Raw genomic sequence first — 115343 nt, forward strand, 5'->3', positions numbered from 1 at the left:
TGCTTTGTTACAGAATTCAGGATCTGCCAATTGAGCGCGGCCAATAGCTACGAAATCAGCCAGTCCTTCGGCAATAATTCGATTAGCAATAGCTGGATCATTAATACGACCTACAGCTATAACTGGAATGTTAACCACGGATTTAATTTGTGCTGCATTATCTACATTGAAGCCCACAGGTAGATCGATAGGTGGTACTTCATATTTGATAGCTGCGCCTGCTGGAACTCCGCGCGATACATTAATCGCATCAATACCAGCATCCTCAGCGAGCTTCGAGAAGAGCTTCATATCTTCCAGTGTAAGTCCGCCGGGAAGATCCTCGATAGCAGAGATTCTCATCAAGATAGGGAACCTAGGTCCAACGGCTTCTCGAATGGCACGGATACAAGCGAGCGGAAAGCGACAACGATTCTCCCAGGAACCGCCGTACTCATCCTGACGGAAGTTCATCGCTGGGCTTAGAAATTGTTGTGGCAAATAACCATGACCAGCATGGAATTCTACACTGTCAAATCCAGCTTTTTTCGCACGTGAAGCAGCATCTGCGTAAGCTTGAACCATCTCACTAACTTCGTGATTCTCCAGCTCTCGGGGGATATGTGTTACACCCTCGAAAGGGACAGGGGAGGAGGAGACTTGAATCAGGTTGGGAGTTACTTTCCCTCCATGCCATAACTGAAGACAGCTTTTGCCGCCTGCATCACGAATAGCATGAGCCAATTGGGTCATACCAGGAATGAATTTATCATCATAAATGGCTGGAGCATCCTCAGAAGCAGCCGTTGGGTGAACGGTTGTTACTTCAACTGTATTTAAGCCGTTACCTCCTTTTGCGCGTGCTACATGGTAATCAATCAAGCGCTCGCTGACATACCCACCCGGAGCATTCATTTTTGTTCCCATGGCAGGCAAAATGACCCGGTTCTTAAGCTCCATATTTCCTATCGTACCTTTGCTGAACAAATGTGCGAATTCCATGCTATAACTTCCTCTCTATATATAGGTTAAAAATAACTAGGTTATTTTAACCTATACTATCGAACGGAACGATAAAAGTATGTGCATAAAATCACGAAGTATTTGGCACAAATGCAGTCCTTGAGGTAAGATAAGAAAATGACCGGAAATGAAGTCCGGTAGTTCGGAGGATGAATATGGATATTGAAGTCTTGATTCTGGCTCAATTAATGAAAGGGTCAAAACATGGTTATGAGATTAAAAAAAATATCATTTTCGTAATGAGTAACGATAAAATCGTTAATAATAATTCGCTGTATCCGAAGCTGAAATTGTTTGAAAAGCGAGGTTGGGTGATTAAAAAAACGGAAATGCAGGAAAACCGGCCTAAACGGTATGTGTATTCCATCACAGCCGAGGGTGAGGAGCGGTTTCATATCTGCTTGAACGAATTTTCACTGGAGACTATTCGTATTGATAATGAATGGTCTATTCGTCTTGCTTATTATGAGCTACTGGATCAGGAGGCCCGCCGAAGATTACTTGATTACAGAGAGACTTACATGAAAGAGAAGCTGGAACATTTACAACAGTTATCCCTAGTGGTTGGGAACGGTGAAGATTTGGATTACTCTGAAGAGCTATATTTTTATACCCGAAGTATGGTATTACATGAGCTAGAGTTAATCCATGAGCTTTCCCATAAACTGGACGCCTTGGATATGCATTGATCCGTATCTCGCTGTCGATCATCATTGTAACTGAAATTAATCAAGAAGGGGGTTTTCCTTGAGAAAAGTATACTTATTAACCCTTGGTCTTGTACTCCTGTTTATTTTTTCAGCCTGCGATCAAGAACAGGCAAGTGATTCTGTAATTAAGGAAGTAACGGTTACATCCAAGGGGAGAGTCATTCAATCTGTCTTAAAGCCACTTGAAAGGAACACTAATTCAGAAGAAGTTAATGTATCTTTCCAAAGCCTTATGGCTGAACCGGATGTTTCAATTCCCTATGTGAAGCTTGGAGAAATCATAGAAATCGAATTTAGCAATACAGCCCCAAACAGCTACAAATTGACAGATTATATTTTGAAAGATAATGGTACTTTAAAGTATAAAAAAGAAACAGCAGAGCCGGTAAATGTTGAATGGGCGGATAAGACAGCTACTTTTAAGCTCGATTCGAATATGGCGGCTTTTCTTAGTTCAGATAGTAAGGATTATGAATCAGGGGCAACTATACGGGGATTTCGACTGACAGGCGAGTGGCTAGACCAGACTAAGGAAATCACATTTGTTATTCGAACAGATGCTAAGTAGGTATGGAGATCATCATAGTGTATAAGGGAGAACCCGGGATTGCGATTCATCAATCAAAAAGACTAACCAGAAAGTCTGGCTAGTCTTTTATGTTGTTCGATCTTTTTATTTCACTTTAATACCCATGGCTTGCGCAACCTTAGTGAATACTTCGGTATTTTCGTATACTCCTGTAAACAACTGAGCGTTTTTGCCCATGGCCGTAATTGGAATATCCACTGCTGTATGACCTGAAGTTGTCCAGTCTACAACGAAATTCTGTTTGGAGTTAGCGATGGCAAACGGACCATCTTCTTTGGAAATGCCGTCACCTGATTCATCTTCAGCGTCTACGGCTTCAATAGAGAATCCACCTGTTTCATGGTCGGCGAGAACTAGGACAAGGGTATCCGGATTCTTTTTAGCGAAATCTTTGGCAATCTGTACGGACTTATCTAACTCTTGCCCCGCTTTAATCGTCATCTTGGCATTGTTTTGGTGTGCAAATTCGTCAGTACCCTCTTCTTCAACCATCAGGAAAAATCCTTTTTTATTTGCTGCAAGCGTGTCTATCGCTTTTTTCGTCATTTCAGGCAGGGATACAACCGGATTGTAGATATCTCCTTCACCCTCTGGCTTTTGCTGGAACATTTCCTCATTTGCAAATAACCCGAGAAGCTTGCCGCTTTTCGCCTTTTGCATATCGGTTTTGTTCGTTACGTAGGAGTATCCAAGCTGTTTAGCTTTGTCTACAAGGTTCCCTTGCGTTCCTTTGCTCTTCTCTGAAGGATCTTCAGCTGGCTCATCTGCGAACTTACCTGGATTCCCAGCAGGATACCAGAAGTCTTCGCCTCCACCGAGAAGAACGTCAACTTTGCTCTTGGTCAGAAGCTGCAGAGCGATATCACTTTGTTTGGAGCGATCTTCAACATGAGCACCGAAGGCAGCGCCTGTAGCATCAGTAATTTGGCTGGTAGTTACAACGCCTGTAGATTTCCCTGCTGATTTTGCATATTCCATAATGGTTTGTACGGACTTTTTATCTGCATTCATCCCAATGGCACCGTTATAAGTCTTGACTCCGCTGGCATAGGCTGTGGCTGAAGCAGCTGAATCTGTAACAGGGACAGTGGAGCTTGTATGAATTAATCCAGCATATGGCATAGAATCCATCGCTAGATTTCCTTTTTCACCTACTGTAGCTAGGCGGATGGCATTGCGCTGGGCAGTACCCATTCCGTCACCGACAAACAGAATCACATTTCTTGTGTTTGATGAAGCTGCATTGGCCTGATTTGGTGCTTGTGTAGTGACTACGTTGGAAACGAAGAGAGCAGTTGCTGCAGTCGCTACAATTGCCGTCTTAACGCCGTACTTTTTCGGTGATTTCATAATTTCCCTCCTAATGTATGTTTACAACCTCATACTATAGTAATTACATTAAGAGAATGTTTTCGGATATTGTAAAAAATGTAAATTGTAGCGTGCTTGAAAGGATAGGATTTACAGTAGGTAAGATTTCAAAATAAAATATATCTAGGTGTATTATTACAATATTGAATATATTCATCTCCGAATACAGATTTTAAATGCTGCTCTTCCTGAAGAATAAGTAAATGAATGGCTACCATGTTAAGAAAGAATATAATTAGTGTTAATGAATTTGGATACATAAGATACAATCCAAGAAACATGAGATCAAAACCGACAAATGCGGCATTTCTACTAAATTTATATATACCGTGCGTGATGAGTTTTGTTACAGTAGACTTATCAATCCCAACTCTCCACGAAGTACGCATGGCAATCATTGCTTGTATGAAAATGGAACATCCGAGGGCTACTACACCAACACCGATAAAGTGAATCGCCGGATGATTAAAATGTTCTCCTACTAGTGTAACTATGTATGACTCCGCTAAGGAAAACGTAAACCACGCTGCTCCCCACACAAAAGTAGTAGTCTTAACGAACAGCTCGGTATAATGGATCATAGATCGTTTATTTCCTTTAGCTAATACGTTTCCTTTAATGTGGTTCTTTTTGTAAAGTATTAGGAGCTTCAAAAGGTAAGAAATAAGGAATATGGAGAAAAGAATTAGGGATAGGATATTTTTTAGATTACTCATTGTAATTTCCTCCTCACTAATATATGAATGATTGCTCATATGTTTACTTATATCTTATTTCCTGATGCTGTGCATGTCAACTAAATATTGATTTAGGGGGATAATGTGAAAACGTCAACGTATAAAAGATGGTGGTTAGGGGTCCTGATTATTGCGGCTATTGCATTAGTAAGTACTGGAATCGGGATGCTGGTTAAGCCATCGGGGTTGTCAACATATACTTCAAAAGAGTATAAGGTCACTTTGAAGTATCCCTCCGAGTGGGAAGTGAATCCAGAATATGCTGAGAGGTATCAGGGGAACGACGGATTTTTTCAATTATCCGCCATTTCTGGAGAGGGGTTATCCATAGATGAAGTAGCAAACAAGGATGCATTTCATCAACTGAAGCCTTATGGCTCTGATCCACAAATCATTGAACTGACACTAGAGGGGTCAAAAGCGGAAGAGAAAGCACGATTGATTGTGCCTTCTGCTGATCAGGAAGAGGAATGGAATCATCAGGCTGCTATTATTTTGAAATATCCAGAAGTTTTGAAAATAGGAGATTCTTTGTTCAATTATTTTATTTTATGGGCGGATATAAAACATGTGGAGGACATAGGTCAGACTGTTCGATTTACTGGAAAACCGTAAAGTGTTTGCACACGAAGAAAGTCTGCTGGCTTAATTACCGGTATCTCTAAGAAATATTCCAACTGCCATTTTTGTGTTTTTTGAGCTTGACGACTCGTGGGATTATCCCATGGCGGGTACACTCGTAGTGCTCTTTTGCCACCGTCACCTTTATTGGATAATATATCTTGTTTACCTAGCACAGCTTTTGGAAATACAAATTGACCAAAGTGATTCTCGTTGCGCATACTTATAACGAAGAGATCGGCAGTATCTGATATATCATAGGGTTGGATGGGGCCATTTCCAATTCTCTCCCATAACGTGACAAACTGCCCGATCTTTGTAGGTGTGATTTTTGCAACACGAAATCTAATGGATAGCGCGTTTAAATTAAATATATACGCCCCATAATCAGCATTGTGTGGTTCATGAATGAGGTCAGAGCAATCAAGATTGCACGGGTTATATACAAGCTCTTGGGTAGCAAGCAGATCACTATGAATGATACCTGAAAAGCTGTGATTCTTAAATTTCATCTGTTCAAATCTCCCGGTTGAGTTCCTTAGAAACTCCTAATGTTCTCTATCTTAATGCAAGAATAGGGAGTTCACAACCGTGAACAGAGCACCTTTCCCTTGAGACTGGAGGTAGTCGTATGAAATCCATACATAAATTAATTGAAATTTTTAAGCTGAGTGTTTTGAATATAGAGTCTGTTCCAGAGTCGTTTAGTTCTGAAGTGTATAAACTTACTCTTAATAATCTAGACAACGTATACGTGAAAATTCCATACAACAGGGATAAACTGGTTCGCGAATTTGAGATGCTTGAAAGACTAAAGGGTGTTATACCTGTTCCAAAAGTATTGGATTTCTGGGACGGAGATAATAGAAGTGTCGGTGCATTGCTTCTCTCCGCTATAGATGGGATGCCGTGTACGAGTAACATTGATCAGAGTCTGGCGTTTCAAATCGGTAATTATCATGCCATGCTTCATGAAGTTACCATGCCAGCGTATGGATGTTATGGATCCGATGGTTTTCAGATGGTAGAGAACAATAGCTGGAGATTATACCTGAAAAATAATTTTGAAAAGTGGAAAGAACCTTGTAAGGAACTCCTTCATCCTGATTTATTTGAGAAATGTATTACTCACTTTGATAGCGTATATTCGGCGTTACCTGAACCTGATGGGCCTTGTGTTGTTCATATGGATTTTCGACCAGGCAATATATTAATAAAAGATAATGAAGTCGTTGGTATAATTGATTACGAGAGCGCTCGTGGTGGTTCCTCTGAAATTGATTTTACAAAAATAAACCGATACGTCTGGGAAGTGAACCCGCTAACACGGCTCCCTTATGTGCAAGGCTACGAATCGGTTCGTCCTTTACTTGATCTGGAAGCTATAATACCGTTTTATAGTTTTTATGATGCTTTTAGTGCGGTAGTTTGGTGTAAAACCAGAGGGATTGAGAACAATAAGGCATTTCTTCAGGAAAGTATAGAGGTATTGCAAAGATCTATAGAAGGAATGAATTGATGGAAAAAAATGCGAAATTACTTTATTGCATGCTGGGAAGTGCTATGCTTGCTTTATTGAATAATCCTATGCTTGGTAACGCTAGGCTTAGAATGTTCAGATGCGGTTATGAAGGAAGTATTTGAATTTCAAGGAAAAGAAAAGTAAATAAATAGAAGTGAAATGTTTAATCGTATGGGGGAGTAGAAGCTTTGGAAATAAAAAATAAACAAATTGAACAACGGTATTGTCCTTTATGTAAAGAATTAAATCATTGTGGTGCTAATAGTGGTGATTGTTGGTGTTTTCATACGGAAATTCCTGCAGAACTACTAGAAAGGGTGCCTTTGGAACTGAGAGGTAAAGCCTGTATCTGTCAAAGATGCGTAGAGGCGTTTAAAAAACATTAAATTGAAATTTAACTAACTCAAGACGAAAACAGTAATTATATTGTGTATACTTAAATAGTAATATAAAAAAACATATGGGGGACACAGATGAGAAAGCCTATAATTGCAGTTGATATGGATGACACGATATGCCATCTAGTCAAACGAGCTATATACCATAACAACAATGATTTCCCCACTCATGTACTGAAGTACGAGGAAATGCTTGATTGGAATACGGATCATTTACGTCATCCAGATTGTACACAAGATGTATTCTATGGGCGGCCTGGTTTATATGAGGAGCTTGAATTATTCGACGAGCATGTTGTAGGTGAAATGGAGAAGATGCACAATGCTTATGATGTTATTATTGTTACGGCGGCCCAGCCCAATGCAGTTGTTGAAAAATGGAACTGGCTGCAGAAGCATATGCCGTTTATTCCCATCGAAAATTTCTTCCCATGCAAACGAAAGAATCTTATTAATTATGATCTTCTGATCGATGACGGGGTTCACAACTTGGTTCCTGCATTGCAGGACGGAAGGAAAGTACTCTGTATTCCGCATCCATGGAATTTGAGAGCCCGTGAACAATATGGATTTCCATTATTGACCTCCTGGGAAGGTGCGAAAGAGAAGATTGATCAGATTTTTGAAAATTCAAGAGACTAGCTGATTTGAGGAGAGTTGCTCACAAAGAGCAATTCTCTTTTTTATGCTTTTTAGATTTTTTTGCCTATTTTTTTCGCAACTACTTCATCTGTCGTAGTAATTATGGTATACTGCAACTACTACGACAGATGAAGTAATCATAGGGGGTACCATTTTTGATCAGCAGTGATGTTATACGTGGTTACAATGATACGATGATCCTCTACATGCTGCTCGATGGGGAATCCTACGGGTACGAGATTTCTAAGAATATCAGGCAGCTGACTCAGGAGAAGTATGTCATGAAGGAAACAACGCTGTATTCCGCCTTTACCCGGCTGGAGAAGAACGGGTACATTGAATCCTTTTATCTGGATGAGAGTCTTGGCAAGCGGCGCACATATTACCGGATTACCCCGCTGGGTCTCGCCTATTACCGAGAAAAATGTGAGGAATGGAAGGTTACGCAGGAAGTTGTAAACCAATTTATCAAGGAGTGGTGATAGTGCATGGAGACGATCATAGTATATCTGGATAATATGTTTGCGGGTCTACCGAAGACTCCGGAACTGGAGCATTTGAAGCAGGAGCTGCTGTCCGGGATGGAAGATAAGTACCTGGAGCTGAAGCGGGATGGCAAGTCTGAGAATGAGGCGATCGGTATCGTTATTTCGGAATTCGGCAATATTGAGGAGCTGACTGCTGAGCTAGGCATCCGTCCAGCCGGACAGGAGAAGACTGTGCCCATGCTTAGTGAAGAAGAGGTTTATGCTTATGCGGCTGCCAAACGTAGCTCTGGATTATGGACCGGTCTCGGTGTTTTTCTCTGCGCATGCGGGGTGGCGCTGTTGATTACTCTTAGTACATTGTTTGAAAATAATGCTGATATGGCTGATAAAGGTTCGATGCTGGGGATGGTCGGAATGTTCGTGCTGGTCGCTATGGCCGTTGGGATGTTCATTCATAGCGGCATGAAACTCGAGCGCTTCGAAAGTCTAGAGCAAGGCTTTCAGCTACCTTATGCGCTCAAAACGGCGCTTCAGCGCAGTCAAGCCCTTTATGCTCCGACTTATCGCCTTGCTTTGATTGTGGGCGTCTGTCTTTGTGTGCTGTCGCCGACCTTTATCTTCGCAACTTCTTATGTCAACGATGATTTCGCTGCTTATGGAGTTTCTGCCTTTCTAGTGATTGCAGCAACTGCGGTGTTCTTGTTCGTCTATTATGGAAATATCCAAGAAACTTATACGAAGCTACTGAATGAGCCACATATCGATGCAAAGTAGAAGGGAAAAGAACAATTTGTGAGAGGGCTGTGTTGTGGCCGTTGGCGACGGCGATTTTTCTGTTTACGGGCTTTGTCTATGGGCGATGGGACGTTAACTGGGCTGTATTCCCAATTGCTGGCATCCTGTCCGGTATGTTCAGCAATGTGTATCATATTCTAAAGCGCAAAAAAGTCTCCTGATTATGCTGACTGCACATTAAGGTAACCTCATCCTTTGGAGGTTACCTTTTTTCTTTTGTCCAATTTGCTGGAACATCATTGACATGATGTATTAAATGTATTTAAATGGAATAGACCGACGGTCGGTCTATAAAAAGGAGGACTCAGAATAAATGAAAATTTCCAAAGAAGCGGAAGAACGCAGAAATGAAATATTAGATAAGGCAGAAATGCTTTTTTTTACGAAAGGTTATGCGAGAACTACAGTGAACGACATCTTGCAGGAGATCGGGATTGCCAAGGGCACGTTCTACTATTATTTCAAGTCGAAGGAGGAGGTTATGGAAGCAGTGGTCACACGATTCATCGATGCTGGAGTAGACGTTGCGAAGATCATTGCTGCTGATTCAAAGCTCTCCGTACATGAAAAGCTACTACAAATCATAATGGCACAGAAACCTGATTCGGAGAGAAAAGGTCACATGATTGAACAGTTTCATCAAGCTGAGAATGCACTAATCCATCAGAAAAGCTTGGCTGAAACTATTTTGAAGCTAACACCTGTGTTGACAGAGGTGATTGAGCAGGGAATCGAGGAGAGCTTGTTCCACTGTCCTTATCCTAAAGAAACGATGGAATTTCTGTTGGTTGCCTCACAATTTTTATTGGATGAAGGGATTTTCAAGTGGCAACCGGAAGAGATCATTCTCAAAATTCAGAGCTTTATTTATATTATGGAGACTACGTTGGGAGCTGAAAAAGGAAGCTTTTCCTACGTAACGCAAATGTTTGAGTAAGGTCCGTGCAGGGAGGATGAATGAGACGTAGGGGAGAGATCGTCAATGCTGCTACAAATTGTGAAAAAAGATTTTCAAAGAAATAAAATCATAACGATCGTCTTATTTATTTTTATGATGTTATCGGCGTTGCTTGCTGCTTGTGCTTCTCAAGTCATTATGGAATTGTCCGGTTCTTTAAGTCATTTGCTGGATAAATCAAAGGCTCCCCATTTTGTTCAAATGCATTCTGGTCCAATAGATAACGCAGGTATTCAAAAATTCGCCTCTACAAATCCACTTGTTAAGAATCAACAGACAGTAGAAATGCTAAGGATAGATGGCTCGCAGATTGTCTTAGGTAACAGCAATAAGTCGGAAGAGAACAGCGTAATGGATATAGGTTTTGTTAAGCAGAACCCATCATTTGATTTGCTGCTGAATTTAGAGAATCAAGTGATTAGGGTAGCTGAAGGAGAAATCGCAGTTCCTATTTATTATATGAAGCAGAATGATCTGAACATTGGTGATCAGGTTACCCTTTCCAATGGACAGTTAGATCAAAAATTTATTGTTACGGATTTTGTTCGAGACATCCAAATGAATCCCGCAATTGTTAGCTCAAAGCGCTTTGTCGTAAATGACACGGATTATAATGTACTTAAGAAGAACCATGGAGAAGTTGAGTACTTAATTGAATTTCAAATCACCGATCTAAGTAGACTTAGCGAGTTCCGGAATACCTATCAATCCTCAGATATGCCCGGTAAAGGACCAATGATAGACTATCCTTTGTTTAAGACGCTGAATGCGCTGACAGATGGGATTATTGCAGTTGTCATTATTTTGGTAAGTATCCTTCTTATGATTATTGCCGTCCTATGTTTAAGGTTTACGATGATCGCGACTTTAGAGGAGGATTATAGAGAGATTGGCGTCATGAAAGCAATTGGGATCTCACAGCGAGATATTAGAAGGATCTATTTGGCAAAATATATGGTGATGGCAGCATGCGCTTCACTGCTAGGATATTTATTATCTTTGGGTGTGGTGCGATTGTTTACAGCGAATATCACATTGTATTTGGGGACTGCTCCGAAAACGATCCTTCAGCCTATTGTTCCAGTCTTAGCGGTCGGTTTGATCTTCGGGATGATTGTATTCTTTTGCAGAGTTATTCTTAGAAGGTTTAATCGTATAACAGTAGTAGACGCTTTAAGGTCAGGGACTGTGGGAGAGTTGAAAGGCAATAAAAGTAGAATGGTGCTGAGTAAGCGCAGGCATATAAATGTGAATGTTTTTCTTGGCCTAAAGGATGTTTATGGACGCTTCACCATGTTCGGATTGCTATTCTTCGTATTTGTGATCTGTCTGTTTATCATTCTTGTGCCAGTGAATATATTAAATACCCTTCAGTCCCCTCGGTTTATTTCTTATATGGGTGTAGGTCAGAGTGACATGAGAATCGATTTACAGCCATCTGATCAAATAGAGAAGCGATTTAATGAACTGATAACGACGCTAAATAAGGACTCCGATATAGCTAAATTCTCACCATTAATTACTTCTCGATTTAAAGTGCTAGGCAGCGATGGCGTATGGGAGAATATTAATGTTGAAACAGGAGATTTCTCTATTTTTCCGCTCACCTATGTTAACGGAGGAACCCCTGAAAGTGGGGATGAGATTGCCCTTTCTGATCTGAATGCCAAGGAATGGAACAAAAGGGTTGGGGATAGCGTTCTTTTGGAGGTAGATGGCACTTCGAAAAAATTGACGGTTAGCGGGATCTACCAAGATATAACGAATGGAGGTCGAACTGCAAAAGCCCGATTACCTTATGACCCGAAGTCCGTGCTATGGTATATCGTAGCTTTAGATGTGAATCCGAATGTTTCCGTTCAGGAGAAAATGGATCAATATGCAAAGTTATTTTATCCAGCCAAAGTTACTCATCTAGAAAGCTATTTATCTCAGACGCTCGGGAATACGATTCGCCAATTAAAGCTGGTCACTGGCTTATCCATTGCCATCTCGATATCAATTTCAGTATTGATTACAGCTTTATTTCTAAAAATGCTTCTAGCGAAGGACGTCTCGCAAATTGCAATTTTGAGAAGCATTGGCTTTACGTTAGAAGATATTCGAAAGCAATATCAGGTAAGGCTACTACTGGTTTCTGGTCTTGGAATCATTCTCGGAACCTTTGCAGCTAATACCATCGGTCAAAAATTCACTCAATTACTCGGATCCTTTATGGGAGCATCCCAAATACAGTTTGTAGTTAATCCGGTAATAGCTTATCTTGTTCTCCCTCTTTTTTTCATGCTCATTGTAGCACTCACAACCGTAGTAAGCACGATATCGATGAAGAAATCCAATTTATCTAAACTGATTGTCGAATGAGGGTGAGGTGGTAGTATGTTCATATTAGAGACGAAGTGTTTAAATAAAACCTTTGTAACCGGGCAAGGAACCCCGCAGACGGTATTAAAAGATGTTCATCTACAGGTATCAAAGGGAGAATTCGTAGCTATAATGGGGCCTTCTGGCTCAGGGAAATCAACATTGCTCTATACGATCAGCGGTATGGACCGGATGACTTCAGGAAGTGTTGTTTTTAAAGGGCAGGACATCAGTGGTCTTTCTGAGAGTGAATTAGCTGAACTGCGTTTAAATCAAATGGGATTTATTTTTCAGCAGATGCATCTTTTAAAAAACCTGACTATTCGGGACAATATCATCTTATCCGCTTATCGAGCTAAAATCGTTAGTCGTAGAACCATCAATAACAGAGCCGCTGAGTTAATGAAAAAAACCGGAATCTCCGCACTCGCTGAGCGTGATATTACACAAGTGTCGGGTGGACAACTGCAAAGAGCAGCGATCTGCAGGTCAATCATCAATGAGCCTGATATTCTATTTGGTGATGAGCCAACAGGTGCACTGAACTCTAAAGCTGCTAGTGAAATTATGGAGATATTAATAGATATTAATCAGACGGGTACAACGATTCTACTGGCTACACATGATGCGAAAGTCGCTGCTCAGGCAGAACGTGTCCTGTATATGCTGGATGGCAGCATAGCTTCTGAGCAATGGCTTGGTAAATTCAATCGCATAAATGGGGACTTAAAAGAGCGGGAAGAGAAGTTGTCGGCTTGGTTATTGAAGTTGGGATTCTGATTGATAGGAAAGGGATACATAACATGGGAAATCTGAATTATAACTTAAATTTCGAAATGCTATGTGCAAAATACGGGTTAGGTCATTTAAAAAATGAACCAGAACAGGTAACAGGTGGTCTTCTACACAGAATGTATCGTCTACAAACGGACAAAGCGCTCTATGCAGTGAAAGCTCTAAATCCTCAAATTATGCATCGGGATACAGCCATGAACAACTATACTCTTTCTGAAAAGGTTGCAAATATGGCTTATCAAAATGGGATAAATGCAGTACCAGCTATCGTGTCCAAAGATAGTTTTATGCATGAATTCGAGGGTCAATTCTATTTATTATTTCCATGGGTCGAAGGTAAGGCATTGCCATCAGGAGGTATTAATATAGGGTGTTGTAAAAAGATTGGCGAAAACCTTGCTAAAATTCATAAGATCGATTTCGCTACACTTCTTGATCATCATCCTAATGAAAATCTTGAGGCAGTAAATACATCCACTGTTCGTTGGAATGAATATGCACTAAAAGCAAAACAGGATGGTTTGGAATGGTCTAGCTTGCTATTAGATAACCTGAACCAAATAAATCATTGGGAACAACTTGTAGATTCTTCAGCGGAACAATTATTAAATCATATGATTATCAGCCATCGGGATTTAGATCAAAAAAATGTACTATGGGATGAGCATCAGATACCCATTATTATTGACTGGGAAGCAGCAGGACCTATCCATCCAACCCAAGAGCTAATAGATGTAGCCCTTTATTGGTCAGGCTTTGAATCGGGAAGTGTAAGCAAAGATGCTTTCTGCACGCTCATTAGTACCTATCGGGAGCAAGGTGGCGAGATTTATGCTAACTGGTCCGACGTGCTAAACTATGGTTTTCATGGGAAGCTAGAATGGTTAGCTTATAATGTCAGACGATCACTCGGACTGGAGAGTACAGATGATGCGGAGCGAGAGCTTGGAACCCGTGAAGTAATAAATACAATCACTGCTTTAAATGACTATGATCACTTTATTCCTCAGTGTATCGAATGGTGTAACCAAGACTACTAAAGGAGAACTTATTTATGAATGTAGTAAACGCTACTATGGAGGATATAAGAGGATGGCTGGAGCTGGCGGCAGAGGTGGAGTCCCTTTTTGGGCCGATGGTAGATGATCCGAATTTTACTCTAGCGTTAGAAAAAAATATCAGGCGACAAAGCGCTTTTTGTGTACGAGAAAACAATGGTTCGCCAGGTTCAAGATTACTTGGAGCTGTGTTATTCTCTTCATCCAATGCCCCTAATTACAAGATTGGGTGGTTATCTGTTTCAGCAATAGAGAGAAATAAGGGTGTAGCGACAGTACTTCTTAACTATATTATCGAAAGTATCGAAACCCCAGCAGAGATATTCGTTACTACTTTTGGTGAGGATCATCCAGAGGGCCAACCTGCTAGAAGATTTTATCAGAAGTTTGGTTTCTTTCCTTTGCAGGATGGGGTTCCAAATGGCCTCGAAGGTGGCTCAAGACAAAATTTCAAGCTGACGATCGCTCACAAGGATTCATTATGAAAAAAAAAATTTATTTATCGGTGATTTCATTTTTCTTGCTAGCGATTTCTTTCAGCCCATTGTTCAACTATATCCGTGAGTATATGATTTCAGATCAAATCAATCAGCGTTATGAGATCAACCATGCTGAGAAAGGGTATAACACGTTAAACGTTCAAGAACTAACGGTTGATGATAAGCATATTAAGATCCAAGAAGAAAATACAGGCAGGAAAGCAGAGTTGACACTTTGGGATGAAGAGGAGAGTGTCCCGCCTGGAGATATTGTGAATGTTCAGTTTTTATTAAATGGTCAAAAAATCTCAACCCCTGATGAAATATGGTTGTCTAATCGGGAACGAGGAAGCAGATATTTCTCATGGATAGATATCCTTACTGTTACGGATCGAAAGACTGGCGAGAAAGAAATTAATATAGTCCAAAGACTTACAGATGATAGTCAGCCGATGGAAAAGAGAAAATGGAAAATAATCACGATCTCACATGACGGCAGTATAGAAGAAAAGATGCTGAGTTATGCTCAAAGAAGTGACAATCATCTAGGGGTGAAGCTTATCGAGTTCTCGGGTACATCACTTATGGGTATGGGCTACCATTCGGATATTACTAAAAGTTATCCAAGTGTATTTTTCCCTCTAATTTATCCATTTTTAACAGGTGTCGTGGGAATCTTCTTATTGATCATTATAGTTGTTCAATTACTGATCGAGCTTCATAATAGGCGCATTATTAGGAGAAACGGGCGATAACGGTCATAAGATATGTTCTAAAATTACTTATAATTACGAATCACCTTTAACTTGGACAAGGTTAATAAAGCAAACAGTAGTAGCAGGACTCCGATGGAACCCATGACAGGGGCTGGACTGAAGTGATCGGACAGGAATGAAACAGCTGTAAGACCAATTGAGGGTGCTACACTCATAATGGAGCCAAGTACACCGAAGACTCTACCTTGTATATCCTCCGAAACTTCCAGTCTGAGGATTGTATTTATCAGCAATGTACAGAATGAGAACATAAAGCCAATTAGAAGAATGATGGGAATGGCTAAGTTAGCAGTAGTGACGAACGATAACAGGAGGTACAGGGGACCCAGACACAGCAGTCCAGTCATGATAAAGAAGCCGCGATTCTTTAATTTGGAGCCGAGAAACAAGATCATGCTGGAACCAATCATATAACCTAGAGGAATGCAGGCTTCCATGAGTCCAAACTGAAAGGGACTAGAATTCCATACTTTGACGGCCATAACTTGCGTTAGCATCAGTGAAGGCATAAAGAACAAAGTGAGCGTAGGAAGCATGATGATTATTGCTCGGGCGAAGGGGTATCTCCAAATATAACGAACGCCATCCGCAAGATCCTGTGTGAATTTTCTTTCTTCTTTAGGTCCGGTATTCACTCGGTTTGGGAGTGGAAGGGAGCGGACAGCAAGAACTAGTAGAAAGGAAACGAAAAATGTAGCTCCATCAAATAATATGGCATCTGTCGCTCCAAAACTTGCTACAAAAATACCTCCAGCCGAATACCCAATCGTCCTACAGATGTTCTCCGACAGGTTCAGAATCCCGACTGCTTTTTGCACATGTTCTTTTCCAACTACAGTGGTAATTGAAGCTTGATACGCAGGGGATTGGAATAATGCTGAGACTGTCGTAAGTCCCGTTAATATGGCCACGATAATGAATGATGTAGAAGACATGGAAATGGTCAGAGCAAGCGTAACTGCTAGACCGCAGCTTATCAAATCAGTGATTAACATAATGGTTCTGCGATTGATCCTGTCTGCGAGTGTGCCTCCTATCGATCCGAGTAAAGAACTGAGCAATAGATTGATTATCGTAATAATGGCAATCATTTTAGCGCTTCCGGTCGTCTGAAGTACCCATAAACTTAAAGCAATGCTGTGAAAGGTATTTCCAAACAAAGAAATGGAATAGGAGCTGAGTAGCAGCATAAATCTCCGGTTTCCCCAAAGGGTTGGATAGGATTGAGCGGTGGTGGATGCATGTTTTGCTAATACAGGATCTGTCATGGGTAACTCTCCTCTCGACTTAAACGCTTAAGTGAATATCGAAAAAAAATTAATCAACAAAATAACGATTATTCTCTTGTTTGGAGTAGTCAGGACGATGTAACAACTCCTGCATTAGTTCAAAAGCAGTGGCTGATTTATCCCCAGTGAATATGAATTTCTGAACGTCTTCTCCAAGCATTTCTGGGCAATTACAGGTACATAGAACAGAAAGACGTGCGAATACCCCGGATTTTTCAACACAACTTCCGATAAACTCATTAATAACTATGGCCTCTTTGTAGATCCCCTCCGATAAGATTGTATTCAATTCTTCCATATTTTGAACTTTGAATATTGCTTTCTCAGGTAAAGGAAGACTATCTTGGATAAAGTTAGTGAGCAGGGAGTTATTGAAGCTCTCCATAATTAAACAAACCTGTGAAAGATCCTCCGGCATTACCTTCCGTAGAGCTGAACGATAATTGTAAAGAACTTGCTTAAACAGCTTATCTTCAATCATGCTGTCGATCAAAATCAAGGGGATACCTTCTACAAAATGTTTGGAAATCGAATAGAAGGATTCATCGTGCACATCGATCAGAAAGACGGCTTCGAGCTTTCTTTCAACGATGATATTCAGAGAAGGATGGTCAGTACCAAGAGAATATAGCAGCGTATGATATCCGGCATCCGTTAAACGCTGTTCCAAAGCACGAATAAATGTGAATTGGGCATAGAGTTTCCAAGGTGGCATATAAGCAGAATTATGGACAAGTACCCCTACTAATCCCGTTTTTTTATTGGCAAGCGAACGGGCTGCTAGATTAGGAATGTAATGAAGTTCTTCGGCAAGTGACAGAATTTGATTGCGGGTCTTCTCAGGAATGGTTTGGTTATCGACGCGGTTCAGAACATAGCTTACAGTCGCAACGGAGACATTAGCTTGTAGCGCGATGTCTTTCATTGTAGTCTTTTTCACCAGTAAACTTCTCCCTTGCTGAGATATTTATTTCCAAATATTATCATTAACACTTGAAAAGAGTCAACGATTGACTTTATACCAAGAAGCAAATGATGCTTGTGTTCATTTTTATAATTTGGGTAAATAGATATAAGAAGCTAAATCAGTCAGCGAGAAGAGGTGTGACTCATGGGAACGAATCTTAGTCGGGAAGAGAGCGCGCTGTGAAACCGCTTTAGATATTGACACAAATTTGTGAAATTATTCACTTAATTATTAAGAATTTTAATATATAATTAATTCATAATCAAAATTAGGGGGAATCGAAAATGAGACTATTTAAAATGATTTTAGTGGCTGGGGTTTCGGTAGCAGTATTGGCAGGTTGTGGAGCAAATGAGGATAAAGCAAACAATTCGGCGGCAACTTCAGCTCCGGCTGCTGAGCAGACAGATGCTGTCACTACAGCTTCGATCGTGAATCAAGCAGATGCGTTTACTAAGGCTGTTAGCAAAGATGGAAACTGGATTGTTGCGATTCTAAATGATGTAACGATTTCTGATGAGGTTGTTGTAGCTGGAGAATTCCGAAATAAAGGAGCCGCAGATGGCGACATCTACCGTAAGATTGCCCTTTATTCGCAAGATGCTGATCACAAGATCACTGCTACTTATACACTAACCGTACCAAAGTTTACAGTACAAAGTGAGAATTTGAAAGTTGAAGGCGGAACGATTAAAGGCGATGTTTATGTAGAAGCGAAAGGCTTTACTCTGCCTGAAACCGCCACTATTGATGGTAACCTCTATTTCGCAAGCGAAGATCTGAAAACATCAGCTGTTATTGATGGAAAAGTGACTGGAACAACAGAAGTTAAATAATTTCGTAATCAACTTATACAGTAGAAGCCAATCCATAGACTATGGGTTGGCTTTTTTCTTTTTGTGATTATGTGATCTTCAGTTGATTTTCTTAATATTGAACTTATAATATTACTACCACTACTAGGAGGAACACATATGTCTAAGGAGTATTCACGCACATATATCGAAAGTGTAAAGCTTGAAATGTTAAATAGATTGGGACTTAAGCAAGTGTTCTTTAAGGAGCAAATAGGTGACGGCCTGATTTTTGAAGCGGTTGGTTTTGATAAAGGGAGCAAGCATCGTTTTTGTGTTAGACCGAAGACGAAAACAATTGACGAATTTATTTCAGGAAAATGGATGAAGGTCCGCAGCTTTACAATCAAAAGTGTGGAAATTTAAAATTGAAGTCTAAAAAGGGAACCCCATTTAAATCGGAGTTTCCTTTTTTATTTTTGAGAAGGATTCATTGATAATGTGAAGTATCGCCGTACAGATTGATAGTTGTATTGTTGTCAGTTAGGGTTACTTTACACAATGCTGTAGAGAGAATATCCGGTAGTTCCCCTAATTCCTGCAATGATTTATTGAGAAAATGAGCCATAATGACTTTCAGGGTCATCCGATGCGTGACAATAAGTACCTCATGTCCTTCATTATCGTTAATGATACGCTCAATAGTCGGCGTTACTCTTTGTTCAAGCTGACTATAGGTCTCACCTGGGGCTAGAGGAATAAAAAGATCAGGTCTGGTGAAAAAATGGGTGTACTGTAATGGATATTCTTGTTCAATCTGATCTGTGTTCATTCCTTCCCAAATGCCCATGTTAATTTCCATTAATGAAGCTTGCTGTTGAATCGGTAAACTCCGATTTCCTCGTAAAATCTGCGCAGTATGCAATGCTCTTGGACTAGTACTAGAATAAATGGCTCCTAAATTCTCACCTTCCAAACGTTCTCTCAACCATTCCGCTTGCTGTTCACCCAAGGTTGTTAACGCTGAATTTTGATGTCCTTGCATTCTTTTCTGCAAATTCCATTCGGTCTGCCCGTGACGGGTTAGAAATAATACTGTCTCTTTCATTAACGAAACCTCCCTTTTGAATAGTTGTAAGTATAAGATAAATAATTATAAATAAACAATATATAATAGTTAATATTCATAATGTATAGTTATAATAAGAAAGCCGAAGGTCCGTTAAATATGATTATATTTTATATAGTTAGGAAGAAATCAGGATGAACTATCATGTATTAAAATTGTTTTATTATGTTGCGATAACAGAGAGTGTGACCAAAGCCTCCGAACGTTTGCACATTAGTCAACCCGCTATATCAGCGCAGATCCGCAAATTTGAACGGGAGAATAATATCGTATTATTAGAGGTCATAGGAAAGAGAATGGTGCTAACACCGATTGGGAGAAAACTGATCGAACCACTTGAAAAGTTATTTGCTATGGGTGAACAGGTACAGCAGATTATTGAGGATTATCATAAATTTCCTGCGGGCCATATTAGGATTGCAGGTAATTACCTGGCCACAAGCATACTCATCCCCCGGTGGGCATCATTATACAAACAATCTTTTCCGGAGGTTAAAATTCAGATCTCTACTGCTAATTCTCATGAAGTCATGGAACAATTAAATAACTTTGAAGCAGATGTGGCGATTTATAGTGATATGGCGTTTCCTTCTCATCATACAGGGGTGTTCGAACATCGTGAGTTGTACAAGGACGAGTATGTGTTCGTAGTTTCTTCAAATCATTCTTTAGCCAAGCAGGAGGTTAGCTTTGAGGAAGTGATGGCTGAGGCATTTATTATGAGGGAGGAAGGTAGTGCAGCCAGAGAGAGAATTGTACAATTATGTGAAGAAAGAAAGGTACAACAACCGAAGATCGAACTGCAATTTAATGGAGTAAATGAGGTTATTCAAGCCGTGATTGCCGGTTATGGGATTAGTTTTGTATCTTCGTTGTTAGCAAAGCCTTATCTTGATCAGGGTATGTTAGCCAAGGTCGAAGTGGAAAATGTAGTCTCTAAGCATTCGATATGGATGAGCCACAGAAAGAAAGAGCTTCAAGAAAGCTATATCCAGTCATTTATTAAGCTCGTCATGAAACGATTAAAAGAAGAGGATAACTTATACTCGGTTCCAACGCATACACCTTGATTAAAATAACTTATGAATTACGATGTATGCATTGAACTGAGATCAAAGATTGGAATGTAATTGAAGCAACTCAGGTGCACTAATGTCTTCTGCTTCAGAAGATTTAAATTGAATGTTATATAATTGTGAGTATAGCCCATTCATTTCTAATAAAGACTCATGTGTACCTTCCTCAACAATCGAACCCTGATTTAATACGATAATTCTAGATGCTTCACGTATGGTGGATAGTCTGTGTGCAATAACCAATGTGGTTCGATTCTTCATTAACAAATCAAGAGATTGCTGAATCATTCGCTCAGATTCGTTATCGAGTGCGGAAGTTGCTTCATCTAGAAGTAGGAGTGGAGCATCACGAAGAAAAGCTCTGGCAATGGCTATGCGTTGTCTTTGTCCACCAGATAAAGTCGATCCATGTTCACCTAGGATAGTGTCATAACCATGGGGCATCTTCGTAATAAACTCTTCTGCACCTGCGAGCCGAGCGGCATCTCGAATATCCTCTTCGCTAGCTGTACTAGAACTGAAGGCGATATTGTCTCGTATAGTTCCTGAGAACAAATAAGGGGTTTGGGGAACATAGGTAATCATTGCACGTGCTTCTTCAAGCTGATCATGTACATACTTTCCATAAACCGTGATGCTTCCTGCAGTAGGCTCATAAAGTCCATTACATAATCGAACGAGCGTCGTCTTCCCTGACCCGCTTGGCCCGACAACCGCGATAGTTTCTCCATGTTGTATATGAATATTAAGCCCTGTAAATAGGGAGGCTTCATTATCCGTTTTACCCGAATAGTTGTAGTGGACATCCTCTATTTGTAATGCAGCTACCTCTACGGAAGCAAATGTTGATGAGCTGGATTCTGGCAAAGGATGAGTAGCTCCTTCATCAGGTGCATCAAGTATAGCGAATACGCGGTCAGCTGCACCTAAAGCCTCCTGGACACCTCCCCATGTTTGAGACATATGGACAAAAGGCCATTGAACTCTACCCATCAAAATAATAAAAGCGAGTACTTCACCTGCTGAGGTTCCGCCACTTAGAGCTGATAACGCAATTAAAGCGGCGCATGTCACCATTACGAGATTGTTGATAAAGGCAGAAGATTGCCATAAGAGACCATTTAGAAGTGATTTTCGCAGCTGCATTCTTCTTAACTTCTCACGTTCTAACGCATATTTATTTAAGAGAGTTTCTTCAAGCGAAAAGGCTCTTACGACCTTCATTCCTTGAAGCGTTTCTTGTAAGATTCCTCGTAATTCCGCCTCTTTTGCATATATTTGAGTAGATAATTTTCGTAATCTGCGATCAAAGAAACGTCCGGAAAGAAAAACAAGGGGACCCGATCCAAGAGCTAACAGGGCGATCCAGACATCCATTTTAGCCAAATATAGAAAGGAAATGAAACAGAGAAGTAGATTATAGCCTAGATCGTATACGATGCTGTTTATCATCCCCATGGCCATCCCTGCATCCTTAGTGTTACGCGAAGTCAAATCACCTGAATGCATGGACTGAAGGTAACGGAATGGAAGTCGGTGACTTTTGTCAAACAGCTTCGCACGAATATCCCAAGCCATCCGACTTTGCATAACAAAGCGGAAGTAATGCTGCACCATAAGACAGCAGATAATGATGACACAAGCAATGGCACAGATTACAGTTATACGTGTTAATGCATCCATATTGGCGTTGTTGATCGTATCAATAAATACTTGCTGAATGGCTGCAAATCCTATGTCCATTACGAGTTTAGCAGAGAGCAGGAGTACAGCCACAATAAATCCAATTCGATAAGGGCTAGCGTAAGAGATTAATCTACGCAGAGCATACCCCAATTTTAGATTCTTGGATTCCATCTCATTCATATCTCTACCTCCCTGACCAGAGTAGAAATATCAGCCTTCTTCATTGAGGTTTCAACCATATTGTAATACTGTCCTTGTAAAGTCATTAACTCCAGATGAGTCCCAGCTTCAACAATAGAACCCGCCTCCATATAATAAATGTGATCTGCATCTCTGATGGTAGATAGTCTATGCGCGATAACAACCGTTGTACGATCATGCATGAGTTCTTGCAGGGCCTGGCCGACAATCTCCTCATTATGGCTATCAAGTGCAGCTGTGGGTTCATCAAGAAGGAGAAGCTTAGGCGCTCGGACAAACGCTCTGGCAATAGATAGTCGCTGCCTTTCACCGCCAGATAAGGTATGGCCCCGTTCCCCAATGGAAGTCTGATATTGAAGGGGGGTTCTCATAATAAATTCATGTATCCCCGCACTTTTTGCTGCTTTAATAATTTCTTCATAGGTTGCGTCAGGTCTTCCCCATGCAATATTTTCATATAGGGTTCCAGTGAACAGATAAGGCTCTTGAGAAACATAAGCCAAATGATTACGCCAAGACCGAGGGGGAATGCTGCTTAACGGCAACTTACCAGATTGGATGACCCCTTCATTAGGTTCATAGGTTGCGAGTATTAATTGAAGGAGGGTGCTTTTTCCACTGCCACTAGGACCGGCAAACGCAGTTACTTTACCTGGTTCTATGGTTAGATTAACGTTAGTTAATACTTGATGATTACCATAATGAAAACCTACATTCTCAAAGGTGATAGGGTACAAGCCACTAATTGCTTGGTTGTTATTCATCGGCATTTCTTTATGAGAATCTTCCTGATTACATTCACGGCTTGCGTCTTCTTCTGGTAAATCAATGACTTCAAACAATCGTTTACCTTGCGCCAGCGAGGCTTGTAATTCTGTCCATAGATTAGCCAGCTTTGATACAGGGTTTGTAATTTGCTCGAAACAAATCAGAAATGCCGCCACTGCTCCCACATCCAATCTCCCTTGGATAACTAGATATCCGCCGTAGGAGAGAACATATAGCAATCCACTAAGAATAACGGCAAAGGGCATATTATAGCCCACAGCTTCTAAGCGTGTGACAGGTAAATGAATGTTGAAATATTGCCTAACACGTTGTGTGAATTGATTATGCAGCTTAGGTGCAAGGGAGAAGGCACGCACAACCTCAGCACCCTGTACCGTATCTTGAATAAACATTTGTTGAGCGGTTTCAATTTGCTGTCTTTGCTCGTGCATGGAACGTAGGCGGGAAGTGAAGGGAATCATCACAAGTGGAACAAGCGAGCAAATCAATATAGTTCCGAGCGTTAAGACATATTGGAGTGAGAGCAGATAAGTTAGGAGAAATGTAATTTGCATCAGATTACTGAATAGCTCGATGGTCTTCTGATTGATACCTTGCTGAGCAGCTGGGGCAGAATCATTGATACGACTAATGAGATCAGCAGAATGATAACGATCCAAATCTTTCATCTGTACGTTTAATAATCTAGCTAGCAGTGATACCTGAAGCTTGGAGGTCGACTTGAATTCAAGCACACCTGATAAGTAAGTCAATAAGAAGCTGGCTAAAGCATCTACAATAACGATTATTAGAGCAAAGATAGCACCAGACAACAAAAAGGACATGTTCTGATTCGTAGCAGCGTTGATTATACGTCGTAAAGATTCGGCTATCCCAACTGTTGCAAGGGAAACGACGGCAGCTAAGAGACATAATATGAGGTACCAGCCTAAATAGGGTTTTCCAAGTTTCAGTAAACGCATAAAAGTGTTAGAAACTACTTTGGATTTTTTGATCGAGTCTGCTTCTATGTTTGTAGATCCATTCAATTTAGACCCTCCCCACTATGGTTTTAATTTGCTGTGGTTCACTTAAAAGATAGGAGGTTCCTCATCGAGCATGACTTTTGTGGTGACGGCAAGTAATTCTCTCAATTTATCCATTCGAAGATGGTAATATAATCGATGATCGGTTCTTTTTAGTTCGATAAGGTCTAAAAAGAATAGGAAGTTGGCATGATAAGTTACTGCCGCGGGCGTTATGCCAAGTGCTGATGCAATTTCTTGTCCATAGTGAGGGCGATTCCTTAAGAGCAGCAAGAAGTCTAAACGTCGTTTATCCGAGAATGCTTTTAAAAAAAGTTCAGTTTTCTCTCGATCAGCAGCAGGTCCGAATACATGGTCATTAAAAATGCCGAATATAACCCAAGCGATACGGGAACTTCCTGCGTAAAAGAAGAGAACATGATTCCCAACTTGTGAGAAAAAGCTGACATGAAAAGTAGTGGGAACATCATAAACTGCAGGTTCATTTTTGTTGATATCACGAATGAATCTTTCAGGATTCGCTAGGAACAAACCTTCATAACGCTGAGAGGCTTGTTCAGACTCCCTTTTTAACTCCTCTTTCCAAAGTGAAAAGACATCCTTGTAGAACTGGTTTAAGAGCTGCATATAACGTAGCTTAGTTTCTTCGGGATAAGCAAGACACTCTAGTAATGGCCCCTGCGCTTCAATCACATCCAGCTGCGGTTTTGTTCTTGCCACAAGCTCAGCCATTAAGCGGGTATCCTTCTTGACGATTTCCCAATCGTTTCCTTCTAGCAACTCATCTAATTTATCGTAATACACACCATATACCATTTCAGCGACTACCTTTTCTGCAGGACTCTTTTCCAGTCGATTTATCCATGCTTCAGCTGTTTGTGGTTCTGGACAAGTGCAAATGGATTCATAGAAAGCAAAATCGAGTGCTTTATGAAAAAAGTTGTACTGGAAAAAAAACTGAAGTTCTCGGTAGGAGTGAGGTGACAACCGTGCTCGTGCATCTTTATGATAAGACAACGCTTGTGGGTCCATTTCAAGTTTGTAATCCTCAGCTGCCTTAAGCAACTGCTCTTCACAAGCAATCATTCCCATAGAAACAATGAATTCCAAAGCTTCGTTGTACGCAAATTTTATGTTCGAAAGTAAGGTGTCTTTCATGTTATCTTCCATCATAACCTCCGATATTTCTCGTTATAGAATTTAAATGTTGGGATGATACGACTAATATTTAATGATGACTTAATGTTAAAATAAACCATTCATTTTCTTTTGTAAAGGAATATTTTACAATTCGTACTAACTGCTAGGATTCGGTTGTCGTGCATGGTAAACTATGGATAAAAAATAGGAGGGGCCATGATGGAGCCAATCGTGTTCAAACAAATTGAATTTGTACGTAGTGTTACTGTTCGTGCAGTTGAAGAACTTTCCGAGGAACTACTAGATATCATTCCACAGGGCTTTAATAACAACGTTAGATGGAACTTGGGACATATTTATTTGGTGCAAGAGAAGTTCGCTTTTCATTCCGCTAGGGAGCTTATGCAATTGCCGGAAAGCTTTGAACGATTATTTGCAAAAGGTACTAAACCTGCAGAGTGGAGCGAGAAACCACCAACACTTGAAGTGTTAATTGAGATGCTTTCGGAGCAACCCAAACGTATTCAGGAAGCTATGCACAATCGCTTAAGTGAGCAAGTAACCCCTCTTACAACGGGTAGTGGATTAACTTTAAATACAATCGGAGAATTCATAAATTTCACGCTTTACCATGAAGGGATGCATTTTAATACAATCAAACTATTAAATCGATTTGCTGATAAAAGACTTTAGAGATCTTTAGTAGACAAAAGTCTAAGGTCAAGGAGGTATTCGATGGAGGTTGGAAGAATTTTAGGTATTGCATATAATGTGATCCCAGTTAAAGACTTGGAGAAATCTGCAGCTTGGTTTGTGAAACATTTGTCGTATCACTTCATAACAATTTGAGTTCTGAAGATGTGAAAGTCGGAAACATTAGCGATGAAGGTGAGTATGGGAAGTTTTTTGTATTTGAAGATCTGGATGGTAATTTATTTGATGTCTGGGAACACCATGATTGTGAACTGGTTTATTAGCCTCACAAAGGATAGCGAGTTCAATCGATATCTTTTGTTATATATTGGAACGAAAAAAAATTTGTAATGAAAACGGTTTTATGATAATCTAGTTAATGTAATACATGTAACCGGTTACACATTGGGGGATGAAATGAATGATGATGACGATTAAAGATGTTGCTAAAATAGCTGGAGTATCGGTGGCAACCGTTTCTAGGGTGTTAAATGATTCTGGTTATGTGAATATCGATACTCGAAAAAAGGTTGAGGCAGCAATCAAAGAAATGAATTATACCCCTAATGAGGTTGCAAGGTCTTTGTATAAACGGAAATCCAAATTAATCGGACTTCTATTACCTGACATTACGAATCCATTCTTCCCGCAATTAGCACGTGGGATAGAAGATCAGATGCAGGAGCATGGTTATCGGATAATCTTTGGTAATAGTGATGAGAACGAGGAAAAGGAATTGGATTATATTCAAACCTTTATCCAAAATAATGTCATTGGCATGATCTCATCCACTAATTTTCCTGAGAAAGATATTTATTCTAATTTAAAAATTCCGGTTGTATTTCTTGACCGTACTTCTAATGACAGTCCCTCCGTATATGCAGATGGCAGAAAAGGCGGACGCCTTGCTGCTCAAGAAATCATTGCACGGGGAAGCACCAAGATTACAGTCATGCAAGGACCGGCGCATATTAAACCGGCGCAGGATCGATTTCAAGGTGCGATTGAAGTACTTGATGAAATGGGAATCACTTATCAAGTAATCCAGACTTCATCTTTCTCCCACACGGAAGCGGAACAATGGGCTGTAGAGTTATTTGATAAATATATAGACACAGACGGCGTAATTGCCAGTAATGATATCGTGGCGACAGCAGTTATTCATGAAGCACATCGCTTAGGTAAAAGAGTGCCACAGGATCTCCAAATCATTGGATTCGATGATATCCCACTTAGCAGCCTGTTGTCTCCTTCGTTATCCACTATCCGTCAGCCTGCTCATGACATGGGCCGTGAAGCGGCTGGTTTACTTATTAAGTTAATTGAGCAAGATAAAGTAGAAGATAAAATCATTCAATTACCCGTCAGCTTTGTGGAGCGGGAAACAACAAGAAGTAAAGAATAGATGACAACATAAGAAAGGTTGATGGACATGGCTAAGATTTGTGTAATTGGAAGTTGTTCAATGGATTTGGTGGTAACCTCATCTAAGCGACCTCACGCAGGAGAAACTGTTCTTGGAGAGAGCTTCGCTACCGTTCCAGGAGGCAAGGGAGCGAATCAGGCCGTAGCTGCTTCGCGTTTAGGGGCAGAAGTTATGATGGTTGGTTGTGTAGGTGAAGATTTCTATGGTACGGAGATCATGGAGAATCTTAAGAGAAATCGGGTTCTTACCACCAATGTGGAACCGGTTACACATACCAAAAGCGGTACTGCTCACATCATTTTAGCAGAAGGTGATAATAGTATTATCGTTGTAAAAGGAGCTAATGATTCAGTTACTCCTGCTTTGGTTGAGCGAGCACTTGATGCTATTAAAGGATCTGATATGGTGCTAATCCAACAAGAAATACCCGAAGAAACGGTGTCTTTTGTAAGCGAACTTTGTCATAAATTTAATATCCCTATGCTGCTTAATCCGGCACCTGCGCGTCCCATTAGTGACGCGATTATAGAAAATGCCGCCTATCTGACACCTAATGAACATGAATGTACGATTTTATTCCCTGGGATGAGTACTACAGATGCCTTACGGAAATATCCAAACAAGCTGTTTATCACTGAGGGAAGCAATGGCGTACGATTTTACGATGGAGAACAAGAAGTTCTGGTTCCTACTTACAAAGTTAACGCTATAGATACGACAGGTGCTGGAGATACTTTTAATGCGGCATTTGCAGTTGCTTTAGCTGAAGGCAGCTCCATTCTGGATAGTGTAAAGTTTGCCAATCGAGCGGCTTCCTTATCCGTTACTAAATTTGGTGCACAAGGTGGCATGCCGACAAGAGCAGAAGTGGAGGCGAATCTTTAGTTATGAAGAAACAAGGGATATTAAACAGTCATATTTCCAAAGTGCTTACTGACTTAGGCCACACTGATATAATTGTCATCGCAGATGTGGGGCTTCCAGTTCCACCAGGTGTTCCGAAGATTGATTTGGCGGTTAAACTAGGGGTTCCTAGCTTCCAAGATATCGTTGATATCATTTCGGAGGATATGGTCATCGAAAAGGTGATCGTTGCAGAGGAATTAGAGACTGATAATAAAGTCACCTCTCAATACTTGAATAATAAATTTAAGGAAATACCGATAGAAGCATATTCACATGAGCAATTTAAGCAGCTGACGATGCAGGCTAAGGTTATTATTCGCACGGGTGAAGCTAAGCCGTATGCAAACTGTATTCTACAAGCTGGGGTCTATTTTGGATAAAAAGGGGGTTCTAAGTGTATGCACATTACGATGAAAGATATTCATAAGTCTTTTGGCGCTAACCGTGTATTGACCGGTGTGGATTTTGAACTTAAGGATGGTGAAGTTCATGCCCTGATGGGTGAGAATGGCGCAGGTAAGTCTACGCTGATGAATATTCTGATCGGTCTGCACCAACGTGACCAAGGCACCATTCGTATAGATGATCAGGAGAAATACTTTACGAATCCCAAAGAGGCAGAACAATATGGAATCGCATTTATCCATCAGGAGCTGAATGTATGGCCAGATATGACGGTTCTGGATAATCTATTCATTGGCAAGGAACGAACATCCAAATTCGGCCTGTTAAATAGGAAAGAGATGAAAGCGTTAGCAAATGAACAGTTTGCTAAGCTCTCTGTGACCATTCCTTTGAACCAAGAGGCGGGGGAATGTTCAGTAGGTGAAAAACAGATGATTGAGATCGCTAAAGCGCTTATGACTCATGCGAAAGTTATTGTTATGGACGAACCTACCGCTGCATTAACCGAGAGAGAAATACAGAAACTATTTGAAGTCATTGCCTCGTTAAAGAAAGAAGGCGTCTCTATCGTCTATATTTCGCATCGGATGGAAGAGATTTTTACGATATGTGATCGAATCACCGTTATGCGAGACGGGAAAACCGTAGACACGAAGCCCATTCCTGAAACTAATTTTGACGATGTAGTTCGGAAGATGGTAGGTCGTGAATTAACGGACCGGTTCCCTGAGCGTACTTCTAAACCCGGAGAAGTGGTTCTTGAAGTTAAGAATGCTTCAAAGAAAGGGCAATTTAAAAATGCTAATTTCTCTGTGCGAGCTGGCGAAATCATAGGATTCTCTGGATTAATGGGATCTGGACGTACGGAGATGATGAGAACCTTATTCGGATTAGAATCATTAGACCAAGGTGAGATTTGGGTGAAGGGACAGAAGAATACCATTCGGAATCCCAATGACGCTATGCAAGCTGGAATCGGCTTTGTTACAGAAGACCGCAAAGATGAGGGGTTAATCCTAGATTTCTCTATTCGAGATAATATGGTACTGACGAATTTATACGACTTTGCCCCTAAAGGTGTAATCAATGCTAAGAAGGAACAAGAATTCGTGGACATGCTTATTAAACGGCTACACATTAAGACACAATCATCATCCACTTTGGTCCGGAATTTATCTGGGGGTAATCAACAGAAAGTAGTTATCGCCAAATGGATTGGTATTGGCCTCAGTGTTCTTATCCTTGATGAGCCTACACGCGGCGTCGATGTTGGGGCAAAACGGGAAATTTATCAGCTTATGAACGAATTAACTGAACGTGGTGTCGCCATTATTATGGTATCCTCAGAACTTCCTGAAGTCTTAGGGATGAGTGACCGCATCGTAGTTGTTCATGAAGGGGAAATCAGTGGAGAACTTTCACAACAGGAAGCTACGCAAGAAAAAATCATGACGTTAGCTACAGGGGGGCAATAGTAATGACTACTATCAAAGATGAGAGTGTAAAGAAAGGTTTCCAAATTGGGCAAATCACGCAGAAATTAGGGCCATTACTAGGGCTAATCATTCTAATTATTATCGTAACCGTGCTGAACCCAAGCTTTATGGAACCCCTTAATATACTGAACTTGCTTAGACAAGTCGCAATTAATGCGCTTATCGCTTTTGGGATGACTTTTGTTATTCTAACGGGTGGTATCGATTTATCAGTAGGGTCTATTCTAGCTTTATCCAGTGCCTTCACAGCCAACTTGATGTTGTCAGGCTGGGATCCAATCTTAGCTATTGTTGTGGGTTGTTTAGCGGGTGGACTGATGGGGATGGTCAACGGACTGATGATTACGAAAGGTAGAATGGCGCCGTTTATTGCTACACTGGCGACCATGACTATTTTCCGCGGATTAACGCTTGTATACACGGACGGTAATCCGATCACAGGTCTTGGTGACAGCATGACGTTCCAATTGTTTGGTCGTGGATATTTACTAGGAATACCTGTACCTGCTATCACGATGATTATCGTATTCGCTGTGTTGTGGATTGTACTGCATAAAACGCCATTTGGCCGTAAAACGTATGCTATTGGGGGTAATGAGAAAGCTTCCATTATTTCAGGGATCAAAGTAGACCGCATCAAAATAATGATCTATTCCTTAACGGGTATGTTATCAGCATTGGCTGGCGCCATCTTGACCTCTAGATTGAACTCAGCGCAACCAACAGCAGGTACATCCTATGAGTTAGATGCGATCGCGGCAGTAGTATTAGGGGGGACGAGCTTAACAGGTGGCCGTGGACGTATCGTAGGTACATTAATTGGTGCTCTTATTATCGGGATTCTGAACAATGGCTTGAACTTGCTCGGCGTATCATCATTTTACCAAATGGTAGTTAAAGGGATCGTTATTGCGATTGCTGTACTCATAGACCGTAAGAAAGCCGTATAAGGGGGATTCCACATGAAAAAGCTCACATTAATTTTTACTTCCTTACTCTTGATTCTTATGACGGGCTGTTCCTTAGAGCCTCCAGAGTGGGCAAAGCCGAACAGCGGCGGGGGCCCAGGGAATATGAAGATTGGATTATCCATATCTACCTTGAACAATCCGTTCTTTGTATCTGTTAAAGATGGAGTTTTGGCAGAAGCTAAGAAGCTTGGTATGGAGGTTCTCGTTATCGATGCGCAGAATGATTCAGCCAAGCAAAGTAATGACGTTGAAGATTTAATGCAAAAAGGTGTAAATGCGCTGTTAATCAATCCAGTAGACTCTTCAGCGATCTCGACGGTTGTTCAGACAGCTAACAGTCTAGATATTCCAGTCGTTACTTTGGACCGTTCTGCAGATAAGGGAGACATTAAAGCCCTTGTTGCCTCTGATAATGTAAAAGGTGGATCAATGGCAGCTGAATATATTGTAGAGCAACTTGGAAAAGGTGCAAAGGTTATAGAACTAGAAGGATCACCGGGAGCATCAGCTACCCGTGAACGCGGGAAAGGATTCCATGAAATTGCCGACACGCAGCTTGAGGTGATTGCGAAGCAAACTGCTGATTTTGACCGTACGAAAGGGTTGACCGTTATGGAGAACCTTCTCCAAGGAAATCCAGATGTACAAGCGGTTTTCGCTCATAATGATGAAATGGCTCTTGGTGCTATAGAAGCGATTCAGAGTTCAGGTAAGAATATTCCTGTCATCGGTTTTGATGGAAATGACGATGCACTTAAATCCATTGAGGCGGGTAAACTCACAGGAACCGTTGCTCAGCAGCCTGCATTAATTGGGCAGTTAGCGATTCAAGCAGCGAAAGACGTATTAGATGGCAAGACGGTTGAGAAACTGATTGCCGCACCTCTAAAACTGGTCGTAAAAGAATAAGTAAATGACCATAGAAAAACACTGCATTCGCCGATTTGGTGATGCAGTGTTTTTGATATATATATAAGCTTATTTTTCCTCAATTACTCTATCCGGTAACTGTGTTACATAACTATCTGATAGATGGAGAAGCTCTAAAGCACGATCGAACTCATCCTCGGTCGTTTGTTGCGTGTGGTTACCATCGCCAGATAAGGTATAATGCTGACCATCCTCGAAGCCACTGCCAGATAGGAAGAGCTCTTCATTATTTACGAACGATCCTGTTGGCAAATAATAGCGCTGAGGAAGTAGGTTATAAGTCGATTGATTCAATAAATCTTGTCCGAAATGAATATGATCCGCAAGAGAAACACCCAATAAATTAGATACAGTAGGCAAAATATCCACTTGACCGCCCAACTGTTCTTTTACACTTGGCGTTGTAATCCCCGTCGCTGATAGGATCAACGGAATATTAATTAATTCGCGTTCCGTATATTCATGACCAAGGATTTCCTGTAATAAGACGTGATCGCCCTCTTTTAGAGAGAAGATAGGAAGTCCGCGGTGATCTCCGTACAATGCAATCAAGCTGTTATCCCATACCCCATTTTGTTTGAGCTCATCAATAAAAAGTCCAAGTGCATAGTCAGCATAATTTTGAGCACGAATATAATCCCCGACTAATGTTCCTTCGAATCGTTCTGGAAGGGCCATTTTGTATTTATCCTCAGGGATCGAGAACGGATTATGCGCTGACATCGAAATAACATGGGAGTAGAATGGCTGATCCTTCTGATCCATCCTTGCTAGCTCTGCAGCTGTTTTCTCATACAACACCTCATCAGAAGCTCCATAAAATACCGTGTCCTCTTCACCATAATATTCCTTATCGTAATATCGATTAAATCCTAAGGCAGTATAAAGCTCGCCACGGTTCCAAAAGTCGACTTTATTGGTATGGAATGTTGCCGTATCATAACCTTGCGCTTGAAGCAGCTTAGGTAAGCTTGGAAGCTCTTTTGGCGCATACATTTGAGTGGCTGGACCATCAGGTGGAACATAGAAAGAAGTATTTACAATGAATTCGGCGTCAGAAGTATTTCCTTGTCCAACCTGCTGGTAGAAACGCGGAAAGTAATAACTGCTAGCCGTAAGCTTATTCATATTCGGCGTAATTTCTACTCCATCAATCTTTAGATTGATTAAGAAGTTCTGGAAAGACTCCATCTGAAGAATGACCAGGTTCTTTCCTTTGGCGGCTCCAAATTGAACCGGATTTGAGGTTGCTTGAATTCCTTTGGTCTCGTTAATCGCTGCTTGTGTAATCTTAGCGACGTCGATTTGTTCTTCTTCTTGATTGGCTAATAGAGAGTAAGCTTCATAATTGAGAATGCCCATTTGCTCGGCTTTAACGGTTTCGTTCATACTGGCTCGGTTAGGAAAAATATTCATTGCGCAAATGACGATGGAAACACAGAATAAGATCGCAACCGCTTTCCGGTTACTTTTACGCGACATGGCTTTTTTCCAATTAAGTGCCTTCTGTTTTCTCAACATGACCAAACCAATGACAATGATATCCACAAAAATAAGCATATATTGCGGACGCATGACCGAGAAAATACTTTTCTTAACGGCTCCAACTTGCTTGACCTGATCTAATACTTGTGAAGTAGCAATAATGCCAAAATGATTATGATATACAATGAGTGAGAAAAATAGTGTAGTGATCAACACATTGACCAGCATGTAGATGGCAATTTTTCGTTTCGTTGCGAACCATTCAATCAAGCAAAAGACTAGAAGCACAAAAGGGATTTCTTTAAGCCATGTGGTCCACGTAGGCCCGTCTTCAAAGAGAAAATACCAAGCAAAATAACTTTTAACTAGCATAATGAGAGAGAAAAATAATAGGGATCTTTTACTGAGTGTACGAGGTTCTTTAAACGGCATCTCTTATGCCCATCCTTTTCTTTTAGATTAGTTCATTCTATTACTTGAAGTGTTTAAAATCAACTAGATTGGGGTATAGAAGAGACTTATTTTCCTTAATATTACATTTAGGTGAATGAAACCATACATAGTATAAAAAAAATTATTTTTATGGGAAATGAACTTTTTAAGTTACTCCTAACTCTTATAGGGGAGAGAGGTGAAGGCATGGATGTTGCTCGTTGGGTGAAAAAAGCCAAAAAGGGGAATAAAGAAGCATTGCTCCACTTAATCATGTCTGAAAAAGACGTTTATTATAGGCTAGCGTTCAGCTATATGGGGAATGCGCATGATGCCATGGATGCCATGGAGGAAATGATCGTCACACTTTATGAAAAGATCGGTCAACTAAAGAAAGAGGAAGCATTTTATAGCTGGAGTAAGACGATTTTGGTGAATGGCTGTAAACGACTACTTCATAAGCGCGGCAAGCTGGTGCTGTTAGAGGATTGGAGTAAGGTTGACGATAGGGAAATAGGCCAAGTAGTGAGTAGTAATGATCCTTATCGCAGAAGTGAGCAGCAAATGGATATGGAGACCTTGTTGTTACAAGTAAATGAACATCAGAGAGAAGCGATTCAATTAAAGTATTTTCATGATCTCGATTATCAAACGATAGCTGACATTACGAAAGTTCCGATAGGAACGGTTAAATCAAGAATTTACCATGGATTACAAACGCTCAAAAATCAGTACAGAGGTGATGTTGATGAACAATAACGTCGAGCAACAATTAGCTGATGAAAAGACACGCATAGCGTCCATTACCGCACCTGAAGAATTAGAAATGAGATTAAGAAAGGCTTTGAATTCGGCTCCCGCAAAAAGAACGAAAAGAATAGCACCGATTTGGAAGGTTGCGGCGGTTGTTTTATTGGTGACAGTGATCTCTGGACAAAACTACAATGCTTTTGCTTATTTTGGCAAACAGCTTTTTGGCTTTGATGAATTGCTTAATGGCACAACTTTACAACAGCTAAATGAAAAAGGGTTGGGACAAAACATCAACAAGAAAACTACGTTACTAGACGGAACAACTCTTACCATTAACGGAATTATGGCGGACGCCAATCAATTCATTATGTATTACACCTTAACTAACCCAAATGGACTAGAGGATATGTCTGTAGACGCTTTTAGACCCTCAAAAATAAGTGGTTTTTTAACCGATTCAAACGTAGTAAGTGGGACTGCGTTAATCAATGAAGGTCATACGGAGATTAAAGGTCAGATGTCGTTTGACAGCGTAAATCCATTTTCAAAAAAACTAACGTTACACTTTTGGCAGCAGCTAGTAGAGAACGGCCAGATGAGCGAAGGAACAGTTACGTTCCCTTATAACCCTAATGAGGCCATGGAAACTCAGATTAAACAATCGATCAATAAAAAGATTAAAGTCGACAAAGGTACGATTACCTTCAAATCAATCACAGCTACACCAACGATGACTGTAGTAAAAGGGAAGCTGGATGTCGATAATTTTGATCGAGTGAAGCTTGGATTACATGGGATACAATTAATTGTCGATGGAACACCTGTTGAGATCCTGGGTAGTGGTAATCAAACCTCATTAGGTGGAAGAACATTTGATATTCGCTTCGACACATTGCCTAAGGAGCTACATTCCATGCAGCTAGTCGTTAAAGAATTTGCTGGGTATCAGACGATAGATGAAAAGTATCTCCTGACTGCGAGAAGTGACAAGCCATTAATGCTGGGTGATAAAGAACTATGGTTAAAGGATGTATCCAAAACCTCTAAAGGTATCGAAATAACGATTGCTACGGATGATGATGTAATGCTGGATGGTGTGTCTATTGAAACGAACAACGGGAGTACAACTTTAAAAACAACGATTAATCAAAAAGAGGTAAAACAAACGGATGGTAAACTAATGAAAGAACGAACTTTATTATTTGATACACAAAGTGAGCCTGAGTCATTACTAATAGAAGGATTGCATTATTTGAAAGCATATAATAAGGTGATTGAGATTCCAGTAAAGTGAAGAAATGTGCAATATCCATTTTTTATAACATATGGTAATCTATATGGACGTGAGAAAAGGAGGGGCACATGGATAATACAGAGGTTTATAGAGTGAGGCGTCCGTCGTTAATACCACTTCTGGTGTATATCAGTCTGCTAATGGGGATTCAATTATTTCAAATTTATAATCTAAACTATCGCTATACAAGTAGTGACAACTTAGTGCTTTCTTGTTTACTTTATGGTCAGGCTATTTTGTGTTTCATTGTTGCAATTGTTTTAGTCTACAGGATATTTACGATCAGAAGAGTTGTTGAAATTCAGATTCAACCGGAATCTATATTAATAGAAGATCTAGGAATAGAAGCAGAGCGGATTAATGACATATATATAAAAGGATATTTTAGTCCTGTAGTTGGGATTAGACCTAAAGTGAATAAATTTGTTCCTTATAAATTATGCTTTAATTTTCTGTCACAAAAAGATGAAGATGAAATAATGAAACAGTTAAAAGCTTGGGCCGAACGAAATCAGATCAAAGTAACTCATAAAAATTTTTCGAGATGGTTATAAGCTCTTCTAGACTAATATACGAAATGAAAGACACTGACTCCTTGTTGGTGTCTTTTTTTTGATTAAACCGTTATGTCATATGACATGTAACAAAGCTAATTGGTGACAGAACGTTTCTAGCTAGAATGACAATCTGTTTGTGATACTCAGAACAGGTTCACTAATCACAAATAACCAAATTGAGGAGAATGGATTATGAAGAAAAAGACACGCAGGCTCAGCGTCATCGCACTACTATTATCAACAACTGTATTTACAGCATGTTCAGCTCCAGTCTCCACTAACGCAACAAGTTCGAAAGGATCTTTTAATGGAAAAGAAATCGAGGCTTTCGCGGACCCTATATTTGCGCAGAAAATGAAGGAATACAATGTGAACGGATCCAATTTTGTAGTGGTTAAAGACGGAAAGGTGCTCGTGAATAAAGGGTACGGATATGCGGACAAAGAAAAGAAAACCCTTGTTGATAAGAATACCGTCTTTCAGATCGCATCCGTGTCGAAGACATTTACCGCTTTAGCAGCTTTGCAGCTAGTGGAACAAGGAAAGATGAATCTTGATCACGATATCAATGCGTATCTTGGCGGAATGAAAGTACCAAATGAAATGGAAACTCCGTTAACCTTAAGAAATATGTTATCTTACACAACGGGCTTTGATTACCCGGATAAAGCTAATTTTGTTGCACCGGAATATGTAGATCAGGACATCCCCATGAAAAAGTTTATGACGGAGCATATGCCGACTGTCGTTCGGACGCCGGGTGAAGCGTATACCTATGATAATTTTGCCTTTTTACTTGCGGGTTATGCGATTGAGAACGTAAGTGGTACCCCGTTTTATAAGTATATGGAGAACCATGTGTTCAAACCGTTAGGAATGAACTCTACTAGTGCTCGATTTACCCCAGAGCTTTTAGCTAGAATGGCCACGCATTATGGACCAGATGGTAAACCTCATCCAACCTTTGGGCATGCGCCTACCGATGGGCCCCAGGGCAGCATCCTTTCCACAGGAGAAGATATGGCTAAATATTTAACTCTTTTTCAACAACAAGGTAGTGTGAATGGGAAGCAAATCATTAGTAAAGAAACCACGAAGATGATGCAAACCTACTCTGTATTTGCGAATGAATCGCTTCCGATGACGACGGTTGGAGGATTTGAAGGGTATCGTAATGATCTGATGAATGGCTATCATGTGGTTCTCAAAGGTGGAAATATGCCTGGTCATCAATCACTGATCGTATTATTGCCTGAGGAGAATACGGCTTTCTACATGTCTTATAACAATGACACAATGATGAGCTTAGATATTTATGAAGCCTTGATGGATCACTATTTTCCTGAAAAGAAAGCACCAGAGACGCCAACGTATCTCCCATTACCTGCATCAGAAGCTGCTAAATATACTGGAACTTATTTGAACACCAGATTCTATTTCTTGAAATCGAACTTCACCTATGCAGATGGCAATCTGATTATGGAGACTGGAACAAGCGGTACACATACGTTACGAATGATTAATCCGCTATTGTTCGAAGATGAATTAGGTAACAAATTGGCCTTTAAAAAAGATCATAAAGATCAGATCGAATACTTTTATTATACGAATCCTAATAGCCCAGACTTTGTTTCAGATGCTCGTAAGGTTCACACGAAGCCAGCATTCGCTGATGTATCTGAGGAGAGCGCTTATAAATCCTACATCGACAACTTGTATTCGCTTGATGTGATAAGTGCTAAATCCGGCAACAATTTCGAACCACAGGGAACGATGACACAAGGTGAGTTTATGGATGCTCTAATTCTTGCCCATGGTTGGTACGGCTTTCCTCATTTAATTGAGGGGAATAAAGAATTAACGAAAAAAGGAATACCTGGTTTTGATCGTAATGCTGTCACCACAAGACAAGTAGCAGCCGTTATGATTCAAAATCTAAAACAAGCTAAGCAAGCTTCAGAAATTACGCTTAAAGGTGACACAGACTCATGGGCCACTGATTCGATCATAGCATTAGTGTCACAAGGCATTGTAGATCCTGATACAAAAGTGAATGATGACGGGTCTGTCGATTTTCGTTCTAAAAAGCCTTTGCTTCGCCAAGAAGCGAGTGCTTTACTTGATCTTGCTTTTGGATACTATACGTTGCCAATCAAACACTAAGAATTGGACACCTCAGAGAGACTCTTTGGTGTGTTTTTTTTAATGATAGGTTTAAGAGCTAAATGAAATTATCGGTAGTATAAGGTTGTTTTAAATGCTAAAATTACCCAAAAGAATTTTCTTACAGCAAGGAGGTATTCTGTTGGATTACAAAGGGTCATCGGTGTATGACAATGAAGATTTTTTCTATAACTATTTATTGAGAAGAAACAGAGCGGATAGCCCAAATAACATTATTGAAAAGCCGGTTATATATGATCTTATGGGCGATGTACTTGGGAAAAAGGTGCTCGATTTAGGATGCGGGGATGCTAAGTTCGGATATGAGTTGCTTGAGCAGGGATGTATCTTTTACGAAGGTGTGGAAGGTTCAAGTAATATGGTCAAAGCAGCAAAAGAACTGTTAAAAACATCTAAAAGTGAGATTCACCATGCTACTATGGAGAGTTGGAATTACCCAAAAGAGAAATATGATTTGGTAATCTCTCGATTGGCTATTCATTATTTACAAGACCTAGAACCAATCTTTGATAGTATCCGTAGTGCGCTTATCCCTAATGGTCAGTTTATTTTTAGTGTACAGCATCCGGTTCTAACATCATCCATGAAAAGTGCAACAACTTCAGAAAGAAAGTCGGACTGGATCGTCGATAACTATTTTGAAATGGGTAAGAGAATGGAGCCTTGGATTGGAGAAAGTGTAGTTAAGCACCACAGAACTTTTGAAGAGTATTTCCAGTCATTGAAACATGTTGGATTTAAAATAGAGGATATTAGAGAATGTAAGCCAAATCCTCAGTTTTTTAATAGTGAAGGAGAGTATAAGAGAAGGATGAGAATCCCACTTTTTCTCGTATTTAAATGTATAAAATAAATTATCGAAGTAACGCTAGTCTAATAAGCATATGAATGCAAAGAATTGCAATGAGGAGGACTAAGATGAAACGGATGCCATTTATACGCCCAACCGAGCAATACGATCAAAGAATTACGGATATCGATGAGCAGATTTGTGCATTGATAAAACAACGTAAGGAACGCTTGGATAATAATCCAGGATTCCCACCCTTTGAGTATATTTCAGATTGGGCGGCGAGGTTTGAACTCTACGAGGATTTCTTGAAAGCGGTATTTGGGACTTTATTTAATGAAGAACATTTTAAGCCGATGGTCGAGCCAACTGATTTTAGAAAACATATTGCTGTTCTACAATCTATTGAGGCAGATGAGTTCTTCTATACACTGACCTCAATACGACAATACAGTAATGCAAGTGTTGTCACGCTTAGTATAGATTGGGATATTACCTCTGAATTATATGCCAATAAACTTAACCATTTTGAGCTGTATATAGGAGAAGCGTATGACAGTAGAATGACGAATGGCGGAAGTTCATCAGGGCATGCAGCTTATAACTACGTAGTATCTCCGCCACTCCCCGACGATATCTCCGGTATTAAATTAGAGTTCAGGGAATTTAGTTCACCCTTAAAGAAGGACGGGACAGGTACTGAAATTGTGTTTAAGCTAGAATAACTATACAAAGTATTTTAACAATAGAATCTAGCAGGAAGAGGTACGTATCTATGAATCAAATGATCTGGCTAACTGGACTATCGGGTTCAGGTAAATCTACGCTTGCAGAGGAACTGAAAAATCACATTGAGAATTGCTACATTCTGGATGGTGATACATTGAGGAGAGGTATTAATCAGGATCTTCAATTTAGCGAAGAGGATCGATTGGAAGTTGGTAGAAGAATTGGTGAGATTGGTAAGATTCTGCTTGATGCGAACCTGAATGTGATCGTTGCCTCGATCTCTCCATACCGCTCTACACGCGATAAGGTCCGTTCTCTCATAGGGGATTCCTACAAGGAAGTTTATGTTCAATGTCCTTTGGAAGTATGTGAGGAGAGAGATCCGAAAGGTCTATATAAACAAGCAAGAGCCGGACAAATCAAGCATTTTACGGGTATTGATTCTCCATATGAGGAGCCCGTTAGCCCGGATGTGATCGTAGAGACAGACAAGTTTTCCTTAGATGAATGTGTGTCGAAAATCCTTCAACACACATCAGCTATGGGGAGCAAATAAAACATTTATTAAATTTGATAGAAAAGACGAGCAAACCATCAACGGTTGCTCGTCTTATTTACGTTCCATTGTCAGTAACACCGCTGGAAAATAGTTCTGCGAATATCATTGTAAATGATAATCATTATCATATATGATGGGGGTATAAATCTCTCAACATGGAGTGATAGAGAAGGGGGAGCGCAAGACGGTGACATTGAATGATCAAGCTTTGCTATGGAATCAGGCATTCATCAAGATCATAGATATACGACATAGAAGAATGGAACAAGACGAGGAGCTGCATGCGTACAGAATGCCCTCAAGCGTCTTCTTATATGTGACTAGAGGTAGCGCACATCTCCAACTGGACGGCATAGCACACCGCGTCAGCCGGTTTTCCTTGCTCCATGGGGGCAAGGGTCTCTACCTTGATATTACGGCAGATGAGCTGCTGGAATACTATATTATTTTGTATAAAGCGGTACTAGCACTACCATCCCGTCAAGAAACGATCAAGCTGATGGAGAAGCACAATCCGTTTCAAATGCAATATGTATTTAAGCCCCATTATCCGATTTCCGTTTTCCATCATGTCACCTCCATGAGCAAGGAGTGGCATCGTTCAGATCTACTCAATAAGCTTCAAGTTAAAGCGATATTTTATCAAATGGTTTATGAAATTCTAGAGCAGATGGAACGCCAGAATATCATAGCCGTTAAGCCTGACTTGGTGGCCCAAGCGGTTCGTTATATTCATGAACGCTATCGGGAGCCGATAACGCTTGAGACGCTGCTTGAACACCTTAGTTGCAGCTCCAGACAGCTACTGCACGCCTTTAAGAAGCAAGTGAGAACGAGCCCGATCGATTATTTGATTCAATTGCGGATGAGCAAAGCGAAGCAGTTGCTTCTATCCACAGATTTCACGCTGAAGGAAATTGCCGAGAGTGTAGGCTATACCGACAGCTATTATTTCAGCCGTATCTTCAAGAAATACGAGGGTGTTTCTCCCACCAGCTTTAAAGAAGCAGCGTTGCAACAGGAGCAGCGTCGAAATAATCCATCCTTCGTGTTCAGATCTCCCATTGTTGCTAGAAGGCAGCAACGTTATATTGGTAATGAGTTTGAGAATCATTATCAATATAAAAGAGAAGGGGAAATACCGATGTATCGTAAGTCAAGAACAACAATGGCAGCAACCTTATTATTTTGTTTCGTTCTCTTTTTGAGTGCATGCTCGACAGGGGGAACGAATGTCACACCGACAAGCAACAGCACTTCTACTAATAATGTTGCAACTTCCGCAAGTCCAGCTGCGAGTCCGTCGACGGATGTAAGTAATGACACAAGAGTGATTAAGCATGCGATGGGGGAAGAAACGCTTACCGGCGCCCCTGAACGTGTTGTCATATTGACCAATGAAGGAACAGAGGCACTTTTGGCACTGGGCATCAAACCGGTCGGAGCCGTTCAGTCTTGGATTGGTGACCCTTGGTACGACCATATCAAGAAAGACATGGAAGGCGTTACGGTTGTGGGAGACGAGCTTCAGCCGAATATTGAATTGATCGCGAGCCTCAAGCCGGATCTGATTATCGGTAATAAGGTCAGACAAGAGAAAATCTACGACCAATTAAAGCAGATAGCTCCGACGATATTCTCCGATGACCTGGCAGGAGATTGGAAGATTAATTTCAAACTCTACTCCGAAGCTTTAAACAAGCAGGAAGAAGGAGCGCAGGCGATGGCGGACTTCGATAAACGAGTTGCGGAAGTCAAGGCGAAGCTCGGTAGCAAAGCAGACACGAAAGTGTCGGTGGTGCGCTTCTCCGCGAAACAAGTGCGTATTTATCAGAAGCAAACGTTCTCCGGCGTGCTCTTGAGCCAATTAGGAATTGCACGGCCTGAATCGCAGGATAAAGACTCCTTTATCGAAGTTATGACCAAAGAGACGATTCCTAGCATGGATGGTGATGTTCTCTTCTATTTCGTGTCGGAGACTCCGGGCAAGGACGATGCATCGAAGGTCGTGGAGGAATGGAAAAAAGATCCGTTGTTCCAAAATTTGAGCGTTTCAAAGAACAAAAAGGTGATTCAAGTCGATGAAGCAATCTGGAACTCGGCAGGCGGATATGAAGCAGCCAATCTGTTGCTGGACGAACTCGTTAAATACTTTGATGTGAAATAATAAAGGCGGATCGAATCAACAAGCTGGCGCTGTATTCGCGTCAGCTTGTTGACGATTCCGGCAGTTTAGTTGTTAAGACTGCCAATGAATAGGAGGCTCGGTGCAGACGTGAATGGTTCTTTCCTAAGCAAGCGAAAGCTCGCCGGCCTAGTTGTCGGTGCAATTTTGCTTCTAATTAGTATGTTATGCAGTGTATTGTATGGTCTTCATCAATTCAGCTTGAAAGATCTATGGCTGGCTTACAGTCAATTCAACGGTTCGAACGAACATCTTATTCTGACGAAGGTTCGTGTTCCCCGAACCCTGATTGCGGCACTGGTGGGGGCAAGTTTAGCAGTAGCCGGGGCAATTATGCAGGTTCTGACAAGAAATCCGCTGGCTTCGCCCTCTGTCTTCGGTGTAAATGCGGGCGCTGTGCTATTTATTGTCATCGGGCTACTCGTATTCGGTTCCTCGTTAACGATGAGCGGCATGGTCTGGCTTGCTTTCGCAGGTGCGGTCGCAACATCGGCGGTTGTCTATACGCTTGGATTGCAAGGAGGCGGTTTCGAGCCTGTAAAGCTGACCTTGGCCGGCGCTTGTATGGCAGCTTTCGCTTCCTCTATTACATCCGGCATTATTCTAATTAATAAGCAGTCGTTGGAATCAGCCCTATTCTGGATGATCGGCTCTGTAGAAGGAAGAAATCTGGAGCATTTATTGATGGTTCTGCCTTATATGGCAATAGGAATGACGATCTCACTATTACTATCGGGCTCGTTAAATATTATGGCGATTGGAGACGATAGCGCGAAGAGCTTGGGACAGCGTCTAACGCTGGTCCGCGTGCTGTCGGCTACGGCAATTGTACTATTGGCGGGAAGCTCGGTAGCAGCAGCTGGTCCGATTGCTTTCATAGGACTTATTGTCCCTCACTTATGCAGATACATCGTTGGGCATGATTTTAGATGGCTGCTTCCTTATACCGCATTAGTTGGGGCGATTCTTTTGGTGACTGCGGATTTAGCATCGCGCTTTATTCTGGAATCCAGAGAAGTTCCGGTTGGTGTCGCAACGGCGATTATCGGCGTTCCCTTTCTGATCCATGTGGCTAGGAGGAAACAGCATGCTTAAAGCGCGTATAGCGAAGCATTCGTTCTTGTTGTTTTTAGGTTTAACTTGTATCGTTGCCGCCTTGTCGCTCCTTAGTTTATCCGTTGGGGGAGTTAGCGTACCATTAAAAGAGGTACTTGCTTCTCTTACGGGACGAAACGCAGAAGCCAGTAACCTGATCATTATGCAGTTCCGTTTGCCTCGAATAGTAGCCGCTATACTCATTGGCGCAGCATTGGCAGTAGCGGGTGCGCTATTACAGGGCGTCATCCGCAATCCTCTCGCTTCGCCCGATCTGCTGGGTGTAACCGGAGGGGCATCGGTAGCTGTGGTTGCCTTCATGACTTTCGTGACCGGGTACAGTATCCACTGGGTACCGTTCATTGCCATCGGCGGCGCGTTGGTTGCGACAACTATTAATTATGTATTTGCTTGGAAAAAAGGTGTTTCGCCGTTTCGGCTGGTGCTGATCGGTATTGGCATTTCTACCGCAATGGGCGCGCTCACTACGTTTCTGCTAATTAGCGGGCCGGCTTATTTGGCCGCACAAGTGCTGAATTGGATGACGGGAAGCATCTACGGCACCAATTGGAGTTATATTGAAGTGCTGTGGCCGTGGGTAGCGGTATTCATTCCTTTATCGCTACTGCTCGCGAAGGAATTAAATGTGCAATCCTTAGGTGAGGATGTCGCTCGCGGGCTTGGAAGCAGGCTTCAGTTAAGTCGGATGATTCTCTTATTTTATAGCGTTGCACTTGCCGGTGCTGCAGTTGGCGTAGCCGGGACGATATCGTTCATCGGATTGATGGCACCGCATATCTCCAGAATGCTTGTTGGAAATTCTTACAAGCTGATCATCCCGGTATCCGCGTTAATAGGTGCAATCATTCTACTGTTGGCGGATTTGGCAGGAAGAATGCTTTTTCAACCGCTAGATGTTCCGGCAGGCGTGTTCACAGCAGGCATTGGAGCTCCTTTTTTCATGTATCTGCTGTTTAAGCGCAAGAAGATTTAGATCTTCTTTCAAGAGGATGAGAACAGAGGGAGGCAAAGAATGGGTCAGAAATTGGAGCTTTTTGACGTAACTATAATCGGTGGAGGACCGGCAGGGTTGTATGCTGCCTTTTACAGTGGAATGCGCGACATGAAGACGAAACTGATTGAGGCGAGAGAGGAACTCGGAGGAAGGACATTAATGTATCCGGAGAAGATCGTCTGGGATGTCGGCGGCATGGCCCCCGTTCGCGCAGCACAGCTGACAAAGCTCATGATCCAGCAAGCTCAAACTTTTGATCCGACCATTGTACTGGGTCAACAAATTACCGGGTTAGAGAGATTGGTGGATGGCACGATGCGTATAACATCTGCGACCGGAGAGCAGCATTGGAGCCGGACGCTGATTTTGGCCATAGGCCATGGTGCGCTAAAGCTTGCTAAGCTTAACCTGCCCGGAGCGGAAAATTACGAAAAGGATAATCTCCATTATAACGTTACGGATGTGGCAAGCTTTCGCGGTAAAAGAGTGCTAATCTCTGGAGGCGGTGATTCAGCTGTAGATTGGGCTAATGAACTAGTAGGAATCGCTTCAGCGGTCACGCTCGTGCATAGGCGGGATCGATTCAGTGGTATGGAACGGAATGTGAGGCGGATGAAGGCATCGAACGTTCAAGTTCTTACGCCATATGCCATTAAGAATTTATACGGGAATGGCAATCGCCTTGATGCTGTTTCAATCGCCCCATTAAATGCGGACGGGGAATGGACGGATGAAACAGAACAGGAGCGTCTTGCGGTGGATGCCGTCCTAATTAATCATGGGCTACGCGGGGATTTAGGTCCTATTGTAGATTGGGGGTTAGTGAGAGAGAATTGGAATTTTAATGCGGACGAGAAGCTGGCAACCAATCTTCCGGGAGTGTTCGTGGCTGGAGATACGGCAAATTACGGCAGCAAGCTTTATCTTATTGCCGGAGCTTTTACGGATGCAGCGTTAGCCGTGAACAGCGCCAAGTTGTATATCGAGCCGGATGCGTCAATAAGAGCGCAGGTCTCCTCACATAACAGTAAGTTTGATGAGAAGAACAGGGCGTTAGAAATTGTAGAGGAACGAAGCCGAAGGGATGACTTACAAGAGGTTTAACTTCATTAATTATTTTGGAAATTTTATCTATGTTTGATGCAGAATTTCAGCTACTATTGTTAAAGGATAGAACAGTAACTGTTCCTGCATTAATGCACATAATTAATAAGACGGTACACTATCTCCCTTATAGTTTAGTGATGCTGAATCTGCTTATGTCTATGGATCTCTACCTATCTATCCTTCTAATTTATGATCGGAGATGGTATAGATGAACTCATTGAAAAATAAAATTGCAATCGTTACTGGAGCAAGCAGATCCACAGGAATCGGAACAGCCATATGCCGTTCACTTGCAAGCCAGGGGGCAGATATTTTCTTTACGCATTGGCATCCTTTTGATGAAACAGAAGGGAATGGTGGAGAAAAGGAATGGCCGGAGCAACTTTGTGCAGAACTGAAAAGCTTGGGAGTCAGGGCGAGTCACATGGAAGCAGATTTTTCCAATCCTGAAATCTCAATAAAGATTATGGATCAGGTAGAACAAACTTTAGGAAATGCTTCCATTTTGATTAACAATGCAGCTTATTGCGTGCCCACGAATTATCAGAACCTGAGCATCACTTCGTTAGATCAACACTATGTAGTGAACAATCGTGGCACGGTTTTACTCAGTACTGAATTTGCCAGAAGATTCGAAAAGAATCATTCAAAGGGGACTCCAGGTAGAATTATTTTTATGGTTTCTAAAGGGCCTGACCCTGATAACCTGGCTTATATATTGACAAAGGGTGCATTAATTGGATTAATTGAACCTCTTTCTGTTGGTTTAGCTCCGCTACATATCACAGTTAATGGTTTTGATCCGGGTCCTACGGATTCCGGGTGGATAACGAATGAGATGAAAACTCATTTTTTGCCTATGTTTCCAATGGGAAGAATCGGGTTGCCTGAAGATGCAGCTAGAGGCATTAGTTTCTTAGCGAGTGATGATTCGCAGTGGATTACGGGGCAAGTGATAAAGTCTGAAGGTGGATTTCTAGGAAAATAAAGACATGAGTATTTCATCCTGGCTACCGATTGAACGGTAGCCTTTTTTAGTTAGTGGGCAGACTATCGCTACAAAACATGGAAATTGATGATATAATATCCAAACTCAATAATTTAGATATGAAGGGAGAAGCCCATCATGATTACTCTCAGAAAGATCACACTAGAAAACCGACGTGCCATTTTCAATTTGGAGGTTTCAGACGATCAACGTCGCTTCGTAGCTTCCAATTTATCAAGCATGGCTTCGTGTTATGTCCTTGTAACCAATGGTGGTCATCCATTTCCGTTTGCGATTTACGCGGATGAAGAGCCGGTTGGTTTTGTGATGATGACTTATGGAATCACTGGATATGAAGTGCCATCCTTTGTAAATGATAGCTATTGTATCCTGCGACTAATGATTGATAAACGATACCAGAATCAGGGGTACGGCCGAGAAGCCATGACAAGAATTTTAGAATTTATCCGCACTTTACCGGCTGGCCCCGCACAATATTGTTGGATTTCTTATAAGGCTGATAACTTGCCCGCTAAAAGGCTCTATGAAAGCTTCGGTTTCCGTGACAGCGGCGAAATTATTGAAGAAGAGCTAACAACCATATTGCGACTTTGATTTGTTTTCCACTTTTCAAAGGTAGTTTCTTCAGCATTATGCTTAATTTAGAAAGCCCGAGGTGTGATATGGAAAGAGTAGCGAATATTAGAACGGAAGAGAAGAGATATCATGACATGTGTTACGATAGTTATAATTTATTCGAGCCAGGTTCCTGGCTACATAGACCCGTACAAACGGCAATCGATCTTTTAGAAGCCTACACCGATCAAGAATATTTAAGTGTACTAGATTTAGGATCTGGGATTGGTAGGAATAGTATACCTATAGCGGAATCCATGAAAAATAGAAATGGTAAGGTTGTTTGCGTGGATTTATTGGAGTCGGCCATAGAAAAATTAGAGAGTTATAGTCAGAAATTTGGGGTAGAACCCTTTATTGTGACAAAATTATCAGACATTGAACATTTCGTTATCGATAAGGAAAAGTATGACATTATTTTAGCAGTGTCTTCTTTGGAACATGTAAGTTCGGAAAAGGTACTTCACAGAAAACTTAATGAAATGATTTGTGGAACAAAAACAAATGGGACCAATTGCATTATTATCGGATCGAACATACAAGAGGTAAACCTTGAAAATGGACAAGAATTAGATCCAATGTTTGAAGTGAATTTATCTACAGAAAAAATGCTGGACTTATTAGTTCATCAGTACACTGAATGGGAAGTTCAACAACAATTTGTAAAACAATTAGAATATGAAATTGAAAGAAACGGACAAGCTGTAAAACTTACAATAGATTGTATTACCTTTGTTGCTAAGAAGTTATAAATAACACTAGGAGATGGTTATGCCTTTTACCTTTGCTCATCCTATATTTGCACTTCCGTTTAAATATGTGAAACCAAAATATTTTAGTACTACAGGCTTGATATTAGGAAGTATGTCGCCTGATTTTGAGTATTTTATTATGCTTGAGCCCTATCAAAGTATAGGCCATTCTATCACAGGACTATTTTTGCAGGCGATTCCCCTATGTGTGATCCTTGCAGTGATTTTCCATGTCATCGTAAAGGAAATATTAGTATTGCATCTTCCTTCAAATTATAATATTGATCAACGAGCATACAATACCTTAAGCAAGTGGAGATTGAATCCTAAGGGCTGGGTAGTGTTTATCCTATCTGTGATAATTGGTTTTTTAACTCATGTGTTCATCGATGGATTTACACATTTCAATGGTTACTTTGTTGAGCGATACTCCCCTCTAAGAGACCTAATGATTTATAATTTCCCTCTTTATAAAATACTGCAGCATTCTTTTTCGGCATTCGGATTACTCATGCTAACCTGGATAATAATTAGTTCTTTGTATCGACACCATGAAACGATAATGACAATACCAGTGGTATCTACGAAACAAAAGATTGTTTTCTGGACATCAGTAGTTGTTGTAGCAGTTGTTTTGACCAGTATAAAGTTATTTTTTAGTTCGAGCGGGAATATAATGGGTATTCTTGTGGTTTCACCTATAACGGGGATATGTTTAGGAATTGTACTTGCATCGCTCATTATAAGCGTGCTACAAACAACAAAACAATAAAAATCATCACTTCATCAAAGCATCCATAGGGTGCTTTTGTTTTTTATTATTTTAAAAATGGTTGAGAAATACATAGTTAATAAGGGGAACTTTACTTATAATATTATTTTAGCGTATTTTTCCAGTACGCTGTATTTTAAGCAACACTAGGCTGAAAGGAAGTTATCCCTTGTTTGAGACTTTGCTTTTGAATTTCTTGTTTTTATTGTTTCCAATCTTAATTTTTCTACTTTTCTTTGAGAATCGTGCTTTTGCTTATAATAGTAAGATTCTAGTTCTACTGTCGGCAGTGACCATGTGTCTCTGTATAGCCAAACCTTTTAAACTCGATATGGGCTTTATTTTTGATTTGAGATATATCCCGTTTATCATTGTGGCTCTTTTTGGTGGATACAAGAACGTTCTACCGCTATATATCCTTTTAAATATCTATCGATTCTATGTGGGGGGAGAGGGTACGTTACAATCCTTTCTTTTCGCCACTTCAATCCTAATCCTAGTTCCTCTATATAGTAAAAGGTTCTTAAAACTAGATTCGAAAAGTCGCATCATCGCGGCAACAATAATTTCTTTTCTGACAATGGGATTTTACCTAATTATATTAGGTTTTACACAGGGGAGTTTAAATAGGGAATATTGGTTTCTCACCTTAAATGCCTTTACGACGCATGTCGGGGTGATGTGTATCAATATGATCTTAATAGAAAAGATTATTACTAATATTAAGAATCGCGACCGAATTATGCAATCTGAAAGATTAAATGTCGTGAGCGAGCTAGCGGCAAGTGTATCACATGAAATCAGAAACCCGCTTACAGTGACCAGCGGTTTTTTGCAGCTGTTGAATAAATCTAAGACGATCACAAGGGAGGAGAAACAGTACGTAGAGTTATCTCTATTAGAATTACAGAGGGCTGAAAAAATCGTGAGTGACTATCTTTCATTTGCTAAGCCGCAATCCGATAATATGGTTTATTCCAACATGCAGGAGGAGGCAGAATATACTAAAAATATCATCATGCCTTATGCCACTATGCACAAAGTAGAGGTCAAATTTAATTTTAATAATTCGCTATTCAAAAATTATGATCGGAACCAAATACAGCAATGTCTTATTAATCTATATAAAAATGGAATCGAAGCCATGAAGGAAAAGGACGGTGGTACGCTGTTCATCGATATTTCGGAAAAAAAACAAAATATTATTATCAGTATTCGCGATACTGGCATTGGAATGACAAAGGAAGAAATATCGCGTCTCGGTAAACCGTATTATTCGACCAAAGCCGAAGGGACAGGACTGGGAATGCTTATGGTCTACAGTACCATTGATAAAGTGAAAGGCATTGCTGAAGTTGATAGTGAAAAAGGCAAAGGCACAACGTTCCTTATCACCATTCCAACATAAGGGCAAGTTGCAGAGCGTCTCGTTTGCTGTTTATCCCCCACTAGGAGTGTGTAATACCTTTCATGAATGGATTTCGTGTCATAAGGGCAACGACCTTGTGCGAGGTCCCAGCTGGAGGTGCAGCAATGGAGATATTTGTAACTATAGGTGTCAAACTGATCATTAGTTTCTTTGGTTTGTGGATCATTACCTTTATTACTGGCCGCAAGACGCTTAGTCAATTGACGCCACTTGATTTCCTGTCATCATTGATTTTAAGTGAGATTGTAGGGAATACGATATATGATAATGAGGTGAAGATCTGGCATCTGCTGTTTGCGCTTTTCATCTGGACCGCTTTGTCTTATTTGTTTGAAAAGGCAACGACCCATTTTGTGAAGTTCGGGAACATGGCGGAAGGCCGGACGGTGTTGCTTATTGACGATGGCAAAGTGAATCAGGATTTGATGGAGAAATACGATATTGAGTTTACCCAACTGCTGTTTATGCTGCGGCAGCAAAATATTTTTTCTCTAAGTGAAGTGAAGTATGCTCTGCTCGAAACGAATGGCTCTCTGTCGATTATGCGCAAGTCTGAAGAGGAGCAATCGGAGCAGTCTTCCTCTTTTTCCATTACAGTTATTGATAAAGGTAGGCTGCTGGAAGATTCGATGCGTGGCAGACCGATGAATAAGATACAGATCCAGGAATGGATCAGGGAGCATGGCTATCAATGCGTTGAGGACATTGCTTATGCTGAATACAAGGAAGACGGATCACTCTATATCATACCTAAAAACAAACCATAAACCTTGTTAATAGTAATATATTTTAATGGAGGTACATCTTTATGGGGATTTCTTTATGTAAAGCAGACGTAAGTGATGCGGAATTTATTCATCAAATGCAAGTCAAAGCCTTTATGCCATTACTGGAGAAATATAAGGATTATGAAACCAGCCCAGCCAATGAATCCGTAGAACAAATGATAAACCGAATTAATCAGTCTTTTACAGATTATTATATAATTAAGACTTCTGATATTGCTGTGGGCGGTGTCCGAATCGTTAAAAAGGAAAACAATACTTACCGTGTCAGCCCCATATTTATTATGCCAGAATACCAGGGGATGGGGATCGCTCAGCAGGTTTTTGCAATCATTGAACAGAGATATAATGACGCGAAAAAATGGGAGCTGGATAGTATTGAGCAAGAGCAGAGGAACTGTTATTTATATGAAAAGGTAGGATATAAACGAACAGAAGAAACAAAGCGAATAAACAATAAATTAACTTTAGTATTTTATGAAAAATATATGGATTAAAATTTAGACAGCGGACAGCTCGTGTCCACTGTCTTTTTTGATTAAAATTAATAAACTCTAATACGCTTCACAAATAACGATAAAATTAATCCGATAACTGCAATTGTTGCGATAAATAAGTATGCATGTGTAATTCCTGCGGTTAAAATTTCAGGCTGTGCAGCAGTTGGATGTGTATTAGCGAATCGTGTTTGTCCGCTAGACATTAGTGTAACAGCGAACGTTGTACCAAGAGCACCTGCGATTTGTTGAAGTGTGTTCATAACAGCAGCCCCATCCGGATAGTATTTCACGGGTAACTGATTTAAGCCATTGGTTTGAGCGGGCATAATGACCATAGCTAATCCGATAAACATAGCGCAGTGTATTAAAATAAAGGTCAGGTTACTGGTTTCAGTAGAATTGCTTGTAAATAGAAAACCTGCAATGGTTGCGATGGAGAATCCAAGCGGCAGCAATAATTTCGGACCGAATTTATCAAATATTCTACCCGTAACTGGAGCCATAGCTCCGTTAATCACACTGCCTGGAAGGAGTAGAATTCCTGCAGCTGTAGCTGATAACAATAAACCTCCTTTTAAATATAACGGTAATAAAATGGCAGAGGATAAGATGATCATCATTCCTAAAAAGACCATTATCAGACCTATTGTAAACATAGGATATTTAAACACTCGTAAATTTAGCATCGGCGTTTCCAACTTAAACTGTCTTAATACAAACAGGATTAAGCTGATGACACCAACGATAAGAGGCAGATAGACAATGATTTCACTTAAAGCATGATCAGCGATGTTGCTAAATCCAAATACGATGCCACCAAATCCGAAAGTAGAAAGTAGAATGGATAAAATATCTATTTTAGGTTTAGAGATTTTGGCTACATTTTTGATAAATGTTAATCCGAATCCAAATGTAAATAATAATAAAGGTAAACTTGTCCAAAAGATAAACTCCCAGCCAAAATGATCCACGATCAAACCAGACAAAGTTGGCCCGATGGCCGGTGCACACATAATAACAAGTCCCATCATCCCCATGACAGTTCCACGTTTATGTGCAGGGAAAATTATTAGAATAATGTTCGTCATTAGGGGCAGCAATAAACCAGTTCCCAAGGCTTGCACTAAACGCGCAATTAATAAGGAGGTGAAATTGGGGGAGAGGGCAGCAATTAATGTACCAATGATAGATAATAACAAGGATGCTGTGAATAATTGTCTAGTGGTAAACCATTGCATTAATAGGGCGGATATCGGAACGAGGATACCTAATACAAGTAAATATCCTGTGGTTAGCCATTGAACCGTTGAGGCGTTGATTGAAAATTCATCCATTAAGTTGGTAAAAGCCATATTTAAGGCGGTTTCACTAAATAGTCCGACGAATGCTCCTAGCATAAGGGAGAAGGCCATTAGGGCGGGACGTTTAACTTGAACAGCTGCTGTTGATTCCATGATAGGGATAAACCTCTTTTCAGAAATGGATTCGTATTATTTTTGAAGAATAGATGATATGTCAACTATAGAGCAGAGGATATGCATTTATGCCTCTCTTACATTATTCTGCACACGAGTTAACAAAGTTGTTAGCGCTGAGTACTCCGCAGGAGAGAATCCTGTCGCTATAATTTCGTTTAATTTGATTGTCACCTCATTAATTGTAGTCTCTAATTTCCTGCCTTCGTCTGTGACAAAAACATTTACCGAACGACGGTCTTGCGTACTTGGTACTTTATGAATGTACCCCTTGTTCTCTAAGCTAGCGATCATTCGGGCAACACTGGCTTTATCCTTCCCAAGCTTATTAGCAATCTCGTTCTGAGATAGACCTTCTTTCTCAAGCAACAAAGCCATAAGTAAATGTTGTTCAGGCGCAAGCCGAACGGGTGCAAGCAATTTTGTTAAATAATTGGCTATTTCTAAGTGTAAATCTCGAATAACTAACCCTAGTGGGTCTTTGAAATCCATGTGATCTCTCCTAATTAGAAAAATAGATGATATATCAACGTTCATGATTTGTTTATATTAACATAAAGTAACTAATACAAGTCAAGTTAAAGAAAAATCAAGTTAATAATTCCTCGGTACTAGCTCACGAATAGTAGATCTATTAAAAATTTATAGATTTTAGTACAAGCGTGAAGACCTCTTCCACAATATATTGTTATAAATACATTGCTGGAGGGGAATTTATGAGAAAAAGAATATCATCAATAAGAGGAGTCAAGAGTTCACTTTCTAAAGGATCAACGCTGAAACGCACTTCGAGTAAACCGACGAAAAGAGTAGGGCGGTCAAGAATTCATATTAGACAAGCTAATGCGTTTGAACTACAAGTATTTAGATTGGTCAACGAAGAACGGACGAGTAGAGGAATTGCTGCCTTAACTCTAAATACGCAGCTTACTGATCTTGCAGTTTTGAAATCAAGAGATATGAGGGATAATAATTATTTTAGCCATACCTCTCCAACTTATGGCACCCCATCTCAAATGTTAGATCGATTTGGAGTGGCTTGGCGTGCTTATGGAGAAAATATCGCGGCGGGCCAAGCAACACCTGAAGCAGTAATGAGAACGTGGATGAACAGTACTGGTCATAGAGCTAATATTTTGGATCCTCGCTTTACGGATATTGGGGTTGGTTATGTAGGGGGAACTGCTACAAGTCAATATCAACATTATTGGACACAACTGTTTATTCAGAAACCATAAGAGATTACAGAGAAGCCACTCTATAATGAAATACGCCTCTGATTGTGTGTCTAACCATTGAGGTGAAGTTCATTTATGGGGTGGTTTGTCTTGTGTTTTTGAACTGCTTTACAGAAACCTTTCTGGAAGAATGTCGTCTAACAAGATATGGAATTTTGAGGAGGGGAACTATGCGTAAAAAATGGATACTTATAGGCGTCTTGCTGCTTATGGCAATCACTCCATTGATTGATGTCACAAAGGTACAAGCCGCAAAAGTATTGTTTGACGGAACTAGTAGTGCGGAGCAACTAAAAGCACTAGCTTCGATTAATAAAATTCGGCAACAAATGGGGTTGGATGATGTGAAACTTGATCCTGCCCTCGTTAAGGCGGCGATTAATCATGCTCGCTACGCTAATGCTAATTTTACGATAAAGTCTGAAGGCGATTTATCTATAGAAGTGAAAGGTCGTGAGTTCTTTACCCAACAAACGCCTAAAGAGAGAGTGTTAACTTCGGGTTTTAGCGGAGAAGTACCGGAGATTGTGGAAACCGTATATATGAAAGAGCGGGCCTATGATGAATTTGATATGGCTTCAGAGATTAACGAGCTAGCAGTTATGCATGATCGCAGGGAAGTGATGCTGACCCCGGCAGTTGCTTCTATTGGCATTGCACGAGTGGGTAAGTCTACCGTGATTGTTGGTGCTGTGAAGTCAGAAGGCGTAATGATTACACCAGCGACTGCGAGCGTATTTCCTTATGATGGAATGACGCGAGTGTGGGCAGGCAACATTTACAAAATGAATGCACAGCAGTTAATTCAAGGAGAAGCTACAACACTTACGGTGTTTAGTAGTCTACGGGATGTAGCAGACCTAAAGGCTAAACTAAGCACACAGGCAGGCAACCGCCACATTAGTATCCCGCTTAGTGTGAAGAAACTCAATTCTGGTTACGGGTATGTACTAACAGCGCAGCGTCAGTTGAGGGGGGATCGGGAGTATACCGCGGAGGTTTCATTTCAATCTGGTGGCAAAACGCTAGTGAAAAAATGGACCTTTAAGACAAGCCCATTCCTGTATCAGTTGAACATTGATGATATGCCACTTCTATCAGCACCGCCGCTAAACATTGTGAATGGCATTTCAGAAGTGCCCATGCGTTATCTCTTTGAGTTATTTGGAGCCAGGGTAGAATGGAACAAGGCAACTCGCACGATTACCGCTGAAAAAAATGGACTTTCTCTGAAGATGACCATCGACGATCATACAGCCTACATTAATGGACAAGCTGTGCAGATGAATAGCCCACCTCATCTATACGGTTACGCGACCTATGTTCCTCTCCGATTTATATCCGAAACGTTCGGATATGATGTAGAATACGATCCGATCGAACGTTCGGTGGACATTTGGACAGGTCTTTTATGAATATAAATAATCTATTTTTCCACATACTATATTGTAATTATAGATACTTCAACGACCCCAAGAGAAATTGGAGCAAGCTCGTTAGAACCCTTCAGCATCATGAACTTCTCTTAGTGACTGGAGGGAAGGGCAGTTTTATGATGGAGCGAAAACGACATTCGTTTAAAGCTGGTATGTTATTCTATATTTCTCCAGATGTTAAGCATTCAATAGAGATAGATGCTGAAGATCCCTTATGCTTTCTGTCCGTTCATTTCAACTATGCGAAGGTGAGCGTGAACGAGGAGAACTGGGGAATTAGTGGTGATGTGGATTCACTCCATTTGCAAGCTGTATCCGAATTGAAGGATTATTATCAAGTGGAAGATATCTTCGGACAAATGATTCAGAGCTGGAATACTAAGCTGCCAGGGTATGAATTTGTAGCGAAGACTTTGTTACAGCAGCTTATCATTGCAATTGCTCAAAATACACAAAAACAAAGTCAAAATTACTCCACTTCATTAAAGGTGGAAAAAATTATTAATTATATGCATCAAAAGATCAATGAGAAAGTTAGCTTGAGCGAATTGTCAGATTTGGTACAGCTTTCACCTGCTTATTTATCGAGAGCATTCAAAGAGATTACAGGTTATTCGATCATTGAGTTTTTTAATAAAATGAAAATTGATAAAGCGAAAGAGCTGATTCTTGAAGGGGACATAAAAATCAAAGCGGTTGCGCAAACCCTTGGATTTACGGATGAATTTTATTTCAGCAGAATTTTTAAAAGAATGATAGGCATCAGCCCTTCGGAATTTCAGAGCAAAAATGTCCATGGAGTTTAGAATAATGCATGGTATAGAGCCAATCTGACTGTTAATATGAGGTTGTTATTGTTAGCAGAAAGAAGGCTTTTTTTATGTCCATGTGGAAAAGGAATTTGATCGTTTGCTGGTTTGGTATGTTTGTAACAGGTGTAGGTATGAGCCAGATTGCGCCAGTATTGCCACTTTACATTAAGCATCTTGGCGTGGATAATGCCGATTCCGTTGCTCAGTTTTCTGGCATTGCTTTTGGGATTACCTTTATCGTTTCAGCCATATTTTCACCCATTTGGGGACTGGCGGCAGACAGGTTCGGACGGAAACCAATGCTTTTGCGGGCAAGTCTTGGGATGGCGATTGTGATCAGCTGTATGGGTTTTGCGCCTAATGTGTATGTATTAATTGCATTAAGATTATTACAGGGCACAATAACGGGTTATAGTACAGCTTGTACTACATTAATCGCGACTCAGACGGATAAGGAACATGCAGGATATGCTTTAGGAACTCTTTCAACAGCCAGTATTGCTGGAGCTTTACTTGGCCCAACGATTGGTGGTTTCATTGCAGAGAGCATGGGTTTACAAAGTTCATTTTTTGTTACGGGTGGACTGATGCTGGTTGCCTTCATTACAACGGCTTTGTTCGTGAAGGAATCTTTTCATCGTGAAGATAAAAAGACGCTAAGTATCAAGGAGGTCTGGAGCAGTGTTCCAGAGAAAAGCCTAACACTAACCTTGTTTTTAACCTTCTTTATTCTAACTGTTGCTTTATACTCTGTAGAACCAATTATTACGGTATATGTTACTCAGCTCTCCAAGAGTGCTAGTCATGTGGCTCTGCTTGCAGGGATGACCTTCTCAGCTTCAGGGCTGGCTAACATTATTGCTGCACCAAGGCTTGGCAAGTTGTCTGACCGAATAGGTGCTCAAAAAGTTATACTAGTTGCGCTTATAGCGGCAGGACTTCTGTTTATCCCACAAGCGTTTGTTCAGAATCCTTGGCAGTTAATGGGTCTGCGTTTTCTACTAGGATTAGCGGCAGGTGGGTTAATACCTTCTGTGAATATCCTCGTTAAGAAAATAACACCAGATGCGCTTACAGGCAGAGTGTTTGGATTTAACATGTCGGCAGGTTATCTTGGCACATTTGCGGGTTCGGTTCTAGGTGGGCAAGTGGCAGCCTGGTTTGGGATCCGAGATGTATTCTTTATTACGAGTATTTTGCTATTGATAAATGCAGGCTGGGTTTATTTTAAAGTATATAAAAAACTAAGCTTAAATGGGAGAGAAGACAATGGAAGACTTAAAGAGATCAGAAACTGAATGTATTGATGCAAAGAAAACGGCGCTGGTTGTAATCGACTTGCAAAATGGAATTGTTAACATGCCGAATAAGGCTCCACATACAGGTGAGCAGGTGGTTCAGAAAGGTAGCAATTTAGTTCAAGCCTTCACGGAAAAGGGGGCATTTGTAGTACTTGTAAGAGTATCCTCGTTAGATGGTCATGATATGTTAAGACCTCAAACAGATCTGAAGATGAATGCAGGAGCCATTCCAGAAGGTTGGGATACCTTGGTACCTGAATTATCTGACTTCAAAAACGCACATGTGATATCTAAACGTCAATGGGGGGCATTCTTCGGAACGGATCTTGATTTACAGCTACGGCGTCGTGGTATAGATACAATTGTCTTGTGTGGTATTTCTACATCCATCGGTGTGGATACGACAGCTAGAGAAGCTTATCAGCTTGGTTACAACCAAGTTTTTGTGGAAGATGCAATGACTGCTTCTACGAAAGAAGAGCATGACTATGTGTGTAAAACCATTTTCCCTAGGATCGGCAAGATTAGGTCGAGTGGTGAAGTAATATCCCTGTTAAAATAGGATGAAAAGCCCTCATGCTCTCTGTAATCCCAGAGATTGTCATGAGGGCTTTTGTTTGAAATCATGTACTTACATGAAGATAAGGAGTAGTATCCCCGCCAAGAAGCAGTAATAAGAGAAGTACTTCAAATTACCTTTAGCCATAATCCCCATAAACCAGCGCATAGAAAAATACGTAACGATTAGTGTAGTGATAAATGCAATTAAGTATGGAATTGCTAGTTGCGCTCGGTTCGGGTCACTGGCAATATCAGATGCACCCATAACAAGTCCGCCCAGACTGATTGGAATATACAGCATAAAAGAAAAGCGTAAAGCAGTTTCTTGCTTCATTCCCACAGCAATGGAAGAGATGACCGTTGCGCCTGAACGACTTATGCCAGGAATAAGAGCTACAGCTTGGGCAAGTCCGACTATGACTGCATCCTTGGCTTTTAAATCCCCATCTTGTTTACGACCGCGAAGATTACGAATTAACCATAAAGCAACCCCGGTTACCAGCAAGGCGATGGACACGGTGTGTACTGACGAGAAGATCTCCTCAATTTGGTCCTTAAAGAACAAGGCTACGATAACCGCAGGCATGGTGCCAATGATAATGTACAAAGAGAACATAAAATCTGACTTATATTCCTCTTTGCGGGTCAGAATAAATTGAACGAATCCAGTGATCAATCTTCCGATATCTTTGCGGAAAATAAAGCAAATCGCAATTAGAGAAGCCGTATTTGTTAGGATTTCAAATGATAGCCCATTCTGTTTTAAGCCTAGCAATTTCTGCGCGATGATTAAATGGCCGCTCGAGGAAACGGGGATTGGCTCAGTTGCCCCTTGAACAAACCCTAGAAACAAGTATTTAAGCCACAGTATAATATCTTCCATTTTTCCTCCCAGTATTTTTGTAATCTTTTTAATCATATCTCATTCAATGAAGAAATGACAATAGAACCATCGTGCCATATCTAAGTTCATCCCCTTAAATGAGGACTTGACTGAACCAGTTATAATATTCTTGAATGGCTTGTACACTAACCGAGCCTATCGCGAAAGTAAACTAAATGAGGTGGAACTATTTGTAGTTCATTAATTAAAATTCATCGGCAGGGCATTCCGAAAGCCGCCAGCGTTCTGGCAGAAGCCTTCGCAAAGGATGATCCATTGTATCAGCATATTTTGCCTGATGAAACAACCAGACTCAGCGTTTTAAACATTTTTTTTCATCGTTATATTGAGATGTTGTATCCTTATTCGGATTTACTAACGACGTCAACAAATTATGAAGCTGTCGCCTTGGTGTTCCATTCGGAGCGTCAGAGCGGGACATTGATTTCGAACGTCAACTATATGAAACAAATTGGGCTTGCGATTCTCAAGTGTTTACCGATTTGCCGAATCATTGGTGTGCGAGGATTTATTCGAGGGCTAGCCACTTTGCGCAGTATGAGCTCCTTATGGTTATCGATGTTTGGAGATCAGAAGTATATGCATTTGGATATGCTTGTAGTGCAAGAACGTTACCGTGGGCAAGGATATGTATCAAAAATTATGATGCCGCTGCTCGCCGAGTGCCGTGAGAAGAATGCATTATGCACGTTAGAGACACAGACTCTAAGTAATCTTCCCATCTATGAGCATTATCAATTCCGCACGGTTAAGGTTATCCCTTTACCCAACAGTACATTAGAGCAGTATTGCATGGCATGTACTCCAGATTCTGCAGAGTAGAATGCGTGGATAGAATCTATTATTTTGTTTAACAATAAATAGCATAACCTTCGATGAATTGATATAATAGAAACATATATTCGCGTACTTCAGAACCCTATACGGATGTATACGGGTTTTATTTTTATTTGGTGAGGATGGCAGAAAGATGAATTGGTCGGATTTTGGCGAACGAAATAAACGATTGAATCCCCTATGGAATCTGGGGGCTGGGATGAACCTTGGCGAAATCCAACCGTACAAAGAAATGGTATCTTTAAGCATCTTGTTGCAAGTCTATTATTTGGAGCTAGAATCCAATGAGAGAAGATCCAAGGAAGATATCATAGCGTTGGCTTGGACTGCATTGGAACGGTTCAATATTGCGAATCTCGGGACTACCGAATCCGTAGAACGTTTAGTAGATGGCCTGCTCTGGAGCGGAAATGGTGGGGATTTCGAATCCTATTATTATGATGATGCGGCTCGGCAAATGTCTGTGCAGAAATATAAGTATTTCATGGTGGATGAGGATGCGACCCGCAGTAGCTGGGAAGAGAGCGGCAGAACAATCTATCGTCTCTCCGAATATGCCATGGAGCTTATTTTTATGAGTCATGAGATTATTGAAGAGTTCCAGATCAGCATCAAGCTGCTCGAGATTCAGATGCATATTAAGCATGGACGTGTAACTCGGGCGCTTCAGGATGTGAATGAGCTTATCTCCCGGGTTAGGAAGATGACTCATGAGCAGCAGGAATACCGGAATGCATTGCGCCGTAACCCGAAGCATATTTTTAGTGAATTCGGAGTGGCTCGGCATCAGCGACTCGAAGAAATTCATCAGCAGTTCGATGAGGAACGCAAGCATTTTGATAATATTCATCGTTCTCTGGCCCGGCTAGCCAATGATGAGAAGGATGTGATCGACTTTAATGAGATCCGTATTCTTTCTGAACGAGTCGAGCTCTCAAGGCGTGTACACGATGAGCTGGCTGAGATAGTCTTGAATATTTTCGAGGTGGAGACCAACTTAAGATTGAACTTCCCTGAACTATTCTGGGGAGCCGCCGGCTTTAATTTTCGTACGCATGTATGGGAGGAATGGGTTAAAGAAGAGGGTCTGCCAAGCGGTGACAGCTTTGAACTGCTGCTCGGCGGATTGTTTGCTCCGAATCAGGATTTTGTCTATCCACTTCCTTGGGCTTGGGAGGAACAAGAGGTTGGTTTTATCCCGGATATAGTAATAGATGAACTTGAAGATGAGCACTATGCTGAGAATGCTCAATATATTCCTAAAGGTATTCCATGGACGGAAGTCGTTGAACTGTGGAAGCCTGTGTTCAGTGCACTAGCCCAGCGAGGGAGCTTTACGTTTACTACAGAAGCTTTTACCGAGGAGGAATTAACAAGATGGGCACGCACACCAGATGCTGTCGATCTGTGGGTGCAGTTTTTTCATTCAGAGATTGTAGTACAGGAACAGGCTCCGGAGAACAGCAACGGATCTGATGAATGCCAGCTGCTAATCAGGTACGTACTAGCGGATGATCCTCAACTGGAGAGCTTGCACGGCAAGCTGTTGCGGACGAGCATTGCGCAAGAATCAGCCCTAAGGGTACGCTGGTCTGGTCTAGACATGAGCCCATATACTATTACGATCGTGGAGAGGTGAGAGGTTACTAGCATGAGTTATACATTAGAACAGGTACAGCAAGCTTCACGGCTATTTTTTGAATTACTTCGTAAAAAAGTAATCCCTCTCGATGATCCTGCGGCAGCGGAATGCCTGCAGGATGCAGGAACATATGATGCGCTTCAATATGTTGCCAAGGAGGCAGGCTGCCGAGTGATGAATTCGGGACACCGTCTCCATTTGTTGGTCAATCCACTCGGGTCAGTGTTCGCCACCAACTTTACCCAGTTGAAGAATAAATACTCACGAATTGAACGCAAAACTCATTTACATATCATTAATATCATCATCCTTGTGTTTCTGGCCGAGATGGATCAGGACGAGACTCACTTTAAGTCCGGGCAGGACAGTATGTCCTATATACAGATATCCGATCAGGTGTCTTCACTTTTCCAAGCATGGATGCAGATGGATGATGAAGGCCGGTTTAGTCAGCAGTGGCGCTTGGATATCCAAGCGATGTCGAAGGTGTGGACTAACCTCTATATGCAAACTAAGAGTCAGGAAGAGAGCGATCTTCTGACAAGAGGCGCAGGCTCACGAATTGGGCTGATTCATGAAGGCATGAAGCTCCTGGAAGAGGAGAAGCTCGTGTTCATCTCGGAGTCAGAGAAGCGGATATTCCCACGGGAAGAGCTTTATGAGAGAATGCGGTATTTATATCATGATGTTGACCGGTATCAGGAATTGAAGAAACTTATCGGACGAACTTTAGCTGAGAAAGACGGTGCTATTAATGCCGCGGATTGAACGCATACGGATTACAGGACTTAAATATGAGAAAATGCTCAAGAAATATGATGATATGATTCTGGACCTCTGTAACGAAGAGGGGCCAAGCAATACGCTTATTACGCTTATGAATGGAGGCGGGAAGGGCGTACTGCTGCAATCCATATTTCAGTTATTAATGCCTAAAACACCATGGGGAAAAGACAGTGAGAACCAGGTGGAAGCATTTTTTCATAATCATAAAAAACAACTTAAACCTTATACCTTTCATGTAGCTATCGAATGGCATCTGGACAACAATGAGCGTAATGAATATATGACGACTGGTATTGCTATGACGGCACATAACTCACTGGATCAGCAGGATATTAAAGTGGATTACCTTCTATACGCACTTACGGATTATGGCGATGCGTCTGAACTCACCCTTTCGACGTTGCCACTCTTCGATGAAGAGACTGCTGAACCTACGAGTTTTGAAACGATCCAGCAATTTATACGAGATCGGCGGGGAGAAATTGTACCTTTCGGTAGCCATAGCTCGGATTTAAAAAGATATTATGATTTCCTGGCTACCCGGGATATCCATATCGCCGAGTGGCGCAATATGCGGCGGATCAATGGGGAAGAGGGCGGTATTAAAGGTTATTTTAAGAAGAATGACGCCTTTACCAACCATAACTTATTCGAAAAGCTAATTATCCCTGAGATCGGCTCCAGTCTAAATGAGGGACCCAAAGAAGAAGACAATACGCTGCAGCGGATGTTTATTGACACGGCGACAGTAGCTCAACGCCTACCGATGCTTGAACAGCGGGAACAGGTCTACACAGAGTTTCTTGGCATGGCTGCACCTTTATACGAGCTGGTGAAGCTAGGAGTAGAGGCAGAGAGTGTTGTTCAAGAAACTGAACTTCGTGGGCGTCAGATCTATACGGTTATTCATGAAGAACAGAGAAATGCGGAAGAAGAGCGAAGTAAGGTTGGTAATGAACTGGCGGGTCGTTATCAGGATGCGAAGCAATTGCGATTTGAGACGGACAATCTAAAGTATTTGCGCAGTAAGGAAGAAATGGAACTGAAACAGGAAGAGTTCAAAAAGCTTAGTGATGATCAGAGACGTGCACGTGGACGGCTGGACGATTCCAAGACTCAGGAGAAAAAGCTTGAAGTGGCTCATTTCTTAGCTAAACGTATGCTCCACACACGACAAATTGAGCAATGGCAGAAAGAAATTCAAGCAATCGAAGGATCTCTGGAGATGAAAGAACGTCAAGAGGTCATTCAGACGGCTAAAGAAAAGCTTCGTAAACAATGGGATGTGGTGTCAAGCCTCTGGCAACAAACGATCAGAGGATTTGGAACAGCGGAGCGAGCACTTACGACTGAAGAAAAAGGTCTGCGCAAGGAGCGGGAGAGCTTTCTGTTGGAGTTAGCAGGCCTGGATATCCAGATTAATGAATTGACGCTATCTATCCGTCAATATACAGAAGAACTCGGAACATACGCAGCTCAGCATGGTCAGGACGCTGCACATGCTCCGGTGGCGGCGCTTCAACGTACGATTTCAGCTGCCAAAACGATAATTCTGGATATGGAAGTGCTAGACGAACAGCATAAAGAGGCAGAGAACCGAAAGCTGGCACTGCATAAGAATCATGCCGAGCTCAGCGAGAAGCATCGCTCTTATGAACGAGAGGTAGACGAGCTCGGGGCACTGCTTGATTCGCAGACCTATAAAGAATCACAATTATGGTCACAGATTGTTGTTCTACTGGAAATGTTTGATGAACATAATCGTTTGGGAGCTACTGGCCTTTTTGAAGAGCAGGATACGATTCAACTACGATTTATCCGAAAAATGGATGAAGTGGAGCAACAGACAAAACGTTCCAGACGAGAGTACTACAATCAGCTTATGGACGTGGAACTTCAGAATCAATCCTACTGGCTGCCGAATTCAGATATTCTCGCGGTCAAGGATACACTCGATTCGCTCAAGATTCAATCCACACCGGGCAGTTCCTATTTAAATGATCGTCCATACCTTGAACGTGAGGAAGAACTAGAGCGCCATCCACTCCTTCCTTATAGTCTGATTGTTACCCGGCGCGAAGCTGATAAAATCAAACCGGATTTGCTGAAGGACACGCTGCTGAAATCAGCGGTGCCAATCTTTATCCGTGAAGAGATGGTAGCTTCAGATCCAGTATCTTTTAAGCTTCTAGCTAACCAAGGCCCACAAATGGTACTGGAGCCAGATCGGTTCTTAAACTTTAAGAGCGGTATTCAGGCAAAGCTTAAGGAGCAAGAACAAGTGCTTCAGGACGCGGAGGCTTATTTATCGAAGTTGAAATCTGTGCGTCAGGAATATGAGCGGTTATATCAAACAGAGAACACTGTGACGATTACAGCCAAACGCAATACCCTTATGAAACTGCAGAGTGAACTTCAGCAGAGCATTATCAGTCTGAGCAACGAGATTAATGAGAACGATAGCACGCTTGCTCGGATCGGTCGGGAACTTATCGAGAATAAAGCGCTTAGTGCAGAGCATGAGCAGAGAGCAGCAGCGTTGCAAGGTTGGATTGAACGTTCGAAGAAACATGAGCAGGATCAAAAGGAGAAGAAAAAGTATACAGATCGTAAGAGTCTAGTGAGCAAAGAGCTTGCGAGTAAGGACCAGCAACTCGAGCATCTTGAAGCGCAAATGGTAAGTCTTGGCGGAGAGCGTGAGAAATGGATGGGAGATGCCAAGTATGCTCTGTTTCCTAGACTGCAGCATTGGTTCCCTGAAATTGTATTTCCGACATATCATCAGCTTTCGGATGATATGGAACCCACACCAATAGATCCCGTAGAGCAGAACCTTCTGTTGCAGCAGCTCAGTACCGTTGAAAGTCTGCAGCAATCGCTGACGGAGAATGAGCTTGAAATTCGAACAAGAGCCGCCCAGATTAAAGCGGCGAGCGAGAATCTAACGGAGCTTGAAGCCAGCCTGAATCAAGTGGATGAGAATTGGCGGAAGGTAACAGAGCCTGCTGAATCTACTGAATCCATTATGGCTGCAAGAAACCGTCAAAAGTCGGAAACTGCTTCACTGGAAGAAGACTATCAGATGGTTCACGATTCTTTCATCCGTTGCCAGACCGAATTAGAGAATTTGCAGAAGGAATTGCGTAAGGTAGAAAAAGGAATCAAAGAGAAACATGAGCGTGCCGTGGAAATTTGGAATGAGCAACTCGAGCAAAAAGAGGCGGACATTCAGGAGCGTTCCCAAGAGAATGAGCTCATGCTTAACCAGTGTAAACGATCTTTGGAAAGAATGGATGCGCTTATTCAGACGTTATCCAATCAAATCAAGATCATGAATGCACATATTGAGGATCGGGTCAATCTACGGACTGTGCCAGAAGAATTAATGCTGAGCGTAAGAGAAGGCTGTGAGTCACTGGTTGCTGACTGGCTTCTTCGTATTAAGGATAGCCGAGTTAGACGGGACGAGGTCTCCAGAAAGGTGAAGGAAGAGAAAAATTCATTAACTGGAAAACTTGCCAAAAACGAACGGAATTCTGAACTGGAGACCAAGATTCTAGATCGTTTAAATACGGTTCATTGGGATAACTTCGCTATTGCTCAGCAAGTCCTAGATTCGATGTTACGTAGCTCACGCGATCAGATTGAGAGCATTCAAAGTGATAAGGAGGATATGGATCTGTCCCGCAAGATGTGGGTCGCCCGGGCTTCTTATCGTGTAGTACAAATCATTGATATTATGAAGCGAATGGAACGTCGGATGATTATTCATAACGAGAATAATTATGCCTTCCCGCTGGTACGCCTGAATTATAAGAATATCAATATACCGAGATCAAGTGATGAGGTAGAACCGATGGTGAGCGACTATTTCAATCGGTGTATCAATGAACTACTCTCAAAATATCCAAAGATTGAACAAGTACCAGCGCTGGTAATCAAAGAGGTTATAAATGACGGACGAATCGTCTATGCGGCGCTTCAGAATCGCTTCCCGATTCTTCAGGTATATAAACCAGTAACGGAAAATTACTTCCTCTACGCCGCTCCGGAAGATTATCATTATTCCGACTGGGAAATCATCAATCGGGGTGCGCTGGATGAGGCTGTCGGCAGTGGTGGACAGCGCCAATCTGTACAGCTGCTGGTAGCCATGATGATCATGACACATAAACGTGTGAATCGTGAGAACAAAGGGTGGACGGTCTTTTTATATGACAATCCTTTTGGAGAAATGGTTTCTAATAACGTGCTTGATCCCGTATTTGAAATTTCTAAGGCTCTAAAATTTCAGTGGCTGATTGTAACACCACCGGAGCTAGTGAAGAATGACGTTAGCGTTCGCTTTGGTGTGTACTGGCAGCTCTATTTCGGAGGCGTTAAAGGGGATATGTTAGAATCCACCCTAGTCAAGGGAGGAAGAAAGCTCATTCCTGTTTCACTTTTTTGACCCCTTGTATCCATAATGAAAGAAGCTCTAGTAGCATAATGCTGCTGGTATTATCCCCTCATGGTTGACAGTGAAAAAAGAGCACATGGTATCATGTGTTTAACACAGTCGACCGGAGGGGATTTTTCATGGCTAAAAAAGGGCAGACGTTTACGAAGTATTCAGAAGAGTTGAAGAACGAGGCGGTTCGACTTCACTTAGAGGAGCATATGAGCTATTCACAAATTCTAGAAAAACTCGACATCAAGAGCGATGCTCAGTTGGTGAGGTGGATACGTAAATTTAAAAGTGGGGAGACCTTTGAGGACCGACGTGGAAAAGGTGGAAGGAAACATTTTGACAGTAAAGACGAAGAAATCGCGTATTTGAAGGCACAGGTTGAATACTTAAAAAAGCTCAATCCCAATCTACATGGGGAGGGAAGTTGGATACAAATACCCGGTGCCAATCCATTCAAGAAATGAGCGAGCGATACCCGATTGTTTGGCAGTGCAAACTGGCTGAATTGTCCCGGGCTGCATACTACAAATGGAAAAAGACCTCTGACCTGCGGGAAGCACGCCAAGAGAAGGATACGAACCTTAAGGAACATATCTTAGCCATTCATCGGCTACGTCCTGCCTATGGCTATAAGCGAATGCGTACAGCGCTTCGCAAAGAGGGATTTCCCGTAAACCATAAGAAAGTTCGCAGGTTGATGAGAGAGCTAGGCATCCAATCAGTGATTCGCAAGAAACGCCCGTTTGCCGGGCGTAAGCCTTCTGTCTTATTTCCAAACGTACTCAACCAGGAATTCACAGCCCACGCTCTTCAGTAAAAGTTAGTCACGGATATTACCTATATCCGTACAGGCCACGAATTTGTCTACTTATCTGTAGTGATGGATCTGTACAACAACGAGGTTGTGGCTTGGAGAATCTCTGTCCGTAATGACTTGAAGCTAGTGGTAGATACTGTGAAATCTCGCCAAGACTCAAAGGCTCTCCTGCACTCTGACCAGGGCTTTCAGTACACTACTCGGACGTATGCCCAGGTTTTAGAGGACAAGGGTTTGGTCGGTAGCCACTCCCGGCGGGGGAATTGCTACGACAATGCTTGTATAGAGTCATTCTTCTCTCACCTAAAGACCGAAAAATTGTATTTGGAGAAACCTAAGAATCTTGAAGATGCTGAACATTTGGTTAAGGAGTACATCCTTTATTACAACAAGGAACGCTTCCAGAAAAAACTCGGCGACCTGTCTCCGGAAGAGTACCGGAACCAGATCGCCGCTTAAAAGGCTTCTTTTTTACTGTCTACTTGACGGGGCTATGACCACTGCTGGAGCTTCTTTTTCGTTATACATTATCCTTATCTTTCTCGCTTATAACGCTTACCGGCCTTAAAGGACGCCGAATGCGTATATGCTTACTATAATAGAATTAATAAAATTTCGAGACTGCGGAGAAATGTATGCGAAAAACCGAATACAATGTGCCGCCGTAACGTAAACGAGCAGAATGTATGCGAAAAACCGAATACAATGTGCTGACGATAACGTAAACGAGCAGAATGTATGCGAAAAACCGAATACAATGTGCTGACGGTAACATAAACGAGCCAAATGTATGCGAAAAACCGAATACAATGTGCCGCCGGTAACGTAAACGAGCCGAATGTATGCGAAAAACCGAATACAATGTGCCGCCGGTAACGTAAACGAGCCGAATGTATGCGAAAAACCGAATACAATGTGCCGACAGTATCGTTAACGAGCCAAATGTATGCGAAAAACCGAATACAATGTGCCGACAGTATCGTTAACGAGCCAAATGTATGCGAAAAACCGAATACAATGTGCCGCCGGTAACGTAAACGAGCCGAATGTATGCGAAAAACCGAATACAATGTGCCGACAGTATCGTTAACGAGCCAAATGTATGCGAAAAACCGAATACAATGTGCCGACAGTATCGTTAACGAGCCAAATGTATGCGAAAAACCGAATACAATGTGCCGACAGTATCGTTAACGAGCCAAATGTATGCGAAAAACCGAATACAATGTGCCGCCGGTAACGTAAACGAGCCGAATGTATGCGAAAAACCGAATACAATGTGCCGACAGTATCGTTAACGAGCCAAATGTATGCGAAAAACCGAATACAATGTGCCGCCGGTAAGGTAAACGAGCCAGCACCGTTATTCTCCCCAAATTACCCGGGAATGGGCTTGTTATTAGGGAATAAGTGCAATATGGTCCGTTAAGCGGAACCTCACTACGAAGGTATGGATACTAGTATGAATGAGGATCATTCATTGCGGCACTTCATATGCTATACCGCAGCTTCCTCTGGCTCTAAAATTTTTGGAATGGTTACCGTAAATGTAGTGCCTTGCTCAGGAACACTTTCTACACTGATCGCTCCGCCATGATTATGTACAATATTCTGCGTGATCATAAATCCAAGGCCTGTTCCTGTTTCTTTTGTCGTATAAAATGGTTTACCAAGTGCTTTAATCTGTTCCTCTGTCATCCCGCAACCTTCATCTTGCACGCTGATTCGGGCTTCACTTTCATTTGTAAGCACATGAATATATATGTTTCCTCCACTATTCATTGCTTCCATCGCATTTTTGAGTAAATTAATAAATACCTGTTTCAGCTGATAAGCCTCACCATGGATCCAAATGGAGTGATCTGTACAGACAGGGAGGATCTGAAGGTTTTTCAGTGCAGCTTGTCCATTCATTAGTGTGGTGACTTGTTCTAGTAAAGATAATAAATCCACTGGTTTACTGATATGCGTCGTTTGTGGCTTGGATAAGACCAGCAGCTCGTTAACGATAAATTCGATGCGTTTCAATTCTGACTCAATAATGAAATAATATTTATCATTCATGCGCTCGGAAGAGCGAAGCAGCTTCATGAAGCCGTTAATGGCGGTAAGCGGATTTCTGATTTCATGCGCGATTCCAGCAGCTAATTGCCCTGCAGTAGATAATTTCTCGGATTGGATTAGCCGTTCTTCTTCCAGCATTTGCTGAGAGACATCTTTAAAAATTCCGATAAATGCCATGTTTCCATTGAAAATAATCGGTAATGTGAATCCATCCACAAATTTCTGCTGACCGTTTAAGCAATTAATTAAGTAGCAAACAGAGCCAATCGTGTCACCACTGTAATACCTTTCCCTTCGTTCTTGGAGGATTGCATGGTTGGTAAGGTCTACAATATTAGTAGTGGATGTACCCACCAATTGATTCAGGCTCTCCGCATGGATTAACTGTAAGCCCGCTGAATTCACATACTGAATAATCCCTTTTGCTGTAATAACAACGGTCAGAGGTAATCCCTCCAGGAGTTGCAGGAATGATTTATCTTTTTCTAGTAGACTGCTTTCCGCTTCTTGCAGCTGAGTTTCTATATGCCTGATCAAGGTCTTGTTCTCAAATTGAGTAAAATAATATAGGGGTGCACCATTAGCTCCCGAAACGATAGATATGGAGATCTCTATTGATAACAGCTGTCCGGTTGGTAGGTAGTAGGCCTGTTGGAATCGATGAGGATGGATGTTCATAGAGGAAAGAGACCTTCCAAGCTCAGCAATTTCATGGATCTGACTTAGAAGGGTTCGGACGGATGGTGAAGGTGTTATTAACTCGTTATGATCATATCCCAATAGGGTACTTAGGGCTGAATTCCATTTTAGGAACGTTCCATCTAACGAAACTAGAGCCATTCCAATTACAGCATGTGTAAAAGCAAAATCAAAACTTTGGAATTCATTGGACCGCACTGCTATTCACCTCTCATATTCTTTCCACTATATGTAATAGTCATAGTATAAAACATATAATCAAATAAAATATATAAATTTTTATGTGATCGAGAATCGTTCGAAATAGCTATGTGTTGTTGTGAAAATAAGGGTGCAAGAGTCAAACGATTTCAGTTAGAATTAAAGGATATGTTGTATTTTTAGAAAGTGGAGGCGTTGTGCCGTGGAATCAATCGTTGGTGAAATCAGAGAAATTAATCGCTATCCAGTCAAGTCATTTGCAGGTGAACGATTGGAAACCTGTGTAATAGAACCGTATGGAATGTTAGGTGATCGCTTCTGTGCCTTTTATGATGAGTCAAAAGAGGGCTGGTGGCGGTATTTTACGGCTAGAAATAATCCTAAAATGCTTACCTACCAAGCGCAATTTATCAATGGAGAAATTCATGTAAGGGCTTCGGATGGACGAACCTTTGGGTGGGATGAGCATTTATTGGAAGAAATCCAAAGCCAAACTAAAACGCGAATTACCATGTCTAGTATAAAAGCTTCACATCCACAGCCAGAGCACCCGCAATTGTTATCGGTGGATGGCGCCAGTATTTTACTCATTACGGATGCTAGTTTGAAGAAGCTAGAGGCTGCGTGGGGACATTCCTTAGATCAGCGCCGGTTTCGTGGGAACTTTGTTATAGCTCTAAGCGATGAATCTCTTTTCGAAGGGGATTGGATCGGGCGGCAGCTCTCCATAGGAGATGTTCAGCTACAGGTAGATAGTTTTTGTGAGAGATGTATGGTTATCACGATGGACCCGGATAGTCAGGAAAGAGACCCTAAATTATTGAAAAAACTAAACCAAGAATTTGAACTACACTTCGGAGTGTACGCTTCTGTAGTTAAGACAGGGGAAATCAGAATTGGAGACAAAGTAGAATTAATGGATTAGATAATGATATAAACGTCCTTTACATTCTCATATGGATAATTTACCCTTTAAAGGAATGGAAAATTCATAGCGGGAGGGAATGTATGAAGAAGAAAATAATATCCCTGTTGATGGTATCTTTACTTTTAGTAGTTTATCTTCCAACGAATGCATTAGCAGCGGATAGTAGCAAAACGCAAACATATGTGAACACTCAGAAGGTCGCAGCAGAGAAGGCAGCATTCTTAACGGAAAAGATAGGAACGACAAGTCTCCAATATGCTCTTATCGATGGCGATAATATCGTTATGAGCGGCACAGCTGGATACAGCCATGTGGAGAGCAAGACAGCACCAAGCACTACAACGATGTATGGAATTGGCTCGACGAGTAAAATGTATACGACCGCTTCTATTATGAAGCTCGTTGATCAAGGAAAGGTAGATTTGGATGCACCTGTCGTATCGTATCTGAATAATTTTACAATGGAAGATTCACGCTATAAGCAAATCACCGTACGAATGCTGCTGAATCATTCATCAGGTCTTGGGGGTTCGAACTTATCAAACTCTTTCTTATTCAATGATTCTGATTCTATCGCCAAAGATAATTTGCTAGCGACTTTGACAACTCAACGCCTAAAGGCAGATCCAGGAGCCTACTCAGTATATTGTAATGATGGATTTACGCTGGCGGAGTTGATTGTTGAGAAAGTTAGTGGAATGGACTTCACTACATTCATCCATCAGAATTTTACAGGTCCTTTAGGGCTTGGGCATACGAAAACGCCAGTAGATTCTGTGGATTCTAGACAGCTGGCAAGTGTATACAATGCTACCTACCCTGCCGCTTTACCCCAAGAGACGATTAACGTGATTGGAACAGGGGGCATCTATTCTACGGCTGAAGATTTGGTGCGATTTGCAACTATTTTCACTGGAGGATCGAAAGAACTTCTGTCAGAAAAATCAGTAAAAGCGATGGAGCAAGAGGAGTACAAGCGTGGAATGTGGCCAAAAGGAAAAGATAATTCGTTTGCGTATGGATTGGGCTGGGACAGTGTAAATTTATATCCATTCAATCAGTACGAGATCAAAGCTCTGACAAAGGGTGGGGATACAACTCTGTATCATACTTCACTTGTTGTATTGCCTGATCAGCAGATGGCAGCAGCTGTGGTATCTTCTGGTGGGGATAGCACAACCGATCAGATGCTTGCTAACGAAATATTGCTCAGTGCGCTACAAGAAAAGGGAGTTATCAAGGAATTAAAACCTACACCTACATTTAAAGCTTCGAACAAAGAGGTTATGCCGCAGGAATTGCTGGATTATGCTGGTGTCTATGCTGATTCTACACAACTGATGAAGATAGAGATTAGTAAAGCTGGGGAATTGAGTATATCTTCGATTATGGCACCTACATTTCCAGCTCAGAAATTTTCGTATAATACAAACGGTGAATTCTTAGATGCAACGGGTACTAATAAAGTCAGCTTTGTGAAGGAAAGCAATGGTCGTGTCTACCTTTGGATTCAAGGGTACGGGGTCATTCCAGGGCTTGGTGAGACTGCTCTTTCTCAATATTCAGCTGAAAAGCTAGAGGCAAACGCTTTATCCAATGAGGTCTTGTCAGCTTGGCAGCAGCGTCAAGGGAAATTGTATTTTGATGTCAGTGAGAAGTATAGCTCACAATTTTACATGAGTATGCCAGTAGCTGGAATTGCTATGTTCCCTGATGCACCGGGCTATATGGGCTCAAATAAAATAACTGGGCCGAATAAAGCTGAAATGACCGTGCAAATTCCAACTTTAGGTGGGCGCGATCTTGCGGATATTGTTTTTGAAAATAAAGAGGGCGTGGAGTATCTCAAGATTGGAAACCAATTATTTATAACGCAGGATGCCATTAAACCTATCTATGCCGGCCCGCAATCATTGGTAACCATTCAAGCAGATGGATATGCGAGATGGTATGAAGTACCTGAGACAGCATCAGGCAAGTTGATGACAGTAGGGCTACCACCTAAAGGTTCCTTTGCTGTCTATGATGCGAATGGTGTGTGTGTAAATTTCTCTACTGTCAGTGGTCTTACGAAAGTTAAACTTCCGAATAACGGGAAGATTGTATTTGTAAGCGATGTGGGTGCGAAGTTTGAATTGACAATCAAGTAGTAATAAACCATTTAAGTATATTTTATTAAAAAAGATCCTGTTATCCAGATAATATATCTGGATAACAGGATCTTTATTAGAAAATTCTATATTCCCTATTTAAAATTCTTAGAAAACTCTTTTATTTTATCTACAAAAATCCCCTTGAGCTGATCAGTACCTTCTTTGGGAGCCTTATAGGCTTTATAACCGCCAAAGGATTCGATGCAAACCGCAGCTTGTTTTAGATCATTCGGAAAATTCTTCTCAATTAACTCCTCAGTAGTCTTTGGTTTTTCGTTACAAATATAGTAGCCCATCTTCTTATTTAGTAACTCATCTTTATTTTTTTTGATAAAATCACGAATTGCTTTATATATTTTCTCGTCTCTTACTCCAGCACCTAAAATAATGCTATCAAATGCCTCAAGACTTGGCTTCTCTATTTCAATATTACAGATCTTACTCTGAGGAAGCTCTTCTGATAATACCTTTGCGCATTGCTCTGTTGCCCCTGATTTTGTAGCGTATAGAATAAGTACTGCCATTGTGGTCCCTCTTTTCAGTTTAAATTGTTCAGGTTTCAAAATACCCTCGCAAATCGAATATCTTGATAATCGAGATATTATCTATACTATCGAAAATGCAGATCTTTTGTCAAGTTAGCAATAAGTTCTCATGCGTTAATCAAACACCCTTATTATGGTATCATAGGGATAATTACGCTATCACTAACTACATCTTTTAAGAATCAAACGATAAAGAGGGGAGTGGAGATAAGTTGAGTATTATCGTAATGCTAGTCATCTATTTTTTGCTTGGAGTATTCGTGATTAAATTAGGCATCGATAACTCTAGAAGTACGCAAATATCAAAAGAATTATTAAATGAGTTAAGAGAAATCAAAGAACTAATGATAAGAAATAAATATGAATAACTTCTTAGAAGGAGGGCAACAGGATTGATCATTCCATTTTTATTATTAATTATTGCTTTTTCTGGTTTTTTTCTAAGGATATGGATTGTTGGCCCGGATAAAGAAAAACTTTCTGACGACGGTAATGAGCTAAATATAAAAGGTAAATTAATACTCGGACTTATTGGATTAATTTCGGTAATTGTCATAATGATAGCTGATGGCGTACAGGGGATGGGAATGAAGTGGTTTTGGATTGTATTCATAATTATTTCCCTAGGATTTCAGTCATTTATTGATTGGAAATTTTTAAAGCATACGAAACAACATATCGTTTCACTGATTTTGTTAGTTGAAGGTGTGGTGTTAGTTTATTTCCTTTTCTAATCGTTTGTACCATAAAGCCTAATCTCCTGTCGCGTGCACAAGGGATTAGGCTTTTTTGCTTATTGTAGATGAACGATCCTTTTGATTTATTGATCACTTTTTCACATAAGAGGAGGGTTAAAATCTACCCTAGTTTAAGTTATTATTCGCCTATCCGAATTCATGAATGGAGCTTTATAATCTCAAATGTAAGCGTTTCCTAAATGAGTATAAAGGGGATGAGGAGATGACGACAAAAGGGACAAAACGTTTTATATGGGGATTTCTTATAGTATGGGTCATGTTAATGACGATCTTTACGTTTAATGATCTGAATCTATCCAAAGCTCTGTATAACGAACATGAATCGCGGTTTGGTTGGTTTTTTGAGGTATATGGAGAACATCCAGCTTTTCTAGTGTTATTCGCAGCTGGGAGTATTCTATTTAGTACGGTTAGAAATGAACGGTTGATAAAGAAGATTGTGGTCCGTCTGGTGTCCGGATTATTCATCCTACTTAGTGGATTTGGTATTATAACGATTACTTTAACTCGTGGGTATGGGCTGGATGGGGATCATGTTATGATCAACAGTTTAATTATAACCGTACTATTTGCAACGTTGTGTCAATGGCTATTGAACCGTATAGCTGTTCAAACGCTCAGACAGTATAATCGTGCTGCTTGGGCAGCTATCGTGATCGTATTCGCGGAGATTCTGCTTGTAAATGTCCTCAAAATCTTTTGGGGAAGGATGCGTTTTCGTAATATGGAGGGCGATTATTCTCTATTTACAAGCTGGTTTCTCCCACAAGGCATTCAAGAGAACGGCGTCACAACGGAAGCATACAAATCCTTTCCTTCGGGTCACTCTGCCAATGGCTGGACCATGATGCTGTGGATGATGTTTATGCCTTTCGCTAATAAATGGCGCAATATCATGCTTGTCTGTGCGGTAGTGTGGGGAATCAGCACCTCGACTAGCCGCGTCATTATGGGAGATCATTTTGCAACGGATGTATTATTTGGAGCGTTTATTACAATTACTTGTATGCTGCTGTTCTGTAAGCTCTTTAAGGTTGATCTGTATCCTAATAGTCAGCCTAACGCTACCGCTCTGTTAAAAGATAAAAATGCCCCCTATTTTCGTTAAAATACGGACAGTTTAAAAGAATCAGCTTCAGTACAATGCAATTAAGAAAGCGCTAACAAAATGCGGCGCAGGGGAGATGGTAGTATGAATGAAAATCAAATGCCATGGAGAGAGCGAATTAGTTATGGGCTAGGCGATACCGCGTCAAATCTAATTTTCCAGATGACAACACTTTACCTCATGTACTTCTATACGGATGTGTTTGGTCTGAACCCTGGTGCAGTAGCTGTGGTATTTCTTGTTGCACGGGTAATCGACGCGATCGTCGAGCCGTTCATTGGTGTCATGATTGACCGCACGCAAACAAAGTGGGGGAAATGCAGACCCTATTTTCTTTGGCTTGCTGTTCCTTTCAGCTTGACTGCAGTACTTATGTTTTTGACGCCGGATTTTGGTGATACGGGCAAACTTGTATACGCATACATTTCGTACACCGTGCTCGGTATTATGTATTCCGGTATTAATCTACCACTGTCTGCAATCCTGCCAAGTCTGACTAGTAATTCTAATGAACGTACAGTGATCAATACGGTTCGTATGATATTCGCCGTAATTGGGGTTGTTACAGTTAGTGCTGGAACGATGCCGCTTGTGAAAGCTTTTGGTGGTGGCGATCAAGCAAAGGGTTTTCTGGTCACCATGATCTTGTTCTCAAGCATTGCACTGCTGCTGTTTCTAAACATGTTTGCGAACACTAAAGAACGCGTAAAAGCCATTGATGAAAAACCGCTTCCGATGAGAGAAGGTGTTAAAGCGCTCAAAGGCAATGTACCTTGGTTGATCATGCTACTGATGAGCTTGTTCCTGTGGATCACAACATCGATACAAGGACAGACCAGCATTTATTATATGACCTATTATATGAAAAAGCCTGAACTCATTCCTATCGTGAATTCGATGCAATTGTTGATGATATTTTCGATGGTGATCGCTCCTTTTGTAGTGAAGAAAATTGGGAAAAGGAACACAATTATTATGGGATCAGTGGTGTCTATCATTGGCTACCTTATTGCAATTACTGGGGGGAATGCCCTTTCTGTTCCGGTGCTGTTGGCAGGGCTTCTTATAAGCGGGCTTGGCATGGGAGTAGGAGCAGGTCTGATTTTTGCAATGATGGCCGACACGGTTGATTATGGGGAGTGGAAATCAGGTGTTCGGGCACAAGGCCTACTTTATTCAGCTGCTAGTTTTGGGGTTAAGGTGGGGATGGGACTCGGTGGAGCACTTGGTGGGGTGATATTGTCGATGGGTGGTTATGTAGCTAACTCCACGGCGCAGTCAGAATCCGCATTAGCTGCGATTTCATTTAACTATTTGTGGGCACCGATTATTGGCCAAATTATTATGATTACTTTGCTGTTGTTCTATCGTCTTGACAAGGATCAACCCGTTATGATGCGTGAACTCGAGGAACGTCGCAATTCTTCTATCGCTATGTAAAGAAACGAGTCATTCATAAGGAGTGAAATGAACATGGTACTTAACATTCAAGAAATTATTGCACAAATGACTTTAGAGGAAAAAGCAGGTCTTTGCTCAGGACTAGATTTCTGGCAGACAAAAGCCGTCGAACGACTAGGTATTCCATCCATCATGATGACAGATGGTCCACATGGTCTGCGTAAGCAAAAAGCTGGGAATGATCATTTGGGTATATTCGATAGTGTCCCTTCTACTTGTTTTCCGGCAGGAGCTGGAATGGCTTGCTCTTGGGACCGGGAGCTAATCAAGCAGGTAGGTGCAGCCATTGGGGAAGAGTGTCAGGCAGAAGATGTCTCTATTTTACTGGGGCCTGGAGCTAATATTAAACGTTCACCCTTATGCGGCCGCAATTTTGAATATTTCTCTGAAGATCCGTATTTATCCTCCGAGATGGCAATAGGCCATATTGAAGGCGTTCAGAGCCAAGGCGTAGGAACTTCGTTAAAACACTTTGCTGCAAATAATCAAGAGCATCGGCGTATGTCTGTAGATGCAATTGTAGATGAGCGTACACTAAGGGAAATCTATTTGGCGAGCTTCGAAAGCGTGGTGAAAAAAGCGCAGCCATGGACCGTTATGTGCTCCTACAATCAGGTGAACGGCGAGTATGCTTCAGAGAATCCGTATTTACTCACGGATATATTAAAAGAAGAATGGGGACATGAGGGGTTCGTAGTTTCTGACTGGGGTGCGGTGAATGAGCGAGCTAAAGGCTTAGCGGCAGGTTTGGAGCTAGAAATGCCGTCAAGTAATGGTGCCGGTGATCAGAAGATTATCGATGCGGTTCAGAGCGGAACATTATCTGAAGCAGCACTGGATCGTGCGGTGGGTCGCTTGCTTTCTATTATTTTCAAAGCTGTTGAGAATGACAAAGAAAATGCTTCCTATGATCCTGAGGCACATCACCAATTAGCTAGAGTTGCTGCCAGAGAAAGCATGGTACTCCTTAAAAATGAGGGTGGTCTTCTTCCTCTGAAACGTGAAGGCTCCTATGCTGTGATCGGTGATTTTGCCCGTAATCCACGTTACCAAGGTGGTGGAAGCTCACATATCAAGCCAACTAGGTTGGATGATATATATTACAGCCTTCTAGAAGAAGCGGGTTCATATGCGAAATTGAGTTATTCTCAAGGTTACGTTTCTGATAGCGATGAGCCGAGTCTGGAACTTATTGGGCAAGCCATAGAAGCCGCTTCACAAGCAGATACGGCGATTGTGTTCGTCGGATTGCCAGAGCGCTATGAGTCTGAAGGCTACGACCGGACTCATCTTCGTATTCCAGAGAGTCAGATCCGCTTGATCGAAGCAGTCGCTGATGTTCAGCCTAACACTGTCGTTGTGCTGAGTAACGGATCGGCCATTGAAATGCCTTGGATCAGCAACGTCAAAGCTGTGCTTGAGGGTTATCTAGGTGGGCAAGCGCTTGGTGGTGCCATCTCCGATCTGTTATTCGGAAACGTAAGCCCATCAGGTAAGCTGGCAGAGACCTTCCCTATGGAGCTGGAACATAATCCTTCCTACTTAAATTTCCCTGGCGAAGGAGATACCGTTGAATACAAGGAAGGATTGTTTGTAGGATACCGCTACTACGATGCTAAGCGAATTTCACCTTTATTCCCGTTTGGTTATGGTCTCAGCTATACAACATTTGCATACTCTGATCTTTCGGTAAGTTCGCACTCTTTGAAAGATACTGATACGCTGCAAGTAAGCGTGAAGGTTACCAATACTGGCGCTATGCAAGGCAAAGAAGTAGTACAGCTATATGTAAAAGACATACTCAGTAATATGGTGCGGCCAGAGAAGGAGTTAAAGGGCTTCGCGAAGGTAGATCTGCAGCCTGGGGAAACGAAGCAGGTAAGCTTTACGCTTGATAGAAGAGCGTTTGCTTATTATAACGTGAAGCTGAAAGATTGGCATGTGGAAACCGGTGAATTTGAAATTTTGGTGGGAGCTTCTTCCCAAGAGATCCTGCTTGTTGAGTCTGTGGTTGTTGAATCAACTGTATCCCTCGCTAAATCCTATACCCGTAATTCAACTATAGGTGATCTTATGGGAGATCCACAGGCTGCTGCTATTATTCAAGCTATGCTGTCACAAGCTGGTGAGATGATGCCCATGCTTCAGGATGGCTCGGATATGATGATCGAGATGATGCGCAACATGCCGATTCGTGCAATGGTTATGTTCAGTCAAGGTGCTATGACGGAACAAGGGTTAGATGAGCTGATTAATCTATTGAATTCCAATAAATAAATCTGGGAGAGTGAGATAAAAGACATGATAGATTTGAAAGCTAAACCGTTTCATCTAGATGATGAGGGGATTAAATGGGTAGAACAAACCTTAGCCTCTCTGGATTTGGTGGGCAAGGTCGGGCAGTTATTTTGCCCGATCGGGTTCACCGATGATAAGACGCAGCTGGCACTTTTGACACAAGGGATTAAGATTGGCGGGATTATGTTCCGTCCCGGTCCAGGAGAGATGGTGCAAGAAACACATCGCTACTTACAGGATACATCGGATATTCCGCTGCTAATTGCAGCTAATCTTGAAGCAGGAGGTAATGGTTCTGCGGCAGAGGGTACTTTCTTCGGTAAGCAGCTGCAAGTGGCGGCGACGGATAATACCGAAATGGCTCGTAAACTTGGTATCATTGCCGCGCGGGAGGGTGGTGCTGTAGGCTGTAACTGGGCTTTCGCACCCATTCTCGATATCGACTATAATTTCCGTAATCCGATAACCAATGTTAGAACATTCGGTTCTGATCCGCAGAGAGTAGCTCGCATGAGCAAGGCGTACACCGAAGCGATTCAAGAGCATGGCATGGCGGTATCTATTAAACACTTCCCTGGGGATGGCGTTGACGAAAGAGACCAGCATTTGTTGACCTCTATTAACTCACTTTCAGTGGAAGAGTGGGATGCAACCTTTGGGAAGGTATATGCGGATTGTATAGAAGCTGGTGCACATACGGTTATGGTAGGGCACATCGCTCATCCTGCCTATTCCAGAGAATTACGTCCGGGGATTACAGATTTGGAGATTATGCCTGCAACGTTAGCTCCTGAGCTTTTAAATGATTTATTGCGTAACAAGCTCGGCTTTAATGGATTAATTACTACAGATGCTACGCCAATGGCGGGATTCACAATGGCAATGAAGCGGGAGCTAGCGGTTCCGACATCCATCGCTGCGGGTTGTGATATGTTCCTCTTTAACAAGAGTTTAGAAGAAGACTTTGCCTATATGATGAAAGGAATTGAGACCGGTATTCTGACGGAGGAGCGCGTGAACGAAGCAGTGACTCGTATTCTTGCAGTGAAAGCTGCGCTGGGACTTCATAAGAAGAAACAACAAGGCACGCTCGTTCCAGAAAAAGAAGCCCTTGCCGTCCTTGCTTGCGAAGAGCATGTGCGTTGGGCTCAGGAATGTGCAGATGAGTCAGTAACATTAGTGAAGGATACACAGGAGATGCTCCCCATTAGTCCTGAGAGTCACAAACGTCTACTGGTATTCACACTAGGAGGCGAGGAAGGTTTATTCGGAGGGGCAGATATTGCACCGTACTTCATTTCCAAGCTAAAAGAGGAAGGATTCGAGGTAACGCTCTTTAATAAGAGTGAAGTTGATTTCAGTGCCATGTTCGGAGGTGTAAAAGCGTTAACGGATCACTATGATGCTGCGGTCTATATCTCAAATCTGGAGACCCATAGTAATCAAACCGTTGTACGGATTAATTGGGCACCTCCATTTGGGGCAGACATGCCATGGTTTATTCAAGAAATGCCAACGATGTTCATTTCTGTAGCGAATCCTTATCATTTGATCGACGTCCCGCGTATACCAACGTTCATTAATGCCTATTCACCAAGTAATTATGTGGTAGATGCACTGATTGAGAAGCTTGTGGGGCGTTCCTCCTTTAAAGGAGTTAATCCTGTGGATCCGTTTTGTGGCTATTGGGATACACAACTATAATTAGAATTCATAGAGATCTGTAATAGTATCAAGCGATTGAATAGGATAGTTCTATTCAATCGCTTTTTTTATAATATAATAGGGCATAAGACATATATTGAGAGAGTGAGAGGAGGGTGCTAGTTGCAAAGCTACACCTACGAAAATATTGAGATGGACGATCATCTTCCGGTCCACATGTTTTTGCACAGTACCCATCAGGTCCCGAATCATTGGCATGATAGCATTGAAATATTATTCGTACTCAAGGGGAAACTTGAACTTTTCACAAAGGACAGATTTAGAGAGTTAAATGAAGAAGATTTGTTCTTGATTAATGCTAATGAAATTCATGCGATTAAAGCTGAAGAGAATAATTTGGTGCTAGCGCTGCAAATTCCAGTTTCTTATTTACTTCTGATTGAACCTCAGATCGAAAGAATGTTATTCGATTGTAATTCTGCGGCTGCTAGCTATGAAGAACAATCTAAGTTTGATGAACTTCGTACATTGCTGGCTGAGATGATGCTGCTCCACAATAAGCGCCCACAAGGGTATCATCTACGCATACAGTCCTGTCTTCTTAATTTAACTTATTTACTCATGCAAGGATTTCGTGAACAAGACCAAAGTCCTGAGAAACATGATGATAAGCATCGTGAACGGCTATTGCGAATTACCTCTTATGTCAAAGAGAACTACAATCGGGCAATTAACATCCAGCAGTTGGCCCTTCAGGAGTATTTGACCGTTCCGTATTTATCGCGTTTTTTCAAAGAGTATATGGGTACTTCCTTTACCAAATATGTGAATGCGGTGCGTTTGGATAAAGCTGTAAAAGATTTGACGCTTACCAATCTATCCATCACACAGATCGCTCATGATCATGGGTTTCCCAACCTGAAATCCTTTAATGCGGTGTTTAAAGAGTTCTATCGACAGACGCCTGGAGAATACCGGAAGACCGTCTTGGACGGACGCAGTTCATTTCAGAAAAGCAGTGTGGCCCAGTTTAACTACTTTGACATGAATCCCACACAGGCGTTTGAGTCGCTATTCAAATATCTGCCTAACAAGAATTTATCAGCTTCTTCCAATCTACCAGTTGCCCTTCATATACATAAGCAGACCCATGAGATTTCGGTAAAGTCTAACCAAAGCAAGGAGCTTGCGCATACTTGGAAGAAGCTCATAACGGTAGGAAAGGCCAAAGAGGTATTGTTTGCAGAGGTACAAAGACATATCAAGCAAATGCAACAGGAGATTGGGTTTCAGTATATACGGTTTCACGGTATTTTTGATGATGAGATGATGATTTATGGCGAGAATGAGCGGGGAGATGTGAGCTTAAACTTTGCTTATAGTGATTCATTATTTGATTTTTTACTGTGCTCCGGATTGAAACCGTTTTTAGAGCTCTCTTTTTTACCACGCCAGCTTGCGGGAGAGGGAGCTACTTCTGTTTTTTATAAAAAGAGCTTTGTGGGTAGTCCTAAGGACCTCGGTAAGTGGAATCAGATGATTCATCAGTTTATTACACATTACATCCATAGATATGGCATTCATGAAGTGAGGCAGTGGTATTTCGAGGTGTGGAACGAACCGGAAATCCATATTTTTTGGCCAGATACTTATGAAGCTTACTGTGAGCTGTTCATTTCAACATTTCAAACCATCAAATCCATAGATTCTGAGCTACGTGTGGGGGGGCCAGGTGTTTTATCTCTTACGTTAATGCAGTCAGATTGGCTGACAAGGTTTATGAATGATGTGTGCAGACGAGGCGTAAAGCCTGATTTTATATCCTTTCACAGTTATCCGTATGATGAATCGTTAAGATCAACTCAAGTGATTCAGGTGGATTATGAAGAGAATCCGGATGTGTTGTTTCAGACAATAGAGCTTTCAGCGGATACAGAATATTTATCGCGAGTCATTATTAAAATGAAGAAAACCGTATCGGAAGCTATGGGAAGTGATGTTCCTGAACTGCATATGACAGAATGGAATGCCACAGGCTCTCACCGTGATTTAGTGAATGATACATGCTTTAAGGCAGCCTATATCGTGAAAAATGTACTGGAAAATATGGATGGTCTCCATAGTTTTGGTTATTGGACGGCTACGGATTTGCTAGAGGAGTTCAAAATGTCGTCAGAAACGTTTCATGGAGGTTTGGGGCTGATGACATATAACGGGATACCAAAGCCATCCTTCTACGCGTTTAAACTACTTGCAAAATTAGGCCGCCAATTCATTCATCAAGGGAAAGGATATTACATTACTAGTAGTGATATGGGGCTGCAGGTGTTGATGTATGCTTACGCGCATATCGATTCATTGTACCAAAAAGGTGATGCCTCGCTCATTAATCGCACGAATAGATACGATGTGTTCGAAGAAGGTGGAGACATAGAGTTGACGTTGGAGCTTGCAGATATTCAGCCAGGCTCGTATACGATCAAAAGACATACAATTAACAGGCAAAATGGAAGCGTTTTCGACCTGTGGGTACGAATGGGGGCGCCTCATCCTATAGATGCTGACACCCTTAATTATTTGAAGCAAGCCAGCTGCCCGCAACTGACCTTTGAACAAGTCGAAATAACGAGCACCTATTCGTTAATTAGTAAGTTGTCTCCGCATGAGGTGCAGTTGGTGGAATTGATGCGCTTATGATGGGGTTATTTACAACTGGACAGAATCCTGGGTTCGTTAGACAAAGTTCCTCGGAGTATTGCGGTTGAAGCTTGGATAGCTCTGTGAAATAGTAGCTGATCATATGATTACCACTTGCCGATCCATTCTGAAATGACAGTGATAAAAAAGTGTGGACATGACTGTAATAGTACTTCGTTTCCCGTTTAGGTAGCCTGTATACATGTGGAGGCGCGTAGGTAACAACATCAAAGAGATTGGCATAACGGTAACTCTTGCTGACATATTGTTTAAAAGCATTAACGAAGTTCGGATCGCCTACACGTGGTGAACCATAGGTGTACAGAATAGGTGAGATGTGCGAGGTGTTGGCCGCAAGATCAATAGCACATAAAGTGGCGAGTGCTCCGCCAAGACTGTGACCAGTAATGTATAAGGTCTTATCGGGAGATAACTTAGCGAGTGTAGAGATAATCCCATCGCGCGCTGATGAGTAGATATTCGTGAAACCGCGGTGGGTAAGGGTATCTTCTTTAATGTAATTGAATCTCTCTTGTGAGGCCATAACGTTTGACATCCAATCGGTTGTGGAGCTGGTTCCTCGGAAGGCAACGATAATCTCTTGTGGAGATTCCAAAATAAATCCAAAGCGTTCCCGCACCTCGCTGATGGATCTTGCTTCAATCGTATCCACGATCTGATAATCTAATGGAACGACGAACGAACCCTCTTTATTTGAGAACTGCGCATAGGTCTGTCCGCAGATAGCAGCTAGAAAGATAGCCCTTTGCTCTTGATCATTTTTGGTACCCATGTGCATCCCGCCCTTCTTCCTAAACTATATTAGGGGGACGAGGGAGAGATTCCTATATCATGCGAGACCCTGTACTAATGTGAAAGGGCTAAATTCTACACCGCTTGAATACTTACTTCAGATGATCTGTTATTAGGAGGTTTATCGATATGAATCTAACTTTAGTGTACGTAAATGATTAAATTACTTCGAAAGTCAAAAGTTCAGCGACGCTTAATGATTTCATTTCTGCTGCTGGCTATTATCCCACTGTGCACCTTCGGCTTTCTAGCTTACCATAAATCGAATGAAGCAATCACCTCTAAGACAACTACCTTTGTAAATGATATATTACGCCTCTTAGGAAGCAAGATCGGAACAGAAGTGGCCAAATATGAGACTTTCGCCGATCAAATCATGTTGAATGGAGATATTCAGCAAGCACTGCTCCGCTACAATAGATTGAGTGATCTTGATATTAGTAACATACATAAGAAGTTTGAAGACACTGTGTTAAGCGATAAATTTTGGCTGTTTGCTACAATCAAAACACTACAGATTCTAACTAATAATGGACAAGTTCTGTACGATTATGGATACGAAGAATTTACTACAGAGGATAAACAGCGAATATTTGCTCAGGCCAAACAGAATAAAAGTGCAGATATCTGGACCACAGCCCATACGACAGCTGGTGATAATATCCTTTCATTGTCTAGGAGGATTCCACTTTCATATGGATCGGGTGAAACTGTAGGGTTCGTCATTATGGGGATTGATGAGGAATTATTCTCACAGATTTTGTTTGGAAGCATTAATATGGGACAGGGTAGTGAACAAATCATTATGAATGATGCAGGAGAAATATTGACGAGCAACAACCACTTGTTTCAGTCGGATCAAGATTTGGAAGCTAATCGTACTTTAAATCATTTGATTAATTCCCGTATGGAGACGGGGACAGTAACGCTGCGGGCAGAACCCTACTTTTTCTTAAATACACATAATGAGGTACTTCATTGGAATGTAATTAGTTTAATTCCGCATGCCTACTTGAATATGGGATCTGTAGAGATTAGAAATGAAATGTTCTTCATTGCCGTCATATGTGTAGTTGTTTCATCCTTATTTGCAACCTTCATCTCTGTTAGTATCTCCACCCCCCTTAAGAAGTTAGTGAGTGGAATGAACCAGGTCATGCGAGGTAATTTAAAGGTAGAAATAAACGACAATCATCCAGATGAAATCGGATACCTTTCAGGGAAATTTGAAGCCATGATCGAGGAAATCAAACTATTGATTGACCGTGTGGAGCAAGAACAGGCACAGAAGAGGGGTATTGAGCTACAAATGTTGCAGGCACAAATTAATCCGCATTTTCTATTTAATACATTGAGTTCGTTAAAATGGACGGCGATGCTAAGTCAGGCGGATAGTGTAAGCAATGGTTTAGGTGCACTGGCTGAATTACTTCGAAGTACAATTGTTCAGAAGAATGAACGGATAACGCTTGGGGAAGAGCTTCGGAACATCAAGAACTATGTAGTTATTCAACAAATTAGATACGGGATGTCATTACAGGTTGATGTGCAAATTCCTGAACAGTTATTAGATACTCAAGTGTTGAAATTTTTGCTTCAGCCCATTGTAGAGAATTCGATTATTCATGGACTAAGCGGCGAGAATATGGAACCTAGAATTACAATGACTGCTGAATTGAACGGAGTGGTGTTAAAGATTAAGTTAAGCGACAATGGGAAAGGGATGAGTGCTGAGAAGTTACAGGAGATATTGCAACTTAAAGATAATCATTCAGAGAATCGATTAGCAAATATCGGTATTGGAAATGTACGGGAGAGAATCAAATTACATTATGGAGACCCCTATGGATTAGAGATTTGGAGTAAGCCTGATCAAGGCACGGATGTTATCATCACGATACCTTATATTTCTACACTTCAGGAGGACTCAGCTGATGCGGATACTAATTGTGGATGATGAGAAAATAGTGAGGATTGCACTTAGTACACTAATTAAATGGGATGAATATGGTTTTAAATTAATGGGTGCTGTTGCAGATGGATACAAAGCTCTTGAGGTCATAGAGACAGAATCGATCGATATCGTGATTATGGATCTAGTGATGCCTAACATGGATGGACTTGAATTAATCCGAACGCTCAACGAACGCAAATTCACTGGGAAGTTTGTGGTGCTTAGTAATTATGATGATTATGCTTACGTGCGGGAAGCCATGAAACTTGGAGCAGAAGATTATATGTTGAAGCTGACGCTTAAGCCAGATGAGCTGATTGTCTTGCTGACGAAGATCTCGGAGCAATTATTAACGGAACGAGAGCTTAAAGAACAGGACATTCATATGAAAATTAAGCTTAATGAAACGCAGCTTCAGCAACGGAACAGCATATGGAGAGAGCTTCTTTTAGATCAGGAGCAGGACATGGTTTATTTGTTACAAGAAACACAGAAGTACGGGATACCCTTCGATAGACTTGCTGGTAATCTTATTATGATAAGAATCGATGATTATGTGGAGGCGCTAAGTAACGGCAAAATTAATAACAAGAGGCTACTTAGCTTTTCTATAGCGAATATTGTGAAAGAAACCGTGTCTGATCACTTTGCATTTGATTTCATAGAGATGGAGAGTAATCAGTATATTGTTATAGTTTATGAACAGAGCGGTTATTCTGACGAACCCAGTTGGTTACTGTTGATGAATAACTTAGTGCAGATGCTTAAGCTGTATTTGAATTTAAGTGTCAGCATTACATTAAGTGATGCATTCGTAGGTTTGAAGCAGTTGAGAGAACAATACACTTTGTGTCTGCGAGCATCTACAAACAACTTTTATACGGGGCCTGCATCTGTCTTGGTTGCTGGGCATTCAAAGTTAACCCAGTCACTACACTTCATTAATTATGTGGAATGGTTGGATCAAGTCAAAGCAGCAGTTGAAGTAGGGAACACAAAGCTAGTATTGGAGAATATAAGCATATTATTTAATGAGGCAAAACAAATCAAATGGGACCCTTCAGCCTTAAAATTTCACCTTTTGGGATTATTATCTGACCTAGACAACTTGATCTTAAAATGGAACACACAAGTACTATCATCCACTGAACAAAATAGGGTAGGGGCAACAACGCTCTTAGATAGTTTTGAGAGTGATATTTCACAAGCTGAGTCTATGGAAGGGCTTAGTCTATCTATTGAACAAGCGATGCAGGAAGCCATCAACCTATTGTATCAAGTTAAAAGTAATATTTATCGCAAAGAAGTACTTCGAATCACGGAGATTTTGCAGGAGAATGTTGAGAATAAAATAACGCTTGACCGTCTCGCTCAAGAAGTAAATATGAATGTTAATTACTTATGCCGTGTATTTAAGCAAGATACGGGTAGAAGCATTGTTCAATATATGAATGAACTAAAAATCAATAAAGCGATTGAATTGTTAAAGCTTCCGGATACGAGGATTAAAGAGGTGGCTTCACAGGTGGGGATAGATGATCCGTTTTATTTTAATCGGGTATTTAAGAAGATCGTGGGGCTTAGTCCTTCAGATTTCCGTAAGAAATTACTCGCAACTAAATAAGTCCAAGGAGGAGGCACCTGTTATGAAATCTATGGAATCTATTAAAAATAGTTTAATATTCGCAGGTGTGATCCTATTATTATGGGCTAGCACAGGATGTACTCCTTCAGATTCGAGCTTGAGCAAAATACAATCCTCCCAAGTGAAACATGAGTTTGCGAACAAAATTCTGAACTTAGCTGTATTTGAGGGAGGGCAAGGAAAGGATTATTGGCTCGCGGTGAAACAACGATTTGAATCAGACTATCCAGGGGTAACTGTTAATTTGACTGCAAGCCCCAAGATCATGGAAATACTTAAACCGCAAATCGCAGTTGGTAATCCACCTGATATCATTTATATCTCACAGAGTGAGACGACAGGTATGATTGAAGAAATGTTGAGAGATAAATTATTACTCGATTTGACGGATGTATTTGAAGGGAATGCTCTTGATAATCAAGAACCTCTTAAGAATAAAATGCTGGATGGTATTTTAGATTATGCTAATCCCTTAGGGGATGGAAAAATTTATGCTGCACCGTTCTATACCTCTCCAATGGGGCTAATCTATAACAAGACTCTTTTTGAGAAAAAAGGCTGGAAGCTCCCAGAGACATGGGATGAATTCTTGAAGTTAGGTGAGCTCGCTAAGAAGGATGGAAGATCACTATTTACCTACCAAGGTTTGTTTCCGGGTTATTTAGAGTCTATTTTCTGGCCGTCAGTGGCATCTGTAGGGGGGATGGAAGACGTCTGGAAGGCGGAAAATTATGAGAAGGATGCATTTAGGTCCGATTCCGTCAGACAAATAGCTGAGGTGTTGAGTGCTATAGCACAAAAAGGTTATGTCATGCCAGGAACCGTTAAGTTAAGCCATACACAAGCACAGGCTGCTTTTCTACAAGGTAAGGCATTGTTCATTCCTTGCGGAATATGGATAGAGAATGAAATGAAAGGCACTCCACGCGAAGAAGGATTCGAATTTGGTTTTCTCGCACCACCTGTGTTTAATAAGGGGGATCAGAGGTATGTCATGTCCTATTTGGATAGCTTGTTTATTCCCGCCAAGGCGAAGAATATTGAACTTGCCAAGGAGTTCCTGCGTTATCAATACAATGATGATATCGTTCAATTAAATGCGGAGAAATCCAAAGGTATAGTCACGGTTAAAAATGGTCTGGAAATCGTAAAGCCATATACTTCTCCAATATTCTATGATTCCGTTCAAATATCTCAAAAAGATGTAGCACCGATTGTTTTTCAATGGAAACAAGCATCGCAGCTAGTCATCAAAGACGTAGAGGCAATATGGAACCCCATAACTGGCCTAATGAGCAATACGCTGACTGTTAAACAGTGGCAAGATGAGGTTGAGAAAATAACCAAGAGTGTGCGGGAATTAAGTTCTTCTAAAGAATAAACCTGTTTATTGAGTGTCCTAAATCGTACAGGTTTTGTTCAATTCTGTTAATGGTAGCTTTAGCATTTAGCAGTGTAAAATTGGATTAACTATATGGGATTGGATGTGACGTGAATGAGTGTAGTCATTTCAACTTTAACTCTTGAAGGTGCATTATTAGAAGGAGAGAATCCTCTTCCGATGTTCAGAAACAGAGACCATCATACAAAAGTAGGGGATAATGGTACACTTACGCCAGAATTGAGACAGCAGCTGGGTGAACATACAGGTGGGAGATATCTACCTTATCGCATGCAGGATCGCTATACACGTGAAAGAAAACCGATGGTTATGAAGTCGATTGTATTGGAAAATGACATCTTAAAAGCAGTCTTTTTACCTGAGTATGGAGGTAGACTCTATTCGCTTAAAGATAAACGTACGAACAAAGATATATTGTATACAAATCCTGTCTTTCAACCGGCTAATTTAGCGATTCTTAACGCTTGGTTCTCTGGAGGGATTGAATGGAATGTGGGACAGGTAGGTCACACCTTTACGACCGCCTCTCCCGTACATGCTGCCAAATTGATGGATGATAAGGGCAATGAATTTCTAAGAATTTATGAATATGAGCGTTGTAAAAACATTTTTTGGCATATTGATTTTCATCTTCCTCAAGGGGCTAAGGAGCTCTCTGTCTATGTAAGAATCATTAATGATAGCAAAGCGTCGATTCCTATGTATTATTGGACAAATATTGCAGCACCGGAAACCTTGCAATCAAGAGTATTCTCATCCACTAGTAAGGTTATCTATATTGATCATCAAGTGAAGGGGTTTGGATTGGGAGATTTGCCAGTGCTTCCTTCAGTTCCAAATGAAGACTCGTCATATCCAATGAGAATTCCTTTCTCTAACGAGTATTTTTTTCAGACAGAAGCAGATTATAAATCCCCGTGGGAAGCAATTGCCTATGAGGATGGTAGTTTATTCTACGAACGTTCGACTAGCCTCTTAAGATATCGTAAATTATTTTGCTGGGGCAACCATGCAGGTGGTAGAAGATGGTGTGATTTCTTAGCGAAGCCAGGCGAAGGTAATTATGTTGAGATACAAGCAGGGCTTGCTCCAACACAGATGCATGGACTAGACATGCCTGCAAATTCAATATGGGATTTCACTCAAATATTCGGTATTACTCAGGTGGATGCACATAAGGCAAATCAAAGCGATTGGTCTGAGGCTCGGGATTTTATTGAAACGCAAGTCAATGAACAATTGCAAGAAGATGAGGTGTATATTCTTCATGAGAAGTTGCAAGCTTATGCTAATTTAACACCATCAGAACTATTGCACTCAGGCTCAGGCTGGGGAGCACTCGAGGACATTCGTAGAAAAGCTCATAATGAAAGGTCTATTCCGGATGGATTTCTATTCTTGGAATCCAGTATTGCAGCACCGCAACTTCCATGGTTAGCCCTGTTACAAGAGGGAGGTTTGCCAGTGGGAGATGTGCAAGATATTCCGGCCTCTTGGATGGTCCAAGAAGAATGGATGGAATTGCTTCGTACCAGTCTAGAGCATGCAGATAATCAAATATGGAATTCCTACTTGCATTACGGCATTATGCTCTATGAGTATGGAAAGGAAGATCAAGCAATAACTGCATGGCATCAATCGCTTGAATTGAAGCCGTCTGCTTGGGTTTATCGTAATCTGGCGATTACCTCTGAACAGAGAGGAGAGGCAGATCAGGCTCTGGTCTATTATGAACTGGCGTATTCTTTATACAATGGCTTTCCTGACAGAGCATTTGCAGATGAGTATATTAGCATGTTGATTAGAAATAAACAATTTGCTAAGGCTTGGAGTGTGTACGAATCACTTCCTGAAGAGTTCAGGCAAAGTGATCGTCTCCAAATTATTATTGGAGCTGCTGCTCAGAAGTTGGGTCATAATGAATTCCTATTATACTTATTCCAGAAAGAATTTGCTGTGATTCGTGAAGGCGAAGTTACGATTGTGGAGCTGTGGTATAAATTTCAAGCTAAAAAGCTAGCGGAGAGCCGAAATACTGTATTATCTGAAGAATTAATGAAGGAAGCTATCACCCTATATCCACCACCTAATAACATTGATTTTAGAATAGTGGGAGCCTAACCAAGAGAGAGTTTCGATGATTTTAATCGAAGCTCTCTTTTTTTTAGGATGCTGAAGGTGATTAAAATTTAGATAAAATTGTGCATGCTTTGTTCAATATCGTCGATGTTAGACCTGAGTTGCTTCGTTATATACTTACTTGTGAAAGCACTTTCATATTTGAGGGGGATGCTACACACGTGAAAAAAAGACAAAAGAAGCTCACAGGTTTGTTGCTTGCTATGTCGATGGTTCTAACGTTATTGGCTGGTTGTGGATCAAGCAATACCACGAACAATGCTGCCCCGCCTGAAGCAACTAAGGAGAACACCCCTACAGCTACAACTGAGGCTACCACCGAAGTTAAAGCTTCTGGACTAGAAGGTAAGGTAGTATTCTGGTCGATGTGGAGCAGCACTGAACCACAAGCGAAGGTTATTGAGTCTGCAGTTGCTGAATTCAAGGCGGCTAATCCAGAAGTTGAAGTGGATCTGAAATTTACCGGTCGTGATATCTTAAAATTGATCAAGCCTGCTTTGGATGGAGGAGAGCAAATTGATATCTGGGAAGCCGATCCAGGTAGCCCAGCTGGTATTCAAGGGATGAAAGATTACGTTATGAAGCTTGATGATTTGCTTGCGGAGCCATCCATCGGAATGGAAGGCAAGTCAGTAAAGGATTCAATGATTCCAAGCTTGTTAAGCTGGATACAATCGCTATCCACAAAGTACGGTTTAGAAGAAGGTATTTATTCGATTCCGCAGCAACCGTATGCAGTACTCTTTTTCTATAACAAGGAAGTGTATGAGAAAGCTGGGATAACAAAAGCACCTGCCACTTGGGAAGAATTCCTTGCAGATGCTGAAAAAATCAAAGCAGCAGGTTCAGCACCGCTTACCTTTGATGACGCATATCGGGACTTATTTATTGGATCCTATCTGGCAAATGCGATGGGGGCAGATTGGGTAAGCCAGCTTGTGCAGGATAAGACCGGTGAGATGTGGAATGATCCAATCATTCTTCAATTCGCTAAAGATATGGCTAATTTAAACGCTAAAGGTTTTTTCTCTAATAAAATTGCCGGAAGTAAATATCCTGCGGCTCAGCAAGATCTCGTGCTTGGTGGTTCTGCCGCTTATCTAAATGGAACATGGCTTCCGAATGAAGTGCTTGCCACCTCAGGACCAGATTTCAAATGGGGCACGTTTCAATTCCCAGATGTTCCAAATGGAAACGGTAAAGGTGGAAAACAAGGGTTGATCTTTGGATCTCAAGGGATGTTCATTAATAAATCGAGCAAGAATGCAGAGGCTGCTTTTGAGCTTATCAAACATATCGTTAGTAAGCAGATACAAGAAAAAATGGCGAAGGATGCACTTGCGATCCCAGCAACTATTGATTCTGAATGGCCTGCGATGCTTGCTGAAGCAGAAGCTGCTTTTCTAAATGCAAAAGAAAATATGCCTTGGGGTGGAGGTATTGGTGATGGAGGCGACTTTACGCTTGCTACCATTGTGCCTACCTTCATGGAACTCATCACTGGCAAACTGAAGCCAGAAGAATTCGGGCCGAAGCTAAGTGCGGAAGCTAAGAAATTCTACGCTGGTAAATAAAACATGAGTTGAACATAAGGTTTATAGAGGTAAGGATCAGTCGTGACTGCGATGAATGTTTGGACTTCCAGCCGCTGTTGTCTCCAGATTTCTTGATTTACATCGCTTTTAGCGGTTGAAATCCAGAGACAAAGGCGGGCGCTATCGCTCTTACAGTTCCAAAATTCCCCTCCGTCACTTCGTTCCCTTTTCTCGAGTCTTTTTGTTCAATCTAGATTTTATGTAAATCTATATGTGGCGGTCAATAGCGGCAGCTGCATATAGATTTTTTTAGAGTATTAGGAAGAATAAGTTATGATTTATGCGTTCTTTTATTCTGGTACTTGAATAAGGACTCTAACTAAAAATTAGACCGGTTGACATGGCGTGTGGACAGAGCGGAGGTCGGAAGAACCCTCCGAACCCGTAGCGGTTGGTTCATAAACGGTCAACCGCTAATTTTGGTTTTGAGCCTTATAATTTCCTTGAAAATGATGCGGGGGATACAAAGATGAGAATTAGTAAACCGATTATGATGCTATTCCTTCTGCCTGCTATCCTGGTTTATATGTCGATCTTTTTTTATCCAACCTTGCGGGCAGTGTTTATGAGCTTTTACGAGATATCTAATATAAACAGTAGTATCAGTGAATGGAAATTCATTGGTTTAGACAATTACTGGGGGTTATTTCATAATTCCTATTTTTTAAATTCTTCATTAAATGTGCTTAAGATTTGGATTATTGGTGGACTCATTGTTTTCGTTATGGCTTTTTTCTTCTCAGTGCTTATTTCCTCCGGCGTTCGTTTCAAAGGCTTCTGGAGAGCCTTGATTTACCTGCCTAATACTGTATCTGTTGTTGTCATGTCAGTAATATGGCTTCAGTATGTGTATAATCCGACCTTTGGATTGTTGACACATGTATTTCGCCTTCTTGGACTTGAACAATTAGCTAATATTCAATGGACGGATGACCAGCATTTATTTTTATCCATGCTGATCGCTTTTTGTTTTGGATCAATTGGTTATTTCTTATTAATTCTTGGTGCGGCCATGGATCGGATTCCTAATGATTACTACGAAGCAGCATTATTGGAAGGAGCAAACACAGTATATCAGTTCTTCCATATTACTCTTCCGTTACTCCGTGATGTGTTTAAGACCACGCTGGTGTTATGGACGGTTACAGCCATTAACTTCTTTGTATGGTCTTCCATTTTCGGGAGAAATGATCCACATACGATGACTCCTGGCTATTATATGTACTTGAAGGTATTTGGTGGGGAGAGAATTTCTGATACGCAAGCTTTCAATGTTGGAGCAGGAGCTGCGATTGGTGTATTGATTACTGTTGCAATTATTGGCTTTTCCTTCTTGCTTGGTCTGTTGTTTAGGAAGGATCGTTTAGAATACTAGGAAGGAGGAGACAATATGCGTCTTCACTCAATCACTCGAATCATTCGATATGTTCCATTAGTAGTCTGGCTTATCTTTACAATTATTATTTTTGGATACGCATTCCTTGCTTCACTCAGCACGACAAGAGAGATATTTACGAACAAACTACTGGCGAGCGGAATTCATTTCTCTAACTATACCCGATTATTCGAAGAAACGAAGATCGGCTTGTACTTTTTGAACAGTCTAGTTTATACGGTAACCTCTTGCGTAGGTATTATTGTTGTTGCAGCTCCGGCTGCTTATATATTGGGACGAATTCAGTTTAGGGGAAAAAGGTTAGTTGATTTAATGTTTATCTCGGCATTATCAGTTCCGGGGCTACTGATCTCGATCCCGTTGTTTTCGTTATTTTATTCATTGAATTTAACAGGCTCAACATTTACGTTAATCTTTGTATACATTTTTACGAATGTCCCTTTTGCTGTATTTTTGCTTACAGGGTTCTTTGCATCCATTCCGAAAGAATTGGAGGAATCAGCAGCGATCGATGGATGTGGGCCGATTAAAGCTTTTATCAAAATCATCTTACCTATGGCACAGGCTGGTATTTTGACGTTAACGATTTTTAATGTGATGGGGATCTGGAATGAATATTTTTATGCTCTGATCTTTGCTAATAATCCGGATCGACATCCAATAGCATTAGCACTTCAATCCATCGTAGTAGGATATACGAATACTGGTAATTACTCGGGTATTTTTGCTGCATCACTTTTGGTGTTTCTGCCCACGTTTATACTTTATCTTCTTGTGTCCAGAAAGATCGTTGCTGGGATTACAATCGGTTCTGTAAAAGGTTGAGGTAATAACCACCTAATAATATAGGTGGTTATTTGCGCACCCATAAGGATTTCTTAGGAAACTTAACTTGCGACAAGGAAACCCATACAGTACACTTTCTTTAACTAGTACAAACCTAAGATAGCTTGGGAAAGAACTTTGAAAAAGGAAGTGTTAAATAGTGGATTTAGAGATGGTCATGCAGGAGCTGAAAGCGCTTGGTAAGGAACGAACCAAGAAAATATATATGTCTAATGGAGCAAAGGAACCGCTATTTGGCGTGGCTACCGGAGCAATGAAGCCAATCTTCAAGAAAACCAAAATAAATCAGCCATTGGCTGAGGAACTTTATGCGACTGGGAACTATGATGCCATGTATTTTGCCGGCATCATTGCTGATCCCAATGCAATGACGGAAGCGGATTATGACCGATGGATGGATGCGGCTTATTTTTATATGCTGTCCGACTTTGTAGTGGCAGTAACCTTGGCAGAAGCAGATATTGCACAACAAGTTGCCGATAAATGGATCGCGAGTGGTGAAGAGCTGAGAATGTCAGCGGGCTGGAGCTGTTACTGCTGGCTGCTTGGCAGTCGGCCGGATGTTGAGTTTTCCGAAAGCAAGCTTGCTGGTATGCTTGAGATGGTGGAAAATACGATTCATGATTCTCCAGAACGTACCCAATACGCAATGAATAATTTCATGTACACAGTGGCCGTATCTTATTCGCCACTTCATGATAAGGCCAGTGAAACCGCAAGAACTGTAGGGCCAATTGAAGTTGATAAGAATAAGGCAAAGAGTAAATTGATTCACGCGTACGCAAATATTCAAAAAGCAGTCGACAAAGCTCGGCTTGGTTTTAAACGCAAGCATGTAAGATGTTGATCTAGCAGAAGCTTCTAGAGAAGAAAAAGGAAAAAGGATTCCCTGAAACTTCACTCTGCGTTACTATATAGAAATGACTCCAAGTGGGAGAGAGAAGGGGGAAAAGCATACATGGGCAACTTATTGGAAATTTTGCACAAGGAAGTCGTACCGGCAGAAGGCTGTACAGAGCCGATCGCAGTTGCGTATGCCGTCTCCTTGGCGGCAGAGCTTCTCGAGGAAGAAATAACGGGGATTCAGCTGCATCTCAGTGGTAATATTATTAAAAATGCAATGGGAGTGGGCATCCCTGGGACGGGCCAGACAGGTCTGCCTATCGCCGCAGCCCTTGGTGCGGTGGTCGGACGTTCGCACAAGGAGCTGGAAATCCTATCAGGCCTGACTCAGGATGAGCTAAAGCTGGCAAATGACCTGCTTGATCGAAAGCTGCTAAAAGTGGAGATAATGGACACTCCTGAGAAATTATATATTGAAGCACAGGTGAAGACAGAGAATCATACAGCGACTGCCATCCTTGCTAAAGAACACACTAATATAGAATATCTGGCTCTGGACGGAAAAAAAGTGACACCTAAGAAGTCTAAAGCAGATTGTGGCAAGCCTGGACTTTCTGATACTGAAGCCTATGAAGGCTCTGTAGATCGGATATTCGAGTTTATAACTACGGCTCCATTTTCAGACCTTAGCTTCCTCTTGGAAGGCGCTCGGATGAACAAAGCGATTTCCGAAGAGGGACTCCGAGGCGATTATGGGTTGCAAGTAGGGAAGAAGATGAATCAGCAATCTGCTGTGAATTTGTTCGGCAATGATGTAGCGAACAAAATAATAGCGGCTACTGCTGCGGCTTCAGATGCTCGCATGGATGGCAGCGCAATGCCTGTGATGACAACAGCGGGCAGCGGTAATCAAGGCATCGCCTGTACGCTTCCTGTTATATCTTTGGCGGAATTACTTGGCAAGGATGAAGAGACGCTAGCTCGGGCGCTTGCACTAAGTAATCTGGTCACTGTGCATATCAAGCATTATATTGGGCGGTTGTCGCCTTTATGTGGTTCAGGAATTGCAGGTGGAGTTGGAGCGAATAGCGGGATCATTTATCTCATGGACGGCACTCTTGAGCAGATCAAGCATGGGATACAGAATACGATAGCCTCTTTATCAGGTATGATTTGCGACGGTGCAAATTCAACCTGTGCGCTGAAGATATCCACCTCCACCAATACGGCGATTCAGGCAGCCACACTGGCGATGAACAATATTGCTCCTACAACCAAGGATGGAGTTATTTTCGAAGAGGTGGAAGACACTATCCGCAACATGGAGCGGCTGGTTCAGGAAGGTCTGGCGGATACTGACAAGACCATCTTAAATATCATGCTCTCCAAAGGCGGAGCGAATTAGCTTCCTTTAAGGTAATAACAGGTTAGAACATCATAATTTAAGACCGTCTGGTTCCCTACATGAATGGCAGGAGACTGGGCGGTCTTTTTATCTATTCTGTAAGGGTATTTGTTATTGCGAAGATTTGCATTAAATTTTAACATAACTTATTCTGAGATCATAAAGGCATAGACTGATGGTATAAAAAGGAGATATTATGACGGAGAAGATAGATATAGGATGGAACTTTGAGAACAGTTATGCTCATCTGCCGGAATCCATGTTTACAAGGATCAAACCAACTCCTGTGCGTAAGCCGGAGTTAGTTATTTTAAATGAAACATTGGCTACTGCCTTAGGGCTGAATAGCACAGCACTACATAGTAAGGAGGGTGTTCAGAATCTTGCAGGCAATGAAGTCCCTGAAGGTACTGTAACGCTTGCTCAAGCGTATGCTGGACATCAATTTGGACATTTTACCATGTTAGGTGACGGCCGAGCTGCGCTGATTGGTGAGCAGATCATACCCCAAGGTGAACGCGTAGACATTCAGCTTAAGGGCGCGGGAAGAACACCATATTCTCGTGGTGGCGATGGCCGAGCCGGACTTGGACCGATGCTTCGTGAATATATCATCAGCGAAGCCATGCATGGTTTGGGTATTCCTACCACTCGCAGCTTGGCAGTGGTAACTACTGGAGAAACGATCATTCGAGAAACAGAGCAGCCTGGTGCTATTCTGACCCGAGTTGCTGCAAGTCATCTACGGGTGGGCACCTTTCAATATGTTGCAGCGTGGGGTACTGTTGAGGATGTCCGTACTCTGGCAGATTACACATTACAAAGACATTATCCGGAAGCTGTTTCTCAAGAGAATCGTTATCTTTTCCTGCTTCGAGAAGTGATTGGACGTCAGGCTGAATTAATTGCCAAGTGGCAGCTGGTAGGATTTATTCACGGAGTAATGAACACCGACAACATGGCGCTTAGCGGAGAAACGATTGATTATGGTCCTTGCGCCTTCATGGATGTGTATCACCCAGAAACGGTATTCAGTTCCATTGACCAGCAGGGTCGTTATGCCTATGGCAATCAACCGGGTATTGCCTCTTGGAATCTCGCGAGATTCGCGGAGACTCTCCTGCCATTGCTGGCTGATGATCAAGAACAGGCGATTCAGCTCGCTGAAGAGGAAATTGCAGATTTTAAAGAGCGGTCTTACCATCACTGGCTCTCAGGTATGAGGGCGAAGCTCGGAATCTTCAACGAAGAGGTAGAGGATGTAGCGCTAATTGAGGATCTGCTAGATTTGATGCAGAAATATCGGGCAGACTATACCAATACCTTCCGTGCCCTAACTTTAGAGAAGCTGGAAGAAACCGCTCTGTTTGGTGCAGCGGAATTTACGAAGTGGCAAGAGTTATGGCAGGCTAGACTTAGCAGACAGCAGCAATCGAAAGAGGTTTCGCTGCAGCTAATGCGCAATAGTAATCCTGCGATCATTCCGCGGAACCACAGGGTAGAAGAAGCGCTCCAAGCGGCAGTACAACAGGAAGATTACAGTGTGATGGAGCGATTGCTTAAAGCTCTTTCCAATCCTTACGCGTATTCCCCTGAACAGGATGAATACTCGGCACTACCTGAGGAATCAGCACGTCCATATCGAACCTTCTGCGGCACTTGATTTGCTGATAATGATCTAAATAATGAGGTGAAGTAAGAATGTTTCATGCATATGATGTTCTGGCTAACCAGTTGCTAGCTAATGCGAATGATCCAAGTTGGTATGTGCCCTTTGAGGTAGCCGTAAAAGACTTAAGCGAAGAAGAAGCATTTTGGAAAGTAACGGAAGAAAGCAATAGTATTGCTGAGATAGTGCAGCATCTGCTCTACTGGAATGAAACTTGGCAAACAAGGTATAAAGAAAAGAGTATCCATGCGGTTCCTTCAGTGGATAACAATAATACCTTTGTCGTTGCAGAAGGAGTAACGTTCCAAGAGCTTCAACAACAACTCTTAGAAGTTCTTTTACGTTGGCAGGAACTGATTACAAAGGAACAATTGGATGCCGATGTTCAAGAATTCCAAGGCAGTCAGTGGTGGGAAGTAATAGGCAATGTGACAACACATAACGCGTATCACGTGGGGCAAATCGTTTTTATTCGAAAGTTCCAAAAGAGTTGGAATCGCACTATGAAGTGAATTGAAGGACGTTAACGGATGTACATTCATCTGGCTAACGTCTTTTTTGCGAAAATCAATGAAGATAAGTTGCACGAAATACTTACATATACTTATAATTACTTATTTAATACTTGCAAATACTTACTTAATAACTTATGATGAATTTAGGAGGTGCATACATGATGTTTCAAGAGGAGAGATTGTTAAAAATACTCGAATATTTGAAACAACACCAATCGATGAGTGTTCAAGAGATCTGTACGCAATTTGATGTATCCAGAGATACCGCACGTAGGGATATTGTTAGATTAGTACAAGAAGGTGTTGTGATCCGAACGCATGGAGGGGTATCGTTACCTGAGTTACAAAAAGAATTGTTATCTTATCAGGATCGATTGATCGATGAATCTGAGAGTAAGCAGAGGATAGGGAAGGCTGCGGCGCAGCTTATCCAAGATCATGAGACTGTGATTTTAGATGTATCAACCACCGTGCAATTTGTAGCAGAACAGATCAGCGCGAAGGATATTACGGTTGTTACGCACTCGATTGATAACGTAGGGATCTTGTCTCAGCGGGAGGATCTGCAAATTTATGTTCTTGGTGGTTACTTGAATGTGAAAAACCGCTTGTTATATGGCCCTTCTATTATCGATAAACTTAGTGAAATCCGTGCTGATAAAGCCTTTATTGGAGCATCCGCGATCCGTGCTGATGGACTCTATTATCCATATGAAGAAGATGTGCGGGTGAAGAGAGAAATGGCCCGAAGATCAGATCAAGTCATCTTAGTGGCTGATCACACCAAATTTATTGGCAAATCATTTTTCCGTCTAGACTTTGAGTTCGTTGACATTCTAATTACCGATCGGGAACTCCCCAGTGAGATCAGAGAAATTCTAGATCAGAAGAACATCACAGTGATTGAATGTCCAGAAGAAACTGAAGAGGCTCGAGAGCAAGACTGATAACAAAACAGAGGAGGATATTTATGTCTTATATTCTGCAAAATGTACAAGTGGCGCTTCAGAATCGTATTGTCCCAGCGGCTAATGTGTGGATTTCTGAAGGGAAAATTATAAAGATAGATACAGAGGATCTTTCGATTCCAGAGGGACAACATGAACGGATTGACGGTGGTGGCCATTTATTAGTACCCGGGATGATAGATGTTCATATTCATGGCGCCAATGGCTTCGATATGATGGACGGTACGGAAAAGAGTATTCAAGAGGTCTCAAGTGCTTGTGCTTCATCTGGCTGTACCTCATTTTTGGCTACCTCTGTGAGTTCTACGCTAGAAGATCTTTTAGAAATGATTCGTAGTGTCAAGCGTGTGATCGGACATGAAGTGGGCGCAAAGATCGCAGGTATTCATTTAGAAGGACCTTACTTGAACCCGAAGCGAAAAGGAATGCAGAACGAAAAGTATCTACGCCATCCCAACTTAGAGGAAATGAACCTGATTTTTGAAGAAGCGGGTTCACTCATTAAGATGGTTACAATCGCTCCGGAGTTGCCGGGAGGGATGGAGCTCATTTCCTTTTTGAAAGAAAAGGGTGTAGTTGTAGCCATCGCTCATTCGGATGCCACATATGAAGAAGCTAAACAAGCCTTTGCGTCGGGGGCAAGTCATGTTACGCATTGTTTTAATGGCATGCGGCCTATCCATCATCGAGATCCAGGGGTAATTGTGGCTGCTTTTGAAGAGAAGCATGTAAGTCTTCAAGCGATTGTGGACAACGTCCATCTGCACCCTGCAATTATTCGATTAATGCATACCTTGAAAGGACCAGAAGGAATGGTCTTGATTACAGATGCACTGCAAGCTATGGGATTAGGTGATGGGGATTATATGTTTGGAGGCCATCATGTTACGGTATCCGAGGGGGTAGCAAGACTGAAGGATGGAACGCTAGCTTCAAGCACAGTGACTATGAATGAAGCTTTACGTTATACTGTCGAAACTGGAATTCCATTGGTAGACGCCGTAAAGATGGCTTCAACTACGCCGGCCAATATTCTTGGACTTCAACAAAAGGGGACAATAACATCCGGCTTTGATGCTGATCTGGTCCTCTTGGATGATGAATTTAAAGTGTGCTGGACAATGGTGAATGGTCAAATTTTATAAATCATGATGAATACAGGTTACTTCTGCTCAATGCAGTTGTAACCTGTATTCATGTGCGGTTATGCCAAACACGCTTTTAAAATGCCGGTTCAAATGAGTTAAATCCACAAATCCACAATCTACTACAGCGGCATAGATATCCTTAGTTTTCTCAATGGACTGCTTGGCATGCTCTACCTTGCAATTCAAGAAGAATTGATAAGGTGATATTCCTGTATGTGTCTTAAACTCTCGGATAAATTGATATTTGGAAAGTCCAAACTCTTTACAGAGATCATCTAGTTTTAGTACATGTTCTAAACTGCAGTACATCATTTCCTTTGCTTTTTTGACAAATTTATTATTTATCCTGTGCTCTGTAACTAGTTCAGTATTAGATACTACATGAACCAGGTTTAACAACAGCTCACTGCACAAGGACTCCTCTTTGCCATTCTGGATGGCATGACTTAGCGCTAATATGCACTGTGCCAATTTGTCATCGTATAGAATGGGAGAGGCGAAGCGAAGTTCTTTTTTTCCAAGGATCTCTTGTATCAAGGTTGGTTTGATATATAGCATGACATAATCAATACCTGCTTTATCATATGAATTGCCATCATGCGTTTGCTCTCGATTAAATAGCATTACGCCATTTTTATGAGAGGATTGCAAGCTACCATCAAGGTTATATTGCTGAATGCCACGTAAGGTGACACCGATTGCGTATTCCTCATGGCAATGTTTTTTATAAGTGAAATCACTCATGCTAGCTGACAATGTTAGGATATCTGCTGACTTTTTATAGTTGAATTTCTCCACGCTCTTAACCTCCACGACTTATAGGATTCCCGATATCATAATGGCAGAGTATACTAAAAATAGTGCCATCAGAGTATTTAGAACTTTTTGGTGATTTTGCAGAAATGCTCTGAAGATTGCCCCAAATACAACCCATGTCGTAAAAGCAAAAAATCCGATCACAGTTATAATTATAACAAACATAAATAAGGTGAGAGAAGAAGTATAGAATGGCATTACATAGCTGGGAATGACTGTTAAAGTAAATAAGAGCACTTTAGGATTCACAAGCTGCATAAGTAAACCCGACCGAAAATTGGCATTTGGATTAGGCTTGTCTTCCATTGCACCCATTTTAAAGATTTTATAAGCAAGATAGAGCATATATATACTTCCGACGACTTGCATAATGATCAGGATATTTGGGATGACCTCCACCAGAACACGATTCATCAAGGTAGAAAGGATAAGCAATAGACCAAAAGCCATCGTAGCCCCGTATACATACCGCATGGTTTTCTTAGCCCCTGAATGTTGCACGGAAGAAAGAATAACAATATTGGCAGGACCGGGTGAACATGTAACTACAATGCAATAGAGAAGAAAGGAAATTATATTCATGATGACCTCCAGTAAAAGTTGTCTTATGAATATAAACCTCATAACTTGATTGTTTATAGTACATTATTGCAGAGGAGATCAACATAATGAATGAGACAAAACATTTAACTATTAGTACACTCACTGAGGGCGATTATGTATCTACATGCCGGGTATTTGAAGAATCAATATCGGATGCCTTTAACAAAGAAGGATTAGGTCACTTACTAGAGGATATACAAAGTGAAACCGATCATAAAAAGCAAAAGGCGCTATCTTCACTGGAACAGGCAAACTCGGATATTTATTTCTTTATCGCTAAAATCAATGGGAAGGTTGTGGGTACGATTTCCTATGGTCCCTGTGGTGAGACTATTCAAATCTGTGCAGAACATCAGTTGGATCATTTGGGGGAATTGGGGAGTTTATACGTGTTGCCAAGCTATCAGGGGCAAGGGATTGGTTCGGCATTAATTAAGAAAATGATGATATTTCTAAACGAACAAGGGATCGAGCAATTTTGTTTGGACAGTGGCTATAAACGTGCACAAATCAAGTGGAAGCGTAAATTTGGGGAGCCTTATAAGGTAGTAAAAGATTATTGGGGACCCGATTCCGATCATATGGTTTGGTTGTGTAATGTAAGAAGTGATTAAATGGAAATTGTACACCATATGAAACGATAGCGTCGTAATATTATATATATAATGTCGCATTTTCCTACTAATAAAGGGTTTTGTTCTGTGATATTTTATTAGTAGATGTCAGGATAACATATATACGGGAGGCACAAGCAAATGACGATTAGAATTGGTAAGATTAGCTATTGGCATGTACATGCTTGGGACTATACGAAGCAAGCTCAAGAACATGAGGATACTGTATTGGCTGCAGTTTGGGATGAAGATGCAGAGCGTGGGAAAAAAGCTGCCGAAAGCTTAAATGTTCCTTTTTTCGAATCACTGGATGACCTGCTTGCGCAAGAGGATATAGATGCCGTCATAGTGGATGCGCCGACCAATGTGCACAGAGATGTAATTGTTGCTACGGCTAAAGCGGGCAAACATATTTTTACGGAAAAAGTAATTGCCCCCACACATAAAGAAGTTGAAGAGATCATAAGCGCAGTGGAAGAGAACGAGGTGAAGCTGACCGTATCCTTGCCACGTCTAAATGATGGATACGCATTAACGATTCAAGAAGTTCTAAGTCAAGAACTGCTCGGAGAGATTACTTACGTTAGAGTTCGCTTATCTCATAATGGGGCTACAGAAAACTGGCTTCCCGATCATTTCTATAGCTTGGAACAATGTGGTGGCGGAGCTTTGATTGATCTAGGCTGTCATCCTATGTATTTGACGAAGCTTTTCTTAGGTCAAGATGTGACCGGTGTAAGTGCTAATTTTGGTTATGTAACGGGCAAGGAAGTAGAAGATAATGCAGTGGTAACATTATTTACGGATTCAGGAGCAATTGGTGTGGTCGAGGCTGGTTTCGTGAATAGTCATTCGCCGTTTACCATCGAGGTACATGGAACCGAGGGGACTCTTCTTTACGGAACACCAGAGGATAAGCTTCTTCTTAGAAGTAACAAATCCGCTGACAAAGAGGAAGGATGGAAAGAAGTAGCGCTACATGCTAATCGTGAAAGCGCATTCCATCAGTGGGTTAATCATATCCAAAAGGATACTTTCGCCACCGAGAATGTTCAAATTGCTGTGGAGCTTACGAGATTAATGGAGGCGGCGAATCGTTCTGCTAAAGAAGCTCGTATGATTCGGTTAGCAGATCTAGACGCTTAACCGGTCTCCACCTGTTAGGAGGATTTAACATTGAGTAACTTTCCCTATGAGATGATGTTTGAGAAGCATGATATGCTCGAAAGATTGGATATTTCAATCCAATGGGGACATTACGAGATAACAGTTCTTAGATTTCATTTGACCTCTTTTCCGCCGGGAAGAGTCATAGATTTCCATAATCATTCTGAATTCGAATTTCATTTTATTCCAAGAGGAAAGGGAGAAGTGACTCTTGGCGATTTAAAATACCCCTTGTCTGAGGGAATGTTTTATTTAACCGGACCGGGTGTCATGCACCGCCAAGAGGCGGATCCAGATGATTCTATGGAAGAACTGTGTCTACATGTGGACATCAAAGAGAAGATCAGAGAGGAGGTTGATCCTTGGGAGGTTGCGGAGGCTGAGACCTGTGTTCAGAAGCTAAAGCAGCTACCACTAGTTCCAGCGCAAGATTATCACAGCGCTATGAAATGTTTTCTTGAAGCCTATGAAGCTTGTGAAGGTAAACTAACGGGATATTACACTTCCATTAAACATCTCGTAATCAGCATTTTATTAAAGGCAGTAAGAGCGTATGATGCAGGTGGAATTCGAACAGAAGCACCTGTTAGAGATATGTCAACTTATCGGTACCAATACGCCATTCAATATATGGAAGCTAATTATTCAGGAGCTGTTACCTTGGAGAATGTTGCTGAAAAGCTGAATATTAGTTCAAGGCAGCTGCAGCGAGTGTTTAAACAAGTTAACGCCGATCAATCTTTCAGTAGGGCGCTTGAGGATATAAGGTTGAAAGCGGTCTGCCGTAAGCTTGAAGAAAGCAATTGTCCGATCGAACAAATCGCTCAAACGGAAGGGTTTACGAATGCTACATATTTGCATATTGTCTTCCGCAAGCGGTTAGGCATGACTCCAGCAACTTATCGAAATACAAAACAAACTAATTAGAAGTGAGGGTGAAAGATATGAGTAAAGTGTTTCGCGTAGGAATTATTGGATGTGGTGGAATTGCGAATGGCAAGCATCTTCCAAGTTTGAGCAAGCAAAGTAAAGTGGAGATCGTAGCTTTTTGTGACATTATTAAAGAACGTGCTGATGAAGCAGCGGAGAAATACGGTACTAGCGAAGCTGCTGTATATACGGATTACACAGAACTATTAAAAGATCATTCGATTGATATTATTCATGTGCTTACGCCGAATGATGCTCATGCAGAAATTTCAATTGCAGCCCTTGAAGCAGGAAAACATGTTATGTGCGAAAAACCAATGGCCAAGACGGCAGCAGATGCCAAACGAATGGTGGAAGCAGCGAAACGTACAGGCAAGAAACTAACCATTGGATATGACAACCGCTACAGAGAAGACAGCTTATATTTGAAAAAAGCATGTGAGTCCGGGGAGCTTGGTCATATCTATTTTGCAAAAGCACACGCCATCAGACGGAGAGCGGTACCGACATGGGGAGTATTCCTCGATGAAGAGAAGCAAGGTGGAGGACCTCTGATCGATATCGGAACCCATGCGCTGGATCTAACGCTGTGGATGATGGATAACTATAAACCAAAAGTCGTGCTGGGCACCAAATATCACGAACTGTCTCAAAAAGAAGAGGCCGCCAACGCTTGGGGACCTTGGGACCCTAAAAAGTTCACCGTAGAGGACTCAGCCTTTGGGATGGTCGTAATGGAGAATGGCGCCACAATTATGCTGGAAGCGAGCTGGGCACTCAATTCTCTGGATGTGCATGAAGCGAAATGCAGCTTGAGCGGGACTGAAGCAGGCGCAGATATGAAGGACGGACTTAGAATTAATGGAGAGAAATTCAGCAAGCTGTACACCAATAAAATTGAGCTTGGGGCAGGCGGCGTTGCTTACTATGAAGGAAAAGCAGAAAGTGCACCTGACATCGAATTAAGAAAGTGGATCGAGGCTATTGAACAGGATAAAGACCCGGTTGTAACACCTGAACAGGCTTATGTTGTTTCGCAAATATTAGAAGCGATTTATGAATCTGCACAAACGGGTAAGGCTGTGTATTTGGATTAGATTTTTGACAAGCATAGCGATATAGAGTAATATCCACTTGTGATTTAATTACAGGGATCTGAGACAAGACTCTCTCTTTACTGGGAGAGTTTTTTTGTTTTTTTTGCATGTTTGAATACTGGGTTATAGGGGTGAAGAGCATGAACACTTTAGAACGCAATCAAGTACTTATTGTGGAAGATGACGATAATATTAGACGGTTTATAGCTATCAATTTAACGAATAATGGGTTTGTGGTTAGTGAGGCTGCTTGTGGAGAAACAGCATTGCAGAGCTTTGAGGCGAACCGGCCAGACGTTATTGTTCTGGACATCATGTTGCCGGATTTGAATGGGTTTGAGATCTGCCGGAAGCTAAGAGAGCAGGATCCTGGGGTCATTATCATTTTTTTAACAGCACGAGGACAAGATCTGGATAAAATCAATGGCCTTGAAATGGGTGCCGACGATTACATTGTGAAACCTTTTAATCCATTAGAACTGGTGGCACGGATCAAAGCGATATTGCGTCGTACAGAAACAGCTTTAAAACCGCAAAAAACTATCCTTCAAGCTGGACCGATTCGCCTGGATTTGAACTCGAACAAGATGTTTAAGCACGATGACATTATTGAATTAACCCCGAAGGAATTCCAGTTGATAAAGACCTTTTTAGAGCATCCGGATACAGCACTATCTAGGAATGAATTAATGAACCTGGTCTGGGGTGAGGATTTTATTGGTGATCCGAAGACAGTAGATGTTCACGTGCGTAAGCTAAGAGAGAAGATTGAAGAGGATGCCTCTAACCCGCATTGGATTGAGACTGTATGGGGGCTCGGATACCGCTTTAGAAAGGATGGTTGAAGAATGGGTATTCAGAAAAGATTAGTAGGAAGCTATTTTGTAGTGATCTGTCTTACTGTGCTCATTCTTGAGATTATTCTTAATTTATCTGTACGTTATTATTATTTTCATAATATAGAGCAAACCCTGATGAATCAAGCAGAACTGTCGGCTTCTTTTTATCAGCAATATTTTAGCGACGAGGATTTAGAGGAACAATCGGATAGGTTGTTAAAGGGCTTTGCCAGCCATTCCGATGCACAGGTACAGATTATTAATGCTGAAGGTCGGCTGCTGCAGGATTCTAATGGAATCCAAGGCGATTTTACGATGACAGATAATATGGATGTGCAAGCAGCCATAAAAGGGCAGCCCGGCAGTTGGAAGGGTGAGGACCCTGTAACCGAAGAAGTTATTTTTACGGTATCCTATCCTTTACAAGCCAAAGGTAACATCGTTGGGGAAGTAAGGTTTGTTACCTCCTTAACGGAAACGATACATACAGTTAATCAAATTGCGGTTTTGCTGATCGGGATAGGTTTGCTCGTGATTGGTATTGTCACCTTGCTTGGATTATTACTATCTTGGACCATAACCAGATCCATTAAAGATCTGAAACAGGCAGCAGACCAAATGTCCGAAGGAGATTTCAGCATAAGAGTACAAAAGCGTTATCAAGACGAGCTTGGTTCCTTGGCAGATACATTGAATATGATGGCCAGTCGAATCTCGAAAAGTGAACAGCTTAAGAATGATTTTATCGCATCCGTATCCCATGAACTGCGTACGCCATTGACCTCTATCAAAGGCTGGGTAATCACCTTGAAGGCGGGTGGGAAGAGTAACCAGGCTCTGTTTCATGATGGGCTAGATATCATTGAATCTGAAAGTGACAGGTTAACTCATATGGTGGATGAATTATTGGATTTCTCCAAATTGGATAACGGAAGAATCGCAATTCACCTCACGACTGTGGATCTAACAGAGCTGTTGCAGCATATTGGCAGACAACTCACCCCTAGAGCAACCCGACAAGACATCTTGCTTCAAGTGAAAATAGAAGAGAATCTGCCTGTCATTCAAGCTGACGAGAATCGTGTGAAGCAAGTCATGATTAATCTCATTGATAATTCGCTCAAATTTACTAGTTCCTCAGGTCGAATTCTTATAACTGCCCATACAGTTCCAGGGAAAGTTGTAATTACAGTTGAGGATACTGGGTCTGGCATCGCAGAAGCGGATTTAGAGAATGTGCGGCGAAAATTCTACAAAGGGGATCATCAGGCGTCAGGCAGCGGTTTGGGACTGTCCATCTCGGAACAAATTATCGCATTACATAATGGAGAGCTGCGAATAAGCAGCGTTTTGGGCAAAGGAACGATTGTCCAATTCGACTTGCCGATATAAATAGAGCTCAAATTTAACTATTTCATAACCACTTTCATCTCTTTCACAGATAAAATACTATATATGCGGACAAGCGAGGAGTCGATGATCCAAATGCCGAGCAAATTCATAACAATAGGTGCTATGTTAACAACGATACTTTTGCTCGGAGGATGCGGAGTGCCGGCGACACCAGGAGAGCTCATTAAGCCTCCATCATCAGAAGCAAACCTGCAGCGAGACAAAACGAGCCAGGAATTTATCAAATGGCTTCCCGACAAAGCTCAATTGATAACTCCGTTGGATGGACAAGAGGATAATGCTATCTCCTTTGGGGATATGGATGGAGACGGTATCGACGAAGCTGTAGTTGTATATGAGTACAGCAAAAACAAAGGTTCTTCTATAAAAGCAATGCTGCTTAGGCAGGAAAATGAAGCGTGGCAAAAGATTTCGGAGGTTGAGGGGTTTGGGTATGGTCTGGATTATGCCGGATTTTATGATGTCGATGATGATGGCCATAACGAACTCGCTCTGGGCTGGTCATTGGGCGAGGCGGGGAACGGACTGGATATTTATACGCTGAGTGAAGATAAATTAAAGCTGTTATCGAAGAAGGCGTATCAGGACAAATTTGATCTGAGATAATCATTCCACTTTATAATCCGCTGCACTTCAGCTTCATCTTGAAACAAGATGTATTAGTGCTCAGGCGGATTATTTATGATGCTCATTTTACAACAAGAAAAATACAGAAATTAAATAGAGGTTGTATCATGTTTCTCACCACCAAAATTGCAAAGCTGGACAGATCTGTACTTTTTCTCGTAACATGCCTAGTTGGTATTGGTACTGTTGCTATTTATGGCGCGACTACGGATACACGGTTAGATGGTCTTTACATCAGTTCGTTGTATTTATTTGCTTTATTTTGTATACCCATGTTATTCATCGCATTGGTAGATTATAAGATTCTATTAGGCTGGTTAGCATATCTCTTTTATAGCGTAGGTATTGGTCTACTTGTGCTAGTCAAGCTGGTTGGGGAAAACCTCAATGGCGCCGTGCGTTGGTTAAGTATTGGAAGCTTTCAGCTCCAGCCCTCCGAACTGGCAAAAATATGTACGGTGCTGCTCATTGCTCATCTAATGGGTAAACGAGAAGGACAGCAACTTCGCTTTTTTCAAGATTTAGTGCCGGTTTGTTTCGTTTTTTTAATTCCTTTTATTTTGATCATGGATCAACCCGATTTGGGTACAGCGCTCGTTTTTGCGGGCATATTGCTTAGTATGCTTTGGATAGGTAACATCCGTGCTCTATATATGATCTTGATCCTCGGTGTGGTGATTATTTCGATTGGCACGATATTATGGCTCTATTATGCCAACTTCGACTTGTTATCCAAGATTGTCGAGCCCCATCAATTGTCACGAATTCAGGCTTTTTTGGACCCGCAGAGTGATCCCGATAAATCTTGGCATGTCAAAAACGCAATGATAGCCATTGGCTCCGGTGGATTATCGGGTAGTGAAGGTATTTTTTTGCGAAAAGGATATATTCCATACGCGTATTCCGATTCGATCTATGTAGTCATCGGTGCAAAATACGGTTTTATAGGTTCATCCATTTTGCTGATGCTATATTTATTGCTCGTCTATCGAATGATCTTTATCGCACTCGAAAGCAGGGACCGTGCAGGGGCATATGTTGTCACCGGGTTTATCGCCATGATTATCTTTCAAGTTTCTGTTAACCTTGGAATGCATCTTGGATTGCTGCCCCTGACGGGGATATCCTTGCCGTTTATTAGTTATGGAGGTAGCTCGTTACTTACTAATATGATTGCGATTGGCATAGTGCTAAGTGTGAAAGTCCATAAGGATGAAAGCACGGATTGAAAAAGCTACTGGAACTGAGTGGAGGGAATTATGACTAACAAACGCAAGTGGACAACAACTCGTAAAATTCTGACGAGCATTGGACTTGTCTTAGGCGCAACGATTATCGGAATTGGAGTATATGCAGGGTATTTATACAAAAAGACGGATAACGCGATAGAGCGCATGGCTGCTCCAGTCAACGTCCAGCCAACCGCTGCCCCAGAGGAAAAAAAGGCGACGGTATCGGTTGAACCTATGATTTTTCTGCTTGCCGGGGTAGATAGTCGGGACGGTGGTGGTGGGGTAATGAATACCGATGTGCTAATGCTTGTCAGCTTCAATCCTGACACGAAGTCGACGAGTTTCTTATCTATACCGAGGGATTTGTTGCTAAAACCTAAATCGTTGCCCTCTCGCAAAGCTAATTATTATTATGCTTACCATTACATAAAAGATAAAACTGAAGCTATCCCTAATACAAAAGAGTTTTTCAGCAATTTACTAGGTCTGCCAATTGATCACATGGTTGTGGTGAATTTTGATGTGCTGAAGGAGACGGTGGACTTGCTTGGCGGGCTAACCATTGATGTCGATATGGATATGAAATATATCGATTCGGCAGATGGAACGAACATCAACTTAAAGAAGGGCTTGCAGAAGCTGGATGGCAAACATGTGCTTGACTTTGTGCGTTACCGCAAATCGAATCAAGGAACGGCTGAATCCTCCGATTTTCAGCGCAATGATCGACAGCAGCAAGTAATTAAGCAGATTCTGGATAAGCTAGGGAATTTCCAAGGCGTGTCCCAATGGGGGAATGTATTGGACATCATCGGTGAAAATGTGAAGACTGATATTCCACAAGCAGATCTCCAGCAATGGTTGTTGAACTTCCCTAAACTCAAACCAGATCATATCAATTCCTTACATGTGGAATCTCTTTGGAAGAGTCCATACGTGTATGTGAATAAAGAGGATCTTAAACAAGCACTTACTACTCTGAGTACGGAAGCGGGTGTTAGCTCCGAAAGTTCATTGCACCTGGAGAATATTGGAACGGTAGATTGAAAGACTATCACTTAAACTGCTCTTAGGAGCAGTTTTTTTGTGTTCTACTAATAATCCCGATAACCAGTAAAGTTATCCGTCAACGGGTAGAGGCCTGACTTCCAAGCATAGTACCATGAACACAGCGATTATGAATCGTATATTTTTTTGGTTTACTTGAGAGGAGAAGGGGATTTCATGAAATACAGACTGGGTATTATGTTTCTAATCGTACTTACAGGGATGATATCGATAGCTGCATTTAATCCGATTATTGGACCGCTTGCTCGAAATTTGGGACTTAGTGATTTTCAATCAGGATGTTTGGTATCGGTAGCGGGACTTTGCTGGCTGCTCGGAGGATATTTCTGGGAAAAACAAACATTCATGAGCCGAAAATGGCTGCTCGCTTCGATTATGTTCGTCTACATGGCAACACTAGTCATTTTTGCACTGCTGGCTGATTATGCAGTACATGCTGAGAGTAAAACAAGCCTATTTTGGAGTTTCTTTATACTTCGCGCAATCGCCGGCTTTTTCTTTGGAGGTATTCCGGCATTAGCACAAGCTTATGTTATGGGCTGGAGTACAAAAGAGACCCGTACTCAGGGAATGGCATTATTCGGTGCAGCCAATGGACTTGGCTTCGTAGTAGGACCTGCAATGAGCGGAGGAATGGCTTCGCTGGGACTCACCTCACCAATGTACGCCGCAGCCATATTATTATTCACCTTGGCTATTTTATTTCTAGTGTTTATTCCTAAAGAAAAGAATATCGAGATCGAAAGGCAGGCGATTTCACTTTCACCCAACGACAAACGGATACGCCTCTATTTATGGATTGGACTATTACTATCGTTTGCTCTGAATATCGTGCAGGTTACTATCGGATTTTTTGTGCAAGACAGCCTTGGATACAGTACTCAGCAAGCCACTCAGTTAATTGGAACGGGTCTGGCTATCTCGGGAATAATGGTGGTGCTCTCGCAAATTGTGATCAGTAAATATCTCAAATGGCATCCTAAAAAAGTGCTGCTCGTAGGGCTATTATTTGTGGCTTTGGGTCTGCTAGGCTTATTATTGTTTATCAGATTGGCTTATGTGGACTTTACATTCTTGGGAATTGGCATCGGTTTTACATTGCTTGGCTACAGTGCGGGTGCTTCAATGGCGGTTCAAGACCATGAGCAAAGAAGTGTTGCTTCCTTTATTGCGGCCCTGCAAGGTGGCGGATCATTCATAGGTCCAGTTATAGGCACAGCTTTATACACCGCTAATATGGCACTTCCTTATTCTTTCTGCGTGTTGTTGATTGGTATTGTAGGTATCGCGAATTTGAAAAAAAGATCAGCGGATCGTGTGGAGAGTTGTTAAATAGAAATGCTGCTCATAGAGTAGATTCGAAGCTGTCGAGGGAGTCTCGACAGCTTTTTTATTCTGCAGCTTTCTGCTGGCAGTGGCTTTATGTAGAAAATAAGGAGAAAGAGTTTTTTACCTCGTAACAGTCTTCCAATTAATAGTATAATAAGA

The 115343-nt window shown here is 41.5% G+C and carries 102 protein-coding genes and 1 pseudogene (1 of these 103 cut by a window edge); 84 read left to right on the forward strand and 19 right to left on the reverse strand.

Translation table 11 applies throughout. The features are described 5' to 3' along the window. A protein-coding gene (baiCD, locus tag MKX35_RS13585) for a bile acid Fe-S flavoenzyme BaiCD (RefSeq protein ID WP_076300517.1) crosses the window boundary here: on the reverse strand, window positions 1–981 show its 5' portion. It extends 945 nt beyond the left edge of the window; only the first 981 of its 1926 coding nucleotides appear in the window; it begins with the start codon at window positions 979–981; its stop codon lies off the left edge, out of view. A 176-nt stretch (window positions 982–1157) separates the two neighbouring features. Between baiCD and MKX35_RS13590 the strand changes: the two genes are divergently transcribed. Both MKX35_RS13590 and MKX35_RS13595 read left to right on the forward strand, forming a co-directional pair. After that, on the forward strand, window positions 1158–1691 hold the full coding sequence (locus MKX35_RS13590; RefSeq protein ID WP_052404357.1) for a PadR family transcriptional regulator: 534 nt from the start codon (window positions 1158–1160) through the stop codon (window positions 1689–1691). Between the two features lie 58 nt (window positions 1692–1749). Continuing rightward, window positions 1750–2280 carry a hypothetical protein gene (locus MKX35_RS13595; protein ID WP_076286585.1) on the forward strand — a complete coding sequence of 177 codons (531 nt, stop codon included), beginning with the start codon at window positions 1750–1752 and terminating at the stop codon, window positions 2278–2280. A gap of 105 nt (window positions 2281–2385) precedes the next feature. Here the strand turns inward: MKX35_RS13595 and MKX35_RS13600 are convergent, their stop codons facing one another. Then, complete coding sequence (locus MKX35_RS13600; RefSeq protein WP_076286586.1) at window positions 2386–3651, reverse strand: alkaline phosphatase; 1266 nt, start codon at window positions 3649–3651, stop codon at window positions 2386–2388. Window positions 3652–3779: 128 nt separating this feature from the next. Then, window positions 3780–4388, reverse strand: coding sequence for a methyltransferase family protein (locus MKX35_RS13605; protein WP_076286587.1), 609 nt, complete (start codon window positions 4386–4388; stop codon window positions 3780–3782). A 105-nt stretch (window positions 4389–4493) separates the two neighbouring features. On the opposite strand from MKX35_RS13605, the gene MKX35_RS13610 reads away from it, so the two are divergent. After that, the gene (locus MKX35_RS13610) at window positions 4494–5024 is read left to right on the forward strand and encodes a hypothetical protein (RefSeq protein ID WP_076300516.1); all 531 of its coding nucleotides are present in this window, start codon (window positions 4494–4496) and stop codon (window positions 5022–5024) included. Here the strand turns inward: MKX35_RS13610 and MKX35_RS13615 are convergent. Next, a complete protein-coding gene (locus MKX35_RS13615; protein WP_076300515.1) occupies window positions 4994–5542 on the reverse strand; it encodes a MepB family protein in 549 nt (182 codons plus the stop codon). The two genes, MKX35_RS13610 and MKX35_RS13615, sit on opposite strands and share 31 nt — an antisense overlap. A gap of 119 nt (window positions 5543–5661) precedes the next feature. On the opposite strand from MKX35_RS13615, the gene MKX35_RS13620 reads away from it, so the two are divergent. The 12 genes from MKX35_RS13620 (at window position 5662) to MKX35_RS13675 (ending at window position 15284) form a co-directional block, all read left to right on the forward strand. After that, on the forward strand, window positions 5662–6549 hold the full coding sequence (locus MKX35_RS13620; protein WP_076300514.1) for a phosphotransferase family protein: 888 nt from the start codon (window positions 5662–5664) through the stop codon (window positions 6547–6549). 191 nt (window positions 6550–6740) lie between these two features. Next, window positions 6741–6938: a cysteine-rich CWC family protein gene (locus MKX35_RS13625; RefSeq protein ID WP_256716381.1), complete on the forward strand. Its 198-nt coding sequence runs from the start codon at window positions 6741–6743 to the stop codon at window positions 6936–6938. An 87-nt stretch (window positions 6939–7025) separates the two neighbouring features. After that, a complete protein-coding gene (locus MKX35_RS13630) occupies window positions 7026–7592 on the forward strand; it encodes a 5' nucleotidase, NT5C type (RefSeq protein ID WP_076286590.1) in 567 nt (188 codons plus the stop codon). 155 nt (window positions 7593–7747) lie between these two features. Then, window positions 7748–8074: a PadR family transcriptional regulator gene (locus MKX35_RS13635; protein WP_042189881.1), complete on the forward strand. Its 327-nt coding sequence runs from the start codon at window positions 7748–7750 to the stop codon at window positions 8072–8074. 6 nt (window positions 8075–8080) lie between these two features. After that, on the forward strand, window positions 8081–8854 hold the full coding sequence (locus MKX35_RS13640) for a permease prefix domain 1-containing protein (RefSeq protein ID WP_218641870.1): 774 nt from the start codon (window positions 8081–8083) through the stop codon (window positions 8852–8854). Window positions 8855–8883: 29 nt separating this feature from the next. Next, window positions 8884–9036, forward strand: coding sequence for a hypothetical protein (locus tag MKX35_RS13645; RefSeq protein ID WP_339302227.1), 153 nt, complete (start codon window positions 8884–8886; stop codon window positions 9034–9036). Between the two features lie 152 nt (window positions 9037–9188). Next, entirely contained in the window at window positions 9189–9812 is a 624-nt protein-coding gene (locus MKX35_RS13650) for a TetR/AcrR family transcriptional regulator (protein WP_076300513.1), read from the forward strand. Between the two features lie 45 nt (window positions 9813–9857). Then, window positions 9858–12197, forward strand: coding sequence for an ABC transporter permease (locus MKX35_RS13655; protein WP_076300512.1), 2340 nt, complete (start codon window positions 9858–9860; stop codon window positions 12195–12197). A gap of 15 nt (window positions 12198–12212) precedes the next feature. After that, the gene (locus MKX35_RS13660) at window positions 12213–12977 is read left to right on the forward strand and encodes an ABC transporter ATP-binding protein (protein ID WP_076300511.1); all 765 of its coding nucleotides are present in this window, start codon (window positions 12213–12215) and stop codon (window positions 12975–12977) included. 23 nt (window positions 12978–13000) lie between these two features. Continuing rightward, on the forward strand, window positions 13001–14032 hold the full coding sequence (locus tag MKX35_RS13665) for an aminoglycoside phosphotransferase family protein (RefSeq protein WP_076300555.1): 1032 nt from the start codon (window positions 13001–13003) through the stop codon (window positions 14030–14032). Between the two features lie 14 nt (window positions 14033–14046). Next, window positions 14047–14535, forward strand: coding sequence for a GNAT family N-acetyltransferase (locus tag MKX35_RS13670; RefSeq protein ID WP_076286594.1), 489 nt, complete (start codon window positions 14047–14049; stop codon window positions 14533–14535). Then, on the forward strand, window positions 14532–15284 hold the full coding sequence (locus MKX35_RS13675) for a hypothetical protein (protein WP_076300510.1): 753 nt from the start codon (window positions 14532–14534) through the stop codon (window positions 15282–15284). Before MKX35_RS13670 ends, MKX35_RS13675 begins: the two co-directional genes overlap by 4 nt. A 23-nt stretch (window positions 15285–15307) precedes the next feature. Here the strand turns inward: MKX35_RS13675 and MKX35_RS13680 are convergent, their stop codons facing one another. Both MKX35_RS13680 and MKX35_RS13685 read right to left on the reverse strand, forming a co-directional pair. After that, complete coding sequence (locus MKX35_RS13680) at window positions 15308–16573, reverse strand: MFS transporter (protein ID WP_076300509.1); 1266 nt, start codon at window positions 16571–16573, stop codon at window positions 15308–15310. A gap of 49 nt (window positions 16574–16622) precedes the next feature. After that, window positions 16623–17534 carry a LacI family DNA-binding transcriptional regulator gene (locus MKX35_RS13685; protein ID WP_076286597.1) on the reverse strand — a complete coding sequence of 304 codons (912 nt, stop codon included), beginning with the start codon at window positions 17532–17534 and terminating at the stop codon, window positions 16623–16625. Between the two features lie 311 nt (window positions 17535–17845). Between MKX35_RS13685 and MKX35_RS13690 the strand changes: the two genes are divergently transcribed. Together MKX35_RS13690 and MKX35_RS13695 are read left to right on the forward strand one after the other, a co-directional pair. Continuing rightward, window positions 17846–18397, forward strand: coding sequence for a polymer-forming cytoskeletal protein (locus MKX35_RS13690; RefSeq protein ID WP_076286598.1), 552 nt, complete (start codon window positions 17846–17848; stop codon window positions 18395–18397). Window positions 18398–18535: 138 nt separating this feature from the next. Then, complete coding sequence (locus tag MKX35_RS13695; protein WP_042189863.1) at window positions 18536–18781, forward strand: hypothetical protein; 246 nt, start codon at window positions 18536–18538, stop codon at window positions 18779–18781. A 64-nt stretch (window positions 18782–18845) separates the two neighbouring features. Here MKX35_RS13695 and MKX35_RS13700 read toward each other — a convergent pair whose 3' ends face one another. After that, complete coding sequence (locus MKX35_RS13700; protein ID WP_076300508.1) at window positions 18846–19463, reverse strand: histidine phosphatase family protein; 618 nt, start codon at window positions 19461–19463, stop codon at window positions 18846–18848. Between the two features lie 155 nt (window positions 19464–19618). On the opposite strand from MKX35_RS13700, the gene MKX35_RS13705 reads away from it, so the two are divergent. Next, on the forward strand, window positions 19619–20554 hold the full coding sequence (locus MKX35_RS13705; RefSeq protein WP_076300507.1) for a LysR family transcriptional regulator: 936 nt from the start codon (window positions 19619–19621) through the stop codon (window positions 20552–20554). A 42-nt stretch (window positions 20555–20596) separates the two neighbouring features. On the opposite strand, the gene MKX35_RS13710 is transcribed toward MKX35_RS13705, so the two are convergent. From MKX35_RS13710 to MKX35_RS13720, 3 genes are read right to left on the reverse strand one after another with little or no spacing between them, the layout of a single operon-like run. Beyond that, a complete protein-coding gene (locus MKX35_RS13710) occupies window positions 20597–22426 on the reverse strand; it encodes an ABC transporter ATP-binding protein (RefSeq protein WP_076300506.1) in 1830 nt (609 codons plus the stop codon). Then, entirely contained in the window at window positions 22423–24264 is a 1842-nt protein-coding gene (locus MKX35_RS13715; RefSeq protein WP_076300505.1) for an ABC transporter ATP-binding protein, read from the reverse strand. The genes MKX35_RS13710 and MKX35_RS13715 overlap by 4 nt, the downstream gene beginning before the upstream one ends. Window positions 24265–24306: 42 nt before the next feature. After that, a complete protein-coding gene (locus MKX35_RS13720; protein WP_143759557.1) occupies window positions 24307–25434 on the reverse strand; it encodes a helix-turn-helix domain-containing protein in 1128 nt (375 codons plus the stop codon). A gap of 183 nt (window positions 25435–25617) precedes the next feature. Between MKX35_RS13720 and MKX35_RS13725 the strand changes: the two genes are divergently transcribed. The 7 genes from MKX35_RS13725 (at window position 25618) to rbsB (ending at window position 32207) form a co-directional block, all read left to right on the forward strand. Continuing rightward, a complete protein-coding gene (locus MKX35_RS13725; RefSeq protein ID WP_305953493.1) occupies window positions 25618–26094 on the forward strand; it encodes a DinB family protein in 477 nt (158 codons plus the stop codon). Between the two features lie 424 nt (window positions 26095–26518). Further along, complete coding sequence (locus tag MKX35_RS13730; RefSeq protein WP_076300554.1) at window positions 26519–27499, forward strand: LacI family DNA-binding transcriptional regulator; 981 nt, start codon at window positions 26519–26521, stop codon at window positions 27497–27499. 27 nt (window positions 27500–27526) lie between these two features. After that, entirely contained in the window at window positions 27527–28405 is an 879-nt protein-coding gene (gene rbsK / locus MKX35_RS13735) for a ribokinase (protein WP_076286604.1), read from the forward strand. A 2-nt stretch (window positions 28406–28407) separates the two neighbouring features. Continuing rightward, window positions 28408–28806 carry a D-ribose pyranase gene (gene rbsD, locus MKX35_RS13740; RefSeq protein WP_076300503.1) on the forward strand — a complete coding sequence of 133 codons (399 nt, stop codon included), beginning with the start codon at window positions 28408–28410 and terminating at the stop codon, window positions 28804–28806. 18 nt (window positions 28807–28824) lie between these two features. Beyond that, window positions 28825–30306 carry a sugar ABC transporter ATP-binding protein gene (locus MKX35_RS13745; RefSeq protein WP_076300502.1) on the forward strand — a complete coding sequence of 494 codons (1482 nt, stop codon included), beginning with the start codon at window positions 28825–28827 and terminating at the stop codon, window positions 30304–30306. Window positions 30307–30308: 2 nt separating this feature from the next. After that, the gene (locus MKX35_RS13750; RefSeq protein WP_042189841.1) at window positions 30309–31277 is read left to right on the forward strand and encodes an ABC transporter permease subunit; all 969 of its coding nucleotides are present in this window, start codon (window positions 30309–30311) and stop codon (window positions 31275–31277) included. Between the two features lie 12 nt (window positions 31278–31289). After that, window positions 31290–32207: a ribose ABC transporter substrate-binding protein RbsB gene (gene rbsB / locus MKX35_RS13755; protein WP_076300501.1), complete on the forward strand. Its 918-nt coding sequence runs from the start codon at window positions 31290–31292 to the stop codon at window positions 32205–32207. Window positions 32208–32276: 69 nt separating this feature from the next. Here rbsB and MKX35_RS13760 read toward each other — a convergent pair whose 3' ends face one another. After that, complete coding sequence (locus MKX35_RS13760) at window positions 32277–34085, reverse strand: LTA synthase family protein (protein ID WP_341044251.1); 1809 nt, start codon at window positions 34083–34085, stop codon at window positions 32277–32279. Window positions 34086–34352: 267 nt separating this feature from the next. Between MKX35_RS13760 and MKX35_RS13765 the strand changes: the two genes are divergently transcribed. The 18 genes from MKX35_RS13765 to MKX35_RS13850 all read left to right on the forward strand — a co-directional run bounded on the left by MKX35_RS13765 (window position 34353) and on the right by MKX35_RS13850 (window position 52272). After that, the gene (locus MKX35_RS13765) at window positions 34353–34904 is read left to right on the forward strand and encodes a sigma-70 family RNA polymerase sigma factor (RefSeq protein WP_076300553.1); all 552 of its coding nucleotides are present in this window, start codon (window positions 34353–34355) and stop codon (window positions 34902–34904) included. Next, window positions 34852–36192, forward strand: a complete 1341-nt coding sequence (locus MKX35_RS13770) for a DUF4179 domain-containing protein (protein ID WP_341044252.1) — start codon at window positions 34852–34854, stop codon at window positions 36190–36192. The genes MKX35_RS13765 and MKX35_RS13770 overlap by 53 nt, the downstream gene beginning before the upstream one ends. A gap of 68 nt (window positions 36193–36260) precedes the next feature. Further along, window positions 36261–36746, forward strand: a complete 486-nt coding sequence (locus tag MKX35_RS13775; RefSeq protein WP_076120707.1) for a hypothetical protein — start codon at window positions 36261–36263, stop codon at window positions 36744–36746. A 195-nt stretch (window positions 36747–36941) separates the two neighbouring features. Beyond that, window positions 36942–38912, forward strand: coding sequence for a serine hydrolase (locus MKX35_RS13780; protein ID WP_076300498.1), 1971 nt, complete (start codon window positions 36942–36944; stop codon window positions 38910–38912). Window positions 38913–39054: 142 nt separating this feature from the next. Continuing rightward, window positions 39055–39786 carry a class I SAM-dependent DNA methyltransferase gene (locus MKX35_RS13785; protein ID WP_076300497.1) on the forward strand — a complete coding sequence of 244 codons (732 nt, stop codon included), beginning with the start codon at window positions 39055–39057 and terminating at the stop codon, window positions 39784–39786. Between the two features lie 65 nt (window positions 39787–39851). Then, window positions 39852–40448, forward strand: coding sequence for a hypothetical protein (locus MKX35_RS13790; RefSeq protein WP_076300496.1), 597 nt, complete (start codon window positions 39852–39854; stop codon window positions 40446–40448). A 20-nt stretch (window positions 40449–40468) separates the two neighbouring features. After that, window positions 40469–41008, forward strand: coding sequence for an adenylyl-sulfate kinase (cysC, locus tag MKX35_RS13795; RefSeq protein WP_256721766.1), 540 nt, complete (start codon window positions 40469–40471; stop codon window positions 41006–41008). A 190-nt stretch (window positions 41009–41198) separates the two neighbouring features. Further along, on the forward strand, window positions 41199–43178 hold the full coding sequence (locus MKX35_RS13800; RefSeq protein WP_076286613.1) for an AraC family transcriptional regulator: 1980 nt from the start codon (window positions 41199–41201) through the stop codon (window positions 43176–43178). Between the two features lie 84 nt (window positions 43179–43262). Further along, entirely contained in the window at window positions 43263–44291 is a 1029-nt protein-coding gene (locus MKX35_RS13805; protein ID WP_042189822.1) for a FecCD family ABC transporter permease, read from the forward strand. After that, window positions 44284–45285 (forward strand): FecCD family ABC transporter permease, encoded by a 1002-nt coding sequence (locus MKX35_RS13810; protein ID WP_076286614.1) that lies wholly within the window; start codon window positions 44284–44286, stop codon window positions 45283–45285. The genes MKX35_RS13805 and MKX35_RS13810 overlap by 8 nt, the downstream gene beginning before the upstream one ends. Before the next feature lie 39 nt (window positions 45286–45324). Continuing rightward, a complete protein-coding gene (locus MKX35_RS13815; RefSeq protein ID WP_076300495.1) occupies window positions 45325–46410 on the forward strand; it encodes an NAD(P)/FAD-dependent oxidoreductase in 1086 nt (361 codons plus the stop codon). Window positions 46411–46621: 211 nt separating this feature from the next. Continuing rightward, entirely contained in the window at window positions 46622–47401 is a 780-nt protein-coding gene (locus tag MKX35_RS13820) for an SDR family oxidoreductase (RefSeq protein ID WP_076286617.1), read from the forward strand. A 138-nt stretch (window positions 47402–47539) separates the two neighbouring features. Next, window positions 47540–48016 carry a GNAT family N-acetyltransferase gene (locus MKX35_RS13825; protein ID WP_076300494.1) on the forward strand — a complete coding sequence of 159 codons (477 nt, stop codon included), beginning with the start codon at window positions 47540–47542 and terminating at the stop codon, window positions 48014–48016. Window positions 48017–48084: 68 nt separating this feature from the next. Beyond that, complete coding sequence (locus MKX35_RS13830; RefSeq protein WP_076300493.1) at window positions 48085–48789, forward strand: class I SAM-dependent methyltransferase; 705 nt, start codon at window positions 48085–48087, stop codon at window positions 48787–48789. A gap of 19 nt (window positions 48790–48808) precedes the next feature. After that, entirely contained in the window at window positions 48809–49561 is a 753-nt protein-coding gene (locus MKX35_RS13835; protein ID WP_076300492.1) for a DUF4184 family protein, read from the forward strand. 169 nt (window positions 49562–49730) lie between these two features. Further along, the gene (locus MKX35_RS13840; RefSeq protein WP_076300491.1) at window positions 49731–50969 is read left to right on the forward strand and encodes an ATP-binding protein; all 1239 of its coding nucleotides are present in this window, start codon (window positions 49731–49733) and stop codon (window positions 50967–50969) included. 125 nt (window positions 50970–51094) lie between these two features. Then, complete coding sequence (locus tag MKX35_RS13845) at window positions 51095–51757, forward strand: DUF421 domain-containing protein (RefSeq protein ID WP_042189803.1); 663 nt, start codon at window positions 51095–51097, stop codon at window positions 51755–51757. Between the two features lie 41 nt (window positions 51758–51798). Beyond that, complete coding sequence (locus tag MKX35_RS13850) at window positions 51799–52272, forward strand: GNAT family N-acetyltransferase (protein ID WP_076300490.1); 474 nt, start codon at window positions 51799–51801, stop codon at window positions 52270–52272. Between the two features lie 47 nt (window positions 52273–52319). On the opposite strand, the gene MKX35_RS13855 is transcribed toward MKX35_RS13850, so the two are convergent. Beyond that, on the reverse strand, window positions 52320–53729 hold the full coding sequence (locus MKX35_RS13855; protein ID WP_076300489.1) for an MDR family MFS transporter: 1410 nt from the start codon (window positions 53727–53729) through the stop codon (window positions 52320–52322). Between the two features lie 87 nt (window positions 53730–53816). After that, window positions 53817–54242 (reverse strand): MarR family winged helix-turn-helix transcriptional regulator, encoded by a 426-nt coding sequence (locus MKX35_RS13860; protein ID WP_076300488.1) that lies wholly within the window; start codon window positions 54240–54242, stop codon window positions 53817–53819. A 224-nt stretch (window positions 54243–54466) separates the two neighbouring features. On the opposite strand from MKX35_RS13860, the gene MKX35_RS13865 reads away from it, so the two are divergent. From MKX35_RS13865 to MKX35_RS13885, 5 genes are all read left to right on the forward strand, one after another. Beyond that, entirely contained in the window at window positions 54467–54988 is a 522-nt protein-coding gene (locus MKX35_RS13865; protein WP_076286625.1) for a CAP domain-containing protein, read from the forward strand. A gap of 170 nt (window positions 54989–55158) precedes the next feature. After that, a complete protein-coding gene (locus MKX35_RS13870) occupies window positions 55159–56403 on the forward strand; it encodes a stalk domain-containing protein (protein WP_076286626.1) in 1245 nt (414 codons plus the stop codon). Further along, complete coding sequence (locus MKX35_RS13875) at window positions 56400–57230, forward strand: AraC family transcriptional regulator (RefSeq protein WP_076286627.1); 831 nt, start codon at window positions 56400–56402, stop codon at window positions 57228–57230. Before MKX35_RS13870 ends, MKX35_RS13875 begins: the two co-directional genes overlap by 4 nt. A 74-nt stretch (window positions 57231–57304) precedes the next feature. After that, window positions 57305–58534 (forward strand): multidrug efflux MFS transporter, encoded by a 1230-nt coding sequence (locus MKX35_RS13880; protein ID WP_076286628.1) that lies wholly within the window; start codon window positions 57305–57307, stop codon window positions 58532–58534. Then, the gene (locus MKX35_RS13885) at window positions 58506–59099 is read left to right on the forward strand and encodes a hydrolase (RefSeq protein ID WP_076286629.1); all 594 of its coding nucleotides are present in this window, start codon (window positions 58506–58508) and stop codon (window positions 59097–59099) included. Before MKX35_RS13880 ends, MKX35_RS13885 begins: the two co-directional genes overlap by 29 nt. Before the next feature lie 69 nt (window positions 59100–59168). Here MKX35_RS13885 and MKX35_RS13890 read toward each other — a convergent pair whose 3' ends face one another. Further along, the gene (locus MKX35_RS13890) at window positions 59169–59981 is read right to left on the reverse strand and encodes an undecaprenyl-diphosphate phosphatase (RefSeq protein ID WP_042189788.1); all 813 of its coding nucleotides are present in this window, start codon (window positions 59979–59981) and stop codon (window positions 59169–59171) included. Window positions 59982–60257: 276 nt separating this feature from the next. Between MKX35_RS13890 and MKX35_RS13895 the strand changes: the two genes are divergently transcribed. The 5 genes and pseudogenes from MKX35_RS13895 to MKX35_RS13915 all read left to right on the forward strand — a co-directional run bounded on the left by MKX35_RS13895 (window position 60258) and on the right by MKX35_RS13915 (window position 68993). After that, window positions 60258–60824, forward strand: coding sequence for a GNAT family N-acetyltransferase (locus MKX35_RS13895; RefSeq protein ID WP_256716380.1), 567 nt, complete (start codon window positions 60258–60260; stop codon window positions 60822–60824). A 148-nt stretch (window positions 60825–60972) separates the two neighbouring features. Then, window positions 60973–62478 carry a hypothetical protein gene (locus tag MKX35_RS13900; protein ID WP_076286631.1) on the forward strand — a complete coding sequence of 502 codons (1506 nt, stop codon included), beginning with the start codon at window positions 60973–60975 and terminating at the stop codon, window positions 62476–62478. 12 nt (window positions 62479–62490) lie between these two features. Beyond that, the gene (locus MKX35_RS13905; RefSeq protein ID WP_042189773.1) at window positions 62491–63249 is read left to right on the forward strand and encodes a DUF6063 family protein; all 759 of its coding nucleotides are present in this window, start codon (window positions 62491–62493) and stop codon (window positions 63247–63249) included. Next, window positions 63236–67717: a hypothetical protein gene (locus MKX35_RS13910; protein ID WP_076300487.1), complete on the forward strand. Its 4482-nt coding sequence runs from the start codon at window positions 63236–63238 to the stop codon at window positions 67715–67717. The genes MKX35_RS13905 and MKX35_RS13910 overlap by 14 nt, the downstream gene beginning before the upstream one ends. 128 nt (window positions 67718–67845) lie before the next feature. Next, window positions 67846–68993 (forward strand): annotated as a pseudogene (locus MKX35_RS13915) (IS3 family transposase). A 1038-nt stretch (window positions 68994–70031) separates the two neighbouring features. Here the strand turns inward: MKX35_RS13915 and MKX35_RS13920 are convergent. Beyond that, window positions 70032–71495, reverse strand: coding sequence for an ATP-binding protein (locus MKX35_RS13920; protein WP_256716286.1), 1464 nt, complete (start codon window positions 71493–71495; stop codon window positions 70032–70034). A 205-nt stretch (window positions 71496–71700) separates the two neighbouring features. On the opposite strand from MKX35_RS13920, the gene MKX35_RS13925 reads away from it, so the two are divergent. Together MKX35_RS13925 and MKX35_RS13930 are read left to right on the forward strand one after the other, a co-directional pair. Beyond that, window positions 71701–72423 (forward strand): MOSC domain-containing protein, encoded by a 723-nt coding sequence (locus MKX35_RS13925; RefSeq protein ID WP_076286559.1) that lies wholly within the window; start codon window positions 71701–71703, stop codon window positions 72421–72423. Window positions 72424–72506: 83 nt separating this feature from the next. Continuing rightward, entirely contained in the window at window positions 72507–74576 is a 2070-nt protein-coding gene (locus MKX35_RS13930; protein WP_076299348.1) for a serine hydrolase domain-containing protein, read from the forward strand. 95 nt (window positions 74577–74671) lie between these two features. Here MKX35_RS13930 and MKX35_RS13935 read toward each other — a convergent pair whose 3' ends face one another. Continuing rightward, complete coding sequence (locus MKX35_RS13935) at window positions 74672–75103, reverse strand: flavodoxin domain-containing protein (RefSeq protein ID WP_076299347.1); 432 nt, start codon at window positions 75101–75103, stop codon at window positions 74672–74674. 413 nt (window positions 75104–75516) lie between these two features. Between MKX35_RS13935 and MKX35_RS13940 the strand changes: the two genes are divergently transcribed. The 6 genes from MKX35_RS13940 to MKX35_RS13965 all read left to right on the forward strand — a co-directional run bounded on the left by MKX35_RS13940 (window position 75517) and on the right by MKX35_RS13965 (window position 85111). Continuing rightward, complete coding sequence (locus MKX35_RS13940; protein WP_042189760.1) at window positions 75517–75858, forward strand: DUF4181 domain-containing protein; 342 nt, start codon at window positions 75517–75519, stop codon at window positions 75856–75858. A gap of 226 nt (window positions 75859–76084) precedes the next feature. Next, window positions 76085–76990: a phosphatase PAP2 family protein gene (locus MKX35_RS13945; protein WP_076299346.1), complete on the forward strand. Its 906-nt coding sequence runs from the start codon at window positions 76085–76087 to the stop codon at window positions 76988–76990. Window positions 76991–77074: 84 nt separating this feature from the next. Then, entirely contained in the window at window positions 77075–78430 is a 1356-nt protein-coding gene (locus MKX35_RS13950) for an MFS transporter (RefSeq protein ID WP_076286555.1), read from the forward strand. A gap of 33 nt (window positions 78431–78463) precedes the next feature. Further along, window positions 78464–80728 (forward strand): beta-glucosidase family protein, encoded by a 2265-nt coding sequence (locus MKX35_RS13955; RefSeq protein WP_076299345.1) that lies wholly within the window; start codon window positions 78464–78466, stop codon window positions 80726–80728. Between the two features lie 24 nt (window positions 80729–80752). Continuing rightward, a complete protein-coding gene (locus MKX35_RS13960) occupies window positions 80753–82453 on the forward strand; it encodes a glycoside hydrolase family 3 protein (protein ID WP_076299344.1) in 1701 nt (566 codons plus the stop codon). A 123-nt stretch (window positions 82454–82576) separates the two neighbouring features. Then, on the forward strand, window positions 82577–85111 hold the full coding sequence (locus tag MKX35_RS13965; protein WP_081382846.1) for a GH39 family glycosyl hydrolase: 2535 nt from the start codon (window positions 82577–82579) through the stop codon (window positions 85109–85111). Here MKX35_RS13965 and MKX35_RS13970 read toward each other — a convergent pair. After that, a complete protein-coding gene (locus MKX35_RS13970) occupies window positions 85059–85904 on the reverse strand; it encodes a lipase family protein (protein ID WP_081382853.1) in 846 nt (281 codons plus the stop codon). The genes MKX35_RS13965 and MKX35_RS13970 overlap by 53 nt on opposite strands. 216 nt (window positions 85905–86120) lie before the next feature. Here MKX35_RS13970 and MKX35_RS13975 point away from each other — a divergent pair, with 216 nt between their 5' ends. The 13 genes from MKX35_RS13975 (at window position 86121) to nagA (ending at window position 103446) form a co-directional block, all read left to right on the forward strand. Continuing rightward, a complete protein-coding gene (locus MKX35_RS13975; protein ID WP_341044255.1) occupies window positions 86121–87881 on the forward strand; it encodes a cache domain-containing sensor histidine kinase in 1761 nt (586 codons plus the stop codon). Continuing rightward, window positions 87859–89502 carry a response regulator transcription factor gene (locus tag MKX35_RS13980; RefSeq protein WP_076299341.1) on the forward strand — a complete coding sequence of 548 codons (1644 nt, stop codon included), beginning with the start codon at window positions 87859–87861 and terminating at the stop codon, window positions 89500–89502. Before MKX35_RS13975 ends, MKX35_RS13980 begins: the two co-directional genes overlap by 23 nt. Window positions 89503–89524: 22 nt before the next feature. Then, complete coding sequence (locus MKX35_RS13985; RefSeq protein ID WP_076299340.1) at window positions 89525–90904, forward strand: carbohydrate ABC transporter substrate-binding protein; 1380 nt, start codon at window positions 89525–89527, stop codon at window positions 90902–90904. Between the two features lie 114 nt (window positions 90905–91018). After that, the gene (locus MKX35_RS13990) at window positions 91019–93046 is read left to right on the forward strand and encodes a DUF5107 domain-containing protein (protein ID WP_076299339.1); all 2028 of its coding nucleotides are present in this window, start codon (window positions 91019–91021) and stop codon (window positions 93044–93046) included. Between the two features lie 179 nt (window positions 93047–93225). Then, window positions 93226–94638, forward strand: coding sequence for an ABC transporter substrate-binding protein (locus MKX35_RS13995; protein WP_076299338.1), 1413 nt, complete (start codon window positions 93226–93228; stop codon window positions 94636–94638). Window positions 94639–95128: 490 nt separating this feature from the next. Next, window positions 95129–96034 carry a carbohydrate ABC transporter permease gene (locus MKX35_RS14000; protein WP_076299366.1) on the forward strand — a complete coding sequence of 302 codons (906 nt, stop codon included), beginning with the start codon at window positions 95129–95131 and terminating at the stop codon, window positions 96032–96034. Window positions 96035–96049: 15 nt separating this feature from the next. Continuing rightward, window positions 96050–96880 (forward strand): carbohydrate ABC transporter permease, encoded by an 831-nt coding sequence (locus tag MKX35_RS14005; RefSeq protein ID WP_076299337.1) that lies wholly within the window; start codon window positions 96050–96052, stop codon window positions 96878–96880. Window positions 96881–97040: 160 nt separating this feature from the next. Further along, the gene (locus MKX35_RS14010) at window positions 97041–97748 is read left to right on the forward strand and encodes a DNA alkylation repair protein (protein ID WP_076286545.1); all 708 of its coding nucleotides are present in this window, start codon (window positions 97041–97043) and stop codon (window positions 97746–97748) included. 111 nt (window positions 97749–97859) lie between these two features. Then, window positions 97860–99149, forward strand: coding sequence for an L-cysteine desulfidase family protein (locus tag MKX35_RS14015; RefSeq protein ID WP_076299336.1), 1290 nt, complete (start codon window positions 97860–97862; stop codon window positions 99147–99149). Between the two features lie 196 nt (window positions 99150–99345). Next, complete coding sequence (locus MKX35_RS14020) at window positions 99346–100812, forward strand: protein adenylyltransferase SelO (protein ID WP_076299335.1); 1467 nt, start codon at window positions 99346–99348, stop codon at window positions 100810–100812. Window positions 100813–100850: 38 nt separating this feature from the next. Then, the gene (locus tag MKX35_RS14025) at window positions 100851–101330 is read left to right on the forward strand and encodes a DinB family protein (RefSeq protein ID WP_076299334.1); all 480 of its coding nucleotides are present in this window, start codon (window positions 100851–100853) and stop codon (window positions 101328–101330) included. Between the two features lie 164 nt (window positions 101331–101494). Beyond that, window positions 101495–102280 (forward strand): DeoR/GlpR family DNA-binding transcription regulator, encoded by a 786-nt coding sequence (locus tag MKX35_RS14030; RefSeq protein WP_081382852.1) that lies wholly within the window; start codon window positions 101495–101497, stop codon window positions 102278–102280. 23 nt (window positions 102281–102303) lie between these two features. Continuing rightward, window positions 102304–103446, forward strand: coding sequence for an N-acetylglucosamine-6-phosphate deacetylase (nagA, locus tag MKX35_RS14035; protein WP_076299333.1), 1143 nt, complete (start codon window positions 102304–102306; stop codon window positions 103444–103446). A 27-nt stretch (window positions 103447–103473) separates the two neighbouring features. On the opposite strand, the gene MKX35_RS14040 is transcribed toward nagA, so the two are convergent. Together MKX35_RS14040 and MKX35_RS14045 are read right to left on the reverse strand one after the other, a co-directional pair. Further along, on the reverse strand, window positions 103474–104247 hold the full coding sequence (locus MKX35_RS14040) for an AraC family transcriptional regulator (protein WP_076299332.1): 774 nt from the start codon (window positions 104245–104247) through the stop codon (window positions 103474–103476). Window positions 104248–104265: 18 nt separating this feature from the next. Further along, complete coding sequence (locus tag MKX35_RS14045) at window positions 104266–104847, reverse strand: LysE family translocator (RefSeq protein ID WP_076299331.1); 582 nt, start codon at window positions 104845–104847, stop codon at window positions 104266–104268. An 86-nt stretch (window positions 104848–104933) separates the two neighbouring features. On the opposite strand from MKX35_RS14045, the gene MKX35_RS14050 reads away from it, so the two are divergent. From MKX35_RS14050 to MKX35_RS14095, 10 genes are all read left to right on the forward strand, one after another. Further along, window positions 104934–105482 carry a GNAT family N-acetyltransferase gene (locus tag MKX35_RS14050; protein ID WP_081382842.1) on the forward strand — a complete coding sequence of 183 codons (549 nt, stop codon included), beginning with the start codon at window positions 104934–104936 and terminating at the stop codon, window positions 105480–105482. A gap of 141 nt (window positions 105483–105623) precedes the next feature. Beyond that, window positions 105624–106628, forward strand: coding sequence for a Gfo/Idh/MocA family protein (locus MKX35_RS14055; protein WP_076299330.1), 1005 nt, complete (start codon window positions 105624–105626; stop codon window positions 106626–106628). A 30-nt stretch (window positions 106629–106658) separates the two neighbouring features. Then, on the forward strand, window positions 106659–107576 hold the full coding sequence (locus MKX35_RS14060; RefSeq protein ID WP_231573306.1) for a helix-turn-helix domain-containing protein: 918 nt from the start codon (window positions 106659–106661) through the stop codon (window positions 107574–107576). Between the two features lie 17 nt (window positions 107577–107593). Beyond that, window positions 107594–108676 (forward strand): Gfo/Idh/MocA family protein, encoded by a 1083-nt coding sequence (locus tag MKX35_RS14065; RefSeq protein WP_042189716.1) that lies wholly within the window; start codon window positions 107594–107596, stop codon window positions 108674–108676. Window positions 108677–108816: 140 nt separating this feature from the next. Beyond that, window positions 108817–109521: a response regulator transcription factor gene (locus MKX35_RS14070; RefSeq protein ID WP_076299329.1), complete on the forward strand. Its 705-nt coding sequence runs from the start codon at window positions 108817–108819 to the stop codon at window positions 109519–109521. 3 nt (window positions 109522–109524) lie between these two features. Then, the gene (locus MKX35_RS14075) at window positions 109525–110907 is read left to right on the forward strand and encodes a sensor histidine kinase (RefSeq protein ID WP_076299328.1); all 1383 of its coding nucleotides are present in this window, start codon (window positions 109525–109527) and stop codon (window positions 110905–110907) included. Window positions 110908–111000: 93 nt separating this feature from the next. Then, window positions 111001–111534: a hypothetical protein gene (locus tag MKX35_RS14080; protein ID WP_076299327.1), complete on the forward strand. Its 534-nt coding sequence runs from the start codon at window positions 111001–111003 to the stop codon at window positions 111532–111534. A 128-nt stretch (window positions 111535–111662) separates the two neighbouring features. Continuing rightward, entirely contained in the window at window positions 111663–112784 is a 1122-nt protein-coding gene (locus MKX35_RS14085) for an FtsW/RodA/SpoVE family cell cycle protein (protein WP_076299326.1), read from the forward strand. A 30-nt stretch (window positions 112785–112814) separates the two neighbouring features. Then, entirely contained in the window at window positions 112815–113834 is a 1020-nt protein-coding gene (locus MKX35_RS14090; protein ID WP_042189704.1) for an LCP family protein, read from the forward strand. A gap of 177 nt (window positions 113835–114011) precedes the next feature. Further along, entirely contained in the window at window positions 114012–115187 is a 1176-nt protein-coding gene (locus MKX35_RS14095) for an MFS transporter (RefSeq protein WP_076299325.1), read from the forward strand. Window positions 115188–115343 lie beyond the last annotated feature (156 nt).

Origin of the sequence: Paenibacillus sp. FSL R5-0923, assembly GCF_038009145.1 — a bacterium.
Classification (GTDB): Bacteria; Bacillota; Bacilli; order Paenibacillales; family Paenibacillaceae; genus Paenibacillus_AQ.

What these genes read in the sequence shown, in the direction of transcription:
- MKX35_RS13590 (WP_052404357.1), top strand. Translation starts at nt 1,158, where the DNA reads ATGGATATTGAAGTCTTGATTCTGGCTCAATTAATGAAAGGGTCAAAA.
- MKX35_RS13600 (WP_076286586.1), bottom strand. Translation starts at nt 3,651, where the DNA reads ATGAAATCACCGAAAAAGTACGGCGTTAAGACGGCAATTGTAGCGACT.
- MKX35_RS13605 (WP_076286587.1), bottom strand. Translation starts at nt 4,388, where the DNA reads ATGAGTAATCTAAAAAATATCCTATCCCTAATTCTTTTCTCCATATTC.
- MKX35_RS13615 (WP_076300515.1), bottom strand. Translation starts at nt 5,542, where the DNA reads ATGAAATTTAAGAATCACAGCTTTTCAGGTATCATTCATAGTGATCTG.
- MKX35_RS13620 (WP_076300514.1), top strand. Translation starts at nt 5,662, where the DNA reads ATGAAATCCATACATAAATTAATTGAAATTTTTAAGCTGAGTGTTTTG.
- MKX35_RS13630 (WP_076286590.1), top strand. Translation starts at nt 7,026, where the DNA reads ATGAGAAAGCCTATAATTGCAGTTGATATGGATGACACGATATGCCAT.
- MKX35_RS13640 (WP_218641870.1), top strand. Translation starts at nt 8,081, where the DNA reads ATGGAGACGATCATAGTATATCTGGATAATATGTTTGCGGGTCTACCG.
- MKX35_RS13650 (WP_076300513.1), top strand. Translation starts at nt 9,189, where the DNA reads ATGAAAATTTCCAAAGAAGCGGAAGAACGCAGAAATGAAATATTAGAT.
- MKX35_RS13655 (WP_076300512.1), top strand. Translation starts at nt 9,858, where the DNA reads ATGCTGCTACAAATTGTGAAAAAAGATTTTCAAAGAAATAAAATCATA.
- MKX35_RS13660 (WP_076300511.1), top strand. Translation starts at nt 12,213, where the DNA reads ATGTTCATATTAGAGACGAAGTGTTTAAATAAAACCTTTGTAACCGGG.
- MKX35_RS13665 (WP_076300555.1), top strand. Translation starts at nt 13,001, where the DNA reads ATGGGAAATCTGAATTATAACTTAAATTTCGAAATGCTATGTGCAAAA.
- MKX35_RS13670 (WP_076286594.1), top strand. Translation starts at nt 14,047, where the DNA reads ATGAATGTAGTAAACGCTACTATGGAGGATATAAGAGGATGGCTGGAG.
- MKX35_RS13675 (WP_076300510.1), top strand. Translation starts at nt 14,532, where the DNA reads ATGAAAAAAAAAATTTATTTATCGGTGATTTCATTTTTCTTGCTAGCG.
- MKX35_RS13680 (WP_076300509.1), bottom strand. Translation starts at nt 16,573, where the DNA reads ATGACAGATCCTGTATTAGCAAAACATGCATCCACCACCGCTCAATCC.
- MKX35_RS13690 (WP_076286598.1), top strand. Translation starts at nt 17,846, where the DNA reads ATGAGACTATTTAAAATGATTTTAGTGGCTGGGGTTTCGGTAGCAGTA.
- MKX35_RS13695 (WP_042189863.1), top strand. Translation starts at nt 18,536, where the DNA reads ATGTCTAAGGAGTATTCACGCACATATATCGAAAGTGTAAAGCTTGAA.
- MKX35_RS13700 (WP_076300508.1), bottom strand. Translation starts at nt 19,463, where the DNA reads ATGAAAGAGACAGTATTATTTCTAACCCGTCACGGGCAGACCGAATGG.
- MKX35_RS13705 (WP_076300507.1), top strand. Translation starts at nt 19,619, where the DNA reads ATGAACTATCATGTATTAAAATTGTTTTATTATGTTGCGATAACAGAG.
- MKX35_RS13710 (WP_076300506.1), bottom strand. Translation starts at nt 22,426, where the DNA reads ATGAATGAGATGGAATCCAAGAATCTAAAATTGGGGTATGCTCTGCGT.
- MKX35_RS13720 (WP_143759557.1), bottom strand. Translation starts at nt 25,434, where the DNA reads ATGATGGAAGATAACATGAAAGACACCTTACTTTCGAACATAAAATTT.
- MKX35_RS13725 (WP_305953493.1), top strand. Translation starts at nt 25,618, where the DNA reads ATGATGGAGCCAATCGTGTTCAAACAAATTGAATTTGTACGTAGTGTT.
- MKX35_RS13730 (WP_076300554.1), top strand. Translation starts at nt 26,519, where the DNA reads ATGATGACGATTAAAGATGTTGCTAAAATAGCTGGAGTATCGGTGGCA.
- rbsK (WP_076286604.1), top strand. Translation starts at nt 27,527, where the DNA reads ATGGCTAAGATTTGTGTAATTGGAAGTTGTTCAATGGATTTGGTGGTA.
- rbsD (WP_076300503.1), top strand. Translation starts at nt 28,408, where the DNA reads ATGAAGAAACAAGGGATATTAAACAGTCATATTTCCAAAGTGCTTACT.
- MKX35_RS13745 (WP_076300502.1), top strand. Translation starts at nt 28,825, where the DNA reads ATGCACATTACGATGAAAGATATTCATAAGTCTTTTGGCGCTAACCGT.
- MKX35_RS13750 (WP_042189841.1), top strand. Translation starts at nt 30,309, where the DNA reads ATGACTACTATCAAAGATGAGAGTGTAAAGAAAGGTTTCCAAATTGGG.
- rbsB (WP_076300501.1), top strand. Translation starts at nt 31,290, where the DNA reads ATGAAAAAGCTCACATTAATTTTTACTTCCTTACTCTTGATTCTTATG.
- MKX35_RS13760 (WP_341044251.1), bottom strand. Translation starts at nt 34,085, where the DNA reads ATGCTAGTTAAAAGTTATTTTGCTTGGTATTTTCTCTTTGAAGACGGG.
- MKX35_RS13765 (WP_076300553.1), top strand. Translation starts at nt 34,353, where the DNA reads ATGGATGTTGCTCGTTGGGTGAAAAAAGCCAAAAAGGGGAATAAAGAA.
- MKX35_RS13770 (WP_341044252.1), top strand. Translation starts at nt 34,852, where the DNA reads ATGGATTACAAACGCTCAAAAATCAGTACAGAGGTGATGTTGATGAAC.
- MKX35_RS13775 (WP_076120707.1), top strand. Translation starts at nt 36,261, where the DNA reads ATGGATAATACAGAGGTTTATAGAGTGAGGCGTCCGTCGTTAATACCA.
- MKX35_RS13780 (WP_076300498.1), top strand. Translation starts at nt 36,942, where the DNA reads ATGAAGAAAAAGACACGCAGGCTCAGCGTCATCGCACTACTATTATCA.
- MKX35_RS13790 (WP_076300496.1), top strand. Translation starts at nt 39,852, where the DNA reads ATGAAACGGATGCCATTTATACGCCCAACCGAGCAATACGATCAAAGA.
- MKX35_RS13805 (WP_042189822.1), top strand. Translation starts at nt 43,263, where the DNA reads ATGAATAGGAGGCTCGGTGCAGACGTGAATGGTTCTTTCCTAAGCAAG.
- MKX35_RS13810 (WP_076286614.1), top strand. Translation starts at nt 44,284, where the DNA reads ATGCTTAAAGCGCGTATAGCGAAGCATTCGTTCTTGTTGTTTTTAGGT.
- MKX35_RS13815 (WP_076300495.1), top strand. Translation starts at nt 45,325, where the DNA reads ATGGGTCAGAAATTGGAGCTTTTTGACGTAACTATAATCGGTGGAGGA.
- MKX35_RS13820 (WP_076286617.1), top strand. Translation starts at nt 46,622, where the DNA reads ATGAACTCATTGAAAAATAAAATTGCAATCGTTACTGGAGCAAGCAGA.
- MKX35_RS13825 (WP_076300494.1), top strand. Translation starts at nt 47,540, where the DNA reads ATGATTACTCTCAGAAAGATCACACTAGAAAACCGACGTGCCATTTTC.
- MKX35_RS13830 (WP_076300493.1), top strand. Translation starts at nt 48,085, where the DNA reads ATGGAAAGAGTAGCGAATATTAGAACGGAAGAGAAGAGATATCATGAC.
- MKX35_RS13835 (WP_076300492.1), top strand. Translation starts at nt 48,809, where the DNA reads ATGCCTTTTACCTTTGCTCATCCTATATTTGCACTTCCGTTTAAATAT.
- MKX35_RS13845 (WP_042189803.1), top strand. Translation starts at nt 51,095, where the DNA reads ATGGAGATATTTGTAACTATAGGTGTCAAACTGATCATTAGTTTCTTT.
- MKX35_RS13850 (WP_076300490.1), top strand. Translation starts at nt 51,799, where the DNA reads ATGGGGATTTCTTTATGTAAAGCAGACGTAAGTGATGCGGAATTTATT.
- MKX35_RS13855 (WP_076300489.1), bottom strand. Translation starts at nt 53,729, where the DNA reads ATGGAATCAACAGCAGCTGTTCAAGTTAAACGTCCCGCCCTAATGGCC.
- MKX35_RS13860 (WP_076300488.1), bottom strand. Translation starts at nt 54,242, where the DNA reads ATGGATTTCAAAGACCCACTAGGGTTAGTTATTCGAGATTTACACTTA.
- MKX35_RS13865 (WP_076286625.1), top strand. Translation starts at nt 54,467, where the DNA reads ATGAGAAAAAGAATATCATCAATAAGAGGAGTCAAGAGTTCACTTTCT.
- MKX35_RS13870 (WP_076286626.1), top strand. Translation starts at nt 55,159, where the DNA reads ATGCGTAAAAAATGGATACTTATAGGCGTCTTGCTGCTTATGGCAATC.
- MKX35_RS13875 (WP_076286627.1), top strand. Translation starts at nt 56,400, where the DNA reads ATGAATATAAATAATCTATTTTTCCACATACTATATTGTAATTATAGA.
- MKX35_RS13880 (WP_076286628.1), top strand. Translation starts at nt 57,305, where the DNA reads ATGTCCATGTGGAAAAGGAATTTGATCGTTTGCTGGTTTGGTATGTTT.
- MKX35_RS13885 (WP_076286629.1), top strand. Translation starts at nt 58,506, where the DNA reads ATGGAAGACTTAAAGAGATCAGAAACTGAATGTATTGATGCAAAGAAA.
- MKX35_RS13890 (WP_042189788.1), bottom strand. Translation starts at nt 59,981, where the DNA reads ATGGAAGATATTATACTGTGGCTTAAATACTTGTTTCTAGGGTTTGTT.
- MKX35_RS13900 (WP_076286631.1), top strand. Translation starts at nt 60,973, where the DNA reads ATGAATTGGTCGGATTTTGGCGAACGAAATAAACGATTGAATCCCCTA.
- MKX35_RS13905 (WP_042189773.1), top strand. Translation starts at nt 62,491, where the DNA reads ATGAGTTATACATTAGAACAGGTACAGCAAGCTTCACGGCTATTTTTT.
- MKX35_RS13910 (WP_076300487.1), top strand. Translation starts at nt 63,236, where the DNA reads ATGCCGCGGATTGAACGCATACGGATTACAGGACTTAAATATGAGAAA.
- MKX35_RS13930 (WP_076299348.1), top strand. Translation starts at nt 72,507, where the DNA reads ATGAAGAAGAAAATAATATCCCTGTTGATGGTATCTTTACTTTTAGTA.
- MKX35_RS13935 (WP_076299347.1), bottom strand. Translation starts at nt 75,103, where the DNA reads ATGGCAGTACTTATTCTATACGCTACAAAATCAGGGGCAACAGAGCAA.
- MKX35_RS13945 (WP_076299346.1), top strand. Translation starts at nt 76,085, where the DNA reads ATGACGACAAAAGGGACAAAACGTTTTATATGGGGATTTCTTATAGTA.
- MKX35_RS13950 (WP_076286555.1), top strand. Translation starts at nt 77,075, where the DNA reads ATGAATGAAAATCAAATGCCATGGAGAGAGCGAATTAGTTATGGGCTA.
- MKX35_RS13955 (WP_076299345.1), top strand. Translation starts at nt 78,464, where the DNA reads ATGGTACTTAACATTCAAGAAATTATTGCACAAATGACTTTAGAGGAA.
- MKX35_RS13960 (WP_076299344.1), top strand. Translation starts at nt 80,753, where the DNA reads ATGATAGATTTGAAAGCTAAACCGTTTCATCTAGATGATGAGGGGATT.
- MKX35_RS13970 (WP_081382853.1), bottom strand. Translation starts at nt 85,904, where the DNA reads ATGGGTACCAAAAATGATCAAGAGCAAAGGGCTATCTTTCTAGCTGCT.
- MKX35_RS13975 (WP_341044255.1), top strand. Translation starts at nt 86,121, where the DNA reads ATGATTTCATTTCTGCTGCTGGCTATTATCCCACTGTGCACCTTCGGC.
- MKX35_RS13980 (WP_076299341.1), top strand. Translation starts at nt 87,859, where the DNA reads ATGCGGATACTAATTGTGGATGATGAGAAAATAGTGAGGATTGCACTT.
- MKX35_RS13985 (WP_076299340.1), top strand. Translation starts at nt 89,525, where the DNA reads ATGAAATCTATGGAATCTATTAAAAATAGTTTAATATTCGCAGGTGTG.
- MKX35_RS13990 (WP_076299339.1), top strand. Translation starts at nt 91,019, where the DNA reads ATGAGTGTAGTCATTTCAACTTTAACTCTTGAAGGTGCATTATTAGAA.
- MKX35_RS14000 (WP_076299366.1), top strand. Translation starts at nt 95,129, where the DNA reads ATGAGAATTAGTAAACCGATTATGATGCTATTCCTTCTGCCTGCTATC.
- MKX35_RS14005 (WP_076299337.1), top strand. Translation starts at nt 96,050, where the DNA reads ATGCGTCTTCACTCAATCACTCGAATCATTCGATATGTTCCATTAGTA.
- MKX35_RS14015 (WP_076299336.1), top strand. Translation starts at nt 97,860, where the DNA reads ATGGGCAACTTATTGGAAATTTTGCACAAGGAAGTCGTACCGGCAGAA.
- MKX35_RS14020 (WP_076299335.1), top strand. Translation starts at nt 99,346, where the DNA reads ATGACGGAGAAGATAGATATAGGATGGAACTTTGAGAACAGTTATGCT.
- MKX35_RS14025 (WP_076299334.1), top strand. Translation starts at nt 100,851, where the DNA reads ATGTTTCATGCATATGATGTTCTGGCTAACCAGTTGCTAGCTAATGCG.
- MKX35_RS14030 (WP_081382852.1), top strand. Translation starts at nt 101,495, where the DNA reads ATGTTTCAAGAGGAGAGATTGTTAAAAATACTCGAATATTTGAAACAA.
- nagA (WP_076299333.1), top strand. Translation starts at nt 102,304, where the DNA reads ATGTCTTATATTCTGCAAAATGTACAAGTGGCGCTTCAGAATCGTATT.
- MKX35_RS14045 (WP_076299331.1), bottom strand. Translation starts at nt 104,847, where the DNA reads ATGAATATAATTTCCTTTCTTCTCTATTGCATTGTAGTTACATGTTCA.
- MKX35_RS14050 (WP_081382842.1), top strand. Translation starts at nt 104,934, where the DNA reads ATGAATGAGACAAAACATTTAACTATTAGTACACTCACTGAGGGCGAT.
- MKX35_RS14055 (WP_076299330.1), top strand. Translation starts at nt 105,624, where the DNA reads ATGACGATTAGAATTGGTAAGATTAGCTATTGGCATGTACATGCTTGG.
- MKX35_RS14065 (WP_042189716.1), top strand. Translation starts at nt 107,594, where the DNA reads ATGAGTAAAGTGTTTCGCGTAGGAATTATTGGATGTGGTGGAATTGCG.
- MKX35_RS14070 (WP_076299329.1), top strand. Translation starts at nt 108,817, where the DNA reads ATGAACACTTTAGAACGCAATCAAGTACTTATTGTGGAAGATGACGAT.
- MKX35_RS14075 (WP_076299328.1), top strand. Translation starts at nt 109,525, where the DNA reads ATGGGTATTCAGAAAAGATTAGTAGGAAGCTATTTTGTAGTGATCTGT.
- MKX35_RS14080 (WP_076299327.1), top strand. Translation starts at nt 111,001, where the DNA reads ATGCCGAGCAAATTCATAACAATAGGTGCTATGTTAACAACGATACTT.
- MKX35_RS14085 (WP_076299326.1), top strand. Translation starts at nt 111,663, where the DNA reads ATGTTTCTCACCACCAAAATTGCAAAGCTGGACAGATCTGTACTTTTT.
- MKX35_RS14090 (WP_042189704.1), top strand. Translation starts at nt 112,815, where the DNA reads ATGACTAACAAACGCAAGTGGACAACAACTCGTAAAATTCTGACGAGC.
- MKX35_RS14095 (WP_076299325.1), top strand. Translation starts at nt 114,012, where the DNA reads ATGAAATACAGACTGGGTATTATGTTTCTAATCGTACTTACAGGGATG.